A 115,343-nucleotide genomic window follows, 5' to 3' on the forward strand; every position below is an offset into this window, starting at 1 on the left:
ACAGAGTGCCTTCCCCGAGGATGAGGTTGCTGGTGTAGCCCTCGCTGAAGACGATGTCCCCGTCCAGCTCGGAGGCGGCCGCGCTGAAGTTGACGGTGCCGCTGCCATCGAGTGCGTCGCGCAGCAGGTTGCCCTTGCCGCTGGCAGCACGGCTGCCACGCAGGCTGATGTCATTGATGCCGTCGCCGCGCACCTGGAAGGTGGTGGCCTGCTCGGCATATACGTCGGTGTGGGCAAGGGCGACCGACGTGGTCTCGCCGGCATTGGCGACGGACAGCACGGCCAGCGAACTGTCGCCCAGCGCGCGCACGGTGCCGCGATCGATCCCGATGCTGGCGCCGGTGCCAGCCGAGAGTGCATAGGCCGACAGCGCGTTGGTCTCGACGAACGCATCGGTGGCCGTGACCGTGGCGCCGGACAGCGAGACGATGCCGTGGCCATTCTGGCCGCTGGTCTCGATGCGCACTCCCTGCACGTCCACGCCGGAGCCGGCCTGCGCCAGGACGCCGTAGGACTGGTAGCCAGTGGTCTCGATGGCCACGTTCGTGCCGCTGATCGTGCTGCCGGAACCGTCGGCCAGCAGGCCGCGCGAGCGCTCGCCCAGGGTGCGGATCGAGGTGTTGGCCACGGCCGCCGTACCGGCGGTGCTGACGTAGATGCCGTGCGAATCCTTGCCATCGGTGGTGCTGCCGGTCTGCACGGCAACGCTGTCCAGGCGGACGTGCGCACCGCGGTCTGCCTGGACCCCGCGAGAGGCCGCACCGGACGTGGTGACAGTGCCGCCGAGCAGGGTGGTGGCACTAGCCGTACCACTGCCCTTGACGCCGTGCGAGCCGCTGCCAGCAGTACGGATATCGGTGCCGGACACGGTCGCGGTGCCACCGGCGTTGGTATTCACGCCGTTGGCGTTGATGCCGGTGGTGGACAAGGTGGACTCCCTGACCGTTACCGTGCCGTTGCCGAGGCGAACGGCGTCGCCGCGATCGCCGCGGGTGACGACCTCCACGCGCTGCGCATCCAGTCGCCCGTCAAGATTGGCGAACATGCCCGAGCCGTTCTCGCCGGACATATCGATGCGGGTATCGCGGACGTCCAGCTGGCTGCCTGCATCCCGGCTGTCCACCCCATGTTGGGTGGAGCCGCCCTGCAGCACGATGCTGGCATTGCGCACATCCATCTGGCCGCCGAGTTCGGCGACGGCGCCGGCGATGTAGTCGCCCTGGCCGGCAATGCGGGTGCCGTCCATGACCACGCGCCCCCCATTGAGCGCAGCAGCGCCGTTCGACGACTCGCCTTCGGTGACGATCAAGCCTCCCGTGAAATCCACCTCCGAGCCCACGCCGTCCGCGTTGACGCCGTAGGCCATGTTGGCGCCCTGGGTGGTGATCGCCACGTTGCGCGCGATCACCGTGCCGCCGTCGCGCACGTCGATGCCATGGGCCAGGTCGCCATGGGTTTCGATGGTGGTATCGACCAGCTCGGCGTGACCGCCGGTGCGCGCGGTCACCCCCACGGCCTCGCGGCCACTGGTGGTGACCTGGCTTCCCGCCACCGTCAGCGTACCGTCCTGCATTACCCGCATGCCGTAGGCACCCTCCAGCACGGTGGCAAAACTGCTGTCGAGGACGTCGGCCTGGCCCGCCTTCCACACGTCCAGCGCATGACCGGTACTGTCGAACGAGGAGCCCTTGATGATGCCGATGCCGCCTTCGAACTCCGCACCCTTGCTGGCGGCGCCGCGCGTGGTCACCTGGGTGTCGCTGATTTCCAGCACGGCCCCGTCGCGCGCACGCGCGCCGTGTGAGCGCAGGCCTTCGGTGAAGATGGTGCTGTCGGTGATGGACAGCAGCGATCCGGCATCACCAGTGGCCACGCCACGTGACTGCTCGCCGGTCGTGTGGATATCGAGCTGGCTGCCGCGGAACACCGCTCCACCCAGCACATGCACGCCGTCGGCGAAGTCGCCGCGCGTATCCAGTCGCGCGCCGCCGCCCAGCATGCTGGCGCCATCCATGGCCAGCAGGGCGTGAGAACCGTAACCACCCGTCGACACGTCCACGTTGGAGAATGTGACGGTCGAACCGGCATTGATCGCGCGAACGCCGGCACTGACGTCTCCGCTGGTGCTGATCGTCGTACCGGTAATCGTGGCGCTGCCGCCCTCCCGCACGCCCACGCCATTACTGTTCATCCCCGATGCGCTGGCGCTGCCACCAGTGAAATCGACGTGGCTCCCAGCGCCCTCGGCGTGCACGCCATGGGAGAAGTTCGCACCGGTACCGGTGGCGGTGACATTGGTGGCGGTGATGGTGCCGCCGTTGACGGCCGACAGGCCATGGTTCCAGTCCACCGGATTACCCTCGGCGAACGTATCGCGGACATCGACGTGGACGCCGTCGGCAACCACGGGCGCCGCCCCGGCGTGCCATGACGTCAACAGTGCGCCGGCAACGGCCAGCGATAAGGTGCGGCGGGACAAGCGGGAAACAGTCATGGCGATCGCCCTTGGGTTGAAGTGATGGGGCGAACGATAGGGAGTGGCGCAGGCTGGCCGTATCGAATTCATTCGAAAACGCGGATGGACGGCGTGGGGCGTGGACCCGGCCACCGTCGCATTAAGTGCGTGTTTATCTGCCGGCGGAAATGCGGACCATCATGCAAACGCATCTCGATTGCGGCCCCCTTTGCTTGGCGGTACCGTGGGCGCGACAGGGCACCCCGTCGCTGCCCCCAGCCAATGCAGGAGTAGAGCCCATGCCGGCGTGCCTCGTAAGAACAATTGCGGGCCGAATGCGACATCTTCTTGGGTCGCTGATGGTCGCTATGGTCGCCAGCGTGTCGACTGCATCGGCCTCTACCCCGCAGTTCACACCGGCCGAGCGGGACTGGATCGCGCGCCATCCGGTGGTCTACTACGCCGGTGCCCCGAGCATCAGCCCGTTGGAGGATGTGGACGACGGTCAGTACCGGGGACTGATCGCCGCCTACCTGGACCAGGTGTCCCGCCGCAGCGGGATTCACTTCCAGCTGATGCCCTCACGTACATGGGATGAGTCGCAGGATGCCTTCCTGGCCGGGAAGGTCGACCTGTTCCCGAACGCAAGCCCCGCGACGGTACGCAAGGAAGTTGATCGCCAACTGCGCTACACGCAGGCCTATTTTGCCAGCCCCTTGATCTTCGTCACCAAGGGGGACGCCAACGCCACCTTCGGCAAGGATGCATTGCGCGGCAAGCGAGTCGCCATACGCGGTGGCCCTGATGTTCAGAAGACGCTGACGGACTTTCAACCCGGGGTGATCCCCGTCGAGGTACGCAGCCCCGAGGAGAGCCTTCAGGCATTGCAGGCGGGCCAGGTGGATGCCTCTGTCGGGACCGAGTCCACGTTGATGCCGCTGCTGCAGCGCAAGTACGGGCGCGACCTGGGGGTGTCCAGCATGCTCAACCTTCCGCCCTACCACGCCCAGATGGCGGTGCGGTCCAGTGAGCCCCTGCTGCACTCGATCATCGACAAGTCGCTGGAGTCCATTTCGGCGCATGAAAGCGACGCGATGTACAACCAGTACCTGTCCCAGGCTGACTACGGCGCGCCTACGCTGTGGTCGATCCTCAAGTACCGTCGGGTCGAGTTGATCATGGCGACCCTCGGCATGCTGCTGCTCGCGGTATTTGCGTGGCGCGCGCGCATAGAACGCGGCCGAGCCCTTCGTGCCAAGCGTGCCAAGGGTCGCTTCCTGGCCACGATGAGCCATGAGATCCGCACGCCGATCAATGCCATGCTCGGTTCGGTGGAGATGCTCGGAAGGACGCCGCTGGATGCACGGCAGCGCGGATTCGTCGATGGCGCAACGCTGGCGGCCGAAGCATTGATCGATCTGCTCGACAATGTGCTGGACCTGTCCAAGCTGGATGCGGGAAAGCTCACTCTGGAGAAGCTCCCGACCGATCTCACGGAACTGTTGACCTATGCCGTTGCGCTTGCACGCCCGCGGGCCGAGGAGAAAGGGCTGTCGGTCAATCTCGACATCGACCATCCCGGCGGCGAGCTGGTCGCGCTGGACCCGACCCGGCTACGCCAGATACTCAACAACCTGCTCGGCAACGCGGTCAAGTTCACTCGCCGCGGCTGCATCAACGTCGACGCGCACATCGTGCGTGATCCCGCCGGTGCCAGGCCGACGCTTCACGTGCGCATCACCGACACCGGCGTGGGTATCGCGCCAGCGCAGCAGACACGGCTCTTTCAGGCCTACTCGCAGGCGGACGGGTCCACCACGCGTGAATTCGGCGGTACCGGCCTGGGCCTGACCATCTGCCGCGAGCTGCTCGACTTGATGGGCGGAAAGATAACGCTGGACAGCATCCCCGGCACCGGCACCACGGTGGCATTCACCGTCCCGGTCGACCTGATGGCGCCCGGCAGGAAGCCGGCGGCCACGCCCGTCGCGGTATCCGGAGAGCCGGACGCGCATGGGGCAGGCGATCGTCTCGTCCAGCGGCAGGGGAGAGTGCTGGTCGTGGAGGACCACGCGGGCAATCGGGCGCTGATCCGCGAGCAGTTGCTCGAACTCGGGGTGAGCCCCACGCTGGTGGGCAGCGGGGGGGGCGCCCTGGAGGCCATTGCCACGCACGATTTCGACCTGGTGCTGATGGATTGCCACATGCCGGGAATGGACGGGTATGAGACCACTCGCCGCATACGGGCGCTGGCCGGCAGTGGATCGCACCTGCCCATCGTGGCCATTTCCGCGTCCACCGGCGCCGAACACCTTGCCGAATGCCTGAGCAGCGGAATGGACGGGGTGTTGCGCAAGCCGCTGCGCCTCGAGGAACTGCGCAGTACGCTGGAACTGTGGCCGATCCACCTTGACCCCGACGCGCGGTCGGACAACCGTGGCCTGGCGCCGACCGGCCTTGATCACATGGCACTGCTGCGTGAAGACCTGGCGGCCCTGCAGCGGGCCACGCAGGATGAGGAACTCGCCCTCGCCCGCCACCACGCGCACCGTCTGGTCGGGGCGGCGCTGATGCTCTCCCTGGATGCTGTCGCACTGAATGCGCAGGATATTGAATCCCGGGCGGCGGCGGGGGAGCTGCCCACCGCACACCAGGTCGCGGCCTTGGGACTGGCGATCGAGGCCGCTTCACGCCAGGGGGTGTGAGGTCCATTCGTTATGTCGTTTTTAGCGCGCTGCGGCCCGTGCGATGACGGAGTTGGCGCCTTGACTCGCTTGAATAACTGACGCGTTCACGGTGTTTGCATGATGGGCATCACAAAGTGGTGTAGTTTCCGCTCGTCGGACCTGCGGGCCCCTAGGCACCCCTTCATGCGCAAAGACCTGTATCGCATTGTGTTGCTCGACGACCATCCCATCGTCATCGAAGGGATCGTGAAACGCCTGGCCGGGATCCCGGATGTCCAGGTCCTGGGGACCTATACCACTGCACGTGACCTGATCCAGGCACTGGCTACCTCGACCGAGAAGATCGATCTGGCCATCGTCGACTTCTCGCTCGGCCCCCAGGAAGTGGACGGGGTCAACCTGCTGCGGGCGCTCAAGCTGCGTTACCCCGAGACAGCGGTGCTCGTCCTCTCCTCGCATTTCAACCCGGCCACGGTCGCGTTGACCCTGCAGGCGGGCGTGAACGGCTTCCTGTCCAAGACCCAGGGACCTGACGACCTGATCGACGCCATCGACCAGATCGCCCGTGGCCGTACCTACCTTCCTGCGACGATGCGTGAGCAGCTGGACGAGCTCAGTGGCGCGCCGCCGGTGCGCAACGTGGTGCCAGGCCAGGTTGCCGAGGCACTTTCACCGCGTGAGCATGAGGTGTTGCGGTGCACGTTGGACGGTATGTCGACCAGTGACATCTCGGCAAAATTCTCGCGCGCGATGAGCACCATCAGCACGCAGAAAAAGTCCGCTTACCAGAAGCTGGGCATTCGCTCGGACGCCGAACTGTTCAAGATCCGCAACCTGCTCGAAAAACCCTGACGCGTGGAGCAGGCGGGGGTGGCTAGCCCGCCCCCGGCCACTGGAAGCCGGGGGGAAGCAGCTTCAGGAACTCCAGCTCGCTGCGCACCTGCAACTTCGCCAGCGCATGCCATTTGTGCGCGCTGATCGTGCTGCGCGCCTTGCCCAGCCGCTGGGCTATCTGCACGGTGCCCATGCCCTTGGCCACCAGTCGCATCACGTCGGCCTCCGGTCCGCTCAGCGTGCCCAGGCCGGTGCACAGCAAGCCGACGTCCGCACAGGCACGTCGCGGCGGCACCATCTCCACTACCGACCGGATCGTTGAGGCAAGCGTGGCCACCTGTTCGCGCTTGTCGAGGAACGCGTCGGCGCCTGCCCGGATGCATATCGCCGCCGCGCTGCTGCTGGCTTCGATGCTGAACACCACGATCCGGCAGCCGGAGCAGGCACGGATCGCGGTGAGCAGTACGTCGGCAGGCATTGCGTGTTCCCGTTGAAAGCAGTCGAGTACCACCACGTCCACCGGGTGCCGGTGCAGGTGCGGTAGCAGATCGTCCGGTGAGGCGAAGTCCTCGGTGACGGCCATCCCATGGAGTCGGTCGAAGTACTGCCGCAAGCCCGTTCTCACCAATGCATGCCGATCCATGAGGACCACGCGTGTATTGGGCACCATCGTTGTTTCTCCCGTCGTTGCACCTGGGGGACTGTAGTGCGCGATCGCGCCCAACCGCATCGAAGGAATTCGAAATGCGTCCGGCATCCCGTGCCCGGATTCGACGTCGCCGGGGCGAACGATTTCGAAAATGATGTCCACTGCAACTCTTCAGATAGGCGTCGCCGTGCACTGGGCCTATGCTCCGCGGCTCTTCACCGGAACCCGCGAGCGCATGCGTCGCAACCCGCACCTTCCCCCCCCGCAAGATGGCCTGACCCTGATCGAGGTGCTGATCACCCTGCTGGTCCTGGCGATCATCGCCAGCATCGCAGTGCCGTCGTTCGCCGGGATGCTGGCCCGTAACCGGGTCAGCGCCAGTGCAAATGAACTGCTCGCGACGTTGCATTTCGCACGGGCCGAGTCGATCCGCCGCAACCAGCCGGTCAGGCTGTGCGCATCCGCCGATGGCCTTGCCTGCGCGGGTCAGGATTGGAACCGCTGGATCGTGCGCACCGCTGCGGGCGAGGTGGTTCGTGAAGGAACGGTGCCACCGCAGGTCGTGGTGGTTGCCGCGGGTGCATTCGCGGCCGGCGGCATGATGGCGCCGGACGGCGCCCTGCACGGTGGTGACGGCACGATCCAGGCGGGGAGCCTGGATTTCTGCGACCGCGATGATCGTGCCCGCCTGCGCATGTGGGTGGAGGGAGGGGTGCATATCCGCCTGGATCCCGATGCGCAGGGGCTGTGCGCATGAAGGGCGGGCGGGCGCCTGCCGGACGTCGTGCGATCGGCGGATCCAGTCTGATCGAAGTACTGATCGCGGTGCTGCTGTTGTCGGTGGCCGTGCTTGGCATGGCGCTCACCCAGGCCACGGTACTGCGACGTTCACAGGGCTCGCAGCAGCGCACCACCGCGGTGTTGGCCGGCATCAGCCTGGGGGAGGCGATGCGTGCCAATCGCGCGGCGTCGCTGCGGGGCGAGTACCAGACTGATGGCATGCGCTGCGCGTCGGCTGGCCCGCTGCCCGGTGACTCGCTGGCCCAGCGCGACCTGCATGCCTGGATCGACGCGCTGCGGCAGGGCATCGGCGACGGCGACGATGTCTGCGGGCAGGTGCGATGCGACAACAGAGTCTGCCAAGTGCGGGTGAGCTGGAACGATGCGCGTGCAGAGGCGGCCCACGTGCCTGCCCCGGTCGTGGTCGACCTCGGGATTGCGCCATGACGCCACGGACAGTGCAGCAGGGCATGAGCCTGGTCGAGCTGATGATCGGGATGCTGATCGCGTTGCTGGTGATATCGGTGTGCGGCCGGGTGTACCTGTCCACCAGTGCGACCACGCTCAGCGGCCTCGCGCTGGCACGGGTCCAGGAAGGCGGGCGCCTTGCGCTGGGACTGGTTGGCCGGGATCTGCGCGGCGCCGGCGACCTGGTCTGCGACAGCGCCCGGGCTCCCTTCAATCTGATGGCAGAGCGTGACGCACCGTTCTGGCAGAGTCTGTCCGAGCCGGTGCGCGGCACGACCGGCGATGGTGCCGATACGTTCTTCTCGCCCACGGTGCCGGTGGGGACCGGCGCGGGCGAGCGACTGCAGGGCACCGACGCGGTTCGTCTGTGGCGGATGCGACCGCTACGGCTCGCGGTCGAGGCGCGCGCGACCTCGGATGCGCCGCTGCCGCTGAGTGGCGCAGAACCGCCTGTGCTGGGGAGCCCTTTGCTGGTCTGCGATTTCGAGGTGGCGAGCATCGTGCGGGTGACCGCGACCGGTGCCGCGCTTGGACACGCCACGCCGGAGAACTGCATCGGGCACTTCAGCGCGATCGGCGGATGTGCCTCCGTCGGCGACGCACCGGGTGCGTGGCATCCACACGGGACGGACACCGCGTTCGCAGTACCCGAGCAGGTGCGGTGGTTCGTCGCCACGGGCACCAACGGCCGCCCCACGCTGATGCGGGCGGTGGTCATCGATGGCGCATCGGTCACCCAGAGCCCGGTGGTAGCCGATGTCGACCGTTTCGAGATTACTTACCTGGTGGACGGCAGCGACCGCTACATCCCTGCATCGCAGGTCGGTGACGCGGGTTGGTCGAAGGTTGTCGGCGCGCATGTCCACCTGGTCCTGCGCGCACGCGCGGGCCGCAACGCGGCCGAGGACGTGGTGCGGTCGTTCCAGCAGACTTTCCAGATCAGGAGCCGTACCCCGTGAAGCGTTCCCTTCCCGTTCGGCAGCGCGGAGCCGCGCTGTTTTTCGTTCTCGTGCTGTTGTTGCTGGTCTCGATCATGGCTGCGTTGAGCTTGCGTACCGGCCTGTTCGAGGAGCGCATGGTGAGCGGTCTGCGCGACCGTGCGGTGTCGCTGCAGAATGCCGAATCGGCCTTGCGTGAGGCCGAACGCGCGATCGAGCGTGCCAGCTTCGGCACGCAGGCCATCGGCGTGGATTGCTCGGCGATCGACACGACGCTCCCGCCGGCGTGCACTGCCTACCCACAAGGGCCGGCAGCGGAGGACAGCGGGCTGCCGTGGGTGGCCAGCGAAGACATCCAGACCGGTGCCAGCAGCGCCGGCGCGCCCGAGTACGCGGTGCAGTACATGGGGCGGCGCGAATCCGACGTGGTGCTGGGCCTGGGCGACGAAGCCAACTACGGGGTCGGCAACGGGCGTGTCGAGGCCGAGTACTACCGCGTGGTGGCGCGCGGCACCGATCCCGTGGCAGCGCCCGACCGTGCGGCCGTGGTCCTGCAGACCACGGTGGTGCGCGAATGAGCCGCCCGAGCCGCATGGCCTGGATCAGGCAGGCCGCAGTTGCCGGGGTGCTGCTGCACCTCATGCCCTGCTGCCCCTCGGCGTTGGCCGCGGTAGCGCAGGCGCCGCTGGAATCGGGAATCCGGGTGCCGGGCAACCTGGTGCTGGTGCCCTCGGTGGAATTCCCCACCATCATCAGTGCAGCCAACCTCGGCGACTATGTGTCCACCACCCGGTATGTCGGCTACTTCGATCCGGACAAGTGCTATCGCTACCACTACGCCGCGAGCGAGCCGGAACGCCACTTCGCGCCCATGGGGATGCGGACGTCGGCGGGTTGCCCGGGCAAGGCATGGGACGGACGCTTCCTAAACTGGGCTGCCACGCAGACCATCGATCCATTCCGCAAAGCGCTGACCGGTGGCTACCGTGTCCGCGATACGCCCACGGAAACCTGGCTGGAGAAGGCGGACTTCTCCGTCGCCGCACGCAGTGCAAACTTCCCGACCCGGCGCCTGCCTGCCGCCGGCAGCATTGCCTCGCGGGTGGTAGCGGCGACACCAGCGAATTGGGGCTATTTCCGCGCCCGCGTCCATGGCCTGGGCGCACGCATGTTCTTCACCGCCTCCGGCCCGATCGACAGTACGGCCGCGGCCACGGCCTACAACCCCGACGATCCGCGCCAGCCGCTCAGCGAGGGTCCGGGTGGTGACATGGCCCGGGTTTACGAGGTGAGCGTAAGGGTCAAGGTCTGCGACGCCAGCGTGGGGCTGGAGGACAACTGCCAGCCCTATGCCAGCGCCGCAAAGCCCGAGGGACTGTTGCAAGCCTACAGCGACCGGCTGCGTTACAGCATCTTCGGATACATCAACAACGGTGGTCCCAATCCGCACGACCAGGGCGGCTATGAAGTGGCGCCCGATGGCGGTGTGCTGCGGGCGCGGCAGAAGTTCATTGGGCCGCTGCGCCACGATCCGTTCAAACCGGTCCCGAACCCGAACGTGGAGTGGGACTCAGTGACCGGTGTGCAGAAGCAGAATCCGGATCCGGCCGATGCAACGGCAACCGGCGGCGGCGTCGTCGACAGCGGAGTGATCAATTACCTCAACAAGTTCGGCCAGATGAAGACCGGCCGTACGCCCAAGTACCATGACAATGTAAGCGAGCTGTACTACGCCGCGCTGCGCTACCTGCGCGGCGTGGGCAACGTGGCGAGCTTCAGCCAGCTGTCGGGCAATGCGACGACGCGGCGGCGCCAGGCGGATGGCTTCCCGGTCATCCAGACCTGGGACGATCCGCTCCAGTACAGCTGCCAGAGCAATGTGCTGCTGGGCATCGGTGACACCAACACCTGGAACGACAAGAACCTGCCCGGGGCGACGAGCACGGTCGGCGAGACCTGGTCAAAGCCGCAGGCGGTAGCCGGCGATACCAGCTTCGATGTGGTCAGGGCGATGACCCAGGTGTTCCGCATGGAGGGCATGAGCGCGTCGACGGCCGCCAGCAAGGCGCGGGCGGCCTCGTTCAATGGCGCGGCGGGGCAGGCCAACTCGGCCTACATCGCGGCGTTGGCCTACCTTGCCCATACCACCGATCTGCGGCCGGACGGCCGCAGCAACGGCATGAGCGGCCTGCAGACCGCCAGTACCTACTGGGTGGACGTGGTTGAAACCGGTGACTACAAGATCGGCAGCAACCAATACCTGCTTGCCGCCAAGTACGGTGGCTTCAGCGTGCCGTCTGGCTTCGACCCGTTTTCAGCGGCCGCAACCCCGCTCGACCCGGCCTTGTGGTGGCGCAACGGAGACCATGTCAACGGCGACGCGCGAGAGCGGCGGCCAGATACGTTCTATACCGCGTCCGATGCCACCCGCATGGTCGACAGCCTCAAGCAGGCGTTCGAATCCATCGTCCAGGAGAAGCGGGGATCGGCCAGTGCGTTGGCCGCCAGTGCGGGGTCGGCTGACGGCGGCGACCAGATCTACGCGGCCAGCTACCAGAGCGGCAGCTGGCGCGGCGATGTTGCCGCGCACGCAGTGGAGACAAAGACCGGCCAGATCGAGCCGCAGGCGCGTTGGAGTGCGGCGGCCAAGCTGGATGCGCGCCCTTGGCGGCAGCGCACCTTGCGGGTCGAGCGTGGGGGACGCCTGGTCGATCTGGCCTGGTCGGCGCTGGCGCCTGAGGCACAACGCGCGCTCCGGGAGGCGCGGGTGCTGGAGTACCTGTCAGGTGATCGCAGCCATGAGGGCAAGGAGGGGTTCCGGGTACGTTCCAGCGTACTTGGCGACATCGTCAATTCGGCGCCGGTCTATGTGGGAGCGCCGAACGCACGTCTGTACGCCGGGCGGCAGTTTGCGGGGGCACAGGGCTATGGCGCATTCGTCCGTGCGCACCAGGGGCGGCACGCGGTGGTCTATGTCGGTGCCAATGACGGATTCCTGCATGGGTTCGATGCAGCGTCGGGCGCGGAGACGCTCGCGTTCCTGCCGGCCGCAGCGATCGGGCCGCCGTTGTTCGACTACACCCGTGAAGGTTACGACCACCGCTATTCGGTGGATGGCGAGCTGACCGTCGCCGATGCCTATCTCGACGGCGCGTGGCGCACGGTGCTGGTCGGCACACTGGGGCGTGGGGGGCGCGGCGTGTTCGCGCTGGACGTCACCGATCCTGACAACGTATCGCTGCTCTGGCAGCGCGATGCCAAGGCACTTCCCGGGATGGGCGCGAGCATCGGCAAGCCGCTGGTAGGGCAGGTCGCCGACGGCGACTGGCGGGTGGTGCTGGGCAACGGGCCGGACAGTAACGATGGCGCAGCAAGATTGTTCACCCTGGCATTGGCCAGTGGCGAGCTGACCGTGCACGCGCCCGGCGACGGGGGCGGCAACGGCATGTCCGCGCCGCGCTTGTGGGACGCCGACCGCGATGGATTCGCCGAGACCGCGTATGCCGGCGATCTGCACGGCAACCTGTACCGATTTTCGCTGCTCGATGGCGGCAGCGAGCGGCTGTTTACCGCGGTCGGCCCGGATGGCGCGCAGCCGATCACCACGGCGCCGCTGGTGGCGCAGAATCCGGCCGACGGTGTGACCTGGGTGTTCGTCGGGACCGGGGTGCTGATGCAGACGCAGGATCTGGCCGACACCACGCTGCAGTCCTGGTACGGGTTGCGTGATCGGGGGCGGCGCATTGCCGGTCGTGCCACGCTGAAGGCCACGCGCATCCTCGCCGAAGCCGGTGGCGGGCGGGTGATCGAGAAAAACGCTGCGCCTGGCGAGGATGGCTGGGTGCTGGACCTGCAATCGCCGGGGCGCGCTCCGGCCGGTGAACGGATGATCGTGGCCAATCAGTTCCGTGGGCGGGTGCTGGTCGGCACCACGCGCACCCCCGACCCCGGCAATCCCTGTGCGCCCGGTGGCAGCGGCTATTTGATGGCGATCGATCCGTTCACCGGCGGGCGTCTGGATGAGAGTTTCTTCGACCTCGACGGCGACGGCGTGGTGGGAGGGCCGGGCGACCTGGTCGATGCCGATGGCACGCCCGTGCCCTCGTCCGGCTACCAGGTCGGGCAGGGCCCCAACGGCCCGGCGTTCATCGGCGACTGGCTTGGCGTGTCGCTCCAGGATGGCAGCACGACGGGGGTCGTCACGCGCACCATCGGCAACACCGTGCGGCGGGTGAGCTGGCGGGAAGTTCTGTGGATGGGGTCCGATGGCGACGACTAGGGGTTCGCGGCACGCCGGCTTCAGCCTGATCGAACTGATGGTGGTCGTGCTGGTGCTGGCGGTGCTGGCGGCCATCGCCATGCCGCGCTACCAGATGCATGTTGTCAAGGCGCGACGCATGGCCGCGATCAGCTGCCTGATGGACCAGGCGCAGGTGCAAGAGCGCTGGCGGACCCGGATATTCAGCTACGTAGGTGCACCCGCTGCGCCGTGCACCGGCGAGCTCGGTGGTTACCGAATCGAGGTGCGCGGGACGCGCGCCGGCTACCAGCTTGAGGCGATTCCACTGCCGGGTTCCGGCGATATGGCGTGTGGCGTGCTCGGCCTGGACCAGGCCGGTGCACGGTCACCGGCCGAGCCACGGTGCTGGTAGCGACGGGCATGATGCGCAGGAGACAGCATGATTAATTGCGATGGCTGGTTGATCGACCCGATGCGGCTGCTGGCAGTCAGCGCGGTGGTCGAGGAGAACGGCGTTTACTGGTTCTCGTTGCAGATGATCTGTGGGGAAGAGCATTTGATCTGCCGGTGCCGACAGGTGGACATCCTCGATCTGCAGACGCGCTTCCTGCGCGCGCTGTCCGAGCGTGGCACGGGCTTTCCGAAAAAGGATGCGGGGGAGCGGTTTTGGGGATGGCAGCACTGAGGTTCGTGTTGTTGCACTCCGGGGAGGGGCGGGGAGCCCCTCCCCATCTTGATTGCTGGCATCACGCAAGGCGCGGATGCCGGCAGCTGTGAACAACGACCAGACAGGGAGGCGGCGGGTGATGTCCAAGGCACTACGGGTGATCGTCGCCGACGATCACCCGGTGGTAAGGGTCGGAGTGCGCGCCATGCTGCACCGCGACGGCATGGCCGAGGTGGTGGCCGAAGCCGGCTCGCCCGCCGAGTTGAGTCCGCTGCTGGAGTCGGTGTCCTGTGATGTCCTGCTGACCGACCTGAACATGCCGATGGGCCCCGAGCCGGATGGACTGACCATGCTTTCCCGCATTCGGCAGTTGTACCCGACCCTGCCGATCGTGTTGTTCTCGGTCATCACCAACGCGGATATCCTGAAAGTTGCGCGGGCCTGCGGCGTGCTTGGGCTGGTCGACAAAGGCGCCTGTTTCGACGAAGTGCCGACGGCGGTGCTAATGGCGTTCCAAGGACGTCGCTACGTGGCTGCGAGCCTCAGGAAGGGACTGCTCGGGCTGGAGGGGCCACCTTCGTTGGGTCGCCCCGAATTGACCGCGCGCGAGCTGGAGGTGCTGCGGCTCATGGCAGACGGGCGCACGGTGAGCGGGATCGCGAGAAGCCAGGCTCGAAGCGTGGCCACCATCAGTCACCAGAAGCTCAACGCCATGCGCAAGCTGGGGTTGCACGGGGACGTGGAACTGCACCGCTATCTCAAGGAGCACCGTTTCACTGGCTAAGCCCGCGCTGGAGCTAATCGCCCGAGGGCTGCCTTGAGGTCAACGGCGGTCCATGTATACTATCCCCCAGTATAGTTCGCCGGTCCTCGGCCCATGCCGCACTCCCCTGAAGAAAAGAAGAAGGTCCTTGCCCGCGTCCGCCGTATCCGCGGCCAGTGCGACGCCTTGGACCGGGCGCTGGAAGGCGGTGCCGAGTGCGCGCCGGTGCTGCAGCAGATCGCCGCCATCCGCGGGGCGGTCAACGGGCTGATGTCCGAGGTGATGGAAGCCCACCTGCGAGAAGAATTCGGCCAGCCGGCGCAGTCCGATGCGCAGCGCGCCGAGCGTGTGCGCGACATGAGCGCGCTGATCCGTTCCTACCTGAAATAAGCGCGCGGGTGACCGCGCGCGACCCCGTCTCGTCCCTTGCCTTGGAGAATCCCCGATGAAATCCCGTGCCGCTGTAGCGTTTGGTCCCGGCCAGCCGTTGAAGATCGTCGAGATCGACGTCGCCCCGCCGAAGAAGGGCGAAGTGCTGGTCAAGATCACCCATACCGGTGTCTGCCATACCGATGCGTTCACCCTGTCCGGCGATGATCCGGAAGGCCTGTTCCCGGCGGTGCTGGGCCATGAAGGCGCCGGCATCGTGGTGGAAGTGGGCGAGGACGTCACCAGCGTCGCCCCGGGCGACCACGTGATTCCGCTGTACACCGCCGAGTGCGGTGAGTGCCTGTTCTGTACCTCGGGCAAGACCAACCTGTGCGTGGCCGTGCGCGCCACCCAGGGCAAGGGCGTGATGCCCGATGGCACCACCCGCTTCAGCTACAACGGCGAGCCGATCTACCACTACATGGGCTGCTCGACCTTCAGCGAGTACACCGTGGTGGCCGAGGTCTCGCTGGCGAAGATCAACCCCGAGGCGAACCCGGAGCACGTGTGCCTGCTCGGCTGCGGCGTCACCACCGGCATCGGCGCGGTGCACAACACCGCCAAGGTGCAGGAAGGCGATTCGGTGGCCGTGTTCGGGCTGGGCGGCATCGGCCTGGCGGTGATCCAGGGCGCACGCCAGGCCAAGGCCGGGCGCATCTTCGCCATCGACACCAACCCGTCCAAGTTCGACCTGGCCCGGCAGTTCGGTGCCACCGACTGCATCAACCCCAAGGATTACGACAAGCCGATCCAGCAGGTGATCGTGGAGATGACCACCTGGGGCGTGGACCATACCTTCGAGTGCATCGGCAACGTCAACGTGATGCGTGCCGCGCTGGAATGCGCGCACCGTGGCTGGGGCCAGTCGGTGATCATCGGCGTGGCCGGCTCGGGCCAGGAAATCTCGACCCGTCCGTTCCAGCTGGTCACCGGCCGCTCGTGGAAGGGCACCGCGTTCGGCGGCGTGAAGGGCCGCAGCCAGTTGCCGGGCATGGTCGAAGACGCCATGAAGGGCGACATCGAACTGGCCCCCTTCGTCACCCACACCATGGACCTGGAGCAGATCAACGAGGCCTTCGAGCTGATGCATGAAGGCAAGTCGATCCGCTCGGTGGTGCATTACTGAGCCGCACATGCGACTGACCGACCTCTGGACGCGTCCGGCCGTGCCGGCGCGTGATGCCTTGGTCGACCAGATCGAGCAGGCGTTGCGTGCGCTCGGCTGGTTGCAGGGCCCGGTCGGCCCGCCGCGTCACGTCGATTCACCGTTCGGCATCGATGAGATGCCGTTCGAGCATTGGCTGGTGCAGGTCTTCCTGCCGCGGCTGCACGAAGCGCGCCGCGACGGGCAATGGCCGCCGCAGAGCCAGGTGGCGGTGGCGGCGCGACGCAACCTGGACGGCCGGGACGACTGCGAGCCCTTGTTGCACCTGCTGGCGGAACTGGACCATGACATCACTACCGGCGGCGCGCCTGCGCGCGGCCGCCCCTGAAGGAACTCCCATGGAACGCATCGAACATCGCGCCGCCTTCGGCGGTTGGCAGGACGTCTACCAGCACCGCTCGCAGGTGCTGGGCTGTGACATGAAGGTGGCGGTGTACCTGCCACCGCAGGCCGCCTCGCAGAAGCTGCCGGTGCTGTACTGGCTGAGCGGGCTGACCTGCACCGAGCAGAACTTCATCACCAAGTCCGGCGCGCAGCGCTACGCCGCCGAGCATGGGGTGATCCTGGTAGCGCCGGATACCAGCCCGCGTGGTGACGACGTCGCCGACGCCGAAGGCTACGACCTGGGCAAGGGCGCAGGTTTTTACCTCAACGCTACCGAGCAGCCGTGGGCCGCGCACTACCGCATGTACGACTACATCGTGGACGAACTGCCGGCGCTGGTGGAAGCCCACCTGCCGGCAAGCGGTGCGCGCAGCATCAGCGGGCATTCGATGGGCGGCCACGGCGCCTTGGTGATCGCGCTGAAGAATCCGGGCCGCTACCGCAGCGTGTCGGCGTTCTCGCCGATCGTCGCACCGACCCGCGTGCCGTGGGGCCAGAAGGCGTTCACCGCGTACCTGGGCGAAGACCGCAGCCGCTGGGCCGCGTGGGATGCCAGCGAACTGGTGGCCACCGCCGAAGAGAAGCTGCCGCTGCTGGTGGACCAGGGCGGTGGCGACGAATTCCTGGACACCCAGCTGCAGCCGCAGTGGCTGCAGGCCGCCTGCACCGCCGCCGGCCACCCGCTGCAGTTGCGCCTGCAGCCCGGGTACGATCACAGCTACTACTTCATCAGCAGCTTCATCGGCGACCACATCGCGCACCACGCCAAGGCGCTGCACGCGTAAACGCCACCCAACGGATGGCTGCCCGGGCGCGGGACCGATCCCGGGCGTTTCATCCACGCATGGCGTGGATCTACGCAACCAGCCACCACGCATCCCGTGGATCAACCCAACGGACCACGCGTAGAGCCACCCCATGGGTGGCTAGCGCCATGCCGGATGGCTGCTCGGGCGCGGGACCGATCCCGGGCGTTTCATCCACGCATGGCGTGGATCTACGCAACCAACCACCACGCATCCCGTGGATCAACCCAACGGAGCACGCGTAGAGCCACCCCATGGGTGGCTGCCGCCATGCCGGATGGCTGCCCGGGCGCGGGACTGATCCCGGGCGTTTCATCCACGCATGGCGTGGATCTACGCAACCAGCCGCCACGCATCGCGTGCGGATCACCCAACGGATCACGCGTAGAGCCACCCCATGGGTGGCTGCCGCCATGCCGGATGGCTGCCCGGGCGTGGCGCCGATCCCGGGCGTTTCATCCACGCATGGCGTGGATCTACGCGTCTTCTTCTTCGGCCGCCTCGCGGCCCTGCTGGCGGATCAGCGCTTCTTCGCGCGCATCGTTGATGGCGTGGCGCACGCTGTCCAGGTCGATGGTCGATTCGTCGTGCACGAAGGTGCCGGTCAGCGCGCTGTCGGGCAACAGCTCACCCGCTTCGAACATCGCCCACATCTCCTCGCCGTACCAACTGTCCAGCAACTCCGGGGCGAAACGGCCGAGGTAGGCGGTGAGGTTGTTGACGTCGCGCAGCAGCATGCTGCGTGCGGCATTGTTGCCGCCGGCACTGACCACCTGCGGGAAGTCGATCACCACCGGGCCATCCGGGCCCACCAGCACGTTGTACGGCGAGAGGTCGCCGTGGATCAGGCCGCAGCAGAGCATGCGCACCACCTGGCGGACCAGGGTCTGGTGGAACTCCCGGGCCTGGTCAGGCTCTAGTTCCACTTCGCCCAGCCGCGCAGCGGAGAAACCGTCGGCGTCGGTGACCAGTTCCATCACCAGCACGCCATGGTAGTAACCGTACGGCTCGGGCACGCGCACGCCGGCGTCGCGCAGCTGGTACAGCGCGTCCACCTCGGTGTTCTTCCAGGCGGTTTCCTGCTGCTTGCGCCCGTACTTGCTGGCCTTGCCCACGGCACGCGCCTCGCGGCTGCCGCGCACCTTGCGGCCCTCCTGGTACTGCACGCGCTGCTGGAAGCTGCGCTGGGCCATGTCCTTGTAGACCTTGGCGCAGCGCACGTCGTCGCCGCTGCGCACCACGTACACGGCCGCTTCCTTGCCGCTCTTGAGCGGGCGCATTACTTCATCGATCACGCCGTCGTCGATCAGCGCCTGCAGTCCTTGGGGGGTCTTCACGGAATCTCGGGAATGCGGCCGGCGCCGATGCGCCCGCCTGGAAGGGGAAGGGATTTTCGCATCTTCGGGGCGGGCCGGCCATCGGCGGCCCGTTCAAGCGGTTCAGGCGTGGCCCGGGGCGGCTTACGGCAGCCCCTGATCCCCGCGCAGAACCGGGTAGGGGTTGAGCGATTCGCCCTTCCACCACTGCTTTTCCGGCCCCAGCCGGTGGATCTCGAAGTGCAGGTGCGGGGCCTCGGCGCTGGCATTGCCGGTGCTGCCCACGTAGCCGATGACCTGGCCGCGGGTGACCGCCTGCTTCTCGGCCAGCCCGTCCGCGTAGCGCTGGAGGTGGGCGTAGTAGTAGCAGTAGCGGCCGCCCGGCTCGAACTGGTAGACGGTCAGGCCGCCGCGGTCGCTGTCGAACAGCTTCTCGATGGTGCCATCGGCCACCGCCAGCACCGGGGTGCCGGCGGGCGCGAGGATATCGATCGCATCGTGCACCCGACCCTCGCTGCGGGCATCGGTGAAGGTGTCCTGCAGCTGCGCGGCGCCGATGCCCTGCACCGGGAGCAGCAGCGCGCCTGCGCCACCAGGGCTGCCGGCCGGGGCCGCCAACGGTGCAGCGGGCGCGGGTGCCGTCGGTGCCGTCGTCATGCCGGCCATCGCTGCCGGCAACGCACGCGCCGGTGCGGTGAGCGCGGCGGGCTCGGCGCGTGCGGCGGCGGGCAGGGCGCTGGCAGCGGGCGCCGCCAGTCCCGGCGACGGCGCGCGCGGGCCCAGCCACCACCAGCCGACCACGCCGATCACCAGTCCCAGTGCAAGCAGCTTTGGCAGGCTCATCGGCTCACTCCTGCATGACCACCGGTACCGAGGCGTCCACCGCGTCGGCCACCAGCAGTGCATCCCAATTGGTCATGCGCACGCAGCCGTGCGATTCGGTCTTGCCCACGTGGCCCGGCTCGGGCGTGCCGTGCAGCCCATAGTGCGGCTTGGAAATATCGATCCACACCCGCCCGACCGGATTGTTCGGGCCGGGCGGCAGCAGCGCCTTGCTTTCCTTCTTGCTCGCGTCCCAGAACAGCTTGGGGTTGTAGTGGAAGGTGGGGTCGCGCGAGATGCCGAGGATCTTCCATTGCCCGATCGGCAACGGGTCGTGCTTGCTGCCCGAGGACACCGGGAACTGCGCATATACCTTGCCCTGCGCGTCATACAGGCGCAGCGTCGAATCGGACTTGTCGATGACCAGCTTGGCCGCCTTCGGCAACGTGGCCGCGGCGATGTTGGGCACCTGGATTTCGCTGCCGGCCTTGCCCAGGTCCACGCCTGGATTGAGGGCGCGCAGCAGGTCCGGCGAGGCGTGGAAACGCTCGCCCAGTGCTTCCTCCACCGAGGCGAAGCCCAGCGCCTTCAGCTTGGCCTGGTCGGCCGGTTTCTTCGGCACCGGCTGGAACGGGCCAGCCACGTCCTCGGCGGTGAGGGTGTAGCGCGCCAGCGCCGGGGTGGCCTCCGGCTGCAGCGCCTGCCAGGTGGCATCGTCCAGTTCACCGGTCACCTTGAGCCCGCGCGCGGCCTGGAAGCCGGCCACCGCGCGCTTCTGGTTGGAGCCGGGCAGCGCGTCGATCTGGCCCGGCGAGAAATGCGCCCGGTCCAGCAACACCTGCGCGTGGAAGTCAGAGCGCGGGCCGGTGGAGGGCGCGCTGGATTCGGCGATCGGGGCCGGCAAGGTGGCCGGCTGCTGGGCAAGCGCGGGCACCGCGCTGGCCAGGGCAAGGACGAGAAGCGAAAGGGTGGCACGCGGGCGCAAGGGCATCGAAGGCTCCACTACAGGGTCGCCTGCACCTTGCCGCAGCGGCCTGCACGCGGACCGTGAAATCGCTGACGCGCAGCTGAGTGTCCTGTCGTGCACAGGTTGTGAAGCGCATCACATCGCGGATCGGCGCCGCTCCACAAATGCGGTAGGGTGGGCCGACACCGCATCCGGACAGGGGATCGCATGGCGGCAGGCTTGGCGGCGTTGTACATGCTGTGCCACGGAGTGGCCCTGGTGCTGTTGCCTGGCCACGCGCAGGCGGTCTCGTTCTCGTTCCTGGTCGGCGCACCGCTGCTGGCGGCGCTGGCCTGCGCGCGGCGGGCGTGGCGCAGCGACATGCGGGTGGGCTGGCTGTCGCTGGCGCTGGGCATGCTGCTATGGGCCGGCGGCATGGCGCTGAACATGTACCAGGAGATCGGCCTGGGCAACGCCGATGCCACGCCCGGGGCGAGCATGCTGCTGTACGTGTTGTACGGGGTGCCGCTCACCTTCGCGATGGCCCATCCGCGCCACGAGCCGTGGTACCTGATCGTCATCGATGGTGCGCTGGCCCTGCTGCTGGGCTACCTGTTCTTCGTGCACACCTTTTCGTTCGCCACCCTGAGCGACGCGCCGGCGCCGGGCGTGGACAACCTGCGCCTGATGTTCGACATCGAGAACCTGTTCATCGCGGTGTTCGCGCTGGTGCGCTACCTGGCCAGCGGGGATGCCGCGCGGCGCGTATTTTTCCGCACGCTGGCGATCTACGCGTGGCTGTACATGCTGATGGCCCTGTACATCAACCACCTGGCCACCGAGGCCAGCTACGGTGGGCCCACCGACGTGCTGATCGACGCACCGTTCCTGCTGCTGGCGGGGATGGCGCTGCGTGGCGATCCGGAACGCGCCGACACCTCGCCGCGCCGGCTGGCCCTGGCGGTGCGCGCGGGCAGTCCGTTGATCCTGCCAGCCGCGTTGCTGGTGGTCTCGGCGCTGATGGTGGACACGCACGCAGGGTTGGCGGTGGTCGGGTTCGCGATGGCCACGCTGGGCTCCGGCCTGCGCGGGGTGGTCATGCAGGTGCGCGCGATGGAGCGCCAGGACCAGCTGGATGTGCTGGCGCGGGTGGATGGCCTGACCGGGGTGGCCAACCGCCGCCAGTTCGACCAGGTGCTGCAGGCCGAGTGGAGCCGGGCGCGGCGCAGCGGGCAGGGCATGGGGTTGTTGATGGTGGACATCGACCACTTCAAACAGTTCAACGACCGCTTCGGCCACCCGCTGGGGGATGCCTGCCTGCGTGCGGTCGCCACCGCGCTGGCCGGTTGCGCCACCCGCGGCACCGACGTGGTGGCCCGCTATGGCGGCGAGGAATTTGCCGTCGTCGTGCCGTCCACCTCGCGCGAGGGCGTGCTGGCGCTGGCCGAGACGATGCGCCGCGCGGTGGAGCGCCTGCGCCTGGCCGCCCCCGAAGCGGTCGGCCAGATCGGCGTGACCGTCAGCATCGGCGTGGCATGGGTCGGCCAGGTCGGCCTCGCCGATCCCGGGTCGCTGCTGGCCACAACGGACGTGGCGCTGTACGAGGCCAAGCACGCCGGCCGCAATCGCGTGGTTGAAGGCCACCCGCCCGATGCCATGGCCCATGCTGCCCGCCCCACCTGAGCGGTTGCGCGGTGTCGTCGCTCTGGTCGGGCAGCCCGGGGGGCCACGGCGGCTGCCCTGCGCGGCCTGGCCAGCACCGGGGTGGGGCCAATGAGGCGCGATGCTGCCTGCGCAGCAGCTGGCGATCCAGTCAGGTGCGTACCCACGCCGATGGATCAAGCAGGCGCAGTCCCACCGGCGAGAGTGTGGTCAGGCGCAGGCCGAGGCGTGCATCGCGGGCACTGCGCGCGCAGCGTGCCAGTTGGCTGCGCAGGGCGGTGACCTCGGCCGTGTCGCGGTCCACGCGCGGCTGCGGCCGCCGCCATTGCGACAACCGGTGCACGCAGGCAAGCAGGTCCAGTTCGGTGGCACCGATGAATGGCGAACCCGGTTGCAACAGGTCGATCGGTGCCTGGCCAGTCGGCAGCAGGGGCACCAGCTCGGTGAAGGCACGGGTGCCATCGGCGTCCAGTCCCAGGCCATCGAGCAGCGCGACGGCCTCGACGCGGGTGGCCGGATCGCCGACACGGCGCAGCGCGCACAGCAGGCGTTGCTCGACCAGGTTGCAGCGGCGGCCGATGGAGTGATAACTCACCCGCGTGGGCGAGGTGGGGGAGCGATAGGGCATGGCGGGCCTGCAGAAGGATCAGGGGGCGGCGTCACGAACTTCCACCAGCACCGGGCAGGGCGCGTGGTCGATGGTCCAGCGGCCGACGGAACGCTCGAACAGCCGTTCCATGCCGGAAAGATGCCGGTGGCCGATGACAATGAGATCGCAATGGTGTGCGCGTGCGTAGTCGCACAGCACCTGCGCCGGCTCGCCCGCCGGGTGGCTGGCCACGCCGTCCACGCCCTGTTCGCGCAGCTGCGCCAGGGCACTGTCCAACAGGCGCCGGGCCTGGTGGCGCTGGTCCTCGGCGGCGGGGTATTCACGGCGATCGTTGCGTGGGGCGTCATCGTCCAGCGCATAGGCCGGGTCGAGCACGCAGACCAGGTGCAGGCGGGTGCGCGGGGTCGCCAGCGAGGCGGCCAGGGCCAGCACCTGGGCGTGCTGGGGGCCGCCATCGAGGGCGACCAGGAGGGTCTGGAACATGGGCATCTCGCCAGGGGGGAGGCCGATGGTGGCGCAAAGCCAGCACCGCACCCATGCCGTGCGCCGCAGGCATGGGTTGCGTGAAACGCACGGGTGGCGGATTTGGCATGCCGTAAAGTGGATGCCTTCCCGCCCTGACCTGCCGCCGCCATGCCTGACCTGAACCTGCTGCTCGCCCTGGACGTGTTGATCGAGGAGTGCAGCGTGGTTGGCGCGGCGCGGCGGATGAACCTGAGCGCGCCGGCGATGAGCCGCACCTTGGGCCGCATCCGCGAGGCGGTCGGTGACCCGGTGCTGGTGCGCTCCGGGCGCGGGCTGGCGCCCACTCCGCGCGCGTTGCAACTGCGCGAACAGGTGCGCGAGGTGATCGAGCAGGCCCACCTCGTGTTCAACGCCGGCCGCGCGGTCGACATGCTCACCCTCGAGCGCACCTTCAGCATCCGCGCCAACGATGTGTTCATCGGCACCTACGGCGGGCGCATGCGTGAGCTGTTCCAGACCCAGGCGCCGTGTGCGGTGTTGCGCTTCGTGCCCGAGGGCGACGGTGACGACGACGCCATGCAGCAGGGGCGCATCGATCTGCACATCAGCACCGCCGGCCGGCATGGCGCCGACACCAAGGTGCAGAACCTGTTCAGTACCTCGTTCCTGGGCGCCGCGCGCGACGGCCACCCGATCTTCGCCGAGGAGATCAGCGCCGAGCGCTTCGCTGCGTTCCACCACATCGCGGTGTCCCGCCGCGGGGTGTCGCACGGCCCCATCGATGAGGAGCTGGCCGCGCTCGGCCTGGGCCGGCGGGTGGCGCAGATCATGCCGACCTTCCACTCGGCGATCTTCGCCGCCGCCGATTCGGATTTGATCCTGCCGCAGATGCCCAGCGTGATGCTGGGCCGGCTGGAGCGGCTGGGCGTGCCGCTGCGCCTGTTCGCGTTGCCCATCCCGGTGCGCAGCGTGGTTGTCGTACAGGCATGGCATCCGCGGTTGGACAGCGATCTGGCGCATCGTTGGCTGCGGCGCAGCATCAAGGCGATGTGCGACGGGGAGTCCAGCCTCGCGGGCATCTGAGCACGATCGACCGCGCTCCCGGGGGCGACTTCAGGCGTGCGCCTGACGCATTCCAGGATTGGTCGATACAGCATTTTTCGCAGCATCGGCGCTGCCTAGACTGCCGCTCCCTGTCCCGGAGTGGATGCGATGTCCCTGTTGTTTACCGTGCACCGCCCCACGGCCGGTGATGCCCGATGAGTACGCCGGCCGCCGCGCCGATCGCCGCGACCCTGCCGCCGCCCGCGCGCGCCGCGCCTGTGCAGGCGCTGTTCGGCGTGCGCCTGGGCGTTGGCCTGTGCGGCGTGCTGCTGGCGGTATTGATCTCCGGCATCAACGAAAACGTCACCAAGGTGGCGCTGGCCGATATCCGCGGCGCGATGGGCTTCAGCGTCGATGACGGCAGCTGGATCGTGGCGATGTACACGGCGATGTCGGTCAGTGCGATGGCCTTCGCGCCCTGGTGCGCGGTGACCTTCTCGCTGCGCCGTTTCGCGGTGTGCATGATCGCCGCCTTCATGCTGCTGGGGGTGCTGTGCCCGCTGGCGCCGGACCTGCCGTCGTTCCTGATCCTGCGCGCGCTGCAGGGCCTGGCCGGGGGCGCGTTGCCGCCACTGCTGATGAGCGTGGCGCTGCGCTTCCTGCCACCGGGCATCAAGCTGTACGGGCTGGCCGGTTATGCGCTGACCGCTACGTTCGGCCCGAGCCTGGGCACGCCGATGGCCGCCCTGTGGGTGGAGTACGTGGGCTGGCAGTGGGCGTTCTGGCAGATCGTGCCGTGGTGCGTGGCGGCGATCGCCATGGTGGCGTGGGGACTGCCGCAGGATCCGCTGCGGCTGGAGCGCCTGGCCCAGTTCAACGGGCTGGGCCTGGCGCTGGGCCTGCCGGCACTGGTGATGCTGGTGCTCGGCCTGGTCCAGGGGCCGCGGCTGGACTGGTTTGCCTCGCCGCTGATCTGCGTGTTGCTGGGCGGCGGCAGCGGGTTGCTGGTGCTGTTCCTGTACAACGAATGGTCGCACCCGTTGCCGTTCTTCAAGCTGCAACTGTTGGCCAACCGCAACCTGAGCTACGCGCTCATCACCCTGGGCGGCGTGCTGTTCGTGCTGCTGGCGGTGATCCTGATTCCCTCGAGCTTCCTGGCCAAGGTGCACGGCTACCGGCCGCTGCAGACCGCACCGCTGTTGTTGTGGGTGGCCATCCCGCAGCTGCTGGCGCTGCCACTGGTGGCCACCCTGCTCAACCAGCGCCGGGTCGATGCGCGCTGGGTGCAGGCCATCGGCCTGGCGATGCTGGGGCTGGCCTGCTGGATGGGGGCGCAGCTCACCACCGAGTGGAACCGCGACAACTTCATCGTGATGCAACTGGTGCAGATCTTCGCCCAGCCCATGGCTGTGCTGCCCTTGCTGATGCTCGCCACCGGCGGTCTGGCGCCGGCCGACGGTCCGTTCGCCTCGGCCTGGTTCAACACGGTCAAGGGCTTTGCCGCCGTGCTGGCCGGTGGCGTGCTGGAGGCAGCCACCACCGTGCGCAGCCACTTCCATTCCACCGTCCTGGTGGACCGCCTGGGCAACGCGCCGGGACTGGACATCGTCGCTGCGCCGTCGCTCGGCACGCGCCTGCATGCGCAGGTGGTCGCGCTGACCTCGGCCGATCTTTACCTGCTGGTCGCCATGGTCGCGATCGCGCTGATCGCGCTGATCCCGTGGCTGCCCACCCGCATCTTCCCGCCACGTGCCGTGGCCTGAGTTCCAGGAAATCCCCCATGTCCGAGTCCAGAAAACACGTTCCCCTTATCATCGCCCTGGGCGTGGTCGTGCTTGCCACCGGCGGCTGGCTGCTGCTGCGTGACGGCCGCCACCAGCGCACCAACAATGCCTACGTCAGCGCCGACTTCACCGTGGTGGCGCCCAAGGTGGCCGGCTTCGTCAGCGAGGTGCGGGTGGCCGACAACCAGACGGTCAAGGCCGGCGATGTGCTGGCGCGCATCGATGACCGCGATTACCAGGTCGCCTTGACCGCCGCGCGCGCGGACCTGGCCAATTCACGCGCGCAGCTGGCCAATGCGCAGGCCGCGTTGGCCCAGCAGGGCTCGCTGATCGACCAGGCGCGTGCCACGCTGGCGGTCAGCGAATCCGAACTGACCCTGGCCCAGGCCGACCAGCAGCGTTACGGCGCGCTGGCCCGCGATGGCGCCGGCACCGTGCAGAACGCGCAGCAGGCGCAGTCGCACCAGGCGGTGGCCAGCGCGCACCTGCAGCAGGGACGCGCGGCACTGCTTACCGCACGCCAGCGCACTGGCATCCTCGACGCCGGCGTGCAGGCGGCGCAGGCGGCGGTACAGCGCGCCGAAGCCGCCCAGGCGCGGGCCGAGCTGGACCTGTCGCACACGGAACTGCGCGCGCCGATCGACGGCGTGGTCGGCCGCCGCGCGATCCGGGTCGGCGCCTACCTCACCCCGGGTACCGCCGTGCTCGCGGTGGTGCCGTTGCAGCAGGCGTTCGTGGTGGCCAACTTCCAGGAAACCCAGATGACCCGCATGCACGCCGGCCAGGCGGTAGTACTGCAGGTGGATGTGTTTCCCGGGCAGCCGTTGCGCGGCCACATCGACAGCATCGCCCCGGCCACCGGGGTGACCTTCGCCGCGGTCGCGCCGGAAAACGCCACCGGCAATTTCACCAAGGTGGTGCAGCGCATTCCGGTCAAGATCGTGCTGGACAAGGACCAGCCGCTGCTCGGCCAGCTGCGTGCAGGCATGTCGGTGGAGGCCAGCGTGGACCTGGACAGTGGCCGCCGCGGCCTGCCGGGAGAAGGGGCGTGACCGGCGCGGTGCAGTGGCGGGCGCTGTCGCTCGGCGTGCTGTGCGTGGCGCTGTCGGCCTGCACGCTCGGGCCGGATTTCGTCCGGCCAGCCGCCGCGTTGCCCACCCGGTGGGACGGCGTCGCGGTGGAGCACGATGCGTTCGCCAGCGACGCGCAATGGTGGGCAGGCTTCGAGGATCCAACATTGGCTGCCTTGGCTGTGCAGGCCCGGCTGGCCAACCTGGACATCCAGTTGGCCGCCAACCGCGTGCAGCAGAGCCGCGCCGCGCGTGGCGTCAGCGCCGCCGACCGGCTGCCCGCGCTCGGCGCGACGGCCAGCGGAGTGCGGGCCCGCAACAGCGAAGTGGGGCTGAGTGATCCGTCCGGCCATGGTGGGCGCGAAGACTACGGCCTGTTCCAGGCCGGAATCGGGTTGAGCTGGGAACTGGACCTGTGGGGCCGCGTGCGCCGCCAGCTGGAAGCGGCCGATGCGCGCGTGCGGATTGCCGACGAGGACGCGCATGCGGTGCAGACCGTGGTGCTCGCCGAGACCGCGCGAAGCTACCTGCAGTTGCGTGCCACCCGCCAGTTGCTGGCGATCACCGAAGACAACCTGCGCATTGCGCGCGACATCGCGCGGCTGACCGGGGCGCGCCAGTGCCAGGGCGTGGCCAGTACGCTGCAGGTGGCCAGCGCGGCGGCGCAGGTGGCCGCGCTGGAGGCGCGCGTGGCGCCGTTGCAGCACCGCGACGCGCAGCTGCGCAATGCCCTGGCGATGCTGCTGGGCCAGCCGCCGCACGCGCTCGACGCCCAGCTCGCCGACGCCCGCCGCGATTGGCCGGCACTGCCGGCGATGGCCACCGGCCTGCCCAGCGAACTGGCCGAACGGCGCCCGGACATCCGCCGCGCCGAGGCGGCGCTGCATGCCGCCACCGCCGCGATCGGCGTGGCCAAGGCCAGCTTCCTGCCGCGCATCAGCCTCACTGGCGATGCCGGGTTCCAGTCGCAGCAGCTGGATGCCCTGGACGGCTGGAACGCGCACCGTTTCAGCATCGGGCCGGCGATCAGCCTGCCGCTCTTCCAGGGCGGTCGCCTGAAGGCCACCCTCGCCGTGAGCCGGCTGCAGCAGCAACAGGCGGCGATGCAGTTCCAGCGCACGGTGCTGCAGGCCTGGCACGAAGTGGACGATGCGATCGATGGCTACGCAGCCGAGCAGCAGCGCGGAGCGGCGCTTCAGGAGGCCGTGGCGGAGAGCGAGCGCGCACTGGGCGCGGCGCGACGCCAGTACCAGGCTGGCGTGGTGGACATGCTCGACGTGCTCAGCACCCAGCGCATTGCGCTGGACAACCAGGCTGCGCTGGCCAACAGCCAGGCCGCGGCGGCGATCGCGCGGGTGGACCTGTATCGCGCGCTGGGCGGGGGCTGGCAGCCGGTGGCCGACGGGGCCGGTGCGTCGCGCGCATCGTCCGCGTCAGGGGCGCCGGGCCTGCACGCTTCTGCCAGGTGAGGGCGTGGCCACCGGCGTGTCCGGGCGTCGGCCGAGCAGGCGATAAGGGACGGCCGCGATCATCAGCAGTGCCACCCCCGTCCCCATCATGGACAACACCGGGTGTTCGACGGGCCCGCTCCAGCACTTCTCCATCAGCAGCAAGCCCATGCCGATGCACGGGCCGCCCAGCATGAGCAGGATGCAGCCACGCGCGATCGGGCTGCGGATCTCGTAGTCGACGGCGGCGGCCCGGGGGGCGGGCGGTTGCGGCCCGCGGGACGGGGTGCGGGGCCGCGGCCGGGTCGAGGGACCGTCCACCGGCCCGTCGCCGGGCGCAGGCGTTTCCGGCGCCAGCAGTTCGTCGAGGTTGGTGCGTTCGAGCAGGGAGGTGAGCGTCGGATCCACGGGAAGGCCCATGTGCAGAGGCCGCCTGTCTGGCGGCCCCGTTGGCTGGCGGTGACAGCGGTGGCAGGTGCGGTCGGCACGTTACCACCGTGACGTCCTTCAGCGCACGTCGCGCAGTTCCCAGTGGTGGCCGGCCAGCATGCGCAGGCGCTGCTTGAACACGTCGCTGTCGATGCGGGTGGTGGCGACCAGGTTGATCCGCAGGTCATCCTGCGAACCGGTCACGGTGGCGTCGGGGTCGGTTGCGCCCCACTGCGCTTCCACCGCGTCCGGGTCGGGCTGCTTGGCGCGCCACTTCTCGAACAGCGCGGTGCTGCGCAGCGCGTCCTGCAGTTCTTCGGCGAAGCCGGCCGCGCTCTGCGAATGGAAGGAAAGGTCGGAATCGTTGCCGCGGGCCTTGGACGGGTCCGGCAGGCTGATGTGGTACTGCGCTGACATGGTTACCTCCGTTGAATGCTGCAAGGCTGGCAGAGGCGCAGTGCAATCGGCGTGCACATCGCGCTCAGCCGCTGAACGTATGCGGGCCATCGGCGAAGCCGACGGTGACCGCGCCCTTGCCGACGTTGACCATGCCGGTCAGGCTCATCACCGCCTCGAACACCTGCACCCCGTGTGTCTCGCAGGTCTGGCGCAGGTTGGCGTAGCCGGGCAGGGCCTGCAGGTCGGCCAGTTCGCCGCCGTAGCTCAGGCACACGGTGGGCGTCATCAGCCCGGCCGTGACCCGCTGCCCGACGAAATCGAACAGCTTCTGCACCGCGTTGTCGAAGCCCTTGATCTTGGCCACCGGTCCGGTTTCGCCGCGGTAGCCATGCAGCACCGGCTTGATGTCCAGCGCGCTGCCCAGCGCGGCGCTGAGCAGGCCCACGCTGCGGTCGCCCTTGTGCCGGGCGCGGGCGCGCATGTAGTACAGGTCGCGGGTGACCATGTAGCCGTGCACGTTCTGCGCCAAGGCTTCCAGCCGCTCACGGATCTGCTGCACGCTGGCCCCGCTCTCGCGCAGGCGCACCGCTTCCACCGCGGTCACGCCCTGGGCGGCGAACAGGTTCTGGGTATCGAGCACGCGCAACGCGAACGGCGAGTTGAACCCGGCCGCCTGGCGCACCGGCTTGTAGTCGTTGAGGATCGCGAAGCTGGCCTGCATGGCGTTGTCATGGATCGGGCTGCGGGTGCGGGTGATCGTCATGCAGAACACATGGTCGTAATCGATCACCAGCTTGCCCAGGAACAGATCCCGGATCTGGGTGACGCTGAACGGGATGGTCTCCGCCTCGGCGCCGTGTTCGGCAACGTGGGCGTGCAGGAAACTCAGCGTGGCCTGCTCGTCGCGGTGGTCGGCAAGCACGGCTTCGCCAATGCGCACCGTGATCGGCAGCAGCACGATGTTGTGCTGTTCAATGAAGTCCTGCGGCAAATCGCAGGCAGAGTCGACGACAATTCCGATGCGCATCCTGGGCCCCCTCCGGGCAGGTTGTAGGTTCGGAAATGTGAAAGCTATCCCAAAAACGACCGGCCTGCCTGAGCCGCCAGTCAGCTTGAGGGGCGGCTGCGCTCGACGGCGACCGGCAGGGCGTCGATCCGGCTCCATTCGCCGCGCTGCAACATGCCCGGGTCGGCCAGCACTGCCTGGATCAGGCCGTGCGCTTCGTTGCCCCAGAACAGTTCGCCGTCGATGGATAGGGTGGGCACCCCCGAATACGCCGGCGCTGATCGCCGCCTCGGTGTTCTGCCGCAGCTGCTCCTTCACCGAGGGCGCCGAGACCGCCGCAGCCACGTCGGCCACGTCCAGCATGGCGCCGGGCAGGGCCAGCGCGGCGGCGCTGTCGGCGGCATGGCCATCGCGCCAGATCCAGTTGAACAGGATGTCCACTGCCCGGTGGCTGGCCTCGGCGGCCAGGCACAGCCGCAAGGCCGCGAGCGGGTTGAACGGGTGGCCCGGCGGGAAGCGCAGCGGCACCGCCTGCTGCTGCGCCTGCCACAGCACCTGGCGGTAAGTGAAGCGGCGCTTGGCCGGGATCTCGGCCGGGCCGAGGTTGCCCAGGTGGTGCAGCACGGCCCCGAGCGCGATCGGCACCGGGATGATCTGCTCGAACTGCGGCAGCGCCTTGAGCTGCTGCCAGTGCAGGTAGGCGAACGGGGAGACGAAATCGAAGTACCAGCGCAGCGCCATGGCGCGTCCTTTCAGGCAGGGGCGGCGAGGGGAGCTCCCCCGCCGCGGAAGGGGGCTCAGCGCGAGTATGCGCGCGGCTCGGCGGTGGCCGGGGCCAGGTAGCGGTCGCGCAGCTCGGTCTGGCGCGAACGCATCGGTATTGCCCGGCCACCCAGCCAGACCTGCTCGGCATAGTGGCCCACGTCCAGCGGATCGCCTTCCCACAGCACCAGGTCGGCCAGCTTGCCGACCTCGATGCTGCCGATCCGGTCGCCCACGCCCAGCACCTGCGCCGGCACCCGGGTCAACCCGGCCAGCCCGTCCTGCCAGGGCAGCCCGTTGGCCACCGCGTTGCCGGCCAGTTGCCGCATCTTGCGCGCGTTGTGCGAGGCATCGTCGCGCTGGGCGAAGCTGACCTGCACCCCGGCCGCGCGCAACCGCGCGGCGTTCTCCAGGGTCGCGCCGAGCTGGTCGAAGCTGCTCGGCAGGTTGCCCAGCGCATCCACGAACACCGGCACGTTGGCCTGCGCCAGTTGCGGTGCCAGGCGCCAGGCCTCGGCGCCGCCGGCGATGGCGATCTTCAGTTTCTCGCGCGTGGCCCAGCGCAGCAGCTGGCGGATGTCGGCGGCGCGGTCCACCTGCACCACCAGCCGGCCCTGGCCCGCGAGGTAGCGGGCCAGCGTGGCGCGCCCGGCCGGCGTCAGCAGCGCATGCGGCGAATCGGCCGGCACCCGGCCGCGGGCTTCGCTGACCATCTGCTCCAGCAGCATCCACTGCGCGGCACGCGAGCTGCCGGTCAGTTCCGCCCCGGATGCGCCCAGGCGGATGTACAGCGCCAGCGGCCCGATCGGATCGGCGCTGCCATCCAGCCGCACCACCCCGCCCTGGCCGGCGATGAAGGCACCGCCGCTGTTGGCCCCCAGCGCGGTGAACCCGATCCCGTCCAGCCGCGCCACCGGGATCAGCACCGAGGCCGGGTTGTAGGCCAGGCTGACGTCGAATTCCGGGCGCAGCGGCTGGTCGGCCAGCTTCAGCGCGCTGTCCACCGTGGTCGATTCACCGGACACCTCGTCGATGCCGATGTCGGTGATGCCGCCGAACAGGGCCGGGGTCAGCGGCTTGCCGGCGGCCTCGACCACGCTGGCCCCGGCCGGCGCCGACAGGCCCGTGCCGACCGCGCGGATGATGCCGTCCTGGACCAAGACGTCGGTGTGTTCCAGGCTGCCGCGCGCGCTGGCGGTATGCACGGTGGCGTTGCGCACCAGCAGGTCCTGCGCCTGCGCCGGCAGGACCGCCAGCAGGAGGGTGGCGCCGAGCCATGCCCGGCAACGCGCGGGAATACCCGACGACCGGCTCATGGCTGCGCCTCCTGGCCCAGCATGAAGTCCGACAGCGGCTGCCGCCGCGCATCGCCCCGCTCGTAGACCTGGTGGCCGTCGATGTAGACCTGCTCGGCCTGCGCATAGGAACTGAACGGGCTGCCGTTCCACACCACCACGTCGCCCATCTTGCCCGCCTCCAGGCTGCCGGTCTGTTTCTCCACGCCCAGCGCGCGCGCGGCGTTGTGGCTCAACCACATCATCGCGCGCTCGGGCGCGATCTGGATCCCGGCGCGGCGCGCATTGGCGATCACCTTGGCCGCTTCCTGGTTGAGCCGCTGGATGCCTTCGGGCGAATCGGAATGCACGATCGCGCAGCTGTTGGGCGGGCGGTCGACCAGGGCGATGTTGTCCTGGATGCCGTCGAAGGCCTCCATCTTGAAGCCCCACCAGTCGGCCCAGAGCGCACCGCAGACCCCCTCGGCCGCCAGCCGGTCGGACAGCTTGTAGGCCTCCACGGCATGGTGGAAGGCGGCGATCTTGAAGCCGAACTCCTTGGACAGGTCCAGCATGGTGGCCATTTCATCGGCGCGGTAGCAGTGGATATGCACGCGGATGTCGCCCTGGATCGCGCCGGCCAGGGTGTCCAGCTTGAGGTCGCGCTTGCCACCGGCATCGCCGGCGCTGTCGCCCTTGTCGTCGCCGCCGAACCAGCGCTTCTTCTTCGCCGGCTTCTTCGGCGCGTTCTTGGCGAGGTACTCGCTGGCGTCGATGAAGGCGGCGCGGTAACCGGCCACGTTGCCCATGCGCGTGCCCGGGGCCACGCCCTTGCCGCCGCCATAGACACGCTTGGGGTTTTCGCCGCAGGCCATCTTCAGGCCCCAGGGCGCCCCCGGGAATTTCATCGCCTGGTAGGTGGTGGCCGGTACGTTCTTCAAGGTGACGCCACGGCCGCCGACCAGGTTGGCCGAGCCGGGCAGCACCTGCATGGACGTCACCCCGCCGGCCAGCGCCGCGGCAAAACCGGGGTCCTGCGGCCACACCGAGTGCTCGGCCCACACATTGGCGGTCACCGGCGCGGTCATCTCGTTGCCGTCGCTGTGCGCACTTACCCCGGGGCTGGGGTACACGCCCAGGTGCGAATGCACGTCGATGATGCCGGGGGTGACCCACTTGCCGCGCGCGTCCACTTCACGCGTGCCGGCCGGGGCGGCCAGCGCCGTGCCGACCGCGGCGATGCGGCCATCGCGCAGAAGCACGTCGGTCTGCTCCAGGCGGGCACCGGTGCCGGTGAGCACGGTCGCATTGCGGATCAGCACCGGCGCCGAGGCGATCGCCGCGTAGGTGCTGGGGTAGGGGTCCTGCACGAAGCGCGACGCCGCGGGCGCCGACGGTGCGGCGAGCGAGAACAGCGCCAGGCCCAGGCCGGCGGTCAGTCGTGTGCGCATGTTTCCCCGGTGCGGCATGGACGGATCGGGCGACGCTAGCCGGTACCCGGTGCGTTTGCCAAGTGGCGAAGCTCATGCGCGCGGTGCCGCCCGCGGTGACGGACGCATCACTGTGGGGGATTCCCTGATACTCATTTGCTTCGCCAATGGTTAGCGTGTTGATGTCCGAAATTTTGGATGGCGCGTCGTACGGGTTGTGTATGCCGCGTCACACCGTGGCAGGGCCGCCATCTGCGACGGTGCAGGAGGAGGAATCAGGTCGCCCGCAGGCGATCCACACGGACGTACACCGACGGGCATCCGTCGTGTCGGCTTATGCCCACAAATTGTAAAAGTTTTGTGAGCAATCGATTACGCTTGGCATGCGTGTCATATGGAATGGCATGCATTTTTCTGTGCGGCTGCCGATATCGCTTGCGGTAGTGCAGCCCGAATCACTTCAAGGAAGTAGTCTCAAGATGACCCACGTTTCTTCGTCCCGCGTCACCGCACGTCGTCGTCCGTCGCCGAGCCTGCTGGCATCGGCCATCACCGGAACCCTGCTGGCCGCCCTCGCGGTACCCGCGCTGGCCAGTCCCGCCGTCGACACCCTTTCCACCTACCAGCAGCAGCGCGCCCTGCAGCGCGCGGCCTTCAGCCTGGACCTGCCGACGGCCACGCTCGCCAACATCGGCGGCATCCAGCCGGCGGCCGCCCCGGCCCCGGGCCCGATCAACGGCACCCCGGGCAACGCCGAAAGCTGGCGCAGCGCCGAGTTCAACGCCGACTGGGGCCTGGGCGCGATCAACGCCGATGCCGCCTACGCGCGCGGCCTGACCGGCAAGGGCATCCGCCTGGGCGTGTTCGACAGCGGCTCTGGCCTGGACCACCCGGACTTCGCCGGCAAGGACCACCGCAGCCTGCGCATCGCCGACCTGCTGCCCGACGGCACCCGCTGCACCAACACCACGCTGATCGATGGTCCCGATGCCTGCTTTGCCAGCGACGGCGACGACGTCTCGATCGAGTACGTCACCTACGATCCCAGCGTGCCGCAGGCGATCCGCGACATCATCGAGTCCGATCCCCGCTACCTCCAGGCCGGTATCCATTTCCAGACCCATGGCACGCACGTGGCTGGCACCATCGCGGCCAACCGTGATGGCAACGGCACCCATGGTGTTGCCTTCGGCGCGGACCTGACCGCGGCCAAGCTGTTCTTCAACAGCGCCCAGATGTGGACGGACGTGGGCGGTGGCGATTACCGCGTCGTCAGCGTGGGCGGCATCGGCCCGGACGACAGCGCGTTCGAAGACATGTACGCGCAGATGAACGACCAGGGCGTGCGCGCGATCAACCACAGCTGGGGCCTGACCAACGAGCCGACCGACCTGGCCACCCTGGACCTGCTGTACGCCAACAATGCCGAGTACCTGGACATCTTCGCGGAAGGTTCGCGTAGCAAGGGCATGATCCAGGTGTGGGCCGCCGGCAACAACAATGCCAACGCCGCCACGCCGGAACAGGCACCGATCGCAGGCATCTACGCCTCCCTGCCGCGTCTGTTCAGCGACATCGAGCAGGACTGGCTGAGCGTGGTCAACGTTCGCCAGGACCAGGCCGGTGGCTACGTGCTGGACATCAGCTCCAACCGCTGCGGCTTCAGCGCCAACTGGTGCCTGGCTGCACCGGGTACCGACATTCTGTCGACCGTCTACGGCAGCGATTCGGCGCTGGATGCCCAGCTGCTCGCGGACGCGCAGGGCAATGTCCTGCTGGACGTGCTCGAGCGCGTGCCGACCTACAGCTACGACGTGATGACCGGCACCTCGATGGCGGCACCGCACGTCACCGGCGCGCTGGGCCTGCTGTTCGAGCGCTTCCCGTACCTGACCAGCGCGCAGGTGCGTGACGTGCTGCTGACCACCGCCACCGATCTCGGTGCGACCGGCGTGGACGACGTCTACGGCTGGGGCCTGATGAATCTGGCCAAGGCCGTCGAAGGCTACGGCGAGCTGCGCGTGGACACCGACGTGGTGATGAACACCAAGGCCGGCGGCCTGAAGGTGTGGGAAGGCGATGCGTGGGACGACTGGACCAACGACATCGGCGGCCCGGGCAGGCTGACCAAGTCGGGCATCGGCTGGCTGCGCCTGAGCGGCGACAACAGCTTCAATGGCGCGATCGTGCGTGAGGGCGTGCTGGAGCTGGACGGCGTCAACACGCTGACCTCCTCGCTGGACGTCACCGGTGGCCAGTTCCTGCTCAACGGCACGCTGCGCGACATGACCTTGATCAACATCGGCGGCAGCAGTCGCGTCAATGCTAGCGGCGTGCTCGACAACACCGACCTGTACATCACCGGTGGCGTGGTCTCGTTCAATGGCGTGCAGACCGGCGGCACCACGCTCGTGGGCGCCAAGGGCACCCTGAAGGGCGTCGGCACCCTCGGCGACACCCGCGTCGAGGGCATCATCGCGCCGGGCAACTCGATCGGCACGCTGACCATCAACGGCAACTACGTGCAGACCGCCAGCGGCGTCTACCAGGCCGAACTGGCCCCGGGCAGCCGCAGCGACCAGCTGCACGTCACCGGCACCGCCACCCTGGACGGCACCCTGAAGGCACTGCCGGAAGCGGGCTATTACTACCTGGGCGAGCAGTTCAACTTCCTGGTGGCCGATGGCGGCGTCAACGGTCGTTTCGCGACCACCGACTTCAGCGCCTTCTCGCCGTTCCTGCAGTTCAACATGACCTATGACGCACAGGGCATGCGCATCGACGTGACCCGTGGCAATGCGTTGTCGGCCGCTGCCGAAACCGCTAACCAGCTCGCGGTGGCCAATGCCGCCGATGGCCTGGCATTCAACCAGGGCCTGCCCAAGCCGCTGACCCAGCTGTTCCCGGCGCAGGTCGGCGCGGCACTGGATGCGTTGAGCGGTGAAGTGCATGCCGCCGCGCCGATGGCGCTGGTGGAAAGCAGCCGCTACCTGCGCGATGCCGCGCTCAGCCGCAGCATCGGTGCACGTGCACCGGGCGCTGACGACGGCGCGGTCAGCGGTGCCTGGGTGCAGGCGATCGGTGGCAGCGGCAAGCTGGACGGCGACGCCAACGCGGCGCGTACCGAAAGCAACAGCAACGGCCTGCTGGTCGGTGCCGACCACCAGTTCGGCAACGGCTGGCAGGTGGGCGGGCTGATCGGTACCGGTCGTACCGACAGCAAGCAGGGCCAGGGCCGTCGTGCCCGCGCGGAAATCGACAACACCCACTTCGGTGCCTACGTGGGCAACCAGTGGGGCGGTTTCGGCCTGCGCGCCGGCCTGGGCTACACCCGTCATGACGTGGACAGCAAGCGCGAACTGGCCTTCGCCGGTTACCAGGACACGCTGACGGCCCGTTACGACGCCAAGACCCGCCAGGTCTTCGTCGAGGGTGCCTACCGCATCGGCGGCGCCGAAGCGGGCCTGGAGCCGTACCTGCAGCTGGCCCGCGTCGAAGTGGACGTGGACGGCATCAACGAGCAGGGAGGCGCTGCGGCGCTGCACGGCAACGTGGGCGACACCCGCAGCAACGTCGGCACCGCCGGCGTGCGCTTCGACCGTGGCCTGAAGGCATCCTGGCAGCAGGAGAGCTGGCTGCACGTGCGCGGTGGCGTCGGCTACCGTCGCGCCTGGGGCGACCGCAACCAGGTCGCCGACCTGGCGCTGGGCAGCGGCAACGGCTTCACCGTCAGCGGTGCCGCCATCGCCGACCACGCGGTGGTAGCCGAGCTGGGCCTGTCGGCCTGGCTGAGCCCGCGCAACCAGCTGGAACTGGGCTACAACGGCCAGTTCGGCAGCGAGTCGCGCGACCACGGCGTGACCGCCCGCTGGTCCGTGCAGTTCTGATCGGGCACTACCGGTAACGGGAAAAAGGCGGCCAATGGCCGCCTTTTTCTTGTCTGTCTCCCAGCCACGTTGCAGGGACGAAGCGCGTTCTTGAGCTTTCCAGGCGCTGGTCGGTGGGTCGGGCGCTGGGCACCCAGACCCTTTCCGGCGATGCCTCCGGCGTCGGCCTGCAGCCGCCACCTCACCCTTTATTTCGCCTCCGGGGGCAGGGGGCCAAGCGCCCGACCCACCGACGGCCTTCCGAAACCAGCTTTCCTACTTGTTTCCGCAAGCCGAGCCCCGTAGCGGCCGGTAGGCCCCTGGGCAAAATAAAGGAGGAGGCCGCTCCGCGGCCGGGGGACATTTGCACCAGGGGCCTACCGGCCGCTACGGGGCCCTCACGCGCGCGACAGGGCCCTCACGCACGCGACAGACCCGATCGGAAACGCCCCCGCAATCCACGCGCCGCACGAACTGCATGGCGCGCACGCGCACCGTCGTCCACCGTCCGCCACGGCCCTTGGAACCGATCGCTCCCTGCCACGGGAAGAAGAACCTTTTTTGCTTGCTTGTTGCTTCCCCATCCCCAGAATAGGCGCACATGAATCATGTGCCGGACGGAAATCGCGGGATGAAGAACAAGCAGGAAATCGTTGAAAACTGGCTGCCGCGGTACACCGGCGTGCCCCTGGATAAATTCGGCCAGCACATCCTGCTGACCAATTTCGGCGGCTACCTGCACACGTTCTCGCACCTGACCGGTGCGCCCGTGCAGGGCATGGACCGGCCGATGGCCAGCGTGACCAGCGACGACATCACCCTGATCAACTTCGGCATGGGCAGTCCCAACGCGGCCATCGTGATGGACCTGCTGTCGGCGGTGATGCCCAAGGCGGTGCTGTTCCTGGGCAAGTGCGGTGGCCTCAAGCGCAAGAACCAGTTGGGCGACATGATCCTGCCGATCGCCGCCATCCGCGGCGAGGGCACCTCCAGCGACTACCTCCCGCCGGAAGTACCGGCCCTGCCGGCCTTCGCACTGCAGCGCGCGGTGTCCACCACCATCCGCGACCTGGGCCACGATTACTGGACCGGCACGGTCTACACCACCAACCGCCGGGTCTGGGAACATGACGAGGCGTTCAAGGAAAAACTGCGGCTGATGCGCTGCATGGCCATCGACATGGAAACCGCCACCCTGTTCGCAGCCGGCTTTGCCAACCACATCCCGATCGGCGCCCTGCTGCTGGTGTCCGACCAGCCGATGATCCCCGACGGGGTCAAGACCGAGGCCTCCGACGCCAAGGTCAGCTCGCAGTTCGTCGAAAACCATATCCAGATCGGTATCGAGGCGCTTAAGCTTATACGGCGCAACGGCAAGTCGGTCCGCCACCTGCGCTTTGACGAGTGATGGCAATCGCACCGGCGGGCGTCTTGGGGACGCACCGCCCTCAGGGGTAGTGAATGGACGTGGCGGCACAAGTGGTGGAGTTCTGGCGCAACGCCGGCCCACAACAATGGTTCACGCGCGATGACGCGTTCGATGCGCGGTTCCGCCAGGCGTTCCTGGACGAACACGTCGCCGCGGCCCGGCGTGCGCGCGAGCATTGGCTCGGCAGCGCCGACGGCGCGCTGGCGTTGATGATCCTGCTCGACCAGTTCCCGCGCAACTGCTTCCGCGACACCGCCCACTCCTACGCCACCGACGGCCTGGCCCGGCACTACGCCATGCGCGCGGTGGAGGAGGGCCTGGACCTGCAGCTTGTGCCCAAGCTGCGCGCCTTCATCTACCTGCCGTTCGAGCACTCCGAGGATCCGCAGGACCAGGAGCGTTCGGTGGCCATGTTCGATGCGCTGGGCGACAAGGAATACCTGCAGTACGCCGAACTGCACCGCGACATCATCCGTCGCTTCGGCCGCTTCCCACACCGCAACGCGGTCCTGGGCCGCATGCCGACCGCCGCCGAGCTGGACTATCTGGCCGAGGGCGGTTTCGCCGGCTGACGCCTGCGGAATTCAACTACGCAGGGACGTCAGCGAGTCGTGGGTGCCCCAATGGCGCGAAGGCTGAACGTCTGCGCGCCCGCGCGGTTGCCCGGTGGCCTTGGAAGAGCGAAGGATCGAAGCGTGCATCGCGCGTGTGCTGCCGCTGCGTTCGAGCCGCTTTTTCAACGCGCACCAGCCAACTGTCCAAGGGCGGGTGCGGGTGGGCGTGCGGGACCCGTTTTGCGCCATGGATGGCGCAAAAGGAGCCTACAGGGATGTACTTGCGGCGTGTCCCGCATGCCCGCCCGTATCCGCCCAAGCCAGTACAGCCGCGCACTCGCCGCCGTTGCCCCGGCCGTTGCGTTCAACAAAAAAACGCCGGCATTGCCGGCGTTTTTTGTTCAAAACATCGCAACCGACGATCAGTACTTCGGCACGCTGTTGTCCACATCGTTCGACCAGGCGTCGATACCGCCGGTGATGTTGTGCACGTTGCTGAAACCCAGCGCACGGAACTGCTCGGCTGCCTGCGCGCTGCGGCCGCCGTGGTGGCACAGGAAGCCCAGCGCGGTGTCCTTCGGCAGCGCTTCCAGGCGCGCGCGGTTGTCGCCGTCGAACGTCTCGAACGGCGCGTCGATCGAAGCGATCGCGCGCTCGTCGGCCGGACGCACGTCCACCACCATCAGGCGGCCCGCGCGACGCTGGTCGTCCGCATCGCGCACCGACAGCTCCTTCACCGCGCGCGGCGCGTTCGGGTTGTCGATCGCCAGGCCCTTGCCGCGGATATCATCCACCCAATCGATGGTGATGCCCTCGGCGCGGCGCGCGCTGGCCAGATCGAACTGCACCCGCAGCCCGTTCGATTCGGCCGCGATCGCGTTGTCGTCATGCGGTGCCAGCTGGAAGTTCGGCTGGAAGTTGGCATCGATGCCCAGCTGCAGCGACGCGCCCGGCGCGTCGGCCAATGCGCCACGCAGCATCTCCACCGCCGCCGGCGTCACCGTGATCGACGGCGCCGTGCGGTCCGGCGCGGCCAGCCCGAGCATGCTGCTCAGCTCACCGCTGCCGGCCATCTGCAGCAGGATATCGCTGCCACCCACCAGCTCGCCATCGATGTACAGCTGCGGGATCGTCGGCCAGTCGCCGTAGGCCTTGATGCCTTCGCGGATTTCCTGGTCGGCCAGCACGTTGACGTGGGCAAAGTCCACGCCCAGGTCCTGCAGCGCGCCCACGGCCTTGGCCGAGAACCCGCACTGCGGCATGCCCGGCTGCCCTTTCATGAACAGCACGACGCGGTTGGCGTTGAGGATGGTTTCGATGCGCGAGCGCAGGGCGGGATCAAGGGACATGACGGTCAGGGTCCGGCGTTTGGAACCGGACATTCTACGCGGCATGGCATCATGGGGCATGACCGTACCGGAAACGTTGCATCGCATTCCCCGGCGCCCCTGGCGCTGGTTGCCGTGGCTGCTGCTCTCCCAGCTGCTCGTCGCGGCCGCCTGGCTGCGCCTGGGCTGGCCCGTCGGCCTGCCCCTCATGGTGGCCTCCCATGCCCTGTTCATGGTGCCCGTCTTCCTGCCCAACAGCCGCTTCTATGCGCCCGTGCTGAGCCGCCTGCCGGGCAGCGCCCCGCGGGTCTGGCTCACCATCGATGACGGCCCGTCCGACCAGACCCCGGCCGTACTGGACCTGCTCGACCGCTACCAGGCCAAGGCCACCTTTTTCCTGGTCGGCGAGCGCGCCCTGGCCCAGCCCGACCTGGTGCGGCAGATGCTGGCGCGCGGGCACACCCTGGGCAACCACAGCCACCGCCATCCGCAGACCCGCTTCTGGCGGTTGGGGCCGGCCGCGATGGCCGCCGAGATTGGCGAGTGCCAGAAGGCCTTGACCGCCATCACCGGGCAGCCGCCGCGCTGGTACCGCTCGGTGGTGGGCATGACCAACCCCTTCGTGGCGCCGGCCCTGCAGCAGTGGCAGCTCACCCGGGTTGGCTGGAGCGCGCGCGGCTACGACGGCGTCGATTGCCAGCCGGCGGCGGTAGTGGAACGCATCGCCGCCCAGCTCGGGCCCGGCGCGATCGTGCTGCTGCACGAGGGCGCCGCCCACGGGCACAACCTGGCCATCATCGAAGCGGTGTTGCAGGCGCTGCAGGACCGTGGCCTGCGCGCCGAACTGCCGGACGCCACGCTCAGCTGATCAGCCCCAGCAGCAACAGCCCGGCCGTGCCCAGCAGCGCGCCGCAGGAGAACACCAGGCCGAGGATCGCCAGCACCTTGCGCCGGTCGCGCTGCAGCACCCCGGCCACGCCCAGCGCCAGCGCCACCAGCTCGACCAGGCCGGCGCCGATGATGCCCAGCCCGATCATCACGGTCGCCGGCGCGCCTTCGTCCATGCCGCCCGGGGTACTGAGCTCGGCGACGCCGGCCAGCACGATCAGCAGGAACATCAGCACCCCGCCGCCCAGCGACAGGATGAACGAGGCAATGCCCAGTCCGGAATGACGGATCTGCATGGGAACTCCTTGCAAGCAGACGTGCGGGCTCAGGCCCGCGACAGCTTTGGCTGGCGCAGGCGGCCAGCGGGTGCGAGTGGATCCACTGCTGGCGCATCCAGCTGCCCAGCGACAACTGCGCCAGCAGCAGGGTGATCGACAGGCCCAGCGCCAGCACGCCGGTGACCCGGCGGCGGCGATGCTGCAACAGGCTGCCGATACCGATCAACGTGGCCAGCACCGCCAACCCGACGCTGACGCACAGCACCACCAGCAGCACCACCGGCACCTCACGCATCTCGGCATGGGCCGGGGTATGCGCGTAGTGCGCGCTGATGGCGAACATCACCAACCCGCACACGCTGATCACCAGTGCGGCGATGCCCAGTGCGGAATGGCGGGGCGAAGGTGGGGTCATGCGGGCTCCATGCCGGTATCGGGGCGCGAGTATGCGCGCGTGCGGCGCGCGACGCGACCCTCAGCCGGCCGCGGCACGTTCGGCGCAGACCAGCCAGTTGTTGAACGGCGTGTTGCCGTACAGCGGGGTCATCTGCAGTTGCAGGCCGGCCGCTTCCAGCGGTGCGCGCACGCTGGCCGCATCGGGATAGTGGCGTGGGCGGGTGCCCATCCAGCCCACCAGGTGCGCCAGCATGTCGGTGATGCGGGTGGTGCGGTCGCGCCCGCTGTTGTCGGCCAGGGTGGTGCGGATCACCAGCCGACCGCCCGGCGCCACCCGCGCGGCCGCGGCCTGCAACAGGCCGGCCTGGGCCTCGGCCGGCAGGTACTGCAGCACGTCCAGCAGGGCCACGCTGCCGTGGTGGGCGGGCAGGGTGGCGCTGGCGTCCAGTGTGTCGAAGCGGGTCTCCGCCAGCGCCGCGCGGGCGGCGGCGCGGCGGGCACGTGCGATCTTGTCCGCATCGATGTCCACGCCCAGGTAGGGCCGCTGCTGGTCGGCCTGGCGCAGCACGTGCGCCAACAGCCCCAGGCCGCAGCCGATATCCAGCAGCGCGCCGCGTGCAGGCAGCAGCGCGGCCAGCACGCCCGGATACAGCGGATCGCTGCCGAGCTTGCCGCGGCTGTAGTAGTAATCGCGTCGGTTGCCGAAACGCTGCGCCGGCATGAAGGCGGCAGCGATGCGGCGGGCCTGTTCCTTGGCCAGTGGCAGGGCGTCCGTGCTCAGCGCGGCACCTCGTCGGCCAGTTGCACCCGCGCCACCTGGAAGGCGCGCTCGGTCCACAGCGCGTACATCGTCGCCGAGGGGTGCAGGCCATCGTCGACCAGCATCACCGCTTCAGCGCCCGGAACGCGGCTGAGGTCGGTGATGTCGATGAAGGCCACCTGGTGCCCGGCGCAGATCGCGGCGGCCGCGGCGTTGTAGGCGTCCAGTTCGCGCCCCACCTGCACGCGGTCGCGACCGGCCTCGCGCGCATACGGGGTCACCCCCCAATCGGGGATGGACAGCACCAGCACCCGTTCGGCGCGCCCGCCGGCAAAGCCCAGCGCGCGCTGCAGCAAGGCGGTGAAGCGCGGGCGGTAGTCATCCACGCTGCGGCCGCGATACTGGTCGTTGACCCCGATCAACAGGCTGACCAGGCCGAACGGACCCTGCGGCGCGGCGGCATCGATGCCGGCCTCGAGTTCGTCGGTGGTCCAGCCGGTGGTGGCGATGATCCGCGGGTCGTCCACCGCCACGCCGATGTCGCGCAGGCCGGCGACCAGTTGCAGCGGCCAGCGTGCGGACGGCGCCACGCCCTCACCGATGGTGTAGGAGTCGCCCAGCGCCAGGTAGGACAGCGCCACTCAGGCCACCGCGCTGCGTGGCTTCAGCGGCACCACCTTGGTGTTGGCCTCGGCACGCCGCGCCAACGCGCGGTCGATGCGGGCGAACACATCGCGCATCACGTCCGCTTCGGGCAGCAGGGTGACCCGGAAGTGGTGGCGGTAGGGCACGTTGAAACTCGAGCCCGGCACCACCAGCACGCCTTCCTCGTTCATCAGTTCCAGCGCGAAATCGTGGTCGTCGAAGCTGCGCGCCGCCGGCCCGACCACGGCCGGGAAGGCGTACAGCGCACCGGCCGGCGCCACCAGCGACAGATGCTCGCTGGCGTTGCAGGCCTCGATCACCGCGCGGCGGGTTTCGTACAGGCGGCCGCCCGGGGCGCACAGGGCGGAAATGGTGTCCGGGCCGTTGACCGCCGCATCGATGGCGTACTGGCCGGGCACGTTGGCGCACAGGCGCAGTGCGCTGAGCAGGTCCATCGCCGCGCGGAACTCGCCCAGCCGCTCGGCCGCGCCGGACAGCATCGCCCAGCCCACCCGCCAGCCGCAGGCACGGTGCACCTTGCTCAGGCCGCTGAAGGTGATGCACGGATGCTCGCCGGCCAGGGGCGCGACCGGATGGAACTGTGCGTCGTCGTAGAGGATCTGGTCGTAGATCTCATCGACCATCAGCAGCAGGTTGTGCTTGGCGGCGATGGCCACGATGCGCTCCAGCAGGTCGTGCGAGTAGCTGGCGCCGCTGGGGTTGTTCGGGTTGATCAACACGATCGCGCGGGTACGCGAGGACACCAGCGATTCGATCTCGACCGGGTCCGGCTGGAAGCCGTTCTCCGGCGCGCAGCGGTAGTACACCGGGCGGCCGTCGTTGAGGATGGTCGCCGCCGACCACAGCGGGTAGTCGGGCGAGGGCACCAGCACTTCATCGCCGGGGTTGAGCAGGGCGCGCAGCGACAGGTCGATCAGCTCGCTGACGCCATTGCCCACGAACACCCGGTCCGGGTGCGCATCCGGTGCACCCCGGCGGGCGTAGGCGGCGGCGATCGCCTCGCGCGCCTCGGGCAGGCCCTGCTGGTGGGTGTAGGGGTCGGTGCGGCCCATGTCGTCGGCGATCGCGCGCTGCAGGTGTTCCGGCGCGCGGAAGCCGAAGTTGCCGGGATTGCCGATGTTCAGCTTGATCAGCTTGCGGCCCTGGGCCTCCAGCTCCCGCGCTCGCCGCGCCAGCTCGCCCCGGATCTCGTAGCGGACTTCGGACAGGCGCTCGCGGGTGGCGAGCGGCTTCAGCGGGGGCGTGGACATGAACGGGCCGTCATTTCGGGCATGGAAACCGCATGGTAGCGGAAATGTTGCGTTGCAGGGCAAGCCTTTCGGGCCAAATTCCGAGCCCTGGCAAGCAGTTGCGAATGCGGGGCTGGCCAGCCGGTCCCCGCGCCTGGCCGGGCACTGCGACGACGCCCGGTCGCTACACCCTCTAGAATGGGCAGGATGAGCGAACCCACTGATTACCTTGCCCTGCAGACCATTGGCTGGCCCTGGCCGGGCGGCCCCGAACTCCCGGACTGGCAGGCCCTGTTCGAGCAGTTCCCGCAGGCACGCCCGGGGCGGGTGATCGAACAGCATCGCACCGGCTACATCGTCTCGGACATGCCGGACGCGGCGATCAAGACCGAATCCCCGCCGGAGTGGCAGCGCCCGCGCTTCCCCAGCCATGAGCGCGCCGCGGTGGGCGACTGGGTCCTGCTGGAGGGCATCAAGATCGTGGCGCTGCTGCCGCGGCGGACCGCGATCAAACGCGGCGCGGCGGGCGAGCATTACCACCAGCAGGTGATCGCGGCCAACATCGATACCGTGTTCATCGTCTGTGGCCTGGACGCGGACTTCAACCCTCGCCGGATCGAGCGTTACCTGCTGCTGGTGGGCGGTGGCGGCGCGCAGCCGGTGGTGGTGCTGACCAAGGCCGATCAGACCGAGTACAGCCAGGACGCCCTGGACGTGCTGGAAGAACTGGCCGCGCAGGACATCCCGCTGCTTGCCATCAACGGCAGGGACCCGGCCAGCGCGTCGGCGCTGCTGCCGTGGCTGGGCGCGGGCCGCACCGTGGTGCTGGTGGGCTCGTCCGGTGCCGGCAAGTCGACGTTGACCAACACGCTGCTGGGCGAGGAGCGGATGAAGACCGCCGATGTGCGGGTCAACGACTCGCGCGGCCGCCACACCACGACCCACCGTGCGTTGATCCCGCTGCCGGCCGGCGCGTGCCTGATCGATACCCCGGGCATGCGCGAGCTCAAGCCGACCGGTGAAGAGGCCTTGAGCGAAGGGGGCTTCTCCGACGTGGAAGCCCTGTCGGCGCAATGCCGTTTCCGCGACTGCGCCCACCAGCGCGAGCCGGGCTGCGCGATCCGTGCGGCCATCGACGACGGCACGCTGGATGAAGAGCGCCTGCTCAACTACTTCAAGCTCAAGGAAGAAGTGGCTGCCGCGGCGGCCAAGCTGGCCGTCCGCCAGGCGCAGCAGGCGATCGAGCGCAAGCACGTGGGCAAGGGTGCGCAGTGGCGCCCGGGCGGAAAGGGCGGACGCCGATAACCCAACGCCGTAGAGCCACCCCATGGGTGGCTGCGCGCGGTGCCGGAGCGAAATGCAGCCACCCATGGGGTGGCTCTACGAGGCGTCGGCCCGAAATGCAGCCACCCATGGGGTGGCTCTACGGGGCGTCGGATCGGAATGCAGCCACCCATGGGGTGGCTCTACGCCACCTCAGGCGCTGCGTGCAGCGCGCCCTGCGTGGCTGCTATTGTCCGCCCCATGAGCACACCAATGACCGTGGATCGTGAGGTGGCCCACCACACCGCGCTCGATGCGCAGCTGGTGGAGGCGGTGGGCGGCATCAAGCTGCTCGGCCTGACCAGTTGGCCGGCGGCGCTGCAGGCGCCTTTCCTGGCCAGCGTGGCGCGCGGCCAGCCGGTGTTGCCGCAGGTCGCCTACCCGCGGCTGGACTTCGGCGACACCCGCCGCGCGCTGGCCGCGATCAGCGCCCAGTGCGACCCCTCCCATCCGATCGGCCTGTACGTGCAGCGCTCGGCGCACAGCTGGGACCTGGCCGCGGGCCTGCTCGAATCGCTGGGCACCGCCGAAGTCGACCGCTACTCGGTCGCGTTGTTCGGCGCACCCGAACAGCCGCTGCCCGGCAATGGGCCCAGCACCCGCGATGCAGCCCGCCACTTCATCCAGATCGCGCAGGAACTGGACCACGAACTGCTCGCGCCCGAGGAACAGGTCCCGGTCTCGGCCACCGCGCTGCAATTGCAACTGCAAAGCGATCTGGACGCGTTCTTCGAGTCGCGCATCATCAGCGTGCAGCTCGATCCGGAGCTGATCTCCAAGGCGGCCGCCGGCCCCACCCGCATCCGCCTGCGCACCAGCGCGCGCTTCAGCGCCTACGACCGTGCACAATTGTTCCACCACGAGGCACTGGTGCATTCGCTGACCGCGCTCAACGGCCGCGAACAGCCGCACCTGCCCAGCCTGGCGCTGGCCTCGCCGCGGGTCACCGCCACCCAGGAGGGGCTGGCCACCTTCGCCGAGCAGATCACCGGCAGCATCGACATCGAACGCCTCAAGCGCATCAGCCTGCGTACCGAGGCAATCGCGATGGCACGCGAGGGGGCGGACTTCATCGAGGTGTTCCGCTACTTCTGCGATGCCGGGCAGAACAACGAAGAGAGCTTCGCCTCGGCCCAGCGCGTGTTCCGCGGCGTGCCGCCCACCGGCGGCGCGGCGTTCACCAAGGACACGGTCTACCTGCGCGGGCTGGTCTCGGTGCATACCTTCTTCCGCCACATGCTCGCCGAAGATCGCCTGCAGGTATGCCGCTGGCTGTTCGCCGGCAAGATGGCGCTCACCGACGCGATCGCCTTCGCGCCGCTGTTCGAAGAAGGCATCCTGCGCCCGCCGCGCTGGCTGCCGCATTGGGTCAGCCGGGCCAATGGGCTGGCCGGCATGCTGGCGTTCTCATTGTTCGCCAACCGTATCCGCATGGACCAGCTGGCGGCGGAATAGCCCGTAGTGCCCCAGCGTGGCAACCGCATCTCCGCATCGCCGCATCGCGGCGGCACGAGCGGTGCCAATGCAAACGTCTCCTACCACAGCGCAGGATGCGCGCGCTTCCAATGCAGCGTGCGTGCGTGCGTCGTTACGGCGCGACTACACAGCATCACGCGTCACCTCCGTCGAAATGTGCCTGACGTCACTCTCCAGTGACGCGAAACGGCGGATGTCGGAAACGCCCTTTGAACTTTGAGGCCTCTCTTATTCAAATGAGCGCGGGGATTGACGATTGTCAATTCGATTTTTCAGGACGAAGAACGTTGACGAGCGTACAAGGACGAGGCGCGAACGAGATCGCCATCATTGTTTCAACCGTGCGAGAGCGAGGCGCCGTGGGTTTGGCGCGTGCCTGTATCGCGCTGCCCAGCCAGTATCGAACCTGCCCTGTCTACACGCCTGCAATCGTATCGTGCCGCCGCGCATGATCCGGCGTCATTCCGATGCCGTACTCACACCCGCTCACCAACTTCGAGGTAAGACGCAATGTCGAGCAAGGAAGGATCTGTTGCTCCCAAGGAGCGAATCAACATCAAGTACGTGCCTGCAACCGGTGACCAGAAAGCGGAGCTCGAGCTGCCGTTGAAGCTGGTGGTCGTGGGCGACTTCAAGGGCCATGGCGAAGAGCGGCCACTGGAAGAGCGCGAATCGGTCCGCATCGACAAGCACACGTTCAACGCGGTAATGGAGAAGGCCGAGCTCGCGCTCCGTGTGGATGTGGCAAACCGCCTGTCGGATGACAAAGACGCATCCATGGCGGTGGACCTCCACTTCACGTCGCTCACGGATTTTACGCCGGACGCCATTGCCCGCCAGGTGCCGGAGATGCGCAAGCTGCTTGAATTGCGAGAAGCGTTGGTTGCGCTGAAGGGGCCGTTGGGCAACGTGCCCGCGTTCCGCAGCAAGCTGCAGGAGCTGCTGGCCGACCCGGTGGCCCGCGACACCCTGGCGAGGGAACTCGACATCGCATTGAACACACCGGAAGACAGTCGGGCCTGAGCCCCTTCGCACAACTATTACAGGAGTAATCCATGGAAGCGAAACAACAGGGTGCGACCCGGGCTGCGGCCTCGGCAGGCACGGGACTGCTCGACCAGATCATGGCCCAGACCAAAATGGAGCCCAGCCAGGAAGGCTATTTGATCGCCAGAAAGGGCGTGGCCGAGTTCATCGCCGAGATGCTCAAAAGCAACGAGCAGGCCGAGCCGGTCAACAAGCGCCTGGTCGACCAGATGATCGTCGAGCTGGACCAGAAGATCGGCCAGCAGATGGATGAGGTTCTGCATCATCCCGAGCTGCAGAAGCTGGAGTCGGCATGGCGGGGTCTGAAAGTCCTGGTGGACCGCACCGACTTCCGCGAGAACATCAAGATCCAGGTGTTGCATGTCACCAAGGAAGAGCTGCTCGAAGACTTCGACAGCGCCTCGGATGTCACGCAGAGCGGCCTGTACAAGCATGTGTACTCCGCCGAGTACGGCCAGTTCGGCGGTGAGCCGGTCGCGGCAATGATCGGCAATTTCTACTTCGGCCCGTCCGCGCCCGACATCAAGCTGCTGAACTACGCGGCATCGGTCGGTGCGATGGCGCACGCTCCGTTCATCGCGGCTGCAGGGCACGAGTTCTTCAACGTCGAAAGCTACCAGGACCTGCCCAACCTCAAAGAGGTCAAGGACATTTTCGAGGGGCCGCGCTACACGAAATGGCGCTCCCTGCGCGAATCCGAAGACGCGCGCTACCTTGGCCTGGCCATGCCCCGGTTCCTGCTCCGCCAGCCGTACGACCCGCTGGAGAACCCGGTGCGGACGTTCAATTATCGCGAAGGCGTCAGTGCCACCCATGAAAGCTACCTGTGGGGTAATGCGGCTTACCTGATGGCAAGCCGGATCACCGACAGCTTCGCCCGGTACCGCTGGTGTCCGAACATCATCGGTCCCCAGTCCGGTGGCGCAGTCGAAGACCTTCCGGTGCACCTTTACGAAGCCCTGGGCCAGCTGCAGGCCAAGATTCCGACCGAAGTGCTGATCACCGACCGCAAGGAGTTCGAGATCGCCGAGGAAGGCTTCATCCCGCTGACGATGCGCAAGGGTAGCGACAACGCGGCGTTCTTCTCGGCCAACTCCGTGCAGAAGCCCAAGGTGTTCCCGAAGACCAAGGAAGGCCAGGACGCGCAGACCAACTACAAGCTGGGCACCCAGTTGCCCTACATGTTCATCATCAATCGCCTCGCGCACTACATCAAGGTACTGCAGCGCGAGCAGATTGGCAGCTGGAAAGAACGCCAGGACCTGGAGCGCGAACTCAACACCTGGCTGAAGCAGTACATCGCCGATCAGGAAAATCCGCCTGCAGAGGTGCGCAGCCGCCGTCCGCTGCGGGCGGCAAAGGTCGAAGTGACCGACGTTGCTGGCGATCCTGGCTGGTACCAGGTGTCCATGGCCGTGCGACCGCACTTCAAGTACATGGGCGCCAATTTCGAGCTTTCGCTTGTGGGGCGGTTGGACAAGGATTGACACGGAGCGTAGATGTCCCGGGTATCAGGGAAAGGAAGCCTGTTCGATCGACTGGAGCCTGACCTGCTCCAGCGGCGAAGCGTGCAGTCGCAGAACCAGTTGCCGGCGCGGATTCACAGCATCAAGCGGAACATCGAACTGCTGCTCAATACACGTCAGGGCTGCTCACAGAGCAGCCCCGACGTGGGCCTGCCGGAATTCACCGATGCCACCTCCGGGTCGTCAGAACTGCTGATCCGGACGAGTGCCGGTATCCGCGATGCCATCCAGTCCTACGAACCGCGCGTGGTTGTGCGGGACGTGCACTTCATCCCCAATCCGCATGCGCCGCTTGAGCTCAACTTCCGGCTGGCCTGTGTCCTGGCGGTCGACAGCAAGGATGCTGTTCTCGAGGTCGACCTGGTCATGAACGGGCATAACCGCCACTACCGCGTCCTGTGAGGCTGCATGCCATTCAAAAGGATCTACCGTGATGAGCTCACGTTCCTGCGCCTGCAGGGGCGTGAGTTCGCGCGCCACAATCCCCAGCTTGCCCGGTTCCTGGGCGAGAAGGCCGCCGATCCGGACGTTGAACGCCTGTTGGAGGGGTTCGCATTCCTTACCGGCAAGCTGCGGCTCAAACTGGAAGACGATTTCGAGGAGCTGACCCATTCGCTCCTGCAGTTGTTGTGGCCGAACTACCTGCGTCCCATTCCAAGCATGACCATCATGCGGTTCGATCCTGTTGATCGTGCCATCGCAGTGCGGCAGACGCTGCCGCGGGGAGCGCTGCTGGCCTCGGTTCCGGTGGATGGCGTCGCATGCCAGTTCCGCACCTGCACGGATCTGAAGATCGATCCGCTGCGCATCGATGCGATCCATGACGCGCACACCCGTGAGACATCCGTGGTCCGCCTGGAACTGCAGGCGCTGTCGGACCGCCGGCTGGACGAGATCGATTGTGATGCGCTGGACCTGCACCTCAGCGGGGATGACTACACCGCACTGACGCTTTACCTCTGGACGGCGCGCTATCTGGATGAAGTGAGGGTCATCGTCGGCGACCAGGTACGCACACTGGGGTCCGCTGGCGTCTGTTTCCCCGGGTTCGGCGCCGACGAGGCGTTGCTGCCCTATCCGCGCAACGTTTTCGATGGCTACAGGGTACTGCAGGAGTATTTTGCGTTTCCGCGCCGTTTCTATTTCATCCGCCTGACCCGGCTGCGAGCCGTGTGGCCTGCCGCAACTGGTCGGCAGATCCGCATCGAGTTCCACTATTCCCGGCCGATGCCGACCGACATCAAGGTGCGCACTGCGGATATATCGCTGCACTGCGTGCCGGCCATCAACCTGTTCGCCCATGACGCCGAGCCAATGAGCCTGGATGGTCAGGACAGTGACTACCCCTTGCGGCCATCCGGTGGCCTGCCGCATGCCCATGAAGTGTTCAGCGTCGATCATGTCAGCGGCTGGAACCAGGGTGCCCATTCCGGTCCCGGCGGACGGGGCCGTCAGTATCACGACTTCAGCTCCTTCCAGCATGAGATCGAAAAATCGCAGGGCAGGGCGGCGCTTTACTTTCGCACCCGCATCGAAACGGATGCGGCCGATGGCGGGCTGCGCCAGCGGATATCGTTCGTGCGCAGCGACGACAGCAGTTTTATTGGCAGGCGGGAAACCATTTCCGTGGATCTGACCTGCACCAATCGCGACCTGCCTGCGGCCCTGGCAGCCGGGGACGTGTGCATCCCGACAGAGGAAATCCCGGCGTACCTGACCTTCACCAATATCACGCCGCCGACGCAGCCCTATCGCCCGGTACTGGACGGGAGCCTGCACTGGACCCTGATCTCCAATCTCTCGTTGAACTACCTGTCCCTGCTCGGCACCGAGCCGCTCAAGGCGGTACTGCGCGCGTACGACTTCGCGGCACTGCATGACATCCAGTCCGAACGCAGCAGCCGAAAGCGCCTCGAGGGCATTCGCGGCGCCCGCACCCTGCCGGTCAATACGTTGATCAAAGGCCTGCCGGTGCGCGGCCTCAAGACCGTGTTGGAGCTCGACCAGGATGCCTTCCTCTGCGAAGGCGAGCTTTACCTGTTCGGCACGGTCCTGTCGCGGTTCTTCGGACTCTACGCAAGCATCAACTCGTTCCATCTTCTTGAAGTCAAGAACCTCACCAACAACGAGACCTACACATGGACGCTGCAACGCGGTCACCAGCCGGTGATCTAGCCCTGCCGTTGCTGCGCGATGCGAAGGACTACGGGTTCTTCAGCCTGGTGGAGCAGCTGTACCGGTTGCATGGCGACAACCTGGAATATCTGCTGGACGTCGATCCGGCCACCGAGCGGATCCGGTTCGAAAGTGATCCCGGCCTGGGCTTCCCCGCATCCGACGTGCTCGCCGCCTCGGCCCTGCAGGGGCGTTCGCAGGACACGTACCGCCTGGTCGTCAGCTTCCTGGGACTGCACGGGGTGGATTCGCCCCTGCCTGGGCACTACCTGGAGCGGGTTGCCAGCGACCATGCGCACGGCAACGACCTGCGCGCCGCATTCCTTGATTTTTTCAACCATCGCCTGCTCACCCTGCTGCATCGCGCCTGGCGGAAGTACCGGTACCACGTCAGGTTCCAGGATGGCGCGCGCGACCGCTTCTCGCGCTATGTGTTCTCACTCATTGGTCTCAATGACGAACAGCTGCGTGGCCAGACCCAGCTTCCGTGGAGCCGGCTGTTGACCTACGCGGGATTGGTGGCCAGCCGCAGCCGGTCCCCGGCCGTGGTCGGTGGCATCGTGGCGCACTGCTTCGACCTCGGGCAGGTAGAGGTCCGCGAGTTTCAGCCACTGCGGGTGGAGATTCCCGACGCGCAGAAGACCCACCTGGGGCGACAGGGGGGAATGCTCGGCGACAGCTTCATGATCGGCGATCGGGTCAAGACCTATGAACACAGCTTCGTCATCGCCATACGCGGCCTGACCCAGCGCCGGTTCCGCGATTTCCTGCCCAACGGCCGTGATTTCCTGCCGTTGAACCGGCTTGTCGAGTTCCTTCTCCGTGACCAGCTGGCCTACGACCTGGAGTTGGGACTGCGTCAGGACGAAATACCCCGTCTGCAACTGGACTCCCGCCGTGGTGCCCACCTGGGCTGGACAACCTTCTTTGGCAATGACGACCGGCTGCGGCAGGAGTCGGTCGTAAGAATAAAGGTGCGTCAATGACTACCCACTCCCCTACGCCACGACTCCATCTGGTCGTGGCCAACCCCGAGTTCCTGGATATCGGGAGCACGCCAACCCACGTCTTCGACGCCGCGGGCGGCACCATCGGCAGCCGTGGGGCCAACTGGGTGCTGGCCGACACCGCCGGCGGGGTAGCCCCCATCCACGCGGAGGTCGCCTGGGTCGACCGTGCCTACTGCCTGGTCCAGCGCAGCGGCGCCACCTGGATCAACGATGCGAAGGACCCGCTCGGGCCGGACGTCATCATCGCCCTCAACCATGGCGACGTGATGCACATCGGACCCTACCGGATCAATGCAAACCTGGGGGATGACTCGCACATGACCCACGATCCGGGCCGCCATCTGGGGCAGCAATCGCTGGGCGAAATCCTCAACACGCGCGATGCCCAGTTCGAGCGGCTTTCTACGCAGGTGGCGTTGGATGTGGAGCCTGCGCAGCGCCATGAGGCCATTGATCCGCTGGCGGCGCTTGACGCCGCGGCCATGCGGATGAATGCCCAACGCACGCTCGGCACCCCCATGGACGCCACGCACTACGGCGTGTCGAGCAGCTCGGTCACGCAGAGCGACCTGGCAGACACCAACCGCGAAGTCATCAGCAATGTCACCCCGGCGCACGGAGTCGCCCGAGCGATGAACAATGTACACACGAGCCCCCCCGCGTCCCACGCCGAGGGGCTGCATGTCGCCATGATTCCGCTTGGGCAGGGTCTGGGAATCGGGCTGGGTCACCTGGATTCCGAGCAGGCGCACCGGGTGCTGCACGACGCCGGCAGTGCGTTGCGTGCCGCCATCCAGGGCCTCGCCGGTCTCTACGCACAGACGCCCAGGGCGGGGCAGGGTACCGGGCTGCTCAACCGCACGTTGCAGCCGATCGAGGACAATCCCCTGCGCCTGCAGCAGGGCTACGCGGAAACCGCGCAGGCCCTGTTTGCGGGGACCCGCAGTCCGGTCCATCTGGCCCCTCAGGCGGCCGTCGCCGAGAGTCTTGAACAGGTCGCCCGTCACAACGACGCCAGCGCGGTCGCCGTCAAGGCGGCCCTGGGTGCCCTGTTGGCTGCATTTTCCCCCGACGCACTGGCCACGCGCTTCCAGCGATACGCCGGCGGCAACGAGGCCCAACCAGATGCCGGCTGGCTATGGCAGATGTACGGGCACTACTTCGATGAGCTGATGTCCTCGCGGCAGCAGGGGTTCGACCGCATGTTCTGGGAAGTGTTCGACCAGGCCTACGACCGCGCGATGCGGGCCGGGGGTTGAAGTGCTCCAGCGTGCGCTGCCATGGGTATTGCTGCCGGCCATGCTCATGGGCCTGGGCGGCTGCACGGCCATGAAGAAGACCCTGCAGGTACTCAAGGACCCCGGCATTGTCGTGGGTGAACCCAGGGACCAGCCGTCGCAGGTGGCGCTCAGCCTGGTGACATCGGCCGGGGTCAATCCCAATGCGTTCGCGCAGGAGGAGCCGGCCTCACCCCGGGACGAGGCCGTGCCATATCGGGTCAACCTTTCCAGCGATGACCTGAGCAGCCTGCTGGGCCAGCTCAAGGCAACAACCGACATTCTCCATGCTGAGTTCCAGGCGACGCATGGGCATGGGCCCGGCACGGGTTCCATCGCCATCGAAGAGGGCCCGCCCGAGCAGGAGCCAACCCGCCATATCGTCAATGAGGGCGATGGCGCCGCACGCCAGGTGGGCCAATACCGGGACGGCGCGTCGAAACCGGACGGGGAGCCGGCGGTTTCACCGGCGACCACGATGCAGGCCCGGCAGGCCAACCCGATCGCGGTCAAGGTCTTCGAACTCAAGGACAACGGGATGTTTCTCGCTGCCGACGCGGACGCGCTGATGGACAAGCCCGAGAAGACCCTGGGCAAGACCTATGTGGACCACGACGAGTACGTGCTCAGGCCCGACGAATTCAAGTTCGTCCGCTTCCACACCGTCAAGCCGGCCACGCACTTCATCGCCGTTGTGGCCGCCTACCAGGACATCCATTCGGTGAACTGGAAGGCCGTATGGCGCATAGAACCCACTGGCGGCAGATATCCATTGCTGGTCTCGCTCGACGAGCACGGCGTAACGATCAAGGGAGAGGATTGAACGATGTCATCACGCAGTAGAGTGGTCTGGCGCGAAGGCCTGTTCGTCAAGCCACAACACTTCCAGCAGGAAGCGCGCTACTTCGAGAGCCACGTGCACCAGCGGGTCAGCAGCGTGGCCGAGCACCTGTATGGCTTCACCGAGCTGGAGATCAATACCGAGTACCTCAGCTTCGGCAAGGTTGCACTGCTGCGCGCGCGTGGCGTCATGCCCGACGGGAGTGCCTTTGACCTGCCAGCGGAAACGCCGCCGCCACCGCCGCTCACGGTCTCGGACATCTCCGCGGTCAACCAGACCGTGTACCTCGCACTCCCCTTGCGTTCGGAGGGCACGCTGGAGGTGCAGTGGCCGGACGTCCACGTCAACCGGCGCTATGCGGCCCGGCAGGTCGACGTGCGCGACGTCCACAGCGAGGAAGGCGATCACGTCACCATGGATGTGGCCAACCTCAACGTCCAGCTGATGCTGGAGCGTGAAGATCGCAGTGCATTCACCTCCATCCCGATGGCCCGCATCCTGGACCGTCGTCCCGACGGCAGTCTGGTGCTGGATGACGCGCACTATCCGACGGCGATGTCCATCCAGGCCGTACCACCGCTTGCGCGATTCCTCGGCGAGGCTGCCGGGCTGATGCGCGAGCGGGCCCGGAACATCGCAGCGCGTATCGGCTCGCCGAGCCAGTCCGGGGTGGCCGACGTCACCGACTTCAACCTGTTGCAGGTGTTGAATCGGCTGCATCCGCTCTTCCAGCATCTGGCGCGCTGCCGCCATCTGCATCCCGAGGCGCTCTACCGCGAGCTGTGCCAAGCGTGTGGCGAACTGGTCACGTTCACCGACGAAGGAAGGCTGCCGGCCGAGTACCCTGCTTACCAGCACCACGATCTGCGTGAATCGTTCCGCGCGCTGGAAGAGACGCTGCGCCGTTCATTGAGCACCGTGCTGCAACCGCGGGCGGTCTCCATCCCGATCCTCAAGCAGAAGTTCGGTGTGCTGAGTGCTCCGGTGCAGGACAGTCGCCTCATGGATGGCGCCGAGTTCATCCTGGCTGTGCGCGCCCGCATGCCGCTGGAGCGCCTGCGCCAACTGTTCGTACAGCAGGCGAAATTGGCCTCCATCGAGCGCATCAACGAACTCATCAACCTGCAGTTGCCGGGTATCCCGCTGATGCCCTTGCCGGTGGCGCCACGGCATCTGCCGTACCACGCCGGGTTCACCTACTTCCAACTCGATCGTGGCAATCCGGCGTGGCAGATGATGCACGGCAGTGCCGGTCTCAGCTTCCATATCGCCGGCGATTTCCCCGAGCTGGAAATGCAGTTGTGGGCCATACGAAATGAATGACATGAACCCGTCAGACGCCCTTGGGCGGTATCGCTTCGACTCGCCTGCGCATTCGATCGCGGACAAGGCCGACATCGCCTTCGAGACGGTGGCCGGCATCGACCACGACGCGGACCTGTGGTTCCAGCTGCGTGGGCACAGCTACAACCCGCTGGTGGATGCGGCGATGCCGCTGTTCGGACTCGCGATCCGCATCCGGAAGATGGACATGGACGCCGACGTGCAGGCGCTCTACGAGCGCGTCCACACCCAGATCGCCGCGATTGGCTTGGAAGTCCGCGGTCTCGGCTACGACAGCGGGGTACTGGCGTCCTACCAGTACTGCCTGTGCACGTTTCTCGATGAAGCCGTGATGGGGACGGTGTGGGGCGCAGAGTCGGTATGGGCGCAGCGCTCCCTGTTGAGTGCGTACCACCAGGAAACGTGGGGTGGGGAGAAGTTCTTCACCATCCTCACCCGCATGCTGATGGAGCCGGAGCACTACAAGGACGTGCTGGAGTTTCTCTACCTTTGCCTGTGCCTTGGCTTCAAGGGGCGCTACCAGGTCCGGGATGATGGCAAGGACGAGCTCAAGCACATTCTCCAGAAGCTGCATCGCGTCCTGCGCCAGATGCGCGGCGACACGCCCGAACACCTGGGGGAGGGCGGTAGCAATGCCGCACCGCGCAGCTACCGCTTCGCGCGCCGCATGCCTTGGTGGACACCTTGGGCGGTGGGCGCAGGCGTGCTCGTAGCCGCTTACGTCGTCTACGCCTTCCGCCTGCGCCTGGTGACGACCGAAGTGCTGCAGGCGCTCGACAGGATCCTGGCCTGAGCCCCTGTCCACCTACACCGCTTCGCTTCCATGGACCGCACCACATGATCCGCATTGAACTCCCAACCCTGATGGCGCGACTGAACGATCCCACGCGCCACGCGCTGGAGGAGGCCAGCAGCCTGGTCATCAGCCAGGCCGGCGCCGAAGTGACCGTGCCGCATCTGCTGTTCAAGCTGATGGACAACCCGTTCAGTGACGTACGCCTGATCCTCAAGCAGGCGTCGCTGCAGGTGGACGCCGTGAAGTCGAGCCTGGCCGAGGGGTTTGAGCTGCGTAGCGCGCAGGAAGGCCAGTACCCGGTGTTCTCGCCGCTGCTGATCGAACTGCTGCAGGAAGCCTGGCTGCTGGGCTCGTTGGAACTGGGCGAAGACCGCATTCGCAGTGGTACGGTGGTGCTGGCTGCTCTGCTCAACCCGTCCCGCTACCTGCCGCTGCCGGCCATTCGCAGCCTGGATGTGATCAACCGCGAAGCCCTGCGCAGGCAGTTCAACCAGGTGCTGGTGGATTCGGCCGAGGCACCGGCGCAGGCATCGGACAGCGCCCCGCTCATGGCCGATCCGGGTGAGGCGCAGACGCCACTGGCGAAGTACGCCATCAATTTTTCCCGGCTGGCGGTCGACGGGCACATCGATCCCGTCCTCGGGCGCGATGTCGAGATCGATCTGATGATCGACATCCTTTCGCGCCGTCGCAAGAACAATCCCATTGCAGTGGGTGATGCGGGCGTGGGCAAGACCGCCGTGGTTGAGGGCCTGGCGCTGCGCATCGCGCAGCGGCGCGTGCCCGAACCGCTCAGGGCGGTGCAGTTGTGGGGCCTGGACATGGGGGCGCTGCAGGCCGGCGCGTCGGTCAAGGGCGAGTTTGAAAAGCGGCTGAAGGGCGTGATGGAGCAAGTGAAGGCCTCGCCCGTTCCGATCGTCCTTTTCATCGATGAGGCGCACACCATGATAGGCGCCGGCAATGCGGCCGGTGGCAGCGACGCGGCGAACCTGCTCAAGCCCGCGTTGGCCCGCGGCGAAGTGCGCACCATCGCAGCGACCACCTGGTCCGAATACAAGAGGTACTTCGAGAAGGATCCCGCGCTGTCGCGGCGCTTCCAACTGGTCAAGGTGGCCGAGCCGACCGTAGAACAGGCCGTGCACATGCTGCGCGGACTGCGCGCCGTCTACGAGGCATCCCATAAGGTCTACATCAGCGACGCAGCGCTGCATGCCGCGGCGGCGCTGTCGGCCCGCTACGTGTCTGGCCGGCAGCTGCCGGACAAGGCCATCGACGTGCTGGATACCGCATGCGCGCGGGTGGCCACCGCGCTCGATGGCGAGCCGCGCCGCCTTGCAGCCATTGATACGGCGCTGGTGCAGGTCGACGCCGAGGCGGAACTGCTGGTGCGCGATGCCAACGCGGGCCATGCCGTTGACCCGGACCGGCTTCAACTCTTGTCGGCGCGCCGCACCGGCCTGGAACAGGAGCGCCAGCGGATCGCCGGTGCCTGGGTGGAACAGAAGGCTCTGGTCGAGCAGGTCCTGGCCAAACGGGACGCCATGGAATCCGTTGCGCCGGAAGAGGCCGACGTACCGCGCGAGGCGCTGGCCCTGCTGGTGGAGCAACTGCGCCAGGTCCAGCGCGACGGCGCGCTGTTGCATGCCGACGTCGGCGAAGAACAGATTGCCCAGGTCATCGCCGGGTGGACCGGCATCCCGGTGAGCACGCTCAGCGGCGATGAGGTCGAGCGTCTGAGGCAGCTGTCCGACGTCCTCGGGGCAGACGTGAAAGGGCAGGGCGATGCGATCGACCATATCCACCGCCACCTGCTCACCGCCATGGCCGACCTGCGGCGCCCCGGCACGCCCCTGGGCGCATTCCTGCTGGTCGGTCCCAGCGGCGTGGGCAAGACCGAAACGGCCGTGCGGGTGGCCGAACACCTGTTTGGCGGGCGCCAGTTCCTGACCTCCATCAACATGTCCGAGTATCAGGAAAAGCACACGGTCTCGCGCCTGTTGGGCGCCCCCCCGGGGTACGTAGGTTTTGGTGAAGGCGGGGTGCTCACCGAGGCCATCCGGCAGAAGCCCTATTCGGTGGTGCTGCTCGATGAAGTCGAAAAAGCGCACCCGGAGGTGTTGAACCTCTTCTACCAGGCCTTCGACAAGGGCGAGGTGGCCGATGGCGAAGGCAGGGTCATCGACTGCCGGAACATCCTGTTCTTCCTCACCTCCAACCTGGGCTTCGACGAGGCCGACAGCCGGCTGGAGCGCCTGTCCGACGATGCGCTGCGCCATCACCTCTCGCGCTTCTTCAAGCCGGCGCTGCTGGCGCGCATGCAGGTGGTCCAGTACAACGCGCTGGATGAGCACGTGCTGGCCGACATCGTCGACCAGCGCCTGGCCCGGTTGCAGCAGCAGTTCACTACCCGCTACGGTGCGCAGCTGCGGGTGACCGACGCGGCGCGCGACATCCTCAAGGCACGCTGCGTTCGCCACGCCAACGGTGCGCGCATGCTTGATGCCGTCATTGATGGCGAACTGCTGCCCCCGCTGTCGCTGTCGGTGCTCAACCGCCTGGCCAGTGGCGAGCGGTTCGCTGAGGCGGTGGTCGATGTGCAGGAACAGCAGTTCGTGGCGGCGCTGGCGTGAAGGATGCCAGCGACATGGACACGTTGTCGGCGCTCGGCGTCGTCCAGGCCACTCTGGCCGCGTCCGGGTTCGCCGCGCGGGCCAGTGCGATCGTCGCTACCGTTGCCGCACTGCCGACCTCCGCACTGCAGGCCGTTGCCTGCTTCCGTCTGGATGACAGCGGGCGCTCGCTCCTGCCGGTCGCCAGTTGGGGCGCCGCGCTGCAACAGCTGCCGCAGATCGCCATGGACGATCTCCAGCACCCGGCGACGTACTGCCTGGTCCAAGGGCGCGCGTGTATGGTCAGCGATGCGCTGGCCAGCGTTCACGGCGACCTGGCCGGTCTGGCGGGCCTGATGAAACGAAGTGCCGCGTTGCTTGCCTTCCCGCTGCGTGATCGCGAGCGCGAACGGGCGCTGGGTGTGCTGCTGCTCGCCGGTAGCGCAAACGAACTGCGTCGTGTCCAGGCGAGTCTGGAATGGCGAGCCCTGCTGGGCGTGCTCCAACGGCTGCTCGCGCAGGCCGGCACGCAGGACCATTCACCATCGACGTCGGTGCGACCGTCTGCGCCGGTCCTGGCCGACGGCGCGGCGCGGCGCGTTGAGGAGGGGCTGATCGGCACCAGTGTCGTCGCGCGCCGCCTGCGCGCCGATGTGCTGGCGGCCGCCGAGTCGAGGCTGTCGGTACTCATCACCGGTGAAACCGGCGCGGGCAAGGACCATGCCGCGTGGCTGATCCACCGCTCGTCCCCCCGTGGCGAAAAGGCCTTCGTGCCCCTGAACTGCGCGGCCATGGCGCCCGAGTTGATCGCCGCCGAACTGTTCGGTGCCGCCAAGGGCGCCTATACCGGTGCCGACCGTGCCCGGCAGGGGCTGGTGGCAGCGGCCGATGGCGGAACCCTGTTTCTCGATGAGATTGGCGACATGCCCCTGCCACTCCAGGCCACGTTGCTGCGCCTGCTGAACGGGAAGCGCTACCGCCCGCTGGGCGAGGTCGAGGAAAAGCACTCGGACTTCCGCCTCATCTGCGCTACCCATCAACCGCTGGCCGACATGGTGCGCGATGGGCGCTTCCGCGAGGACCTGTACTTCCGGATCCGCCAGTTGACGCTTGCGCTGCCGCCCCTGCGTGAGCGCCGCGCGGACATTCCCCTGCTCGCCGCCCATGCCATCACCTGCCACAACCGCGAGCACCGCACCGCCGTGACCGGGCTGTCGGCCGACGCACGCGCCGCGCTGCTCAAACATCCGTTTCCCGGCAACGTCCGTGAACTGCTGACCCTGATGCAGGTGGCGTGCGAGCGGGCACGGGATGCCGAGCTCATTGAACTGGGCATGTTGCACGGCCTGCTGGCCGACCCGCCTGGCGATGCCACACCGCCAACTCACGAGACCAGCGACCATCTGCCGCTCACCCGAGCCTGCGAGGCCTTCGAGCGGCGCGTCATCGCCCAGCGCCTGCGCCATTTCGACGGCTCGCGCACCCGTACCGCGATCAGCCTGGGCATCGCGCGGCGCACCCTGATCTACAAGTGCAAGCGTTTTGGCCTGGAAGAGAGCCCATGAACACCATTGAACGACTGATCGCCGGGCTGCTGATGGCTGGGGCCGGGGCAGCATCCGCCCAGAGTGCCCCTGCACCGGCCGCGTCACTGTCGGCGTGCACCGGCATTGCATCGGCGTTGCAGCGCCTGGAGTGCTTCGATCGAATTGCCGGTACGCCGATGACCACGATAAGGGCCAGCCTGCCGGCGACCCGGTCCAACGTGCCGGAGATTGTCGCTGCCATCGCCATCCTGGAGAAGGGGCGTCCGCCTGGCGACCTGCGGTTCCGCATGCTCGAGTCGGACGAGCGCGGCCGCCAGCGACGTGTATTGATATCGGCGCCGGCGATGAACCGCCCCGCGCCGCGCCCGCTGCTGACCCTTGCCTGCATCGACAACATCACCCGCCTGCAGTTCATCGTTCACCCGCCCGTACAGCGCCATCAGGTCAAGGTCGCGCTGCGACTGGATGGGCGCATCGCAGCACCGGAACAGACCTGGCAGGTCCTCGAAGACGGCCGCCTGGTCGATGCAGGGCGTGGCCTTGCCGGCATCGAGGTGGTGCGCCGCCTGGGATCGGCGGCGCAGGTGGAGGTCGCGAGTGATCTCCCCGCGCTGGATGGCCTGCGTTTCGATGCCGAAGGGCTGGATGCGCTGATTGCCGCCCAGCGCAAGGCCTGCCGGTGGTGACCACGATGAACGAGCAGATTGAAGAGCTTGTGCAGCCGATCTCGTCGGCGCAGCCACAGGGACATTTCGATGAGGAAGACGAGCTGTACGTGGCCATCGACATGGAGATGGTGAAGCTCGGCGGCCTGCAGGCGCAGACGCTGGACTGGGCCATGGTCGAACAGGCCTCCACCCGTTACCTTCGCGAGCGTTGCAAGCATTTCCGGATCATGGGCCATCTGGTCAGCGCCTGGTTGCGCGACCATGAGTGGGAGGGCTGGATCCGGGCGACCTGGCTGACCGCGGCCATGGTCGATGCGTACTGGCTTGGCGGCTATCCGCGCAGCGGGGCCAACATACTGGTGGCCCGGCAACGTCAGTTTGCCGCAGGAGGCGAACGGCTGTTGCAGTCACTCAAGCAACTGCAGGCCGCTGGTCATTCCGACGAGGTGGGGGCGCGGGCCTCGGCGGCGGTGGATGCGTTGGCGCAGGCCGAGCAGAAGCATGCCATCGCGCCGTCAGTGGCCGCACGCCTGCAGCCGGCGCTGCGACTCGCGGCCGAGGCGGCCAAACGCTCCCCTTACGAGCCCGCACGCCCCGAGAGGACGCCTCCGCCGCCGGGTGGAGCGGACACGGTGAACGCCGGGTTCTTCACCACGCGAAGCGGCTCCCCCCTGGGCAACGAGCGCGAAACCCGCAGCCTCTACCTGAAGCTGGCCGAGTTCATCAACCAGCAGGATGCGTACGAACCCACCGGCTACTTGCTGCGTCGCCATGCGCTGTGGTCGGGCATCCTGAGCACGCCACCGGTGAAGCGCGAGCAGCGCACCGAATTGATGTGCGTGCCGGTGGATGTCGGTACCGAATACCAGGAGGCCGTTGCAGGCAGCGCGATCAGTCCGGCGCTGCTGCTGCGTATCGAGAAGAGCCTGGCTTCCAGCCCCTACTGGCTGCGCGGCAGCTTCCTCGCCGCCACCGTGGCGCAGCGACTGGAGATGCCGATGGTCGCACTGGTGATCAAATCGGCCGCCGAGCGCTTCGTGCGGCGCCTGCCTACTCTTCGCGAGCTGCGTTTCAGCGACGGCACGCGTTTCATCGACGACGACGTCTTCGCCTGGCTGTCGGCCGCGGGCCACGGCCAAGGCACCTCGACCGGCCCGGCGCCGCGTGCGGTGCCTCACGGCGCGCCGGGTGACGCGCCGGCGGCCGACGAAGCAATGGATACCGTCCTGCAGCGGCTGCAGTCCGGGCAGGTCGCGGGCACAGCGCCACGCGAGCGCCACTACGCCAGCGCCGCCGCTGCCGATGCGCTGGCCGCGCGCGGCCTGAGCTGGCTTGCACAGGACATCTATGCCGGCGTGGCGCGCGCGATGACCGAGCAGACCGCCAGCCAGTGGGAGCCCGGCCTGTTCGACCACGTCGTTACCCGTAGCGGTCAACGAATCCAGTAACCCAACGGATGATCTTTTTCAGGGAGTAAGTGGTATGTCGGTCAAACTGGGCGGTTTCAACCGAGCCCGCAGCGCGTGGCGCGCAATCAGTCGCCACCTGAAGAACGCGGCGCCTGTGCTGCTGCTTCTCGGGCTGGCGTTGGTCATGGTCGCCCTCTGGTGGCTCGGCCCGCAGTGGCAATGGAAGGACGAAAAGCCGCTGTCTCCCTTGTCGGTGCGGTTGGCGCTGAGCGTGTTCCTGGTGCTGATCCCGGTGGTGGCCTGGGCATGGGGGATGCACACACGTTACCGCCGCCTGCAGGACGAACAACTGCGACGCGAAGCGGCCGTCGCCGATCCGTTGCAGGGCTTTGAAGCTGCCCAAGAGCGGGCGCTTGACGACGCGCTGGAGATGCTTCGGCAGAACCTGCACACACGCGATTACCTCTACAAGCTGCCCTGGTACGTGGTGATCGGACAGGAGAATGCGGGCAAGACCAGCTTCATCAACCGTTCCAACCAGAGTTTCTCGCTGACCAGCGTGACCAAGGCCGGCAAGCGCCCGTCGCGCGGGATCGAGTCACCGCTGAAGATCGACTGGTGGATCAGCAATGATGCCGTCCTCATCGACCCGGCTGGTGAGCTGATCAGCCAGCAGGACGTGGAGCAGAGCGAACTGCACCCGGACCTGCCGCGACGGCTCTGGACGCACTTTGTCGGGTGGCTCGGGCGTAGCCGGGCCCGGCGCCCGCTCAATGGCGCCATCCTGATCGTCGACCTTGCCACCCTGCTTACCCAGACGGCGAGCGACCGCCTCGCGCTGGCCGTGTTGATCCGTGCACGCCTGCGCGAACTGATGGAACAGCTGGGCACGCGCCTGCCCATCTACGTGGTGCTCAGCAAGTTCGACCTGGTGCGCGGCTTCGACGCCTTCTTTGCCGGGCTGCCGCGTGCAGCCCGGGAGAACAGCCTCGGCTTCACCTGCACCCTGAGCTCGGTGGACGACTTCGACGCCTGGATCGAAGAGCTCAGCCAGCAGTACGACACCTTCGTCAGCAATCTCAACGAGCAGGTGTTCGACGCCATGGCGGCCAAGGCGGACCTGGCCGAACGCGAGGACGTGTTCGTGTTCGCACGGCAGATGGCCGGGGTGAAGCCCGCGCTGTTCACCTTCCTCTCGGAGATTTTCGAGAGCGATCGCTACTCCACCCCCGCCCTGGTGCGCGGCATGTACTTCTCGTCCGTATACCAGCAGGGCGTGCCGGCCAATGCCTTCGTCAATGCAGCGGCAACCAGCTATGGCGTGACGCCGGCCGTCTCCAGGGCGCTGCCCATCGGGCGCGCGACCACCTACTTCACCGATCGTCTGTTCCAGCGCATCGTGTACCCGGAGGCTGGCCTGGCTGGCGACAACATCAGCGTCCTGCGCGGGAAGCGCCGGCTGTTGTGGGTCAGTTCGGGGGTGGTCGCGGCGGGCTGTGTGGTGGTGATCGCGGGCTGGCACTACCACTACACCGAAAACCGGCAGCAGGCGTACGCCGTGCTGGACAAGACCCAGGCCTACTCCGGCAGGCAGGTCGACCAGCGGCTCGACCCGACCGGGCGCAACCTGCTCGCGCCGCTGAACCAGATCCGCGATGCCGTGGCCGTGTTCGACGATTATCGCGCGGCCTGGCCGCTGGTGTCCGGCATGGGGCTGTACCAGGGGCGAACCATCGGCCCCAAGGTCGATGCCGCCTACATGCGCCTGCTGGGCCAGCGCTTCCTGCCGCAGCTGGGCATTGGCGTGATGGAGCGCCTGAGCGCCGCCGAGCCCGGCAGCGACGAGCGGCTGGCGGCCCTGCGTGTGTTCCGGATGATCGAGGACCGCGACAACCGCAACGCGGCTCTGGTGGAAGGATGGATGGCACGCCAGTGGCAAGAGGCGTTCCCCGCCGACGGCGCGACCCAAGGGCAGTTGATGCGCCACCTGGATTACGCCATGAAATACGTCGATACCGACCTGCCGCAGTACCGGCAGATGGTTGCCGAGGTGCAGGCCGAGCTGCGCCAGGTGCCGCTGCCGCAGCGGGTGTACGCCACGATGAAGCGCGATGCCTCGGCCGTGCTGCCGGCGCCATTGGATCTGCATGGGGAAATCGGTCCCGTGTTTGACATCCTGTACCGCCAGCCGGAACCTGCGGCAGCGCAGGCAGGCGCGTCCGCGGCCAACCCGCTGCGTATCGACCGGTTGCTGACCGGCAAGGGGTTCAAGGACTACTTCGCCGTCAACAGCAAGGACCTGACCCGGCTTGCCCTGATCGACCAGTGGACGCTGGGTTACCGCGCTGGCCTGAAGTATTCCGACGAGGACAGTCGACAACTCACCGCACAGGTCCGCGACCTGTATACCGCCGATTACATCGCGACCTGGCGGCAGGGGCTGAACAGACTGACTGTCACCGACTTCCGCGACGTGGACCACGCCGTGCTGGTGCTGGAGAACGTGACCAGCACCGCGCAACCCCTGCAGCGGCTTCTGGAAACGGTCGATCGCAACACCCGCATCTTTGCGCCGCTGACAGCCGGGACCCCTGCTGCCGTGGCCGAAGCAGAGAAGAAACTGGCCGAAGACCCCGACCGCCTGCAGGCCGCGCGGATCGAGCGCGAGTTCGCCTCGCTGGCAGGTCTGCTAGCGGCCAAGGGCGACCAGCCGGCGTACCTGGACGAAACCAGCAGGGCCGTGCTTGCCCTTTACGACTACATGAAGACGGTGCAGAACAGCCCGGACCGTGGTCAGGCCGCGCTCAATGCCGTGGTGGGCCATTTCAAGCTGGAAGGCACCGACCCCATTTTCACCCTCAAGCGCATGTCCAACGGTCTGCCCGAGCCCCTCAACCGGCAGGTAGGCAAGCTTGCCGACGAAAGCGCGAAAGTGCTGATGGTTGAGGCACTGCGCGAACTTGAGAAGCGCTGGGACCAGCAGGTGTACGGCTTCTACCAGGAGCGACTGGCCGGCCGCTATCCGCTCAATCCGGCCAGCGCGCAGAATATCGCGCTGCAGGACTTCGACGCGTTCTTCGGGCCGCAGGGGCGCCTGCAGGTGTTCTACGACAGTTACCTCAAGCTGTTCTTCGAGGACAACTACCAGGCGCTTTACTCGGAGAGCCAGGGCGACTACCTGGTCAATGCGCAGGTTCGCGAGCAGCTGATGGCGGCGCAGCGCATCCGCGAAGCCTTCTTCGACAACCGTGGCGCGCTGGGCGTGCAGTTCACCGTGCAGCCACTCGCCTTGTCGGCCGACCAGCTCAACAGCGTGCTGAACGTGGACGGCCAGCTGGTGTCCTACGCCCACGGCCCGCACATGGCGACCGGACTGATCTGGCCCAATGCGCTGCGCGAGGGGGTGGAGAGCAAGGTCACCGTGGTGGGCGCCGCCGGCAGCACGCGTGCGATTCGCTTCCAGGGTCCATGGGCATGGTTCCGCCTGCTCAGCCAGGCCCAGCTCAATGGCACCACGGCCGGCAGCGTGGATGTCAGCTTCAAGGCCGGCGAGGGCAGCGTGCGGTACCGCATCACCGCCGACAAGCCCGTCAATCCGTTCACCCAGCGCATCTTCAATGGTTTTGTGCTGCCGCGCACGCTGCTGCGCGCCGGCGTGCAGGCGACGGAGTCGAAGCCCACCCAATAGCGGCACGTGGCTGACCACGTGCGCATAAAGCTGCGCTCGAAAAGCCTGTTACATCAACGGTCTTCGGCTGAGTGCGCAAGGCATTGCGCACTCAGCCGCGCAAACACGCTGCAACGACGGATGCCGCCTTGCAGCGTTCCCTTGTACTGCGGCGTTCCAACCACTTGGCACGGATCTTGGTTTACCACCGCAGCCAGTATTGGCCCAGCCGGGCGGAGCCCGGTTGGAACGCTTTGAACTCCCAATCACAAAGGACGACGTCGATATGCCAACTCCCGCTTACATCTCCATCCACGGCAAGACCCAGGGCAACATCACCGAGGGTGCGTTCACCTCCGACTCCGTCGGCAACGTCTTCGTTGAGGGCCACGAAGACGAAATCCTGGTGCAGGAAGTCAAGCACGTGATCACCGTGCCGACCGATCCACAATCGGGGCAGCCGGCCGGGCAGCGCGTGCACCGTCCGCTGAAGTTCACCTGCGCCCTGAACAAGGCGGTGCCGCTGTTGTACAACGCACTCGCCTCGGGCGAAGCGCTAACCACCGTGCAGCTGAAGTGGTACCGCACCTCCATCGACGGCAAGCAGGAGCACTTCTTCAACACGCTGCTGGAAGACGCCACCATCGTGGAAATCAATACCCACATGCCGCACGCGCAGGATCCGGACAAATCCGACTTTACCCAGCTGATCGAAGTGAGCCTGGCCTATCGCAAGATCACCTGGGAACACACCGTGGCCGGCACCTCCGGTTCGGATGACTGGCGCGCACCGCTGGAAGCGTAAGCGCGTGATGCCGGGTGGGTGCCGCACGGCGGCGCCCACCCACCTGCCTGATGCAAGGAATCCCCATGAAACCCGTTGTTCTGGTCGGCCATCGCCATGAATGCCCCCTGCATGGCACCAATGAAGTGACGTCCGGCGCGGCCAGCGTCCTGTTCGACGCGCGCCAAGTGGCCTGTGTAGGCGATACGACCGGCTGCGGCGCGCGGATCACCAGTGGCGCCAGCAGCGTGACGGTTGAAGGGCGGCAGGTGGCCTGCGAGGGCGATCGGACCGACCACGGTGGAACGTTGGTGGAAGGCGAGCCTGGCGTGTTGATTGGTTGAGGGACTCGTCCCGCCTGCATGGAGATGACCGTGGCACCGCAATCCGAATACCGTTTCCGGCTTCAGCTTCCTGATGGGCCGCCCTTCGACGTGGTCCGCTTCGAACTCACCGAAGGGCTCTCCCAACCCTTCCGCCTGTCCCTGGCGCTGTCCTGCTTCCAGCATGACATCGACCTGGACGCCCTGCTGGACGGCCCGGCCACCTTTACCATCTCCCGCGACGGCCAGCACGTGCGCGAGGTACATGGCATCGTCACCGCGTTCGAGCAGGGCGATACCGGATTCCGCCGTACCCGGTACCGCGCGGTGATCGAACCGCCGCTGGTGCGACTGGACCTGCGCCGCAACAGCCGCATCTTCCAGCGCGTTGCAGTGCCGGCCATCCTCAAAACCCTGCTGGACGAACAGCGCGTGCCGGCCAGCAGCCTGGAGATGCTGCGCGAGCGCGAGCACGTCCAGCGCGAGTACTGCGTGCAGCACCGCGAGCAGGACCTGGCCTTCTTCCAGCGCCTGGCCGGCGAGGAAGGGCTGGTGTATTTCTTCGATGCCCGCGCCGACTCCCGGCTGGTGCTCACCGATGCCCTGCTGGCAGGCCCCAGCCTTCCGGGCCCCGACGGCGCACTGGGTGCCGTGGCGTACCAGCCCAGCCCAGGCGGCGACGCAGCCGGGCCGGGCCTGCGGCGCTTTGCCTACCGCCGGCAGATGGCCAGCACCCGCGCCACCCAGCGCGACTACAGCTTCAAGAACCCGCCGTACCGCTTCGAACACCAGGCCCGTGCCGTTGACGGCATTGGCGACTATGAGCACTACGACGCGCCGGGCCGCTACAAGCACGACGACGCCGGCAAGCCGTTCACCCGCTCACGTCTGAGCGCGCTGCGCCGCGACGCCACCCTGGCCGAGCTGGAGGGCGATGACGCCCGCCTGTGGCCGGGCCTGGCCTTCGCCCTGGACGGGCACCCGAGCAGCAGCCTGCCGCGCAACTGGCGCGTGGTCGGCATGCGCCATGAAGGCGAGCAGTCCAGCGGCCAGGAAGAAGACAGCGTCGGCGCCGAACAGGGCAGCCGCTACCACTACACCGGCACCGCCGTGCCCGACAACGCCGACTGGCAGCCGCAGCCATGCCCGCGCCCGGTAATGGACGGGCTGCAGGTGGCGCACGTGGTCGGTCCCCCGGGGGAGGAGATCCACACCGACGAACACGGGCGGGTGATGGTGTGGTTCCCATGGGACCGCGAAGGCCCCAGGCAGAACAGCAGTTGCTGGATCCGGGTCAGCCAGGGCTGGGCGGGGGCGAGCTACGGGATGATGGCGCTGCCGCGCATCGGCCACGAGGTGCTGGTGAGCTTCCTGGACGGCGACCCGGACCAGCCCATCGTCACCGGCCGCAGCTACCACGCGACCAACCGGCCGCCGTACGACCTGCCCAACCTGAAGACGCTGACCACGATCAAGAGCCAGGAGCACAACGGCGGCGGACACAACGAACTGCTGATCGATGACACCAATGGTCAGATCAAGGCCCAGCTCAAGAGCACCCACGCCGCCACCCAGCTCAACATGGGCTTCCTGACCCACCCGCGCGGCATGGACGGCAACGGCACCCCGCGTGGCGAAGGCTTCGAGCTGCGCACCGATGCCAGCGGCGCTTTGCGCGCCGCCAAGGGCTTGCTCATCACCGCCCACGAGCGCGCCGGGGCGGGCAGCGGACAGTTGGACCACGCCGAACTGGTGGAGTGCGTAAGCACGTTGGCGAGCATGGTGAAGACTCTTGCTGACACCGCCGCGCAACACCAGGCACCGCCGATGGACCACGGACCGCGCGACGCGCTGGTCAAGGCTGTGGAACAGCTGGGAGCGGGGGCGAACGATCGCCAGGACCAGGCTGGCAGCGAGCCGATAGTTGCTTTGGCCGCACCAGAGGGAATCGCGTTGGCGACGCAGAAGACGGTATTGATCGCCGCCCGGGAGAACGTCGAGGTGTCGGCGCAGGACGACCAGGTACAGAGTGCTGGCGGGCAGGTGCTCGTCACCGCCGGCGGGGGAATCAGCCAGTTCGCGGTCGATGGCGGCCTGAGCCACATCGCCCATCGCGACGATGTGCGCATCCAGGCCCAGCATGGCAACGTCACGGTGGATGCGGCGCAGGCCATTCACCAGCGTGGCCAAAGACACGTAATGCTTACCGCGGGCGAGAAAGCGCTGATCGAATGTGGAAAGAGCGCACTGATGCTCAACCCGGACGGGCGTATTGAGCTCTTCGGAACGCAGTTGCAGATCCACGCAAAAGTGCAGGTCCTCCCGCCGGCCTCCGTGCAGAGCTCGGTGCCATCCTTTGGCGAGATCGACACGGCAGGCCAGTTCGTCCTGCGCCAGGCCGATGGCGAACGACCGGCCGCAAATCGCCGTTACCGCATCTCCCTGGAGGACGGCAGTGTCGTCGAAGGGATTACCGATGCCAAGGGACTGACAGAACGACTACAGAAGGATGCACTGCGCATCGCCGACATCGAGGTGCTCCATGACGACAACTGACAACGCTCCCGGGCGCCGGGTGAGTGCCACCGGAACACTTCGGACCGCCCCGGGCGGCGTCGTGCAGCCGGTGGTTCTGCCGATGCCCAAGCCGGGCATCGTGATCCTGGTTCACGGGGTAAATGACGTGGGCGAAGCATTCGCGAACCAGGAGCTTGGCATCTGCCTGGGATTGAGCGAGCGGTTGGGGCGGGTGGGCAAGGGAGCATCCAAAATGCTGCTTGACCATGCCTACTACCGCACGCCCCGGAAGAAGACCCCGGAGCAAGAGGAGGATAGGCATGCTGCTGACCCCGACGCGGTGTACTACCGGCGGCACCACACCAAGGCCGCCATCACCCAGAAGGCGATGCCCAACAGTGTGGTGATCCCGTTCTATTGGGGGTACCGGGAGCAGGAAGGGCTCGACAGCAGGACTGGAAAGCCTTGGATCGACAAGAAGCAACGACACGGTGAGTATCTGGACCGCTATGGCAATCGCCTGGACAAGGACAGTGCCAAGAACGGCGGCCCGTTCGCCAATGCCACCAACAACATCCCGGCCATGTGGTCAGCGGGTTTCAAGGCGCTGGTAGGTGAGGCAGGTAGCACCAAGACACGACCACTGCTCAGCGCTGGTCCGCGCAACTACATGGTATTGGCCGCGCAGCGGCTGGCGATGCTGGTACGGATGATCCGCGCCAAGCATCCGGACGACACGATCAACGTGGTGGCCCACAGCCAGGGTTGTCTGATCACGCTACTGACCAATGCACTGCTAAACGAATCCAATGATCGCCCCATCGACACCTTTGTAATGAATCACCCGCCCTACTGTCTTGGCGAGTTGATGATCGACAAGATTACGCTGGGTGATCAGGTGGAAACGGCCGAAGCACGGCTGAGCACGCTGGCCGGCATCGTCCGCTTCATAACCGAGACGCCACACCAAACACCCGCATTCGAGTCATTGGCCGAGGCAGGCCAAAGCAGTTCGGGCAACGCTGTGGTGACGGGCAAGGATTGGAAGCCGACATGGGCGCTCAGAACCCCGCAGGGTGAGGGCAAGACTCCGCAGATGTTCGGCGAGCGCGACAACCGCGGGAAGGTCTACCTGTACTTCTGTCCCGACGACCAGACCGTGGCGGTGCTGAGCGTGCAGGGCATTGGCTGGCAGGGCGTGCCCGACACCATTTCGATGCTCACCACCGACAGCTACCAGCGGTGGAGGAAAAGTCAGTTGATGATGCGTGGCAGCCACGAAAAAGACTACATGGTGGTGCGCCCAGCGTTAGATGCCTTGGGCCCCCGGTTCAAGCAGCGCTGCTTCACCAAGCGCCTGCGCGATGGTAAGCCACTGATGATAGGCGCCGCGTTGGCTGAGTATGAGTTGGAAAGGTGGCACGAGTTCACCTGGTCCGACACCACGCTGGGTACGTTCATCGATAAGGCGGCACGCGCAGGCTTCAGTTCCGGCCAGAAGGTACGCATCACGGGTGAGGTGCTGAGCCCTCCGGTCCGCCCCCGGCTGGGCGGTGACTGGGACGACATCTCCCCTATCGATGCATCCATCGCAGTTACTCGCGACAGGCGGATGATTCTGGATTGGGAGACGTTTCCGGGTGTGGTGGAGCGCGTGGCTTTGCGCTCCCCCCATGCGCTTCCCGGTGAAGAGATCAAGTTGCTGGAGCAGCAGTGGAACTCGGGCAAGGATGTGGCAGATCAAACCGAGATCAGCTATGCGCGTCACGCTGGGCGCGGCGTGGTCCAGATAAGGCGCCGCGAGACGCCCAACGAGACGCGCAGGCGCTGGATGGATACCGAGAAGAGTGAAGACAACAAGAAGTCCTTCCACTCCAGCATCGTCGCCGAGGCCCAGCACAGCCGCGAGGTCACCGCCTATGACCTGGGCATTGGACAAGCGAAGTGCATCGATGATCCGGTCTACTACCTGTATCTGTGCCTGGTGGCTGATTGGCGGACTGATTGGCAGGAGGCTGAGACCCATTTTGAGAAGAGCCATTCGCTGTCAGAGACAGAAGTGAAGTTGTACAGATCTGCGTTCGCGTTACGCGATGAGGAAACCGGCCACGCCCGTGAGCTGATCGATCAGACCATTGCCTACCGGAACACTGGTCGACTGCCTGCCTGTGCCACCTGCGTCCTTCCCGAGCTGGTGGTGTCGCAGACCCTTGCTGATCGCGAAGCGAACAAACGCCCAAAGGATGGGGGTACTGCCCGATGAAGCCACTATTCCGCAGTCGCTGGTCGGCCTTCTTGGTGTTTGCCTTGGTTGGTATCACTCCCGCGTGTAGACCCGAGCGCCCCGATCCGGCCGCGTTTGATCGTGCTCCACCGCCTCCGGCCACCTATGACCGCAGCCAGCTCCCCAGTGACTTTGCGGGCTTGAGCCACTTCAACCATCCCGGCGCACCGGCGCCCATTGCCCTACCGGAGCCGCCCATCATGGAGCCAAGCAACCGCCTGCAAACCCTTGATGTCATCAGCGTTGGCCTGTCGGTGGAGATGTTCCGCCAGGGCAACGTGTTGAAAGAGGTACAGAAGGCCTCGGACTTCCACAGCAACGTATTGCCGCCTCCGGAGTCGCAGAAGTATCGGCATTCTGACGATCCGGGCGTTTGGGCAAAGCGACAGCACGACGTACTGGAGCTCGTACTGAAGCCCATGATTGAGGCATGGCCCATACCGTCCGTTCTGGTGACCGAAACGCCGCCGAAGGATCGTAGACCGTCCATGTGGGAGATCGAGAAAACGTGGATCGACCACATGCGCATGCCCGCGGGTTTGCATTGGACCCAGATCAACCAGTTGGACGTGGTTTACAACGACACGCCTGAAGATGTGGTCGAGGCCCTCTTCCGCACCTTCGAACGGCATCCGGATCTTCCAGCGATGCTGGTGTACGTGGAGGGGCCCTCGGGCCATTATGAGGACGGCAAGCGCGTAAGTGATGCGCCTGTAGCGACCTATGTCGCAATGGTCGTCGCCCGGCGTGAGCGGGTCGAATGGCTCCGGCCGTGGGCGCCGTATACGAAGATGAACGTGGACAAATGGTGGCCGCAGTTCAATGGTTGGGAAAGGTCACCTCCACGCGATTTCGAGCCAACGCCCTTCTTCCCGACGCCGTGGACGCGCACCCACTTCAAACAGTGGGATGCGCTGCCCACGCTGTCACACCTGCATCGGCCCGTGGTCGCAGCCCTCGTCGATGACGAGGGTGCCAGGTTGAAGCGCAAGCAACAGGAAGCGGCACTGTTGGCTGGCTGGAAAGAGGCAACGCAGGTTGCAGCACCTGACCGTGTGTTCTTTGATGCAGGCAAGCCAGGGGGCGGCATTGCCACGCTGAGCCCGGTGCTCACCGCCGCGCAGTCGGAGCTGGATCTGATCGATCCTCAGGAGGGCATCGACCTGAGCGCACGTTTGGGTGATATGAGCGCAGCCTCGCCCTTTGTGGGGCTGGTGCTGGCGACGATGGCCACGGCCGAGTCGGGCACGGCCAGCATGGTGGTGCCGCTGAGGCGCAAGGACCAGGCCACCTTCATGTTGGTCACGCCGCCCACAAGCAAGCCCCACGGTGATGCCTTCGACGTAAAGCTCATGCCGCAGCTTTCCGAGGGGCAGGACATGCTACGCCAAGCCCCGCCAGAGCCCGAGCGTGAGCGGGTAGCACCTGCTTACAACAGTGATGGTGAACGGGCCAATGGGCTGGCCGGCATGCTGGCGTTCTCATTGTTCGCCAACCGTATCCGCATGGACCAGTTGGCGCCGGAATAGCGCCGGCTGCGGGCTGGCGCATGCGGGATCACTCCGCCTGCGGGTGGGCTTTCTCCCAGGCGATATGCACGTCGGCCAGTTCGTAGAGCTGCTCGACCAGCGCCATCGGCAGGCCGTCGTCGTAGTCCTCGTCGTAGGCGTCATCAAACGGATCGATCTGATGCTCGCCGTCCACGGCCTGCAGCATCTGTGTCGGGACGCGCCGCAGCTCGTCCGCCGAATGCTCGCGCGGGCCGGCACCGTCCCACGCGTTCGGATCGAAACCGATGCCGTGGTCGGCATAGAAGCCATCGAGGTAGCGCTGCTGCACCAGGCCGATGAACGCATGCGCATCGCGCTCGTAGTCGGGCACTGCATCCAGTGTGTCGTACTGGGCATGCCAGCCCGCGCCCACGCTCCAGAACAGCATCAGCGCCGTGGCCCGGTCCAGGTCGGGCTGGTCGGCCAGCCATTCCAGCGCGCGCAGATTGTCGCTGTAGTTGGAGCGGGCCACATAAAGATGGCGCTGTTCCGGCGTGGCCTGCAGCAGGTGCGCGTGCAGCAGCGCCACTTGCCGGCGTCGTAATCCTGTTCGTTCATTGCTTGCTGTCCAAGCCGTTGCGGTACGCCACGCATTGTACGTGCGGTGCCTGCGGCGATCATGCTCGTGCAGGTTCTGCGGGCTGGTTCGCATTTCATACGCCGCACGCCGTCGCGTAAGAATGCTTTCATCTTCCGCTCGCATGATGGTCACGCACCTGCATCGCGCAGGTCACCACCTCATCATGCAACGGATCACCATGCTCACCCGACCCCTGACGATCGCCGTGGCGATTGCGCTGTGCGCCGCCAATGCCCACGCTGCCGATGTGGACGCCACCACCGAGGCCAACGTCGCGCTCAGCGCGCAGACCCTGGACACCGTGTCGGTGATCGGCCAGGGCGAGACCCGTCAGGTCCAGCGCATCACGGCCGTGGACAAGGAAGTGCTGCCGCCGGGCACCAGCGGCCAGAAGATCCTCGACCGCCTGCCCGGCGTGTCGGTGCAGTCCAATGACGCGTTCGGGGCCAACGAGGAATCGCAGAGCATCACCCTGCGCGGCTTCGACAAGAGCCGCCTGGGCTACACACTCGATGGCATTCCGCTGGGCGACAACAGCTACGGCAACTACAACGGCCTGAGCATCGCCCGCGCGCTGATCGCCGAGAACCTGGCCGGTGCCGAACTGTCGCAGGGTATCGGTTCGCTGGGCGTGGCCTCCACCAGCAACCTGGGCGGCACCATCCAGTACTTCTCGCAGGATCCGTCCACCGAGTTCGGCGGTCGTGCCAGCGTCACCGTGGGCGATGACAACCAGCGTCGCGGTTACCTGCGCGTGGACACCGGCGACCTCAACGGATTCTCGGCCTATGTCTCCGGCGTGCACCAGGAGGCGGACATGTGGGCCGAGCCGAACCAGAACCAGACCACCCGCCAGTTCAACGCCAAGGCCGTGTGGGCCGTGGGCGACAACCGTTTCGGCGCGTTCGCGGCCACCTCGCGCGTGAGCCAGGCCAACTACGCCTACCTGTCCAAGAGCATGCTCGCGCGCGGGCTGGGCTACGACTGGAACATCTACGCCCCGGACTGGGATCGGGCGGTGGCTGCGGCCTACTGCGCGCCGGGCACGTACAACGCGCAGAAGTGCGCCTTCAGCGGCGGCGTCAACAGCATCGACGATGCGTACTACCAGAGCCGCGCGCTGCGCGACGACAACCTGTATTCGCTGGATGCCGACCTGGCATTGGGCGAGACCTCGCGCCTGAAGCTGCTGGCCTACCACCACGAGAACCGCGGCCAGGGCCACTGGTGGGCACCGGGCCAGCCGTCCAACCCGGGCACCGCGCAGGCGCTGCCGATTTCCATCCGCAGCACCAACTACACCATCAACCGCCAGGGCATCACCGCGGCGCTGAGCTGGCAGTGGGGCATCCACGCGCTGGAAGCGGGGCTGTGGTATGAGCGCAACGACCACAATGTCGAGCGCAATTTCTACTACATCACCGGGCCGTTCCTGGATGACGGCTACCTCAACTACCCCGACCGTCGGCTGTTCGACCAGGACTTCGACATCCGCACACGCCAGTTCTACGTGCAGGACCGCATGCGTTTCCTCGATGACCGCCTCACCGTCGATGTGGGCATCAAGAGTCCGAACACGCGCATGACCGCCAACGCCAAGCCGGGCACGGAAGCCAGCTATGCCTCGGGCACGCTGACCGCGAAGGAATCGGTGCTGCCGCAGGCGGGTATCGGCTTCAAGCTGAGCCAGAACCAGGAGCTGTTTGCCTCGTACTCGGAGAACATCGCGGCCTTCGTGGGCGGCGGCAGCGGTGGCCCGCTGCAGGTCTCGCCGGAATCGTTCGCGGCCAGCGCCGGGCTGGAGCCGGAGAAGTCGAAGACGCTGGAAGCCGGTTTCCGCACCTTCGGTGAGCGGTACCAGGCCTCGATCGCGGCCTACCACGTGATGTTCGACAACCGCCTGCTCTCGCTCAACCCGTGCACCAGCATCGAGGTGGGGACGCGGCCGGAGTGCATCACCCGCTTCATCAACGTGGGCTCGGTGAAGAGCCAGGGCGCGGAGCTGACCTTCATCCTCAAGCCGGTCGACGGCCTGCAGTGGTACAACGCGCTGTCCTGGAACAAGTCCACCTACGAGGATGACTACACCTCGGGCGGGGCGATCGTACCGGTGGCGGGAAAGATCACGGTCGATACGCCCGAGCGCATGGCCTCCAGTGAAATCAGCTGGAACCGCGATGGCTTCTTCGCCAGCCTGCGCGCGAAGTACACGGGCAAGCGGTATTACACCTACACAAACGACCAGTCGGTGCCGGGTGTGACCACCTTCGATGCGGGCATGGGGTATTCGTTCGGGCCGGGCATGGGCCTGCGCGACATCAAGGTCTCGCTCAACGCGACCAACCTGACCAACAAGCGCTACGCCGGCCAGCTCAGTTCGTTCGCCCCGACCGACCCGACCGGCACCCGCTACGCGATCCACGCCAGCGCGCCGCGCCAGCTGTTCATGACGGTTGCTGCGGAGTTCTGATCCGGTGGGATAGCGCAGCCACGCATGGCGTGGATCTACTGAAACCCAGTAGATCCACGCCGCGCCTGCACAGTCCGCAGGACAGGGCTCTGAACTCGTTGGCAAGGGAGCACTAAACTGCAGGTGTCCCGACAATGGAAGTGCCCCTTGACCCCCGACGAGTTCGACCGCGCCTCCCGCGCGCTGCTGCAGGACTACCTGCTGAAGGCATCTCCCGAGCAGCGCCACATCTATGTCGCGCGCCGCAACTACGATGACAGCCCCGAGCTGCTGGCTTGGCTGGCGGATCGCAGCGAGCTGGATCGCGCGACGGCGCTGATGATGTACTGGTCGCTGGGCGCGGCCTGGTTCACCCAGTACGCCGCTGACGGCGACGTACCCGAGCATGAGCGCGAGGCCTATGCGATCGTCCGCCGCATCGAGCAACGCTACATCGATGGATTCTATGCGGGCCGTGGACTCGCCTTCGACCCGGGCAACTGGCCGGGCCCTTCGATGGGTGACTATCCCGGCCTGGTCATGCGTCGCAACGTCCCGGATGCCATGAGGGTCGCGGTGGTCGGCGGGCAGGCCTGCGATCCCTTTGCAGAGGCCGTCGACACGGTCTTTGATGACGGCCTGCCGCTTGCGCTCGCAGCGCAGCTGCACGACATGGCCGCTGGCGTGCAGCCTGATCGTGGTCCGGCCTTGGGCGATGCCGTAGCCGGCGAGATCGACATCTGGGCCGACGTGACGCCGCTGACGCTCTTACCGTTGGCGACGGCCGCGGATCCGGGCTGGGCGGTACTTGAGACCTTTCTTCGCCAGGCATCACCACAGGAATGCCACCAACTGATGCTGTTCGCTGACACCAGCGCGCTATCAGACGCGCTGCAGTGGTTGCTGGAGCAGCCGACACTGGCTGCGTCCAGCGCACTGGCGTTCTACTGGAACCTGGGCGCGTCGTGGTACGTCCCCTTCGCTACTATCGAGGATGTGCCGGAATCGCACCGCTACACGGCGGCGGTGCTGAGACGGATCGAGCAGCGCCTGGCTGATGACGGTTACGCGGACCACGGGCTGGGTTTCGACCTGGCTCGGATCCGGCCGCGTTTCCCCACGCGTTGGCCGGGGCGGGACGAGCGGCGCGCCATCCCCGGGCAGATGTGGCGGCCACGTCCGGGCCAGATCGTGGACGAGTCGGACGACGTGGATTTCATCACCGGCCTGCCGGAAGACATTGCCGAGGCGCTGGCGAACGCCCGCGGGTAAAGGATGAAGCATCCGCGGGTGGCGTGGATCTACTGAACCGGCAGATCCACGCCGCGCCTGCAGAGGCCTCAAAACATGTGCAACCCACCGTTCACCGCGTAATCGGCACCGGTCACGTAGGCCGCATCATCCGACGCCAGCCACGCGCACAGGCTTGCGACTTCCTCCGGCTTGCCCAGACGACGGATCGGCACCGAGCCGGCCAGCCGGTCTAGGACGTCCGGCGGGAAGCTGCTGATCGACTGGCTGGCGATGTAGCCCGGCGAAATCGTATTGACCGTCACCCCGCGCGTGGCCACCTCATTGGCCAGCGCCCGGCTGAAGCCGTGCATCGCCGCCTTGGCGGTGGCGAAATTGACCTGGCCGATCTGGCCCTTGTGCGCGCTGACCGAGCCGATGTTCACGATCCGGCCCCAGCCGCGCGCGGCCATGCCGTCGATGACCTGCTTGGTGATGTTGAACAGCGCGTGCAGGTTCGAGCCCATCACCGCGTTCCAGTCGTCCGGGCTCATCTGCCGGAACAGCACGTCGCGGCTGCCGCCGGCATTGTTGACCAGCACGTCGATCTCGCCGACCTCGGCCTTGACCTTGGCGAAGGCGGCCACCGTGGACGACCAGTCCGCGGCGTTGCCCTCCGAGGCGATGAAGTCGAAGCCCAGCTCGCGCTGTTCGCGCAGCCAGCCGGCCTTGCGCGGGGAGTTCGGGGCGCAACCGGCGACCACGGTGTGGCCGTTGCGGGCCAGCTTCTGGCAGATGGCGGTGCCAACACTGCCCATCCCGCTGGTGACGTAGGCGATGCGAAGAGTCATTGCAGAACGCTCCTTGGTAGGCGGATCAGGACGCAAGCGGGTACAGGCCGAACAGCAGGCCGCCGAGCATCAACAGCATCGAAATGGCGATGGCCCACTTCAGCGTGAACTTCTGGTGGTCGGCGAACTCGACCTTGGCCAGGCCCACCAGCAGGTAGGTGGACGGCACCAGCGGGCTGAGCAGGTGCACCGGCTGCCCGGCCAGCGAGGCGCGGGCCATCTCCACCGGGGTGATGCCGTAGTTGCCGGCCGCCTCGGACAGGATCGGCAGCACGCCGAAGTAGAAGGCGTCGTTGGACATGAAGAAGGTGAACGGCATCGAGGCGATCGCGGTGATCACCGCCAGGTACGGGCCCCAACTGTCGGGGATGATCGCCAGGAAGCTGTGCGACATCGCCTCCACCATCCCGGTGTTGTTGAGGATGCCGGTGAAGATGCCGGCGGCGAAGATCAACGCCACCACCGACAGCACGTTGCCGGCGTGGTTGACCACGCGGCGGCGCTGCTCGGCCAGGTTGGGGTAGTTGATCACCAGCGCCATCGCGAAGCCCACCATGAACAGCACCGGCATCGGCAGCACGCCCATGATCAGTGCGGTCATCAGCGCCAGCGTCAGCACCAGGTTCACCCACAGCAGCCTGGGCCGCTTGATGTCCTCGGCGTCTTCCACGGTGGGCAGCGCATTGCCGTCGTCGGACACGCTGTTGTCCATCCAGCTGCCGCCCTCGGGCAGGCTCACCACGCCCAACCGACGGCGCTCCTTCATGCCCAGGTACCACGCCAGCAGCAGCACGCCGGCGCAGGCGATCACCATCGAGGGGATCAGCGGCACGAACACGTCGGCCGGGTCCACGTGCAGTGCGGTGGCCGCGCGCGCGGTCGGCCCGCCCCACGGGGTGAGGTTCATCACGCCGCCGGCGAGGATGGTCACGCAGGTCATGTTCAACGCGCTCATGCCCAGCCGCTGGTACAGCGGCAGCATCGCCGACACCGTGATCATGTAGGTGGTCGAGCCATCGCCGTCGAGGGAGATCAGCATCGCCAGGATCGCGGTGCCCAGCACGATCTTCATCGGGTCGCCCTTGACGAAGCGCAGGATGATCCGCACCAGCGGATCGAACAGACCCGCATCGATCATCACCCCGAAGTACAGGATGGCGAACATCAGCATCACGCCGGTGGGCGCGATCTTCTTGATGCCCTCCAGCATCATCTCGTCGATGTCGGCGCCGAAGCCGCCGAACAGCGCGAAGATGATCGGAATGGTGATGAGGGCGACCAGCGGCGACAGCCGCTTGCTCATGATCAAGTACATGAATGTAATGACCATGCCAAAGCCGAGGATGCTCAGCATCATCTGCAGACTCCAGGAGGGGTAGTGCGGAAGGGAAGGCTCAGAAATCGAACTGCAGGCGGCCGGTCACCGCACGGGTGCGGTCCAGGTTGGCCGCGGCCAGGCGGTCGCGGTTGCGGCTCTCGATCAGGTTGAGCATGAAGCGCAGGTTCTCGCGCATGTACCAGTTGCCACCCAGCGTCCAGGCCTGGGTCTGCGCATCGCGCAGGTCCGGCTGGCCGATCAGGTGCTGGTCGCCGCGCATCTGGTCGTAGCGCAGTGCCACTTCGACGGCGCCGGCCTTGTGCTGGAAATCCTTGACCCGGCCGAAGCGGCCGGTCTTGCGGTCGTAGACGCGCGACTCGCCGGTGACGAACCAGCTCACCAGCCCGTAGCCGGCCAGCACCTTGCCGCGCTGGCTGCCGTCGTCGAAGGTGGCGCCGCTGAACTCGCCCTGCCAGGACAGCGGCCCGCGCACCTGCGCGTACTCCAGCGACCACTTGTTGACGTCGGTGTCGCGCCCGGCCGAGAAATCGACCAGGGTCAGGCGGCTGTTGTCGGACAGGTGGCCGGCGGGGCGCGGCCGGATCTTCAGCCCCGGCACGCCATTGGCGCCTGGAGTGTCGTAGCGCTCATGCGCCAGCGACAGGCCCAGGTGCAGCACGTCGCCGGCGGTGGCGCCCGGTGCCCAGGTGGCACGGCCGCCGGCGGCGCGGCCCTTGACCTGCCAGGCATCGATGCTTTCCAGGCTGTAGGCGCTGGCGGCCCAGGTCATGTCGCCGCGGGCGGCCTGCCAGGAGGCGCCGAGGCGGTACAGCGGCGCAAGCGTGGTGCCGGCATTGCCGCGCTCCAGGAAGGTGCCGTAGTTGGAACTGGTGCGGTCGTCCAGCGAGAAGAACTGCTTGAACTGGCCCACGGTGAGCTTGCCGGCATCGCCGAAGCTGCGGCTGACGAACACGTCCTTGGCCTCGACCCGGTCGCCGGAGAAGTCCGCTTCCAGCTTGTAGTCGACCACGAAGAACCTGCCCGACACGTCCACCCAGGCACGGCGGATCTCGGTGTCGTCCTTGTTCGGCGTGCCACGGCCGTCGTTGTCGAAATCGGCGAAGTCCAGGTGCAGGCGGCCGCCGAGCGTGGCGGTGACCGGACGGTCGTCCTCGCTGGCGTCAGCGGCCCAGAGCGGCGCGGCCAGCATCAGCAGGGTGCAGGCGGCCGGCGTGCGCCAGCGGGTTGCGTTCAGTTCCACGGACCCTCCCAGGTACTCGTTCGTGCAGTGGTGTCGTCAATGGCAGCGCAGGGGACTGCGGTGCGATGGCGCAGCCTAGTGCCGGGAAGCTGTCATCCACCTGTCGGGGGTTTGTGCACTGCAGCGAAGCCCACGAGGGCGGCCGCTCGCGCTAGCATTCGTGCACCTTCGACGATCCCTGCCCGATGCGCCTGCTGTTGGTGGAAGACAATCCGGACCTGGCCGATGCCATCGTCCGCCGCATGCGCCGCAGTGGCCACGCGGTGGACTGGCAGCGCGACGGGCTGGCCGCGGCCAGCGTGCTGCGCTACCAGAGCTTCGACCTGGTGGTGCTGGACATCGGCCTGCCCAAGCTCGATGGCCTGCGCGTGCTGGCCGGCATGCGCGAGCGCGGCGACAGCACCCCGGTGTTGATGCTGACCGCGCGTGACGGCATCGAAGACCGCGTGCAGGCGCTGGACGTGGGCGCCGATGACTACCTGGGCAAGCCGTTCGATTTCCGCGAGTTCGAAGCACGCTGCCGGGTGCTGCTGCGGCGCACCCGCGGCCAGGCCAGCGAAGTGGTGCAGATCGGCACGTTCCAGTTCGACAACGCCTCGCACCGGGTGAGCCTGGAGGGCCAGCCGATCGAGCTGCCCAACCGCGAGTACCGGCTGCTGGAAATCCTGATGGGCCGGCTCGGGCAGGTGGTCGGCAAGGACGAGATCGGCAATGGCTTGTTCGGCTTCGATGACGAGGCCGGCCCCAATGCGATCGAACTGTACGTGGGGCGGCTGCGCCGCAAGCTGGCCGGGGCGCCGCTGCGGATCGTCACCGTGCGCGGCAGCGGCTACCTGCTGGAGGCCATCGAAGACCCCGCCGGCGCTGCGGCCGATGGCGACTGACCCGCGCACCTCCGGCTCGATCCGGCACACCCTGTGGCTGTACCTGGGCGCGTTCCTGGCCCTGTTCGCCGTCGCCCTGCTGTTCGGCGCACGCGATTACGGCCAGCGCGCGGCCAACCGTTCCTACGATCACCTGCTGGTGTCCTCGGCGCTGTCGATCATCGACTCGGTGGCCCTGGTGGAGGCGCAATGGCAGGTGGACCTGCCGTATGCCGCGCTGGACCTGCTGGCGATGGCCCCGGAGGATCGCGTGTTTTACCGCGTCTCCGACGCACGCGACGCCACCGTCACCGGCTACGCCGACCTCCCGGCGCCGCCGCATCCGCCCAGCGACCGCCCGCAGCTGTTCGACGCCTCCTACAGCGGCGAGCAGGTGCGCTTCGTGGTGGTGTCGCGGCGCGTGTCCTCGCCCTCGGCACAAGGCGAGGTGCGCGTGCAGGTCGGGCAGACCCGGCGTGCGCGCGAAGCACTGGCGCAGGACATGGTGACCCGCGCACTGCTGGCCATCGCCGTGCTGTCGCTGCTCTCGCTGGCCCTGGTGGGGCTCGGCGTGCATCGCGCCCTGCGCCCGCTGGTGCGCATGGAACGCGACCTGGCGCGGCGCGAGCCGTCCGACCTGAAGCCGCTCGATGCCAGCGTGCCACGCGAGATGGACAAGATGGTCGGCGCGTTGAACCACTTCATGGGCCGGTTGCAGAGCAGCAACGAGACCCTGCGCGCGTTCATGGCCGAGGCCGCGCATCAGATGCGCACGCCGCTGGCGGCGCTGCGCGCACAGGCGCAGCTGGCGCTGGACGAGGAAGACCCCGAGGACATGCGCCGCAGCCTGCATGCCATCGAGCGCAATGCCACCCACATGAGCCGCCTGCTCAACCAGCTGCTCAGCGATGCCAGCGTGATCCACCGCGCCAACCTGCAGCATTTCGGCCCGGTCGACCTGGCCGAGACGGTGCACCAGGCGCTGCACGAAGCGCTGCCGCAGGCATTGCCCGCCCCGCGCGTGCAGCTGGCGGTGAGCGCGCAGGCGGCCTGGGTGCGCGGTGACGCGCTGCTGCTGCGCGAGGCGATCAAGAACCTGATCGACAACGCCATCAAGTACGGTGACGACGGTACGCTGCAGGTGGCGCTCACCGAAGAAGCGCAGCACTGCGTGCTGACCATCGCCGACCACGGCCCGGGCATTGCCGCGGCCGACGCCGAGCGGGTATTCGAGCGCTTCGCGCGCGGCGAGGGCGCGGCGGCCGGTGGCGCCGGGCTGGGCCTGGCGATCGTCAAGCGGGTGGTGGATGGCCATGGCGGCCAGATCGACCTGAGCAACCGGGTGGGCGGTGGCCTGGTGGCCACCATCCGCCTGCCGAGGATGCATCCATGAAAACACGAGGGTGGTGGCTGCTGCTGGTGCTGGCGGCCGGCAACGCGTTGGCAGCGCCGGGCGACGTGCAGCGTTTCCCGGCCAAGGGCGCGCCGGTGGCGCAACTGCGCATCCACGGCTCGACCGACATCGAGGTGTTCGCCACGGTGATCGCCGATTACCAGCGCCTGCATCCCGGTACCGAGATCCTGTACGAGGACGTGATCACCCAGGACATCTACGCCCGCTACCTGCGTGACCGCGGCGGCGCGCAGGCGCCGGACATGCTCATCAGCAGCGGCATGGACCTGCAGACCAAACTGGTCAACGACGGCCACGCGCTGCCGCACCGCTCGGCGCAGACCGATGCGCTGCCGGCATGGGCGCAGTGGCGGCACGAGGCCTTCGGCATCAGTTACGAGCCGGTGGCGATGGTCTACAACACCCGCACGCTGCCAGCGGCGCGGGTGCCGCGCACGCGCCGCCAGCTGCTCGAGCTGCTGCGCGCGCCGGATGCACCGCTGCAGGGCAGGGTGGGCACCTACGACGTGGAGCGCAGCAGCGTCGGCTACCTGCTGGCCACCCAGGACGGCCAGCGCGGCAGCATGGCCGGCGCGCTGCTCGGCGCACTCGGCGACAACGGCGTGCACCTGGAGGAGCGCACCGGCGTGCTGCTGGACCAGGTCAGCAGTGGCAAGCTGTCGCTGGTCTACAACGTGCTGGGCTCCTACGCGCAGGCGCGCATCGAGGCGGGTGCGCCGCTGGGCATCGTCGAGCCGGAGGACTACACCCTGGTGGTGCTGCGCACCGCGGTGATCCCGCGCAGCAGCCGGCACCCGGAGGAGGCGCGGCGCTTCCTGGACTACCTGCTCTCGCCGCGTGGCCAGCAGGTGCTGTCCCGCGAGGCCCGATTGATGCCGATCCTGCCGGCGCAGGGCCAGCAGCGCGGCCGCTCGCCCGAGCGCAGTTACCGCCCGATCCAGCTGGGGCCGGGCCTGCTGGTGTACCTGGACGCGCTCAAGCGCCGGCAATTCCTGGACGCCTGGAATGGCAGCATGCGCCAGCAAGGCCGGTAGCCGCGGCGGCTGGCCGTCAACCTCATTACAATTGGCCGCATGAGTGAACTGACCGTCCTGATCGCCGACGACCATCCGCTGCTGCGCGCGGCCGTGGTGCATTCGCTGCGCCAGTCGCTGCCGCAGGCGCAGGTGCTGGAGGTGGCCAGCGCGTCCACGCTGGAGGCGGCGCTGGACCAGCATCCGGAGATCGAGCTGGTACTGCTGGATTTGACCATGCCCGGTGCACGCGGCTTCTCCTCACTGCTGCACGTCCGCGGCGGGCATCCGGACATCCCGGTGGTGATCGTGTCGTCCAACGACCATCCGCGCGTCATCCGCCGGGCCCAGCAGTTCGGCGCGGCCGGGTTCATCCCCAAGTCGGCGCCGGCCGAGACCATCGGCCAGGCGGTCGCGGCGGTGCTGGACGGCGGGGTGTGGTTTCCGGCGATGGCCCCGGAGCGCTCGGAGTCCGATGCGCTGCTCGCCGCACGCCTGGCCCAGCTCACCCCGCAGCAGTTCCGCGTGCTGCTGTGCCTGGCCGACGGCCTGCTCAACAAGCAGATCGCCTACGAGCTGGGCCTGGCCGAGAACACGGTCAAGGTGCACGTCACCGCGATCCTGAAAAAACTGGAATGCCACAGCCGCACCCAGGCCGCGGTGCTGGTGAAGGCGCTCGAACCGGAAGGCGATGCCGGCGCGGGGCTGGACGGCTGAGCCCGCGGGCAGCGGACGCATCGCCACCTGCGGAGAGTCTCAGCCGAGCATGGCTCGGCTCTACCAGAGCGCGGTACCCAAGCAATCGCGTATGCCGTTACCCGGCATCCGGCACCCGGCACCCGGCATCCGGCATCCGGCATCCGGCATCCGGCATCCGGTAGAGCCGAGCCACGCTCGGCTGCTCCCCAATTCACCCGGTAGAGCCGAGCCACGCTCGGCGGCTCCCCAATCCACGCGGTAGAGCCGAGCCACGCTCGGCTGCTCCCCAATGCACCCGGTAGAGCCGAGCCACGCTCGGCTGCTCCCCAATCCACGCGGTAGAGCCGAGCCACGCTCGGCTGCCCCCCAATGCACCCGGTAGAGCCGAGCCATGCTCGGCTGCCCCCCAATCCACCCGGTAGAGCCGAGCCATGCTCGGCTGCCCCCCAATGCACGCGGTAGAGCCGAGCCACGCTCGGCTGCCCCTCAATCCACGCGGTAGAGCCGAGCCACGCTCGGCTGCCCCCCAATCCACGCGGTAGAGCCGAGCCACGATCGGCCTACACCCAATGCACCCGGTAGAGCCGAGCCATGCTCGGCTGCTCCTGAATCACCGATCACCCCCGATGCCGCACCAACACCTGCGTCATCAACGCCCGCAGCGCGGGCGGCCGCACCGGCTTGGACAGGAAGCCCCATCCGTTCGCAACCGCCTGCGCCTTCAACGCGTCATCGCGCTCGGCCGTCACCAGGATCACCGGTGGCCGTGCCTGCCAGAGGCCACAAAGCTGCTCGTACAGCTCCGGCCCATGCCACTGGCCCATGCGTACATCCAGCAACAGCAACTGCGGCACGTTGAGTGCCGAGGCGATTTCCAGCGCCGCCTGCGGCCCGTCGGCCAGTTCCACCGCACAGCCCCAGCGCTCCAGCAGGGCGCGGGTGGCGGCGCATACGCGCGGGTCGTCGTCGATGCTCCAGACCCGGCAATGCCGCAGCGGGCTGTCATCGCCTGCGTCAGTCGCCACGGCCGGAACCGGCGCCGGCGCCGGAATGGCCGCCGCATCGCCCAGCGGCACGCTGACCGCGAACACGCTCCCGCGTCCCAGCGTGGAGTGCAGGGTGATGCGATGCCCAAGCAGGCGCCCGATCCGCTCTACGATCGCCAACCCCAGCCCGGCGCCGCGTTCCTGCTCGACGCCATCATCCAGCCGCCGGAATTCCTCGAAAATCTCGCGCTGCAGGCTTTCCGGAATGCCCGGCCCCTGGTCATGCACCTCGATGCGCAGCTGGTCGCCCTGCCGCCGGCACCCGATCAGCACGCGCCCGCGCGGGGTATAGCGCAGCGCATTGGACAGGAAGTTCTGCAGGATGCGGCGCAGCAGCGCCTCGTCGCTGACCACCACCGCACGCGTATCCACCCAGCGCAGCTGCAGCCCGCGACTGTCGGCGGCGATGCCGAACTCGCGGGCCAGCGTCTCCAGCAACGGCGACAGCGCGAATGCGCGCACGTGGGTCTGCAACGCCCCCGATTCCAGCCGCGAGATATCCAGCAGGCTGGTCAGGATGGCATCCTGCGCGGCCAGCGCCGCGTCCACGTGTTCGCTCAGCTCGCGCGCGTCGCCGTGCAGCTTGCCGCGCAGCACCGAGACGAACATGCGCGCGGCGTTGAGCGGCTGCAGCAGGTCGTGCACGGCCGAGGCGACGAAGCGTGACTTGTAGCGGTTGGCGCGCTCTGCCTCACGGCGCGCCTCGTCCAGGTCGCGGGTGCGCTCGGCCACGCGGTGCTCCAGCGCATCGGCCAGCGAGCGCAGTTCGCGCGCGGTGTTCTTGTAGGCGGTGATGTCGGCATAGCTGGTGACAAAGCCGCCGTCGGGCAGCGGGTTGCCACGGATCTCCAGCACGGTGCCGTCGTCCTTCTCGCTCTCGCGCATGTGCGGGCGGCCGCTGCGCAGGTGGTTGAGGCGGCGCTCGATGGCCTCGTCGATGGGCCCGGGGCCGAGCAGGCCGCGCCGCGCGTTGTACTGGAAGATCTCCTCGATCGGCCGGCCCACCCGGATCAGTCCGGCCGGGAACTTGAACAACTCCAGGTAGCGCGCATTCCACGCCACCAGTTTCTGTTCGTTGTCGATCACCACCACGCCCTGCGGCAGGTGCGCCAGGCTGCGGCTGAGCCCGCTGTCGGCCTGCTGGGCGGCCTGCAGCACGCCGTCCTGCGCAGTGCGCAGCTCCTCGGCATGCTGGGCCAGTACGCTTTCCAGTTCGCGCCGGCTGCGCTGCCGGTGCGCATCCAGCCGCCGCCGCTGCTGCACGAACAGCACCAGGAAGCCCAGCGCCAGCCACGCCGCGCCGCCGCCGATGGCCGCGCTGCGCCCGGCGCTGGTGGCCGCGCCGGCATCATGCAGCAGGTGCAGGTTCCAGTGTTCCTCGGGCAGGGCCAGGCTCTGCCACAGCATCGGCCCGGGCAGGACCGGCTCGAGCAGGCGCACCATGCGCCCGCCGTTGTCCAGTACATCTTCGGTGCGCACCCGCAACGGTTGCAGCGAGCGGTCTGCGTATTGCCGGGCCTCGAGCATCTCGCGGCGCTCGCCATTGCCCAGCGGGCGCAGCAGGCGGTAGCGCCAGGCGTCGCGGTTGGCCAGGAACACCACGTCGTGCTCGTCACTGGCCAGCACCACGTCCGGGCTGGGCAGCCACTCCTGCTCCAGCGCGGACAGTTCGATCTTGATCACCACCACGCCCAGCCGCGTGCCGTTGTCCTCGATCGCCTGGGACATGAAGTAGCCGGGCACGCCGGTGGTCATGCCGATCCCGTAGAAGCGCCCACGGCCGGTCGCCAGTGCCTGGCGATAGTAGGGGCGGTAGCTGTAGTCCTCGCCGACATTGCTGCTGGGCTGGTCCCAGTTGCTGGCCGCCACGGCCACCCCGTCGTGCCCCACCAGGGTCAGCGTGGAAGCGCGGGTGACCTGGTTGGCGCGCTGCAGTTTGAGGTTGAGGCGCTGGCGTGCGGCCGGATCGGGTGCCTGCAGCAGGGCAAGGCGCAGGTCCGGGTCCAGTGCCAATACCTGCGGCAGGGTGCCGAAGCGGTCAATTCGCTGCTGCAGGCCCTGGCCGTACAACTCCAGCTGCCGTTGCACCTGCTCGCTCTCGGCGGCCAGTGCACGCCGCCATGCGTAGTGGCCGGCGGCGGCCGCGCACAGCAGCGTGCCCCCGATCATCAGCAGCAGGGTCAACAGCAGGGTGCGATGGCGGCCGAGCCAATACATGGCGGCAGTCTACGGGCGTGCGGCGGGCGTGATGTGCACGCCCGCCGCAGGCAACCGGATCAGAAGTGCATCTGTGCGCGCAGTTCGACGATGTCCGGCTTGGTATGCACGCCACGACGGCTGGCATCGGCCTTCACGTAGTTGGCCTGGAATTTGAAGTGACTGGTGAGGTACCAGTTGGCGCCCACGGTCCAGTCGTGCTGGCGGCCGCCGAGCACATCGGCATCGTCCAGGTCCAGGCGGCTGTAACGGGCCACCAGTTCCACCGCGCCGTAATCGTGGGCCGGCTTGATGTTGGCCACCGCGCCGGCGTTGTACGGGCGCGACTCGCCGGTGAGCACCCAGCTGGCCATCGCGTACTGGCCATTGCCGGTGTAGTCCGGCTTGCCCTCGCGGGTAACGGTGGTCTGCAGCACTTCGCCCTGCAGCGAGAACGGGCCACGGATCCAGATGCCTTCCAGGCCGGTGCGTCGGATCTGGTCGGCGGTGGCCAGGGCGCCGGAGTCGACCAGGCGGATGTCGGTCAGGCCCGCTTCCGGGCGCGCACGCAGGCGCGCGCTGGCCTCATGGTGCACGTCGCGGCCATCGCGGTAGCCGCGCGGGTTTTCCTGCGAGTAGGCCAGGCCCAGGTGGAGCACGTCGCCAGCGGCCTTGACCGGGGTCCATACCGCGCGCACCGCCTGGGTCGTGCCGGGATTGTCGCCCTGCAGGTCCTTGCCGCCGTAGGCACCGGCCTGCAGCAGGTATTGCGGGCGCTCCAGCACCCATTCGGCACCGGTGCGGCGGCCTTCGTAGAACGCCTGCACGGGCAGGGCGGTCTCCAGGAAGCTGCCGGCGCGCGAGGAGGTGCCCGCGTCCAGGCCGACCGGGGTCTTCATGTAGCCGAAGCGGAAGCGGCCCACGTCGCGGCCGAAGAACGCCTTGCTCTCAAAACGCACGAACACGTCCAGCCAGGTGTCGGCCTGGAAGTCGTAATACACCATGGCGTCATAGACGCCCTTCTTCTTCAGGGTGGCGCCGAATTCCTTGCGGCGCACGGCGTCGGCATCCTCGATGCCGCTGTCGCCGGAGAAATCATTGAGGTCGTAGGCGATGTTGGCGGTGGCGGCCAGCTCGGTTCCATCGCTGAAGGCGACCTTGGTCGGCCAGTTGTCGAAATCGGCGGCCGAGGCCAGGGCGGGGGTAGCGGCCAGGCACAGGGCCAGCAGGGTCGGGGTCGGGCGCATGGAGGAGCGGCTCTCTGGATTCTTGAAGCGGACAGGACAACAACGGCCGCAGCGCCGGAAACTGTTGCCCTTCCGGGCTGCGCGCGGTCACCAGCCGCCGTGGGGGAGGGCGGGATGGGGGCAGTGTAGGCACTCCTCGCTGTCTGAACCGGGGGGCTAGTACCAATAGGTTATCTGCGTGGCGGTGACTCGCGCGTACAAATGCGTCCATCACCCGCCGCCGTGGCGGGATCCACCTGGAACTGGCCTGCCGCTGCCGAGCGGGCCGGACGCAACAACACCGCTTCTCCGGAGTCCGCCATGCACGTACCCACCGCCGCCCCGCTGCCGGCCAAGCCGCTGCCCTTCTACCGCCAGCTGTATTTCCAGGTGGTGGTGGCGATCGTCCTTGGCGCCGTCCTCGGCCACTTCGAGCCGGCCTTCGCCGAATCGCTCAAGCCGCTCGGCGATGCCTTCATCAAGCTGGTGAAGATGATCATCGCCCCGGTGATCTTCCTCACCATCGTCACCGGCATCGCCGGCATGACCCACCTGCGCACCGTGGGCCGGGTGTTCGCCAAGTCGATGGCCTACTTCCTGTTCTTCTCCACCCTGGCCCTGATCGTGGGCATGGTGGTGGCGCACGTGGTCCAGCCCGGCGCGGGCATGAACATCAACCCGGCCGACCTGGACCAGACCGCGGTCCACAGCTACGTGGAAAAATCCCACGAGCTGACCCTGACCGGCTTTGCGATGGACATCATCCCGGCCACCCTGGTCAGTGCCTTCGTCGATGGCAACATCCTGCAGGTGCTGTTCGTGGCGGTGCTGTTCGGCATCGCGCTGGCCCTGACCGGCGAGAAGGGCCGCCCGGTGCAGACCTTCCTGGAGGCGCTGACCGCGCCAGTGTTCCGGCTGGTGCACATCCTGATGAAGGCCGCCCCGATCGGCGCCTTCGGGGCCATCGCCTTCACCATCGGCAAGTACGGGGTGGGGTCGCTGATCAACCTGGCCTGGCTGGTGGGCTCGTTCTACCTCACCGCGTTCCTGTTCGTGGCCGTGATCCTGGGCGTGGTCTGCCGCCTGTGCGGGTTCTCGGTGTTCAAGCTGGCCCGCTACCTCAAGGCCGAGCTGCTGCTGGTGCTGGGCACCTCCTCGTCCGAGTCGGCACTGCCTTCGCTGATGGAGAAGATGGAGCGCGCCGGGTGCGCCAAATCGGTGGTGGGCCTGGTGGTCCCGACCGGCTATTCGTTCAACCTGGACGGCACCAATATCTACATGACCCTGGCCGCGCTGTTCATCGCCCAGGCCACCAATACCGAACTGACCTTGGGCCACCAGATCGCGCTGCTGGCGGTGGCCATGCTCAGCTCCAAGGGCGCCGCCGGCGTCACCGGCGCCGGCTTCATCACCCTGGCCGCCACCCTGGCCGTGGTTCCGGAAGTACCGGTGGCCGGCATGGCGCTGATCCTCGGCGTGGACCGCTTCATGAGCGAATGCCGCTCGCTGACCAACTTCATCGGCAATGCGGTGGCCACGGTGGTGGTGTCGCGCTGGGAAGGCGCGCTGGACCGCGACCGCCTGGCCCTGGCCCTGGACGGCCGCGAGGCCGAGTTGCCGGCGCTGGCCACCGACGACCTGCCGTCGCCGTTGACTGCCCCGGCCCGCTGAGCCGCTGCCCGCGCGTGTGTGTGCAGGGCCCGCCCGCTCCCCCTGGAGGGCGGGCCCTGCGTTTTTCACCCTGCTTGACCGGTGATGTGCTTTGTCATCGGGGTCGGTCACGCTGGCCGCATACGCTGCCGAACGGCCTGGGATATGTGCGGTTGCAGCATGGCCGCGACAGCGTAGCGACAGGTCCATCCACGCCAACGGGGGTATGATCCCCTGTTCCTCTCGCCCATTCATCTGCAGAAAGCGATGTCCAACGAAGATTTCAAACAGGCTGCCCTCGATTACCACCGCATGTCGCCGCCGGGCAAGATCCGCGTCGCAGCGACCAAGCCGATGCTGACCCAGCGCGATCTGTCGTTGGCCTATTCGCCGGGCGTGGCACACGCCTGCGAAGCGATCATGGCCGACCCGCAGCAGGCCAGCGAGCTGACCGCGCGCGGCAACCTGGTCGCGGTGATCTCCAATGGCACCGCCGTGCTCGGCCTGGGCAACATCGGCCCGCTGGCCGGCAAGCCGGTGATGGAAGGCAAGGGCGTGCTGTTCCAGAAGTTCGCCGGCATCGATGTGTTCGACATCGAGATCGACGAGAACGACCCGGACAAGCTGGTCGACATCATCGCCTCGCTGGAGCCCACCTTCGGCGGCATCAACCTGGAAGACATCAAGGCCCCGGAATGCTTCATCGTCGAGCGCAAGCTGCGCGAGCGGATGAACATCCCGGTGTTCCATGACGACCAGCACGGCACCGCGATCATCGTGGGCGCCGCGGTGCTCAACGCCATGGTCGTCACCGGCAAGCGCATCGAAGACGTCAAGCTGGCCACCACCGGCATGGGCGCGGCGGGCATTTCCTGCGTCAACATGCTGGTCTCGCTGGGCCTGAAGAAAGAGAACATCCTGGCCTTCGACCGCGACGGCGTGATCCACACCGGTCGCACCGATCTGGACCCGGAAAAGGCGCGTTACGCGCGCGACACCGAGAAGCGCACGCTGGCCGAGATCGTCGACGGCGCGGACATTTTCCTCGGCCTGTCGGCCCCCGGGATCCTGACGGCGGACATGGTCAAGACCATGGCCAAGGACCCGGTGATCTTTGCCCTGGCCAACCCCACCCCGGAAATCATGCCGGAAGTGGCGCGTTCGGTGCGCCCGGATGCACTGATCGGCACCGGCCGTTCGGATTATCCGAACCAGATCAACAACGTGCTCTGCTTCCCGTACCTGTTCCGCGGTGCGCTGGACGTGGGCGCGACGGCGATCAACGAAGAAATGAAGATCGCCTGCGTGCACGCGATCGCCGCGATGGCGCGCCGCGAGGCCAGCGACCTGGGCTCGGCCTATGGCGATGAAACCCCGAGTTTCGGCCGTGACTACCTGATTCCGCGTCCGTTCGACCGCCGCCTGCTGGTGGAGCTGTCGGCCGCCGTGGCACAGGCCGCGATGGATTCGGGCGTGGCCACGCGCCCGGTGGCCGACATGGGCGCCTACCGCGAGAAGCTGGCCCAGTTCGTCTACCGCACCAGCCTGATGATGAAGCCGGTCTACGATCGCGCGCGCTCGGACAAGCAGCGCGTGGTGTATGCCGAAGGCGAAGAAGAAGTGGTGCTGCGCGCGGTGCAGAACGTGGTCGATGAAGGCCTGGCGCAGCCGATCCTGATCGGCCGCCCGGACGTGATCGAGTCGCGTATCGAACGCCTGGGCCTGCGCATGAAGCCCGGGGTCGATTTCGATATCACCAACATCAATGACGACCCGCGCTTCAACGAGTACTGGCAGTACTACCACAACCTCACCGGGCGTCGCGGCGTGACCGTGGCGGCGGCCAAGAACCTGATGCGTTCACGGCCGACGTTGATCGCCGCGGTGATGGTGGCGCGCGGCGAAGCCGATGCGATGCTGACCGGCGTGGTGGGCCGCTTCCACAAGAAGCTGGGCTACGTGCGCAGCGTGCTGCCGCTGGAATCCAAGGTGACCTCCACCTCGGCCATGACCGGCGTGATCAACCAGCAGGGCGTGTTCTTCTTCGTGGATACCCACGTGCAGGAAGACCCGACCGCCGAGCAGATCTGCGAAGCGACCCTGCAGGCGGCCTACCGCATGAAGCTGTTCGGGATCGAGCCGAAGGTGGCGCTGCTGTCGCACTCCAACTTCGGCAGCCACGATTCCAGGGATGCGCTGAAGATGCGTACCGTGCGTTCGCTGCTGCTCAAGCGCAATCCGCGCCTGAACGTGGACGGCGAAATGCAGGGCGACACCGCGTGGGACGAGGCGTTGCGCCACAAGTTGCTGCCCGACAGCACGTTGAAGGGCCGTGCCAACCTGTTCGTGCTGCCCAACCTGGAAGCGGCCAACATCGCCTACAACCTGGTGCGCGTGTTCACCGATGGCGTGGCGATCGGCCCGATCCTGATGGGCGTGGCCAAGCCGGTGCACATCCTGACCACCAGCGCGACCTCGCGCCGCGTGCTCAACATGACCGCCATCGCGGCGGTGGATGCGCAGATCCGCAAGCAGCTGGAGGCTGAAAAGAACGGCGCGTAACGCGCCGGTCTTTTGACCGCCAGCTACCAGAACGCGCCCTTCGGGGCGCGTTTTGGTTTCACGTAGATCCACGCCATGCGTGGATGCATTTCGCTCGGGATCACGCACGTCGCGACGCGGCTTCGGTGTGGTCTCAACGCCGGCCAGAACCCGGCACGCATCGATGCCGCCAGCCCGGACACATTCGCCGCGCTGCGCGCGGCATCCACGCATGGCGTGGATCTACGGGAATTGTTGCGTCGCCGATCGTTGTGCCGATGGTTATGTCGCCGCCAAACCGCGCCCCGGGTTTCGCGATATGTGGATGGAAACGCGTTCGCGGTGCCACGTAGATCCACGCCATGCGTGGATGCATTTCGCGGTGACAACAGGCACGCCGCGATGCGGCTTCGGTATGGTTTCCACGCCGGCCAGAACCCGGCACGCGTCAATGCCGCCAGCCCGGACACATGCGCCGCGCTGCGTGCGGCATCCACGCATGGCGTGGATCTACGGGATTGTTACGTCGCTGATCGTTGTGCCGATGGTTATGTCGCCGCCAAACCGCGCCCCGGGTTTCGCGATATGTGGATGGAAACGCGTTCGCGGTGCCACGTAGATCCACGCCATGCGTGGATGCATTTCGCGGTGGAAACAGGCATGCCGCGATGCGGCTTCGGTATGGTTTCAACGCCGGCCAGAACCCGATATGCGTCAATGCCGCCAGCCCGGACACATGCGCCGCGCTGCGCGCGGTATCCACGCATGGCGTGGATCTACGGGGATTGTTACGTCGCCGGTCGTTGTGCCGATGGTTATGTCGCCGCCAAACCGCGCCCAGGTTTTGCGATACGCCGATGGAAATGCGTTCGCGGTGCCACGTAGATCCACGCCATGCGTGGATGCATTTCGCGATGACAATAGGCACGCCGCGATGCGGCTCCGGTATGGTTTCAACGCCGGCCAGAATCCGATATGCGTCAATGCCGCCAGTCCGGATACATGCGCCGCGCTGCGCGCGGTATCCACGCATGGCGTGGATCTACGGGGATTGTTACGTCGCCGATCGATGTTTCGATGGTTATGTCGCCGCCAAACCACGCCCTGGGTTTCGCGATACGCCGATCGAAATGCCGATGGGGGTGTCGCGGATCGATACCCGGATTGTCACGTCGCCGATCAAAATGCCGATGGTCGGATCGCCGCTCAATGCGCCGATGGTGATGTCACCGATCGACATGCCAACGGTCACATCACCGGTCAACATGCCGTCGGCGGCCTGGCCGATCAATACGCCGGTAGCCCACCGGTCACCGCCGTGCAATCTCGGCAAGGCCCAATACCCCCACGCGGCCCGGCCGCGGCGGAGGGCCACCGGCTCCCGCCGCCCTGGGCCCGACCAGACCCCCCCAATGGCCAGCCCGGAGCGATCCCATGCGCAGTCGATCGACCAAACGCTATTTCCAACAGTTGTTCGCGCTGTACGCCGGCCTGGTCGGCGCGCGCTGACCGAGCGTCCGCGATCCCGGTCGTGCCGGCCATACCGGCCGTGGTCGGCTCCGCCATACCCTTGATCGCCGCGCGCCCGCCCATTCCTGGTGGGCGCCCGCCGCGTCAACGTGACTGCACGTACGCCGCCCACAGCGCCGGCAACGCCAGCCCGGTGCGCTGGTCCCACAGTGCCGGCGTATACCGACCCTCGCGCAACGCCGCGTCCAGCGCCTTCACCAGCCCCGGGTTGCGCGCCTCGCTCCACTTCAGGAACGCCCCGGTCACCCGGTAGCCGGTATCGAAATGCTGCCCCGGCTTCACTACCGTCGGCAGTGCCCAGCCCGCCGCGGCATTTTCCCGCCCATAGCGGTCGCGCGCGTAGTCGGCGATGCCTTCCACCAGCCAGCCGGGCACGCGCTCGTTGGCGTATTCGGGGTAGCCCTGCACGATGTGCATCGCTTCGTGGGTGACCAGGTCCACGTCGTCGGGATGTTTGGCCAACCAGCCCGGGTTGATGGTGATCGTGGCGGCCCCGTCGCCTTCGCCGACAAAGGCGACGCCGTCGTACGCCGGGTCGATCACGATGTGCGCCTGCGCCGGTGCGCCCGGATGGAAATCGGCACGTTCACGCAGATACGCCGTGAAGAACGTCTCGATGATCCGCGCGCGCATCGTCGCATCCAGCGCATCAGCCGGGTCGCGGTAGGTCAACGTCACCCCCTCGCGTTGCTGGTTGCCCTCGAACGCCGTTGCATCGAACGCCAGCAACGCCAGCATCAGCACCGTGGTAGTGCCGGCCGCTGGCCGGCTCCCCATGACCGCATCCGCTACCCGCCTGCAGAACGCCATCGCGACCATGCTCAACGCTCCCCGACCGGTGCCAGCAATTCCACCTCGGCCAGCTGCAGCCGCCCAGGCCCGGCGATGCGCAACCGGTACTCGGCGTACCGGCCCGGGGTGGCGATGCCGAACGGACGGGTCTGCTGTGCCCAGGCGAAGTCCTCGCCACGGCGCTGGTCCAGCGTGATCCAGCGTCCACCACTGCGGCGTGCTTCCAGCGTCCACTCGCCGCCCCGGATCGGGGCGTTGCCATTGGTCAGCGTGTACATCGATGGCACGCCCTCGCTGACGCCGGTGAACGACACCGCGCTGGCACCCAGCGGCACCACGGTGCCGGCATCGTCATCGACCAGCGCCTGCAGCGACCGCCCATCGGCACCCTGAGCACGCGCACCGCTGCCGAGCAGGTCATGCAGCAGGGCGGGGCGCTGGCCGCGCGCGGTGAGCGAGCGAGGGGCATCGTCCGGGCCGCTACCCCAGGTGGAGGGCTTGGGCCCCATCACGAAGTCCAGGGTGGCGCCCTTGGCGATCACCTCGTGGGGCACCCAGGTTTTGGTCCACGGTTTGCCGTTGATCTTCAGCGACTGCACGTAGACGTTCTCGCGCGAGTTGTTGGCCGCGTTGACCGTCAGCACCGCGCCGCCCTGCAGTGCCACCCGGGCGTGGCGGAACGCCGGCGAGCCGATCGCGTATTCCGGCGAGCCCATGCGCAACGGGTACAGGCCCAGCGAGGCCAGTACGTACCAGGCCGAGGTTTCGCCGTTGTCCTCATCGCCGGGGTAACCCTGGCCGATCTCGCTGCCCACGTACAGCCGCGCCAGGATCTCGCGCACGTGCTGCTGGGTCTTCCACGGCTGCCCGGCGTACAGGTACATCCAGGGGATGTGGTGCGCCGGCTGGTTGCTGTGCGCATACATGCCCATGCGCACGTCGCGCGCTTCGGTCATCTCGTGGATGGTGCCGCCGTAGGAGCCGGCAAACGCCGGGTCGGCGGTTTCCGGGGTGGCGAAGAATTCGTCCAGCTTGGCGGCCAACTGCGCGCGACCGCCGTACAGCCCGGCCAGGCCTTCGCCGTCGTGCGCGGCAGTGAAGGCGAAGGTCCAGCCGTTGGACTCGGTGTAGTCATGGCCCCACACGCGCGGATCGTAGTCCTTGGCCGCCAGGCGCCACTGGCCGTCGGCGGTGCGGCCCTGGAAGAAACCGGCCGCCGGATCGAACAGCGTGGCGTAAGTACCGGCGCGGTGGCTGAAGTAGTCGGCCTCGGTGGTGTAGCGCTCGCGCGCCGCGGCGCTGGTCGCGCGCTTGGCCAGCGCCTGCGCCATGTTGGCGATGCCGAAGTCGTTGAGCGCCCCTTCCATCGTCCACGACATGCCCTCGTGCACATCCGCGCTGGCGTAGCCGCGGAAGGTGGAGCGATCCATCCCCTTGCGCCCGACATGCCGGTCCGGCGGCACCACGGTCGCGTTTTTCAGCGCGGCTGCATACGCCTCTTCCGGGTCGAAGCCGCCGATGCCCTTCAGCCACGCATCGGCGAAGGCTACATCCGAGCTGGTGCCCACCATCAGGTCGGCATAGCCCGGCGAGGACCAGCGCGCGACCCAGCCACCGGCGCGGTACTGCTCCAGGAAACCCTGCACCAGCGCGCCGGCGTCGTCCTTGGTGAACAGCGCATAGGCCGGCCAGGTGGTGCGGAAGGTGTCCCAGAAGCCGTTGTTGACGTAGACCTTGCCATCACGGATCGGCGCGAAGCTGCGGGTGGCGCTGCCATCGGTGTTGTCGTCCGCCGCGCTGGCCTGGCTGGCATAGCGCCAGTCCGGCGCAGCGGCGGTGCCGGCGTTTTCATGCCCGGCGTTGGGGTACAGGTACAGCCGGTACAAGCTGGAATACAGCGTGGTCTTCTGGTCGTCGCTGGCATCGCCGATGTCGAACGGCGCCAGGCGCGCATCCCAGGCGTCCTGGGCACGCGCGGCCACGCGCGCCAGGGTGTCATCGCTGGCCAGTTCCAGCGCCAGGTTGTGGCGCGCCTGATCGAGGGAGATCAGCGAGGTGGCGATGCGCATGCTGACCTGGCGATCGCTGCCGGCATCGAACTTGATGTAGCCGGTCGGGCGACCGGTGTCGATGGTGCCGCTGCTGCGCCAGGGCCTGTCGAAGCTGGCCACCACGTACATGCGCGTGGCGCCATTGGACAGGCCGCTGCGCGTATCGGTATAGCCGGACAGGGTCTGCGTGGCCGCATCCAAGGTGAGCCCGCCACGCGCATCGACGTTGTCGAACAGCAGGTTGGCGTCGCCCTTGTCCGGGAAGGTGAAGTGGAACAGCGCGGCGTGGTCGGTCGGCGCGATCGCCGCGGCGATGCCGTTGTCGAAGCGCACGTCATAGCGGTAGGGCCGGGCCACTTCGTTGTCGTGCGAGAAGGACAGTGCGCGCTTGGCGCGGTCGGCCTCGGGCACGCCGCGACTGCTGGAGGGCATCACTTGGAACGTCTGGCGATCGCCCATCCACGGGCTGGGCTGGTGGCTGAGCGCCAGCGCCTGCAGCTGCGGCCGGTTGCGCGCATCGTTCTGTTCGTTCCAGCGATACAGCCAGTTGAGCGCGCCGGCGTCGGTGACCGGCGTCCAGAAGTTGAACCCGTGCGGGACCGCCGTGGCCGGGAAATTGTTGCCGCGCGAGAAGGTGCCGTTGGCCTGGCTGCCGCGCGTGGTCAGCACCCAGTCCGAGGGGCGCTGCGGCGCACTGCGCGGCTGTGCATCGAGGCGGACATCGTCGATCCAGCCCGCGACCGGCGCACCGGCGGCGCTGGCCACCTGCAGGTCGACGCCCACCACGCGGCGCCCGCGCAGCGCCGCGACCTCGCCCAGGCGTACCGCTTTGCGCGCCCACTGCTGCGGGTACAGCGTCTTCGATTCGCCCTGCGCGGCCGCGCCCAGCGCGACCCCATGCTGGTCGCGCGCGGCGCTGGCCGAGACCCGGCTGCCGTCGTCCAGTACCAGGTCCAGCGAGACATACGTGGAGGCAACCGTGTCGTTGCCGACGATCTCCGGCAGGACCAGCCAGCTCAGCGTGGTGTCGGCCTCGATCGCCACGTCGGTGTCGAACAGGCGGCGCTGCAGGGTGCCGCCCGGACTGGCGTAGTGCAGCGCGCGCATGCCGCTGTAGCCGACCCCGGCCTTGGCCGCATACGGCGCGCGTGGGCCGTTGCCGATCGCCACCTGCAGCGACTGCTCGCCGACGGCGGGGGCCGGCTCGCCTGGCTCGAAGGAGGTCTGCAGGCCCTGGCCGAACGCGGGCAGGGCGAGCGAGGCGCAGGCCACGGCGAGGGCGAGCGGCAGCAGGGCGGGGCGGGCGGGGCGCGGAGCGGTCAGGGACATGCAGGAAACTCCCGGAAAGGGCAGGCGGCAGGCAGAGCCCGCATCGGCGACCACGGCAGACAGCATCACCCCGGCCGCCAGGCGGCGGACAGGAGGGCGATGCAGGTCCGGCGGGGGACGGGCCATGCGATCGGGACAGGAATCGAACCGCACCGATGCTGCAACAGGCATGGTGACGCTGGCAAGTGCCATTTAGTTCGATCCAAACCCGGAAAATCCGTCGGATCCCGGCCCGGTTGACAGCACCTTTGGATCGATTTAAAAAGAACGGTGCTGTGGTGCGGGACCCGCGCCAGCGTTGGCAGGCCGCCTCCATTGCCAGCGGTGATGCACCGGCGCCGGATGCTAGAATCATTCCCTTCGCAATTCCTTTGTGTGTCCACGCCATGAGCCATACCGCCACTGCGCCCGCCAACGCCGAGAAGCGCTACACCGTGCATCGCGCCGACCTGCCGCTGAGCTGCCCGACTCCGGAAATGGCGCTGTGGAACTCGCACCCGCGCGTGTACCTGCCGATCGAAGACGAGCCCAACGGCGAGGCCAAGTGCCCGTACTGCGGCGCCGTGTTCGTGCTGGCCGACTGAGCCACGGTCGTCTCCGTGCGCCGACTGACCGTGGTGCAGCTGCTGCCGGCGCTGCACTCCGGCGGGGTCGAACGCTCCACCCTTGAAATCGCCTCCGCCCTGGTTGCCGCCGGCCACCGGGCCATTGTCGTGTCCGCCGGTGGGCGCCTGGTCGAGCCGTTGCTGGCCAGCGGCGCCGAGCACCTTACGCTGGACATCGGCCGCAAGTCACTGCTGACCCTTCGCCATGTGCGCAGCCTGCGCAACCTGTTTGCCGAGGTCGGCGCGGACATCGTGCACGCGCGTTCGCGGCTGCCGGCCTGGCTGGGCCTGTACGCGGTGCGCAACCTGCCGCCGACGCAGCGCCCGCATTGGGTCACCACCGTGCACGGGCTGAACTCGCCGGGCCGCTACAGCGCGGTGATGACCAGCGGCGAGCGCGTCATCTGCGTGTCCAACAGCGTGCGCGACTTCGTCCAGCGCCACTATCCGGGCGTGCCGGCCGAGCGCCTGCAGGTGATCCCGCGTGGCGTGGACGTGGCGCAGTTCCCGCGGGTGGCGCGCAACGACCGTCGTGCGCGCCTGGCTGTGGCCGCGCAGCACCCGCTGCTGGGCACCGATGCGCCGCTGTTGCTGCTGCCCGGGCGCGGCACCCGGTTGAAGGGCCATCGGCATGCGCTGCAACTGCTCGCCGGCCTGCACGCGGCGGGCATGCCGGCCAGGCTGTGGATGCCCGGCACCCGCGAGCCCGGGCGCGAGACCTATGTGGCCGAGCTGGAGGCGCAGGCGCGGGCGCTCGGCGTGGCCGATGCCGTGCTGATGACCGCGCCCACCTCGCGCATCGCCCAGGCCTATGCGGCCAGCGAGCTGGTGCTGCAGCTGTCGGACAAGGCCGAAGCCTTCGGCCGCACCGTGCTTGAAGCGCTGTCAGTGGGCCGCCCGGTACTGGGCTGGGACCACGGCGGCGTGGGTGAGCTGCTGGCCCAACTGCAGCCGTCCGGTGCGGTAGCCTTGCACGACGATGTGGCATTGCTGGCGCGTGCGCAGCACCTGCTGCAGCACCCGCCCAGCCTGCCGCCGCGGATCCCCTTCACCTTGCAGGCGATGCAGCGTGACACGCTCCAGCTCTACACCTCTCTCGCCGGTTGAACCGGCCCTGGCGCCCGGCTCTCCGGCCTCGCGTGCCGGCCGCTGGGCGCCGTGGTGGGTGCTCGCCTTCGTGGCGTTGTGGCCGTTGCCGGGCATCGCCGAGAGCGTCCTGGTGCTCGGTGCGCTGTACGCGGCCGTGCGCATGGTGCAGTTGCGCATGCAGGGCAAGCAGCGCCTGCTCAGCGCACCGGCGTGGGCGCTGACCAGTATTCTGTTCCTGGGCTATTGGCTGCCGCAGGCGTTTTCCGCATTCGATGCCATCGACCCTGGCACGGCCTGGCGCAAGACCGCCGCCGGCCTGCGCTACCTGCCCTTCATGTGGCTGGTAGCCATCGCGGTCGCCACCCCGCAGCGACGCCGGCTGACCCTGGGGGGCATCGCGTTGATCGCGGCGGTGTGGACGCTGGATGCGTTGGCGCAGGCAGTGTTCGGCAGCAGCCCCTTGTTCTGGTCGATGGACCAACTCAAGTGGGTGGTCAGCGGGCATGGCCTGTGCAGTGCGCAGGAAGTGGCCGCCGCCGACCGGCTCAGCGGCGTGCTTGGTCCGTGCAATCTCAAGTTCGGCCAGGTGCTGGCCAGTCTCTCACCGTTCCTGCTGTTCGCTGCGGCGCGGCGTGGCGGTGTGTGGGGCTGGGCGCTGGCGGCCGCCGCCGTGGGCGTGGTGCTGGTGTTGGCCGGCTCGCGGGCGGCGTGGCTGACCTATGCGTTGGTGGTGGTGTTCTCCGGCTGGCGCCTGTTGGGCGCGCGCGCCCTGGTGGCCTGCGTGGCGATCGGCCTGGTGGCTGCGGTCGCGGTCGGGCTGGGCTCGGCGCAGGTCCGCGAGCGCGTGGCGCGCACCGCGATGGCCTGGGAAGGCGAGGGCGACGGCGTCAACCAGGCCTTGTCCGGGCGCGCGCAGATATGGGAGGCGGCCGGCTGCATGATCGCCGGGCATCCGATCAACGGCGTGGGCGCGCGGGGTTTCCGCGATGCCTATCCCGGTTGCAACCCGGCCCCGCGGACGGAGGTGTGGGGCGAAGGCCCGGCCCTGCATGCGCATCAGATCGTGCTGGAAATCCTTGCCGAGACCGGCGTGCTCGGTCTGTTGTTGTGGCTGGCCGCCGTCGCCCAGGCCTGGCGGGCGTGGCGCTTCGCCCCGCTGCCGGCGCGCGAGCGTGCGCGCCCGGCGATGCTGGCGTTGGCGGTCACGGTGTTCCCGCTCAACACCCACCTGGCGTTCTATTCCACCTTCTGGGGCGGCCTGACCCTGCTGCTGGCCGCGTTGTATGCCGGCAGTCTGCTGGCCAGGGACGACGCGTAGCGCCACGCGGTGCGTGGGCGCGGGGTAGCCGGCATCGCGGGGAGCCACCCATGGGGTGGCTCTACGCGGCGCTGGCATGCGCACGTAGCGCCACGCCGTGGGTTGTTGCGGGGTGTCGGGTGTTACGGGGCAGCCACCCATGGGGTGGCTCTACGGGGCGCTGGCATGCGCACGTAGCGCCACGCGGTGGGTTGTTGCGGGGTAGCCACCCATGGGGTGGCTCTACGCGGCGCTGGCATGCGCACGTTGCGCCACGCGGTGGGTTGTTGCAGGGTGTCGGGTGTTACGGGGCAGCCACCCATGGGGTGGCTCTACGGGGTGCTGGCATGCGCACGTTGCGCCACGCGGTGGGTTGTTGCGGGGTGTGTCGGGTGTTACGGGGCAGCCACCCATGGGGTGGCGCTACGGCTAGCGGTAATAATCGCTGCGGCCGCCCGGCTGGCGCTTGAAGCGGCGGTGGATCCACAGGTACTGGTCCGGGGCCTCGCGCACCATGGCTTCGATGGCCTGGTTGACGCGGGCGGTATCGGCTTCCACGTTCTCGCTGGGGAAGTTCTCCAGCGGCGCACCGATCTTCAGGAAGTACTTCCCGCCTTCGCGACGGTGGAAATACGGCACTACCGCGCAGCCGGTCATCCGCGCCAGCTGGTGGGTGGCGGTGATGGTGGCGGCGGTGTGGCCGAAGAACGGCACGAACACGGTGTCCTTGCCGCGCATGTCCTGGTCCGGCGCGTACCACAGGAAACCGCCCTTCTTGAGGTGGCGCACGGTGGCGCGGATGTCCTCGTTGGCGTACATCGCCTTGGCATAGCGCAGCCGGCCGAACTTCACCGCCCACTCGTACACCGGGTTGCGGTGCTTGCGGTACATGCCGGACAGGTCCACGTGGTCGCACAGCAGACGCCCGCACATCTCCAGGGTCATGAAGTGGCCCGATACCAGCAGCACGCCGCGGCCCTCGGCCTGCATGCGCTGCAGGTGTTCCAGGCCTTCGACTTGCACGTGGGGGCGGATGCTGTCGATGCTGCCCCACCAGGCGCGGGCGAACTCGAAGATGCCCACGCCCAGCGCGTCGAAGCTGTCGCGCAGCAGGCGCTGGCGCCAGGCCTCGTCCTTTTCCGGGAAACACAGTCGCAGGTTGACCTCGGCCGCGCGCCGGCGGCTGCCGGCCAGTCGGTAGGCCACGGTGCCCACGCCGCGGCCCAGTGCGCGCTGCAGCAGCCAGGGCAGGCGGGCGATGCCGAAGGCGGCGAACATGACGGCGAACATCGGCCAGTTGCGCGGGTTGCGCAGGGACGGGCGGGTGGCGGTGGAAGCGTTATCTGACATGGATCGGATTCTAATGGATGCATCCCGGCAGGCCCATCACGGCAGTGCGGGATGCCTTCCCCGCGCCGCTCCCGTATCCTCTGCGCATGCGCAAAAGCCCTGTCGAATGGATCCTGCGCGGCCTGTACTCGGCCGTGCTGTACCTGTTGCTGCCGATCACCGTGTATCACCTGGTCTGGCGCGGGTTCCGGGTGCGCGAGTACTTCCGGCGCTGGGACGAGCGCTACGCCTCCTATCCGCATTCCAGTGGCCAGCCGCGGGTATGGCTGCACGCGGTGTCGGTGGGCGAGGTCAACGCGGCGGCGCCGTTGGTGAATGCGCTGCGCACGCTGCGCCCGGACATCCGCTGGGTCATCACCACGATCACCCCGACCGGTTCGGAGCGCGTACGCGCGCTGTGGGGCGATGCGCTGGACCACGTCTACCTGCCGTATGACGTGCCCGGCAGCGTGGGCCGCTTCCTCGGCCACTTCAAGCCGAGCCTGGCGCTGATCCTGGAGACCGAGCTGTGGCCCAACCTGCTGTTTGGCTGCCGTGACCGCAACATCCCCGTCTACATCCTCAACGCCCGCCTTTCGGCGCGCTCGCTGCGCGGCTACCGGCTGCTGAGCGCCCTGATCGGGCGCGCGCTGCGCACGGTCACCTGCGTGGCCGCGCAGTCGCAGGATGATGCCGAGCGCTTTATCCACCTCGGCGCGCTGCCCGAGCAGGTGCAGGCGCTGGGCAACCTCAAGTTCGACATCGCCGCGCCCAACGTGCAGTCCTTCGTGGCCCAGTTCCATGCCCTGGTGCCCTCGGATCGCCCGGTCTGGATCGCCGCCAGCACCCACGAAGGCGAAGAGCAGGCCACCCTCGACCTGCACCGTCGGTTGCGCGAGGCGCTGCCCGGCCTGTTGCTGCTGTGGGCGCCGCGCCACCCCGAGCGTTTCCCGCGGGTGGAAGCGCTGGCCCGCGAACAGGGCTGGAAGGTCGCCACGCGTCGCCAGCAGCAGTGGCCGCAGGCCGACACCGACGTGTTCGTGATCGATACGTTGGGCGAGCTGATGTCCTTCTACGGCTGCGCGCAGGTCGCGTTCGTCGGTGGCAGCCTGCAGCCGATCGGCGGGCACAATCTGCTGGAGCCGGCCGCGATGGGGACGGCCGCCGTGACCGGCCCGCACCTGCACAACTTCGCCGAGATCTCCCGGCGCATGCGCGAAGCGGGTGCGGTGGTGATCGCCGAGGACGCGCAGGGGGTCGGCGATGCCCTGCTGACCCTGCTGCGTGACCCGCAGGCGCGCGAAGACATGGCCCGCGCCGGATGCATGCTGGTCAGCAACGGACGCGGCGCGCTGGAGCGCACCGTCGCGCTGATCGCCCCGCACCTGCCGCCCCCGGTGGAGTGAACGGCCGGCGGCGGCCCCTTACGCCGCCAGCAGCAGGTCGCCAAGGAACAGGTAGGCGAAGCCGAAGTAGATGAACACCCCGAGCAGGTCCATCACCGAGGTGATCATCGGCGAGGACAGCGTGGCCGGGTCGGCGCCGATGCGGCGCGCGGCGAACGGCAGCAGCGCGCCGATGACGCCGCCGAGGGCGGTGCACACCAGCATGCTCGAGCCGACCACCAGCAGCACGTCCATGCCCACGCCCTTGCTGAACCAGGCCAGGATCGCTTCGAGCACGGCGATGCTGATGCCCAGCGCCGCGGCGACCGGCAGTTCGCGCCGGATCACGAACCACACGTCGCGCCAGCCCGGCTTCACCTCGCCCAGCGCCATGCTGCGGATCACCAGCGTGGCCGACTGGCTGCCGGTGTTGCCGCCCATGTCCACGATCGGTGCGATGAAGGCGGCCAGCACGATCACCTGCGACAGCAGTTCTTCCTGCGCGGCGACGAAGGTGCTGGTGAGGATGCCGAAACCGGTGAGGATCGCCAGCCAGAACACGCGCACGCGGAACATCTGCTTCAACGGGGTGGTGCGCACGTCCAGGTCGTTGCCGTGGGCACTCACCGTGCCACCGAAACGGGCCAGCTGCGTGGCGTCCTGTGCTTTCTCGATGTCCATCGCGTCATCGACGGTGACGATGCCGAGCATGCGCCCGGATGCGTGGGTCACCGGCAGCGCGAGCAGGTCGTAGCGGCGGATCAGCTCGGCCGCCTGCAGATCCGGCAGTCCTGCTTCGGCGCGGACCGGATCGGCATGCATGATCGCCCGGACCGGGGTGGCTGCATCGGCCAGCACCAGGTCGCGCAGTGACACCGTGCCGCGCAGTGCATTGTCAGGGTCCAGCACGAAGACGATGTTGACCGTTTCCTTGTCCAGCGCGGTGGCGCGCAGGTGCGCCATCGCGTCGGCTACCTGCATCTCCGGCCGCACCCATGCGTAATCGGACGTGGCCACCGCGCCCGCGGTGCCTTCCGGATACGCCGCCATCGCCAGGATGTCATCGCGCTCCATCTTGGCCAGCGCCGGCAGCAGCGACCGCCGGGCACGTTCGCCGAGACGGTTGTACAGGTCGGCACGGTCGTCGGACGGCATGTGCTCGAACACCTGCACTTTCGCCGCGGGCAGCATCGCCGCCAACAGATGGTCCTGCCGGGCGGACGGGAAGTGCGCGAACAGGTCCGCGCGAACGGGTGGGGGCAGCAGCATCAACACGTCCAGGCAGGTATCGGTATCGAGTGCGTCGAGGGCGTCGACCAGGTCCGAGGCATGGGTGCCGGCGGCGATGCGGGCGAATGCGGCGGCATCGTGGGAAAGGGACAGGGTACGGATGGAGGACAGGAGGTCGTTGCGGTTCATGGGGGGCTCCAGGTGCAACAAGGGTGTTGGATGGCCCGCGCGGGGCGTGCGCGTTCACCGTGCGCGAGCGGCGACGCGATGCAGGCGGAAAACGTGGTGGCGAAGCTGCGGGACGAGGACGTCGGTGCGACCCCTTACGGCGGCGCGGCAAGGTTGAAACCGAGCGTGATCCAGCGGCTATCGCGTTGCCGGTGCAGGTGGCCGGCGAGCAGGTCCACGCTGGCACCGGGCCACAGCACGCGGCGCAGGCCGAGCTGGCTGCCGCGCTCGCGGGCGGCATCCTGTGCGGTCTCGGCCAGCAGCGACCAGCGGCGCGTCATGCCGATCTCCACGCCGATCCCATCGGTGCGACCGTGCACGGCGCCTTGCTTCGCCCAGCCCAGGTTGAGGTGCAGTTGCACGCGCTCCTGCGCGCCCGGTGCGATCGTCAGCGGCAGGTTGAGGGCCCAGTCATCGGCACGCGGGCGGTACGTATTGCCACCGATGCCGGCGCTGAGGGCCAGTCCCCACTGCCGTGGTGCACGCGCGACCAAGACGTGCTTGGCACCCAGTGCCCAGTGGCGAGCGGCCTCGCCGGGCGTGCGCGTCAGGCCCAGCGACCATTCGGTGTCGGCCAGGGTGCAGGCCGGTACGGCGGTCCATTCCTGGCCGGCATCGGTGTGGCGCACCCAGCTTTCCAGTTGGCACTGTTGGGCGTCGGTGATGCCCGCATCGTCGACCAGCAGGCTGGCGGCGGCGTGGGTGGTGAAGGGAAGCATCGGTGCGCTCAGCAGCAGCGGCAGTGCTCGGTAGTCGTGCATGGGCCATCTCCAGGCGATCGGAAACGCCAGCGGCACCCTCGTCGGGGTCTGTCGGGAAAGCGGTACGGGTGATGCGAGGCAGGCGCGTGGGCTGCGCCGGAAGGCCCCGTCCTGTGTGCGGACGGAACCGACCTTGGGGTCAGTGGGTCCGTCGGCTCAGGTGCCGCGACACGATCGACTGTGACTGTCCAAGGAGGGGTCTCTGGGGGCGGGAAGGGGAGTGCGGGGCGGAAGTTAGAGCGTGTGGCCGGGGCGGTCAAGCGCTTTTCGGCGGTCTATACCAAGGTATTCATGGCCTATGCCGATGCTCGCCCGAAGACGGTGCGGATCGGTGTTCTGGGGGCGGCATGCCCTGCTGTCGGCGAATGGAGGAAATGTCGTGAGTGGCCGGCACGGCGCTTGTGGCGGCGGGTCATGGGGAGCTGCGTCGCGATGCCGGGGCCGCGTGCAGCCACCCATGGGGTGGCTCTACGAGGGGGGGCGATGACACCTGCGGTCGGATTGGGCGACGACGTTGCGTCGTGCCGTGCGTGGCTGCGGGGTGATGCTGGCGCTGCGTGCAGCCACCCATGGGGTGGCTCTACGAGGGTGTGCGATGACACCTGCGGTTGGATCAGGCGACGACGTTGCGTCGTGCCATGCGTGGCGGCGTGGCGATGCCGGGGCTGCGTGCAGCCACCCATGGGGTGGCTCTACGAGGGTGTGCGATGACGCCTGCGGTCGGATTGGGCGACGACGTTGCGTCGTGCCGTGCGTGGCTGCGGGGTGATGCTGGCGCTGCGTGCAGCCACCCATGGGGTGGCTCTACGAGGGGTGTGCCAGAAAAGAAAAAGCCACCCGCCTGCGGGTGGCTTTTTCGTGTGCGGCAGGGGCCGGACTCAGTTCACCTGGGTGCTCGGCGTTGCTGCGGCCTGGGTCAGCAGGCGGTTGATGTCCTGCAGTTCGGCGATGTCCAGCGTGCCGACGGCCTGGCCCAGCTGCAGGCGGTTCTGCAGGAAGGTGTAGCGCGCGTTGGCGTAGTCCAGCTGCGCCGAGAACAGGATGCGCTGGTTCTGGATCACGTCCAGCACGGTGCGCGTACCCACTTCCAGGCCGACCTGCGAGGCGTCGTAGGCGCTCTGCGCCGAAACCACGGCCAGGCGGCGCGCTTCCACTTCGCTGATGCCGGCGACCAGGGTCTGGTAGGCATTGCGGGTGTTGCGGTCCAGGGCACGCTTCTGCTGCTCGTAGCCGTCCTGGGCGATGTCACGCTGGGCCAGTGCCTGGCGCACGCCGGACTGGGTGGCGCCGCCAGAGAAGATCGGCACGCTCAGGGTGAGGCCGACGCTGTTGCTGCGACGGTCCGGGCTGAAGCTGTCGCCGCTGCCGACCACGTCGCCCCAGCTGGCCGACTTGCCGGCCGTGGCGCCCAGCGACAGGGTCGGGTAGTGACCGCCACGGGCGGCGGCGACGCCGGACTCGGCTGCGGTGACCTTCAGCTGCTGCGCTTTCAGCGCCGGGTTCTGCGCCACTGCTTCGCCCACCAGCTGGTCGATCTGCGCGTACTTGGCCGGCAGCTCCGGGCGGAAGTCGGCCGGCAGGGCACGCAGGTCGGCGACCGGCTGGCCGGTCAACTCGGTCAGGGCCTGGTAGCTGTCGGCGAGGGTGTTCTGCGCGACGATTGTGTTGGCGCGGGCCTGGTCGTACTGGGCGCGCGCTTCATGCACGTCGGTGATCGGCGCCAGGCCCACTTCCAGGCGCTTGTCGGCGAAGTCGAACTGCTTCTTGGCCGCCGCTTCGTTGGTCTGCGCGGCGGTCAGCGATTCGATCGCCACCAGCACATTGAAGTACGCCGCCGAGGTGCGCACGATCAGGTCGTCGTTGGCCGAATCCAGGGTGAAGTCGGCCGCCTTGCTCAGGTCGCGCTGCGAACGCAGGTTGGCGAACTGGGTGAAGTTGAACAGCGTCTGGCTGCCGTTGACCGTGTAGTTGCGGCTCTTGGTGGTGAACGAGCTGGACGTCAGGTCGTGGTTCGGGTTGGTGCGGGTGCGGTTGAGCGAGGCCTCGCCGTTGAGCTGCGGCAGCAGCGCGGCACGCGCCTGCACGGCGCCTTCCTTGTCGTACAGGCGGGTCGATTCGGCGGCGGACAGCTGCGGATCGCCATTGCGCGCCATTTCGTAGACCTGCAGCAGGTCGGCGGCGGAGGCGGTCATCGGCAGCAGGGCGGCGGCCAGCGCAATAGCGAGGGATCGGCGGATCATTGCGGCTTCCTTGGACTCAGAGTTGGAACTGGGGCGCCGGAGCGGCACCGCGCAGGTAATCGATATCGGTTTCGAACAGCGACTCGGTGCTGCCATCGGCCTTGACCAGCACCGCTTCCATGACCGGCGAACGGCCGCGGATCACGAACAGGCGGCCACCCGGACGCAGCCACTGGGTGAAACGTGACGGGATGGTGTCCACCGCGGCGGTCACGCAGATCGCGTCGAAGCGACGGTCGGTGTCCCAGCTCAAGGCGTCGGCGGTTTCGATCCGCACGTTGTTGCCCAGGCCGGCGGCATCCAGGCGCGCGCGCGCGCTGGCAGCCAGTTCCGGCTGGATTTCCAGGCTCAGCACTTCGCGGGCCAGCTCGCCCATGCAGGCGCTCAGGAAGCCGCTGCCGGTACCGATCTCCAGCACTTCATCCCCCGGCTGCAGGTCGAGCGCCTGCAGGGTCCGGCCTTCGATGACCGGCTTCATCATCTTCTGCGCGAAGCCTAGCGGCAGTTCGATGTCGGCGTAAGCGAGGGCCTTGTGCGATTCAGCGACGAACGCTTCGCGCGGCAGGCGTGCCAGTACGTCGAGCACGCGGATCTCCAGCACGTCCCAGGGACGGATCTGTTGTTCGACCATCAGTTCGCGGGCGTGGGAGTAATCGATCGTCATGAGGTTTCTAGTTCCAGCGCAGTGGGCCGGCCATTTTACCGGTGCCGGGAGCCGGCGGCGCGCTGAGAGCATCGCTGCCGTCGCGCCGGGGTCGCAGTGCCGGAAGTCACCGCGACCTCCGGTCCATTCATGTTGATGTCACGCCGGTGGGCGTGGCGCGTACGCCCTCAGGAAGAAGTCGACGCTGGCGCCCACCTGGGCGTTGGCATCGCACTCGGCCGGGGTCGGTCGCAGCCCGCACATCATATGCGTATGCAGCTCGCCTTTGAGCAGCGTCATCAGTTGCAGCGCCGCCGTCTGGCAGTCCTCGATCTCAAGCTCGCCACGGGCCACGCGGGCCTGCAGGAAGTCGGCCAGGGCGTCCGTGGTGCGTTGCGGGCCGGCCACCCAGAACATCTCGCGCAGCCGGTCGTCGGTTTCCGGGGCCATCATCACCCGCTGCACGGCCACCGCTTCGGCCGAGGTGATCATGCTGAAGAAGGCATGGCCGATGCCCATCAACTGGTCGCGCAACGGGCCTTCGGCGTCGGGCACGAACAGCGCGTCGGGCAGCATGGCGACGCAGGTGGATTTGACAGCTTCGGTGAAAAGGGTCTCTTTGTCGCCGAAATGACTGTAAACCGTCAGCTTGGAGACGCCCGCCTGTGCGGCGATGCTGTCCATGCTGACGCCGTTGTAGCCCTGCTCGACGAACAGTGACTTGGCCGCGTCCAGGATCGCGGCGCGCTTGCCCAAGTCCTTGGGCCGGCCGGGCCCGGACGCCTTGGCAGGCGGCTTGGCGGGGGCGACGGGAGAGGTCGGATCAGTCATCCAAACAATACTAGACCAATCGGTTCGATATTTATACTATACCGGCTGGTTCACTATTGGCCGTGCTGCAACAGTATGTGTTGCCAGCGCGTTCTTCCGGATTTCCTTTCAGGTCCTGTACCTCATGAAAAACATGCGATGGGTGGGCGGCGCTGCGCTGCTGGTGATGTTGGCGGCGTGTGGCAGGCAGGATGCCGAACCGGCGGCGGCGATCCCGGTGCTGGTGGTGCATCCGGGCACCGTGGCCGGCCAGGAAGCGGCCGCCTATCCCGGTGAGATCCACGCCCGCCAGGAAAGCCCGCTGTCGTTCCGGGTCGGTGGCAACCTGGTCAAGCGCCATGTCGATGCCGGCCAGCGCGTGACCCGCGGCCAGCTGCTGGCCGAACTGGACGCGGCCGACTACGCCTCGCAGGCCGCTGCCTCGCAGGCCCAGCTGGCCGCGGCCGAAGCGGACCTGGTGCGCGCCCGCGACGACCAGAAGCGCTACGCCACGCTGGCCGAGGACCAGCTGGTGAGCCGCTCCGCGCTGGACCAGCAGACCGCCGCGTTCAAGGCCGCGCAGGGCCAGGCCAACGCCGCCCGCGCCAACCTGGCCGTGGCCCGCAACCAGGCCGAGTATGCGCAGCTGCGCGCGCCGGCCGATGGCGTGATCGCCAGCCGCCAGGCCGAAGCCGGGCAGGTGGTCAGTGCCGGGCAGACCGTGTTCACCCTGGCTGCCGATGGCGGCCGCGAGGTGCTGATCGCGCTGCCGGAAAGCAGCATCCGCGACTACCAGGTGGGCCAGCCGGTCCAGGTGGAGCTGTGGAACCGTCCGGGCCAGCTGCTGCCCGGCACGATCCGCGAGATCGCCCCGGCCGCCGACGCGCAGGCGCGCACCTATGCCACCCGCGTGAGCCTGGCGCCGGAGGCGCAGGGCGAAGTGGAGCTCGGCCAGAGTGCGCGCGTGTTCGCCACGGCCGGCCGTAGCGGCACCCAACAGCTGCCGCTGGCGGCCGTGCTGCGCGGCGCCGATGGCAAGGCCAGCGTGTGGGTGGTGAACCCGGCCAACGGTGCGATCAAGGCGACCCCGGTGACCGTGGGTGCCTATGGCGCCGAGACGGTGCCGGTGCTGTCCGGCGTGGGCGCCGGCGATTGGGTGGTCGCCGCGGGCGGGCACCTGCTGCGCGAGGGCCAGGTGGTGACCCCGGTCGACCGCCAGAACCGCCCGGTGCTGGCACCGGCGGCCGCCCCCGCTGCCGCCGGCAAGGGGCACTGAGCCCGTGCGCCGCTTCAATCTCTCCGAATGGGCGTTGGGCAATCGCCCGCTGGTGCTGTTCGCGATGCTGGCCTTCGCGATCATCGGCGCGTGGTCCTACAAGCACCTGGGCCAGTCCGAGGATCCGCCGTTCACCTTCAAGGCGATGGTGGTCCGCACGATGTGGCCCGGTGCCACCGCCGAGCAGGTCTCGCGCCAGGTCACCGAGCCGATCGAAAAAGCGCTGATGAACACCGGCGAGTACGAGTTCATCCGCTCCTACTCGCGCCCGGGCGAATCGCAGGTGATCTTCATGGCGCGCGACAGCCTGCGCTCCAAGCAGATCCCCGACCTCTGGTACCAGGTGCGCAAGCGCGTGGGCGACATCCGCGCCACGCTGCCGCGTGAGATCGTCGGGCCGTTCTACAACGATGAGTTCGGCGACACCTTCGGCAACATCTACGCGTTGACCGGCAAGGGCTTCGATTACGCGGTGATGCGCGACTACGCCGACCGCATCCAGCTGGAGCTGCAGCGCGTGCCGGACGTGGGCAAGATCGATCTGGTCGGCCTGCAGGACGAGAAGGTCTGGATCGAACTGTCCAACACCAAGCTGGCCACCCTGGGCGTGTCGCTGCAGCAGGTGCAGCAGGCGCTGGCCGACCAGAACGCGGTCGCCGGCACCAGCTTCTTCGAAACCCCCACCGACCGCGTGCAGCTGCGCGTGACCGGCCAGTTCGATTCGATCGAGGACATCCGCGCGTTCCCGATCCAGGCCGGCGAACGCACCCTGCACCTGGGTGACATCGCCGAGGTCAAGCGCGGCTTCGCCGACCCGGCCTCGCCGAAGATGCGCTTCATGGGCGAAGACGCCATCGGCCTGGCCGTGGCGATGAAGGACGGCGGCGACATCCTCAAGCTCGGTGCCACCCTGGATGCCGAGTTCGAGCGCCTGCAGAAGACCCTGCCGGCGGGCATGCAGCTGCGCAAGGTGTCCGACCAGCCGCACGCGGTGGAAGAGTCGGTGGGCGAGTTCGTGCAGGTGCTGACCGAAGCGGTGGTGATCGTGCTGCTGGTCAGCTTCTTCTCGCTGGGCCTGCGCACCGGCCTGGTGGTGGGCGTGACTATTCCGC

At 67.7% G+C, this 115,343-nt stretch carries 90 protein-coding genes and 1 pseudogene (1 of these 91 running past the window's edge); 58 read left to right on the forward strand and 33 right to left on the reverse strand.

Features of this window, described 5'->3' with window-relative positions; genetic code table 11:
* The coding region (locus AC06FD_RS18425) for a beta strand repeat-containing protein (RefSeq protein WP_478078575.1) at positions 1-2,494 on the reverse strand (2,494 nt) is incomplete at its 3' end.
* A gap of 341 nt (positions 2,495-2,835) precedes the next feature.
* Between AC06FD_RS18425 and AC06FD_RS18430 the strand changes: the two genes are divergently transcribed.
* Positions 2,836-5,160 carry an ATP-binding protein gene (locus AC06FD_RS18430; protein WP_478078576.1) on the forward strand — a complete coding sequence of 775 codons (2,325 nt, stop codon included), beginning with the start codon at positions 2,836-2,838 and terminating at the stop codon, positions 5,158-5,160.
* Positions 5,161-5,325: 165 nt separating this feature from the next.
* Positions 5,326-5,994 carry a response regulator gene (locus tag AC06FD_RS18435; protein WP_478078577.1) on the forward strand — a complete coding sequence of 223 codons (669 nt, stop codon included), beginning with the start codon at positions 5,326-5,328 and terminating at the stop codon, positions 5,992-5,994.
* Between the two features lie 22 nt (positions 5,995-6,016).
* Here the strand turns inward: AC06FD_RS18435 and AC06FD_RS18440 are convergent, their stop codons facing one another.
* Positions 6,017-6,787 carry a response regulator transcription factor gene (locus AC06FD_RS18440; protein WP_478078578.1) on the reverse strand — a complete coding sequence of 257 codons (771 nt, stop codon included), beginning with the start codon at positions 6,785-6,787 and terminating at the stop codon, positions 6,017-6,019.
* On the opposite strand from AC06FD_RS18440, the gene AC06FD_RS18445 reads away from it, so the two are divergent.
* The 12 genes from AC06FD_RS18445 (at position 6,780) to fghA (ending at position 17,244) form a co-directional block, all read left to right on the forward strand.
* On the forward strand, positions 6,780-7,382 hold the full coding sequence (locus AC06FD_RS18445) for a GspH/FimT family pseudopilin (protein ID WP_478078579.1): 603 nt from the start codon (positions 6,780-6,782) through the stop codon (positions 7,380-7,382). The genes AC06FD_RS18440 and AC06FD_RS18445 overlap by 8 nt on opposite strands.
* On the forward strand, positions 7,379-7,852 hold the full coding sequence (gene pilV / locus AC06FD_RS18450) for a type IV pilus modification protein PilV (RefSeq protein WP_478078580.1): 474 nt from the start codon (positions 7,379-7,381) through the stop codon (positions 7,850-7,852). Before AC06FD_RS18445 ends, pilV begins: the two co-directional genes overlap by 4 nt.
* A gap of 23 nt (positions 7,853-7,875) precedes the next feature.
* The gene (locus tag AC06FD_RS18455; RefSeq protein ID WP_478078581.1) at positions 7,876-8,832 is read left to right on the forward strand and encodes a PilW family protein; all 957 of its coding nucleotides are present in this window, start codon (positions 7,876-7,878) and stop codon (positions 8,830-8,832) included.
* Positions 8,829-9,389, forward strand: coding sequence for a pilus assembly PilX family protein (locus AC06FD_RS18460; RefSeq protein ID WP_478078582.1), 561 nt, complete (start codon positions 8,829-8,831; stop codon positions 9,387-9,389). The genes AC06FD_RS18455 and AC06FD_RS18460 overlap by 4 nt, the downstream gene beginning before the upstream one ends.
* Positions 9,386-13,090, forward strand: coding sequence for a pilus assembly protein (locus tag AC06FD_RS18465; protein WP_478078583.1), 3,705 nt, complete (start codon positions 9,386-9,388; stop codon positions 13,088-13,090). The genes AC06FD_RS18460 and AC06FD_RS18465 overlap by 4 nt, the downstream gene beginning before the upstream one ends.
* On the forward strand, positions 13,077-13,463 hold the full coding sequence (locus AC06FD_RS18470) for a type IV pilin protein (protein WP_478078584.1): 387 nt from the start codon (positions 13,077-13,079) through the stop codon (positions 13,461-13,463). The genes AC06FD_RS18465 and AC06FD_RS18470 overlap by 14 nt, the downstream gene beginning before the upstream one ends.
* 27 nt (positions 13,464-13,490) lie before the next feature.
* Positions 13,491-13,736: a hypothetical protein gene (locus AC06FD_RS18475; protein ID WP_478078585.1), complete on the forward strand. Its 246-nt coding sequence runs from the start codon at positions 13,491-13,493 to the stop codon at positions 13,734-13,736.
* A 121-nt stretch (positions 13,737-13,857) separates the two neighbouring features.
* A complete protein-coding gene (locus AC06FD_RS18480; protein WP_478078586.1) occupies positions 13,858-14,502 on the forward strand; it encodes a response regulator in 645 nt (214 codons plus the stop codon).
* Between the two features lie 93 nt (positions 14,503-14,595).
* Positions 14,596-14,871 carry a formaldehyde-responsive transcriptional repressor FrmR gene (gene frmR, locus AC06FD_RS18485; RefSeq protein ID WP_256777333.1) on the forward strand — a complete coding sequence of 92 codons (276 nt, stop codon included), beginning with the start codon at positions 14,596-14,598 and terminating at the stop codon, positions 14,869-14,871.
* 55 nt (positions 14,872-14,926) lie between these two features.
* Positions 14,927-16,036: an S-(hydroxymethyl)glutathione dehydrogenase/class III alcohol dehydrogenase gene (locus tag AC06FD_RS18490; RefSeq protein WP_478078587.1), complete on the forward strand. Its 1,110-nt coding sequence runs from the start codon at positions 14,927-14,929 to the stop codon at positions 16,034-16,036.
* 7 nt (positions 16,037-16,043) lie between these two features.
* Positions 16,044-16,403 carry a YqcC family protein gene (locus tag AC06FD_RS18495; RefSeq protein ID WP_478047349.1) on the forward strand — a complete coding sequence of 120 codons (360 nt, stop codon included), beginning with the start codon at positions 16,044-16,046 and terminating at the stop codon, positions 16,401-16,403.
* A gap of 10 nt (positions 16,404-16,413) precedes the next feature.
* Entirely contained in the window at positions 16,414-17,244 is an 831-nt protein-coding gene (gene fghA / locus AC06FD_RS18500) for an S-formylglutathione hydrolase (protein ID WP_259207688.1), read from the forward strand.
* Positions 17,245-17,741: 497 nt separating this feature from the next.
* Here fghA and AC06FD_RS18505 read toward each other — a convergent pair whose 3' ends face one another.
* From AC06FD_RS18505 to AC06FD_RS18515, 3 genes are all read right to left on the reverse strand, one after another.
* Entirely contained in the window at positions 17,742-18,602 is an 861-nt protein-coding gene (locus AC06FD_RS18505) for a PA4780 family RIO1-like protein kinase (RefSeq protein WP_478078588.1), read from the reverse strand.
* A 123-nt stretch (positions 18,603-18,725) separates the two neighbouring features.
* The gene (locus AC06FD_RS18510; RefSeq protein WP_478078589.1) at positions 18,726-19,424 is read right to left on the reverse strand and encodes a M23 family metallopeptidase; all 699 of its coding nucleotides are present in this window, start codon (positions 19,422-19,424) and stop codon (positions 18,726-18,728) included.
* Between the two features lie 4 nt (positions 19,425-19,428).
* Complete coding sequence (locus tag AC06FD_RS18515; protein WP_394164136.1) at positions 19,429-20,394, reverse strand: L,D-transpeptidase family protein; 966 nt, start codon at positions 20,392-20,394, stop codon at positions 19,429-19,431.
* A 183-nt stretch (positions 20,395-20,577) separates the two neighbouring features.
* On the opposite strand from AC06FD_RS18515, the gene AC06FD_RS18520 reads away from it, so the two are divergent.
* Entirely contained in the window at positions 20,578-22,032 is a 1,455-nt protein-coding gene (locus tag AC06FD_RS18520) for a GGDEF domain-containing protein (protein WP_478078590.1), read from the forward strand.
* A 130-nt stretch (positions 22,033-22,162) separates the two neighbouring features.
* Here AC06FD_RS18520 and AC06FD_RS18525 read toward each other — a convergent pair whose 3' ends face one another.
* Together AC06FD_RS18525 and AC06FD_RS18530 are read right to left on the reverse strand one after the other, a co-directional pair.
* Positions 22,163-22,639, reverse strand: coding sequence for a hypothetical protein (locus AC06FD_RS18525; protein ID WP_394164134.1), 477 nt, complete (start codon positions 22,637-22,639; stop codon positions 22,163-22,165).
* A gap of 18 nt (positions 22,640-22,657) precedes the next feature.
* The gene (locus AC06FD_RS18530; RefSeq protein ID WP_259207676.1) at positions 22,658-23,104 is read right to left on the reverse strand and encodes a universal stress protein; all 447 of its coding nucleotides are present in this window, start codon (positions 23,102-23,104) and stop codon (positions 22,658-22,660) included.
* A 150-nt stretch (positions 23,105-23,254) separates the two neighbouring features.
* Here AC06FD_RS18530 and AC06FD_RS18535 point away from each other — a divergent pair, with 150 nt between their 5' ends.
* The 4 genes from AC06FD_RS18535 to AC06FD_RS18550 all read left to right on the forward strand — a co-directional run bounded on the left by AC06FD_RS18535 (position 23,255) and on the right by AC06FD_RS18550 (position 28,453).
* Positions 23,255-24,169, forward strand: a complete 915-nt coding sequence (locus AC06FD_RS18535; RefSeq protein WP_449335811.1) for a LysR family transcriptional regulator — start codon at positions 23,255-23,257, stop codon at positions 24,167-24,169.
* Positions 24,170-24,345: 176 nt separating this feature from the next.
* Positions 24,346-25,893 carry an MFS transporter gene (locus AC06FD_RS18540; RefSeq protein ID WP_478078591.1) on the forward strand — a complete coding sequence of 516 codons (1,548 nt, stop codon included), beginning with the start codon at positions 24,346-24,348 and terminating at the stop codon, positions 25,891-25,893.
* 17 nt (positions 25,894-25,910) lie between these two features.
* Positions 25,911-26,966, forward strand: coding sequence for an HlyD family secretion protein (locus tag AC06FD_RS18545; RefSeq protein ID WP_478078592.1), 1,056 nt, complete (start codon positions 25,911-25,913; stop codon positions 26,964-26,966).
* Positions 26,963-28,453, forward strand: coding sequence for an efflux transporter outer membrane subunit (locus tag AC06FD_RS18550; RefSeq protein WP_478078593.1), 1,491 nt, complete (start codon positions 26,963-26,965; stop codon positions 28,451-28,453). Before AC06FD_RS18545 ends, AC06FD_RS18550 begins: the two co-directional genes overlap by 4 nt.
* Here the strand turns inward: AC06FD_RS18550 and AC06FD_RS18555 are convergent.
* The 6 genes and pseudogenes from AC06FD_RS18555 to AC06FD_RS18580 all read right to left on the reverse strand — a co-directional run bounded on the left by AC06FD_RS18555 (position 28,418) and on the right by AC06FD_RS18580 (position 33,753).
* Positions 28,418-28,852, reverse strand: a complete 435-nt coding sequence (locus AC06FD_RS18555) for a hypothetical protein (protein ID WP_478078594.1) — start codon at positions 28,850-28,852, stop codon at positions 28,418-28,420. The two genes, AC06FD_RS18550 and AC06FD_RS18555, sit on opposite strands and share 36 nt — an antisense overlap.
* Positions 28,853-28,939: 87 nt before the next feature.
* The gene (locus AC06FD_RS18560) at positions 28,940-29,278 is read right to left on the reverse strand and encodes a hypothetical protein (RefSeq protein ID WP_259207665.1); all 339 of its coding nucleotides are present in this window, start codon (positions 29,276-29,278) and stop codon (positions 28,940-28,942) included.
* A 64-nt stretch (positions 29,279-29,342) separates the two neighbouring features.
* A complete protein-coding gene (locus AC06FD_RS18565; protein WP_259207664.1) occupies positions 29,343-30,287 on the reverse strand; it encodes a DegV family protein in 945 nt (314 codons plus the stop codon).
* Positions 30,288-30,367: 80 nt separating this feature from the next.
* Positions 30,368-31,007: pseudogene (locus AC06FD_RS18570) on the reverse strand (DsbA family protein).
* 56 nt (positions 31,008-31,063) lie between these two features.
* Complete coding sequence (locus AC06FD_RS18575) at positions 31,064-32,344, reverse strand: amidohydrolase family protein (RefSeq protein WP_478078595.1); 1,281 nt, start codon at positions 32,342-32,344, stop codon at positions 31,064-31,066.
* On the reverse strand, positions 32,341-33,753 hold the full coding sequence (locus AC06FD_RS18580) for an amidohydrolase (protein WP_478078596.1): 1,413 nt from the start codon (positions 33,751-33,753) through the stop codon (positions 32,341-32,343). The genes AC06FD_RS18575 and AC06FD_RS18580 overlap by 4 nt, the downstream gene beginning before the upstream one ends.
* A gap of 458 nt (positions 33,754-34,211) precedes the next feature.
* Between AC06FD_RS18580 and AC06FD_RS18585 the strand changes: the two genes are divergently transcribed.
* The 3 genes from AC06FD_RS18585 to AC06FD_RS18595 all read left to right on the forward strand — a co-directional run bounded on the left by AC06FD_RS18585 (position 34,212) and on the right by AC06FD_RS18595 (position 39,599).
* Positions 34,212-37,619: an autotransporter domain-containing protein gene (locus tag AC06FD_RS18585; protein ID WP_478078597.1), complete on the forward strand. Its 3,408-nt coding sequence runs from the start codon at positions 34,212-34,214 to the stop codon at positions 37,617-37,619.
* A gap of 610 nt (positions 37,620-38,229) precedes the next feature.
* Entirely contained in the window at positions 38,230-39,006 is a 777-nt protein-coding gene (locus tag AC06FD_RS18590) for an AMP nucleosidase (RefSeq protein ID WP_259207652.1), read from the forward strand.
* A gap of 53 nt (positions 39,007-39,059) precedes the next feature.
* Positions 39,060-39,599: a DUF924 family protein gene (locus tag AC06FD_RS18595; RefSeq protein WP_259207650.1), complete on the forward strand. Its 540-nt coding sequence runs from the start codon at positions 39,060-39,062 to the stop codon at positions 39,597-39,599.
* A 404-nt stretch (positions 39,600-40,003) separates the two neighbouring features.
* Here the strand turns inward: AC06FD_RS18595 and grxD are convergent, their stop codons facing one another.
* Entirely contained in the window at positions 40,004-40,930 is a 927-nt protein-coding gene (gene grxD / locus AC06FD_RS18600) for a Grx4 family monothiol glutaredoxin (protein WP_394164123.1), read from the reverse strand.
* Between the two features lie 58 nt (positions 40,931-40,988).
* On the opposite strand from grxD, the gene AC06FD_RS18605 reads away from it, so the two are divergent.
* Positions 40,989-41,777, forward strand: a complete 789-nt coding sequence (locus tag AC06FD_RS18605; protein WP_449335804.1) for a polysaccharide deacetylase family protein — start codon at positions 40,989-40,991, stop codon at positions 41,775-41,777.
* Here AC06FD_RS18605 and AC06FD_RS18610 read toward each other — a convergent pair.
* The 4 genes from AC06FD_RS18610 to AC06FD_RS18625 form a co-directional block, all read right to left on the reverse strand.
* Entirely contained in the window at positions 41,770-42,093 is a 324-nt protein-coding gene (locus tag AC06FD_RS18610; RefSeq protein ID WP_478078598.1) for a hypothetical protein, read from the reverse strand. The genes AC06FD_RS18605 and AC06FD_RS18610 overlap by 8 nt on opposite strands.
* Positions 42,094-42,550: 457 nt before the next feature.
* Positions 42,551-43,192, reverse strand: coding sequence for a methyltransferase domain-containing protein (locus tag AC06FD_RS18615; RefSeq protein WP_478078599.1), 642 nt, complete (start codon positions 43,190-43,192; stop codon positions 42,551-42,553).
* A gap of 56 nt (positions 43,193-43,248) precedes the next feature.
* On the reverse strand, positions 43,249-43,872 hold the full coding sequence (locus tag AC06FD_RS18620; protein ID WP_478078600.1) for an SGNH/GDSL hydrolase family protein: 624 nt from the start codon (positions 43,870-43,872) through the stop codon (positions 43,249-43,251).
* Positions 43,873-45,147: a pyridoxal phosphate-dependent aminotransferase gene (locus AC06FD_RS18625; protein WP_478078601.1), complete on the reverse strand. Its 1,275-nt coding sequence runs from the start codon at positions 45,145-45,147 to the stop codon at positions 43,873-43,875.
* A 186-nt stretch (positions 45,148-45,333) separates the two neighbouring features.
* Between AC06FD_RS18625 and rsgA the strand changes: the two genes are divergently transcribed.
* From rsgA to AC06FD_RS18730, 21 genes are all read left to right on the forward strand, one after another.
* Positions 45,334-46,431: a ribosome small subunit-dependent GTPase A gene (gene rsgA, locus AC06FD_RS18630; RefSeq protein WP_394164118.1), complete on the forward strand. Its 1,098-nt coding sequence runs from the start codon at positions 45,334-45,336 to the stop codon at positions 46,429-46,431.
* A 231-nt stretch (positions 46,432-46,662) separates the two neighbouring features.
* A complete protein-coding gene (locus AC06FD_RS18635; RefSeq protein WP_449335803.1) occupies positions 46,663-47,904 on the forward strand; it encodes a flavohemoglobin expression-modulating QEGLA motif protein in 1,242 nt (413 codons plus the stop codon).
* Between the two features lie 531 nt (positions 47,905-48,435).
* Positions 48,436-48,948, forward strand: coding sequence for a type VI secretion system contractile sheath small subunit (gene tssB / locus AC06FD_RS18640; protein WP_394164116.1), 513 nt, complete (start codon positions 48,436-48,438; stop codon positions 48,946-48,948).
* A 32-nt stretch (positions 48,949-48,980) separates the two neighbouring features.
* Positions 48,981-50,459 (forward strand): type VI secretion system contractile sheath large subunit, encoded by a 1,479-nt coding sequence (tssC, locus tag AC06FD_RS18645; RefSeq protein WP_478078602.1) that lies wholly within the window; start codon positions 48,981-48,983, stop codon positions 50,457-50,459.
* A gap of 12 nt (positions 50,460-50,471) precedes the next feature.
* The gene (gene tssE / locus AC06FD_RS18650; protein ID WP_478078603.1) at positions 50,472-50,900 is read left to right on the forward strand and encodes a type VI secretion system baseplate subunit TssE; all 429 of its coding nucleotides are present in this window, start codon (positions 50,472-50,474) and stop codon (positions 50,898-50,900) included.
* Positions 50,901-50,906: 6 nt separating this feature from the next.
* Positions 50,907-52,673: a type VI secretion system baseplate subunit TssF gene (gene tssF / locus AC06FD_RS18655; protein ID WP_478078604.1), complete on the forward strand. Its 1,767-nt coding sequence runs from the start codon at positions 50,907-50,909 to the stop codon at positions 52,671-52,673.
* Positions 52,637-53,659 (forward strand): type VI secretion system baseplate subunit TssG, encoded by a 1,023-nt coding sequence (gene tssG / locus AC06FD_RS18660; RefSeq protein ID WP_478078605.1) that lies wholly within the window; start codon positions 52,637-52,639, stop codon positions 53,657-53,659. The genes tssF and tssG overlap by 37 nt, the downstream gene beginning before the upstream one ends.
* Positions 53,656-54,942: a type VI secretion system-associated FHA domain protein TagH gene (gene tagH / locus AC06FD_RS18665; protein WP_478078606.1), complete on the forward strand. Its 1,287-nt coding sequence runs from the start codon at positions 53,656-53,658 to the stop codon at positions 54,940-54,942. Before tssG ends, tagH begins: the two co-directional genes overlap by 4 nt.
* A 70-nt stretch (positions 54,943-55,012) precedes the next feature.
* Positions 55,013-55,783, forward strand: coding sequence for a type VI secretion system lipoprotein TssJ (gene tssJ / locus AC06FD_RS18670; protein WP_478078607.1), 771 nt, complete (start codon positions 55,013-55,015; stop codon positions 55,781-55,783).
* A gap of 3 nt (positions 55,784-55,786) precedes the next feature.
* On the forward strand, positions 55,787-57,124 hold the full coding sequence (tssK, locus tag AC06FD_RS18675; RefSeq protein ID WP_478078608.1) for a type VI secretion system baseplate subunit TssK: 1,338 nt from the start codon (positions 55,787-55,789) through the stop codon (positions 57,122-57,124).
* A 1-nt stretch (position 57,125) separates the two neighbouring features.
* A complete protein-coding gene (gene icmH / locus AC06FD_RS18680; RefSeq protein ID WP_478078609.1) occupies positions 57,126-57,938 on the forward strand; it encodes a type IVB secretion system protein IcmH/DotU in 813 nt (270 codons plus the stop codon).
* 44 nt (positions 57,939-57,982) lie between these two features.
* On the forward strand, positions 57,983-60,571 hold the full coding sequence (gene tssH, locus AC06FD_RS18685; protein ID WP_478078610.1) for a type VI secretion system ATPase TssH: 2,589 nt from the start codon (positions 57,983-57,985) through the stop codon (positions 60,569-60,571).
* A 14-nt stretch (positions 60,572-60,585) separates the two neighbouring features.
* Positions 60,586-62,115, forward strand: a complete 1,530-nt coding sequence (locus AC06FD_RS18690) for a sigma 54-interacting transcriptional regulator (protein WP_478078611.1) — start codon at positions 60,586-60,588, stop codon at positions 62,113-62,115.
* Positions 62,112-62,783 carry a type VI secretion system-associated protein VasI gene (gene vasI / locus AC06FD_RS18695; protein WP_478078612.1) on the forward strand — a complete coding sequence of 224 codons (672 nt, stop codon included), beginning with the start codon at positions 62,112-62,114 and terminating at the stop codon, positions 62,781-62,783. Before AC06FD_RS18690 ends, vasI begins: the two co-directional genes overlap by 4 nt.
* Positions 62,784-62,788: 5 nt before the next feature.
* Positions 62,789-64,213: a type VI secretion system protein TssA gene (gene tssA / locus AC06FD_RS18700; RefSeq protein ID WP_478078613.1), complete on the forward strand. Its 1,425-nt coding sequence runs from the start codon at positions 62,789-62,791 to the stop codon at positions 64,211-64,213.
* Between the two features lie 34 nt (positions 64,214-64,247).
* The gene (gene tssM, locus AC06FD_RS18705; RefSeq protein WP_478078614.1) at positions 64,248-67,862 is read left to right on the forward strand and encodes a type VI secretion system membrane subunit TssM; all 3,615 of its coding nucleotides are present in this window, start codon (positions 64,248-64,250) and stop codon (positions 67,860-67,862) included.
* Positions 67,863-68,127: 265 nt separating this feature from the next.
* A complete protein-coding gene (locus AC06FD_RS18710) occupies positions 68,128-68,646 on the forward strand; it encodes an Hcp family type VI secretion system effector (RefSeq protein WP_394164103.1) in 519 nt (172 codons plus the stop codon).
* Between the two features lie 65 nt (positions 68,647-68,711).
* The gene (locus AC06FD_RS18715) at positions 68,712-68,969 is read left to right on the forward strand and encodes a PAAR domain-containing protein (protein ID WP_394164102.1); all 258 of its coding nucleotides are present in this window, start codon (positions 68,712-68,714) and stop codon (positions 68,967-68,969) included.
* 30 nt (positions 68,970-68,999) lie between these two features.
* Positions 69,000-71,504: a type VI secretion system Vgr family protein gene (locus AC06FD_RS18720; RefSeq protein ID WP_478078615.1), complete on the forward strand. Its 2,505-nt coding sequence runs from the start codon at positions 69,000-69,002 to the stop codon at positions 71,502-71,504.
* Positions 71,491-73,728: a T6SS effector phospholipase Tle3 domain-containing protein gene (locus AC06FD_RS18725; protein ID WP_478078616.1), complete on the forward strand. Its 2,238-nt coding sequence runs from the start codon at positions 71,491-71,493 to the stop codon at positions 73,726-73,728. The genes AC06FD_RS18720 and AC06FD_RS18725 overlap by 14 nt, the downstream gene beginning before the upstream one ends.
* Complete coding sequence (locus tag AC06FD_RS18730; protein ID WP_478078617.1) at positions 73,725-75,278, forward strand: type VI lipase adapter Tla3 domain-containing protein; 1,554 nt, start codon at positions 73,725-73,727, stop codon at positions 75,276-75,278. Before AC06FD_RS18725 ends, AC06FD_RS18730 begins: the two co-directional genes overlap by 4 nt.
* A 28-nt stretch (positions 75,279-75,306) precedes the next feature.
* Here AC06FD_RS18730 and AC06FD_RS18735 read toward each other — a convergent pair whose 3' ends face one another.
* On the reverse strand, positions 75,307-75,828 hold the full coding sequence (locus tag AC06FD_RS18735; protein WP_478078618.1) for a DUF4274 domain-containing protein: 522 nt from the start codon (positions 75,826-75,828) through the stop codon (positions 75,307-75,309).
* A gap of 229 nt (positions 75,829-76,057) precedes the next feature.
* Here AC06FD_RS18735 and AC06FD_RS18740 point away from each other — a divergent pair, with 229 nt between their 5' ends.
* Entirely contained in the window at positions 76,058-78,349 is a 2,292-nt protein-coding gene (locus AC06FD_RS18740) for a TonB-dependent receptor (RefSeq protein ID WP_478078619.1), read from the forward strand.
* Positions 78,350-78,496: 147 nt separating this feature from the next.
* Complete coding sequence (locus tag AC06FD_RS18745; RefSeq protein ID WP_478078620.1) at positions 78,497-79,600, forward strand: DUF4274 domain-containing protein; 1,104 nt, start codon at positions 78,497-78,499, stop codon at positions 79,598-79,600.
* Between the two features lie 68 nt (positions 79,601-79,668).
* Here the strand turns inward: AC06FD_RS18745 and phbB are convergent, their stop codons facing one another.
* The 3 genes from phbB to AC06FD_RS18760 are packed head-to-tail and all read right to left on the reverse strand — an operon-like array spanning position 79,669 to position 82,937.
* Positions 79,669-80,409 (reverse strand): acetoacetyl-CoA reductase, encoded by a 741-nt coding sequence (phbB, locus tag AC06FD_RS18750; RefSeq protein WP_128097684.1) that lies wholly within the window; start codon positions 80,407-80,409, stop codon positions 79,669-79,671.
* Between the two features lie 25 nt (positions 80,410-80,434).
* Positions 80,435-81,763, reverse strand: coding sequence for a CitMHS family transporter (locus AC06FD_RS18755; RefSeq protein WP_394164181.1), 1,329 nt, complete (start codon positions 81,761-81,763; stop codon positions 80,435-80,437).
* Positions 81,764-81,803: 40 nt separating this feature from the next.
* On the reverse strand, positions 81,804-82,937 hold the full coding sequence (locus AC06FD_RS18760) for an OprO/OprP family phosphate-selective porin (RefSeq protein ID WP_478078632.1): 1,134 nt from the start codon (positions 82,935-82,937) through the stop codon (positions 81,804-81,806).
* A 236-nt stretch (positions 82,938-83,173) separates the two neighbouring features.
* Between AC06FD_RS18760 and AC06FD_RS18765 the strand changes: the two genes are divergently transcribed.
* From AC06FD_RS18765 to AC06FD_RS18780, 4 genes are read left to right on the forward strand one after another with little or no spacing between them, the layout of a single operon-like run.
* Positions 83,174-83,872: a response regulator gene (locus tag AC06FD_RS18765; protein ID WP_394164094.1), complete on the forward strand. Its 699-nt coding sequence runs from the start codon at positions 83,174-83,176 to the stop codon at positions 83,870-83,872.
* Positions 83,862-85,244, forward strand: coding sequence for a sensor histidine kinase N-terminal domain-containing protein (locus AC06FD_RS18770; protein ID WP_478078621.1), 1,383 nt, complete (start codon positions 83,862-83,864; stop codon positions 85,242-85,244). The genes AC06FD_RS18765 and AC06FD_RS18770 overlap by 11 nt, the downstream gene beginning before the upstream one ends.
* Positions 85,241-86,299 (forward strand): ABC transporter substrate-binding protein, encoded by a 1,059-nt coding sequence (locus tag AC06FD_RS18775; protein ID WP_259207619.1) that lies wholly within the window; start codon positions 85,241-85,243, stop codon positions 86,297-86,299. Before AC06FD_RS18770 ends, AC06FD_RS18775 begins: the two co-directional genes overlap by 4 nt.
* A gap of 39 nt (positions 86,300-86,338) precedes the next feature.
* Entirely contained in the window at positions 86,339-86,995 is a 657-nt protein-coding gene (locus AC06FD_RS18780; protein ID WP_259207618.1) for a LuxR C-terminal-related transcriptional regulator, read from the forward strand.
* Between the two features lie 599 nt (positions 86,996-87,594).
* Here the strand turns inward: AC06FD_RS18780 and AC06FD_RS18785 are convergent.
* Together AC06FD_RS18785 and AC06FD_RS18790 are read right to left on the reverse strand one after the other, a co-directional pair.
* On the reverse strand, positions 87,595-90,240 hold the full coding sequence (locus AC06FD_RS18785) for a hybrid sensor histidine kinase/response regulator (protein ID WP_478078622.1): 2,646 nt from the start codon (positions 90,238-90,240) through the stop codon (positions 87,595-87,597).
* Between the two features lie 59 nt (positions 90,241-90,299).
* A complete protein-coding gene (locus tag AC06FD_RS18790) occupies positions 90,300-91,466 on the reverse strand; it encodes an OprO/OprP family phosphate-selective porin (RefSeq protein ID WP_259207615.1) in 1,167 nt (388 codons plus the stop codon).
* A 300-nt stretch (positions 91,467-91,766) separates the two neighbouring features.
* On the opposite strand from AC06FD_RS18790, the gene AC06FD_RS18795 reads away from it, so the two are divergent.
* Positions 91,767-93,116 (forward strand): dicarboxylate/amino acid:cation symporter, encoded by a 1,350-nt coding sequence (locus tag AC06FD_RS18795; protein WP_394164087.1) that lies wholly within the window; start codon positions 91,767-91,769, stop codon positions 93,114-93,116.
* 246 nt (positions 93,117-93,362) lie between these two features.
* Positions 93,363-95,657, forward strand: a complete 2,295-nt coding sequence (locus tag AC06FD_RS18800) for an NADP-dependent malic enzyme (RefSeq protein ID WP_478078623.1) — start codon at positions 93,363-93,365, stop codon at positions 95,655-95,657.
* 1,060 nt (positions 95,658-96,717) lie between these two features.
* On the opposite strand, the gene AC06FD_RS18805 is transcribed toward AC06FD_RS18800, so the two are convergent.
* The 3 genes from AC06FD_RS18805 to AC06FD_RS18815 all read right to left on the reverse strand — a co-directional run bounded on the left by AC06FD_RS18805 (position 96,718) and on the right by AC06FD_RS18815 (position 101,338).
* Positions 96,718-97,011 (reverse strand): hypothetical protein, encoded by a 294-nt coding sequence (locus AC06FD_RS18805; protein ID WP_478078624.1) that lies wholly within the window; start codon positions 97,009-97,011, stop codon positions 96,718-96,720.
* Positions 97,012-97,250: 239 nt separating this feature from the next.
* Entirely contained in the window at positions 97,251-97,943 is a 693-nt protein-coding gene (locus tag AC06FD_RS18810; RefSeq protein WP_478078625.1) for a basic secretory protein-like protein, read from the reverse strand.
* A gap of 44 nt (positions 97,944-97,987) precedes the next feature.
* Complete coding sequence (locus AC06FD_RS18815; protein ID WP_478078626.1) at positions 97,988-101,338, reverse strand: GH92 family glycosyl hydrolase; 3,351 nt, start codon at positions 101,336-101,338, stop codon at positions 97,988-97,990.
* A 386-nt stretch (positions 101,339-101,724) separates the two neighbouring features.
* Here AC06FD_RS18815 and AC06FD_RS18820 point away from each other — a divergent pair, with 386 nt between their 5' ends.
* From AC06FD_RS18820 to AC06FD_RS18830, 3 genes are read left to right on the forward strand one after another with little or no spacing between them, the layout of a single operon-like run.
* A complete protein-coding gene (locus AC06FD_RS18820) occupies positions 101,725-101,922 on the forward strand; it encodes a zinc-finger domain-containing protein (RefSeq protein ID WP_128097818.1) in 198 nt (65 codons plus the stop codon).
* Positions 101,923-101,937: 15 nt separating this feature from the next.
* Positions 101,938-103,050, forward strand: a complete 1,113-nt coding sequence (locus AC06FD_RS18825; protein ID WP_478078627.1) for a glycosyltransferase — start codon at positions 101,938-101,940, stop codon at positions 103,048-103,050.
* Positions 103,013-104,350: an O-antigen ligase family protein gene (locus AC06FD_RS18830; protein WP_394164081.1), complete on the forward strand. Its 1,338-nt coding sequence runs from the start codon at positions 103,013-103,015 to the stop codon at positions 104,348-104,350. The genes AC06FD_RS18825 and AC06FD_RS18830 overlap by 38 nt, the downstream gene beginning before the upstream one ends.
* A gap of 408 nt (positions 104,351-104,758) precedes the next feature.
* Here the strand turns inward: AC06FD_RS18830 and AC06FD_RS18835 are convergent, their stop codons facing one another.
* On the reverse strand, positions 104,759-105,679 hold the full coding sequence (locus AC06FD_RS18835; RefSeq protein ID WP_259207597.1) for an LpxL/LpxP family Kdo(2)-lipid IV(A) lauroyl/palmitoleoyl acyltransferase: 921 nt from the start codon (positions 105,677-105,679) through the stop codon (positions 104,759-104,761).
* 86 nt (positions 105,680-105,765) lie between these two features.
* Between AC06FD_RS18835 and waaA the strand changes: the two genes are divergently transcribed.
* The gene (gene waaA / locus AC06FD_RS18840) at positions 105,766-107,064 is read left to right on the forward strand and encodes a lipid IV(A) 3-deoxy-D-manno-octulosonic acid transferase (protein WP_259207596.1); all 1,299 of its coding nucleotides are present in this window, start codon (positions 105,766-105,768) and stop codon (positions 107,062-107,064) included.
* Positions 107,065-107,082: 18 nt separating this feature from the next.
* Here the strand turns inward: waaA and mgtE are convergent, their stop codons facing one another.
* From mgtE to AC06FD_RS18865, 5 genes are all read right to left on the reverse strand, one after another.
* Positions 107,083-108,462 (reverse strand): magnesium transporter, encoded by a 1,380-nt coding sequence (gene mgtE / locus AC06FD_RS18845; protein ID WP_478078628.1) that lies wholly within the window; start codon positions 108,460-108,462, stop codon positions 107,083-107,085.
* 134 nt (positions 108,463-108,596) lie between these two features.
* Positions 108,597-109,262 carry a hypothetical protein gene (locus AC06FD_RS18850; protein WP_478078629.1) on the reverse strand — a complete coding sequence of 222 codons (666 nt, stop codon included), beginning with the start codon at positions 109,260-109,262 and terminating at the stop codon, positions 108,597-108,599.
* A gap of 878 nt (positions 109,263-110,140) precedes the next feature.
* Entirely contained in the window at positions 110,141-111,502 is a 1,362-nt protein-coding gene (locus AC06FD_RS18855; RefSeq protein WP_259207593.1) for a TolC family outer membrane protein, read from the reverse strand.
* Between the two features lie 16 nt (positions 111,503-111,518).
* On the reverse strand, positions 111,519-112,166 hold the full coding sequence (locus tag AC06FD_RS18860) for a protein-L-isoaspartate O-methyltransferase family protein (protein ID WP_259207592.1): 648 nt from the start codon (positions 112,164-112,166) through the stop codon (positions 111,519-111,521).
* A gap of 138 nt (positions 112,167-112,304) precedes the next feature.
* Positions 112,305-112,976, reverse strand: a complete 672-nt coding sequence (locus AC06FD_RS18865; RefSeq protein WP_259207591.1) for a TetR/AcrR family transcriptional regulator — start codon at positions 112,974-112,976, stop codon at positions 112,305-112,307.
* A gap of 124 nt (positions 112,977-113,100) precedes the next feature.
* Between AC06FD_RS18865 and AC06FD_RS18870 the strand changes: the two genes are divergently transcribed.
* Both AC06FD_RS18870 and AC06FD_RS18875 read left to right on the forward strand, forming a co-directional pair.
* Entirely contained in the window at positions 113,101-114,231 is a 1,131-nt protein-coding gene (locus AC06FD_RS18870; protein WP_478078630.1) for an efflux RND transporter periplasmic adaptor subunit, read from the forward strand.
* Positions 114,232-114,235: 4 nt separating this feature from the next.
* On the forward strand, positions 114,236-115,343 hold the 5' end (the start) of the coding sequence (locus tag AC06FD_RS18875; RefSeq protein WP_478078631.1) for an efflux RND transporter permease subunit. Its footprint extends 2,063 nt past the window's final position; the window shows 1,108 of its 3,171 coding nt (coding positions 1-1,108); the start codon lies at positions 114,236-114,238; its stop codon lies beyond the right edge, outside the window.

Source organism: Stenotrophomonas sp. Steno-Z1, from assembly GCF_056393175.1.

Excerpts from the sequence above, each read along its gene's own strand:
- AC06FD_RS18760 (WP_478078632.1), bottom strand. The coding sequence starts at position 82,937 with ATGCTGGCCGCGCCGCTCTGGGCCGCTGACGCCAGCGAGGACGACCGT.
- tssK (WP_478078608.1), top strand. The coding sequence starts at position 55,787 with ATGTCATCACGCAGTAGAGTGGTCTGGCGCGAAGGCCTGTTCGTCAAG.
- tssA (WP_478078613.1), top strand. The coding sequence starts at position 62,789 with ATGAACGAGCAGATTGAAGAGCTTGTGCAGCCGATCTCGTCGGCGCAG.
- AC06FD_RS18480 (WP_478078586.1), top strand. The coding sequence starts at position 13,858 with ATGTCCAAGGCACTACGGGTGATCGTCGCCGACGATCACCCGGTGGTA.
- AC06FD_RS18470 (WP_478078584.1), top strand. The coding sequence starts at position 13,077 with ATGGCGACGACTAGGGGTTCGCGGCACGCCGGCTTCAGCCTGATCGAA.
- AC06FD_RS18860 (WP_259207592.1), bottom strand. The coding sequence starts at position 112,166 with ATGACGATCGATTACTCCCACGCCCGCGAACTGATGGTCGAACAACAG.
- tssJ (WP_478078607.1), top strand. The coding sequence starts at position 55,013 with ATGAAGAAGACCCTGCAGGTACTCAAGGACCCCGGCATTGTCGTGGGT.
- AC06FD_RS18755 (WP_394164181.1), bottom strand. The coding sequence starts at position 81,763 with ATGCTGAGCATCCTCGGCTTTGGCATGGTCATTACATTCATGTACTTG.
- AC06FD_RS18475 (WP_478078585.1), top strand. The coding sequence starts at position 13,491 with ATGATTAATTGCGATGGCTGGTTGATCGACCCGATGCGGCTGCTGGCA.
- AC06FD_RS18855 (WP_259207593.1), bottom strand. The coding sequence starts at position 111,502 with ATGATCCGCCGATCCCTCGCTATTGCGCTGGCCGCCGCCCTGCTGCCG.
- phbB (WP_128097684.1), bottom strand. The coding sequence starts at position 80,409 with ATGACTCTTCGCATCGCCTACGTCACCAGCGGGATGGGCAGTGTTGGC.
- AC06FD_RS18795 (WP_394164087.1), top strand. The coding sequence starts at position 91,767 with ATGCACGTACCCACCGCCGCCCCGCTGCCGGCCAAGCCGCTGCCCTTC.
- AC06FD_RS18790 (WP_259207615.1), bottom strand. The coding sequence starts at position 91,466 with ATGCGCCCGACCCCGACCCTGCTGGCCCTGTGCCTGGCCGCTACCCCC.
- AC06FD_RS18610 (WP_478078598.1), bottom strand. The coding sequence starts at position 42,093 with ATGCAGATCCGTCATTCCGGACTGGGCATTGCCTCGTTCATCCTGTCG.
- mgtE (WP_478078628.1), bottom strand. The coding sequence starts at position 108,462 with ATGAACCGCAACGACCTCCTGTCCTCCATCCGTACCCTGTCCCTTTCC.
- AC06FD_RS18785 (WP_478078622.1), bottom strand. The coding sequence starts at position 90,240 with ATGTATTGGCTCGGCCGCCATCGCACCCTGCTGTTGACCCTGCTGCTG.
- AC06FD_RS18800 (WP_478078623.1), top strand. The coding sequence starts at position 93,363 with ATGTCCAACGAAGATTTCAAACAGGCTGCCCTCGATTACCACCGCATG.
- pilV (WP_478078580.1), top strand. The coding sequence starts at position 7,379 with ATGAAGGGCGGGCGGGCGCCTGCCGGACGTCGTGCGATCGGCGGATCC.
- AC06FD_RS18865 (WP_259207591.1), bottom strand. The coding sequence starts at position 112,976 with ATGACTGATCCGACCTCTCCCGTCGCCCCCGCCAAGCCGCCTGCCAAG.
- tssH (WP_478078610.1), top strand. The coding sequence starts at position 57,983 with ATGATCCGCATTGAACTCCCAACCCTGATGGCGCGACTGAACGATCCC.
- AC06FD_RS18780 (WP_259207618.1), top strand. The coding sequence starts at position 86,339 with ATGAGTGAACTGACCGTCCTGATCGCCGACGACCATCCGCTGCTGCGC.
- AC06FD_RS18835 (WP_259207597.1), bottom strand. The coding sequence starts at position 105,679 with ATGTCAGATAACGCTTCCACCGCCACCCGCCCGTCCCTGCGCAACCCG.
- AC06FD_RS18520 (WP_478078590.1), top strand. The coding sequence starts at position 20,578 with ATGGCGGCAGGCTTGGCGGCGTTGTACATGCTGTGCCACGGAGTGGCC.
- AC06FD_RS18580 (WP_478078596.1), bottom strand. The coding sequence starts at position 33,753 with ATGCGCACACGACTGACCGCCGGCCTGGGCCTGGCGCTGTTCTCGCTC.
- AC06FD_RS18850 (WP_478078629.1), bottom strand. The coding sequence starts at position 109,262 with ATGCACGACTACCGAGCACTGCCGCTGCTGCTGAGCGCACCGATGCTT.
- AC06FD_RS18435 (WP_478078577.1), top strand. The coding sequence starts at position 5,326 with ATGCGCAAAGACCTGTATCGCATTGTGTTGCTCGACGACCATCCCATC.
- AC06FD_RS18530 (WP_259207676.1), bottom strand. The coding sequence starts at position 23,104 with ATGTTCCAGACCCTCCTGGTCGCCCTCGATGGCGGCCCCCAGCACGCC.
- AC06FD_RS18820 (WP_128097818.1), top strand. The coding sequence starts at position 101,725 with ATGAGCCATACCGCCACTGCGCCCGCCAACGCCGAGAAGCGCTACACC.
- AC06FD_RS18710 (WP_394164103.1), top strand. The coding sequence starts at position 68,128 with ATGCCAACTCCCGCTTACATCTCCATCCACGGCAAGACCCAGGGCAAC.
- AC06FD_RS18585 (WP_478078597.1), top strand. The coding sequence starts at position 34,212 with ATGACCCACGTTTCTTCGTCCCGCGTCACCGCACGTCGTCGTCCGTCG.
- AC06FD_RS18510 (WP_478078589.1), bottom strand. The coding sequence starts at position 19,424 with ATGAGCCTGCCAAAGCTGCTTGCACTGGGACTGGTGATCGGCGTGGTC.
- AC06FD_RS18495 (WP_478047349.1), top strand. The coding sequence starts at position 16,044 with ATGCGACTGACCGACCTCTGGACGCGTCCGGCCGTGCCGGCGCGTGAT.
- AC06FD_RS18740 (WP_478078619.1), top strand. The coding sequence starts at position 76,058 with ATGCTCACCCGACCCCTGACGATCGCCGTGGCGATTGCGCTGTGCGCC.
- AC06FD_RS18725 (WP_478078616.1), top strand. The coding sequence starts at position 71,491 with ATGACGACAACTGACAACGCTCCCGGGCGCCGGGTGAGTGCCACCGGA.
- frmR (WP_256777333.1), top strand. The coding sequence starts at position 14,596 with ATGCCGCACTCCCCTGAAGAAAAGAAGAAGGTCCTTGCCCGCGTCCGC.
- AC06FD_RS18560 (WP_259207665.1), bottom strand. The coding sequence starts at position 29,278 with ATGTCAGCGCAGTACCACATCAGCCTGCCGGACCCGTCCAAGGCCCGC.
- vasI (WP_478078612.1), top strand. The coding sequence starts at position 62,112 with ATGAACACCATTGAACGACTGATCGCCGGGCTGCTGATGGCTGGGGCC.
- rsgA (WP_394164118.1), top strand. The coding sequence starts at position 45,334 with ATGAGCGAACCCACTGATTACCTTGCCCTGCAGACCATTGGCTGGCCC.
- AC06FD_RS18555 (WP_478078594.1), bottom strand. The coding sequence starts at position 28,852 with ATGGGCCTTCCCGTGGATCCGACGCTCACCTCCCTGCTCGAACGCACC.
- AC06FD_RS18445 (WP_478078579.1), top strand. The coding sequence starts at position 6,780 with ATGTCCACTGCAACTCTTCAGATAGGCGTCGCCGTGCACTGGGCCTAT.
- tssB (WP_394164116.1), top strand. The coding sequence starts at position 48,436 with ATGTCGAGCAAGGAAGGATCTGTTGCTCCCAAGGAGCGAATCAACATC.
- AC06FD_RS18575 (WP_478078595.1), bottom strand. The coding sequence starts at position 32,344 with ATGAGCCGGTCGTCGGGTATTCCCGCGCGTTGCCGGGCATGGCTCGGC.
- AC06FD_RS18635 (WP_449335803.1), top strand. The coding sequence starts at position 46,663 with ATGACCGTGGATCGTGAGGTGGCCCACCACACCGCGCTCGATGCGCAG.
- AC06FD_RS18605 (WP_449335804.1), top strand. The coding sequence starts at position 40,989 with ATGACCGTACCGGAAACGTTGCATCGCATTCCCCGGCGCCCCTGGCGC.
- tssC (WP_478078602.1), top strand. The coding sequence starts at position 48,981 with ATGGAAGCGAAACAACAGGGTGCGACCCGGGCTGCGGCCTCGGCAGGC.
- AC06FD_RS18515 (WP_394164136.1), bottom strand. The coding sequence starts at position 20,394 with ATGCCCTTGCGCCCGCGTGCCACCCTTTCGCTTCTCGTCCTTGCCCTG.
- AC06FD_RS18770 (WP_478078621.1), top strand. The coding sequence starts at position 83,862 with ATGGCGACTGACCCGCGCACCTCCGGCTCGATCCGGCACACCCTGTGG.
- AC06FD_RS18455 (WP_478078581.1), top strand. The coding sequence starts at position 7,876 with ATGAGCCTGGTCGAGCTGATGATCGGGATGCTGATCGCGTTGCTGGTG.
- AC06FD_RS18490 (WP_478078587.1), top strand. The coding sequence starts at position 14,927 with ATGAAATCCCGTGCCGCTGTAGCGTTTGGTCCCGGCCAGCCGTTGAAG.
- tssF (WP_478078604.1), top strand. The coding sequence starts at position 50,907 with ATGCCATTCAAAAGGATCTACCGTGATGAGCTCACGTTCCTGCGCCTG.
- AC06FD_RS18590 (WP_259207652.1), top strand. The coding sequence starts at position 38,230 with ATGAAGAACAAGCAGGAAATCGTTGAAAACTGGCTGCCGCGGTACACC.
- AC06FD_RS18815 (WP_478078626.1), bottom strand. The coding sequence starts at position 101,338 with ATGTCCCTGACCGCTCCGCGCCCCGCCCGCCCCGCCCTGCTGCCGCTC.
- waaA (WP_259207596.1), top strand. The coding sequence starts at position 105,766 with ATGCGCAAAAGCCCTGTCGAATGGATCCTGCGCGGCCTGTACTCGGCC.
- AC06FD_RS18595 (WP_259207650.1), top strand. The coding sequence starts at position 39,060 with ATGGACGTGGCGGCACAAGTGGTGGAGTTCTGGCGCAACGCCGGCCCA.
- AC06FD_RS18465 (WP_478078583.1), top strand. The coding sequence starts at position 9,386 with ATGAGCCGCCCGAGCCGCATGGCCTGGATCAGGCAGGCCGCAGTTGCC.
- grxD (WP_394164123.1), bottom strand. The coding sequence starts at position 40,930 with ATGTCCCTTGATCCCGCCCTGCGCTCGCGCATCGAAACCATCCTCAAC.
- tssE (WP_478078603.1), top strand. The coding sequence starts at position 50,472 with ATGTCCCGGGTATCAGGGAAAGGAAGCCTGTTCGATCGACTGGAGCCT.
- AC06FD_RS18715 (WP_394164102.1), top strand. The coding sequence starts at position 68,712 with ATGAAACCCGTTGTTCTGGTCGGCCATCGCCATGAATGCCCCCTGCAT.
- AC06FD_RS18775 (WP_259207619.1), top strand. The coding sequence starts at position 85,241 with ATGAAAACACGAGGGTGGTGGCTGCTGCTGGTGCTGGCGGCCGGCAAC.
- AC06FD_RS18730 (WP_478078617.1), top strand. The coding sequence starts at position 73,725 with ATGAAGCCACTATTCCGCAGTCGCTGGTCGGCCTTCTTGGTGTTTGCC.
- AC06FD_RS18625 (WP_478078601.1), bottom strand. The coding sequence starts at position 45,147 with ATGTCCACGCCCCCGCTGAAGCCGCTCGCCACCCGCGAGCGCCTGTCC.
- tssG (WP_478078605.1), top strand. The coding sequence starts at position 52,637 with ATGGACGCTGCAACGCGGTCACCAGCCGGTGATCTAGCCCTGCCGTTG.
- AC06FD_RS18810 (WP_478078625.1), bottom strand. The coding sequence starts at position 97,943 with ATGGGGAGCCGGCCAGCGGCCGGCACTACCACGGTGCTGATGCTGGCG.
- icmH (WP_478078609.1), top strand. The coding sequence starts at position 57,126 with ATGAACCCGTCAGACGCCCTTGGGCGGTATCGCTTCGACTCGCCTGCG.
- AC06FD_RS18615 (WP_478078599.1), bottom strand. The coding sequence starts at position 43,192 with ATGCCGGCGCAGCGTTTCGGCAACCGACGCGATTACTACTACAGCCGC.
- AC06FD_RS18565 (WP_259207664.1), bottom strand. The coding sequence starts at position 30,287 with ATGCGCATCGGAATTGTCGTCGACTCTGCCTGCGATTTGCCGCAGGAC.
- AC06FD_RS18540 (WP_478078591.1), top strand. The coding sequence starts at position 24,346 with ATGAGTACGCCGGCCGCCGCGCCGATCGCCGCGACCCTGCCGCCGCCC.
- AC06FD_RS18870 (WP_478078630.1), top strand. The coding sequence starts at position 113,101 with ATGAAAAACATGCGATGGGTGGGCGGCGCTGCGCTGCTGGTGATGTTG.
- AC06FD_RS18535 (WP_449335811.1), top strand. The coding sequence starts at position 23,255 with ATGCCTGACCTGAACCTGCTGCTCGCCCTGGACGTGTTGATCGAGGAG.
- AC06FD_RS18765 (WP_394164094.1), top strand. The coding sequence starts at position 83,174 with ATGCGCCTGCTGTTGGTGGAAGACAATCCGGACCTGGCCGATGCCATC.
- AC06FD_RS18525 (WP_394164134.1), bottom strand. The coding sequence starts at position 22,639 with ATGCCCTATCGCTCCCCCACCTCGCCCACGCGGGTGAGTTATCACTCC.
- fghA (WP_259207688.1), top strand. The coding sequence starts at position 16,414 with ATGGAACGCATCGAACATCGCGCCGCCTTCGGCGGTTGGCAGGACGTC.
- AC06FD_RS18690 (WP_478078611.1), top strand. The coding sequence starts at position 60,586 with ATGGACACGTTGTCGGCGCTCGGCGTCGTCCAGGCCACTCTGGCCGCG.
- tssM (WP_478078614.1), top strand. The coding sequence starts at position 64,248 with ATGTCGGTCAAACTGGGCGGTTTCAACCGAGCCCGCAGCGCGTGGCGC.
- tagH (WP_478078606.1), top strand. The coding sequence starts at position 53,656 with ATGACTACCCACTCCCCTACGCCACGACTCCATCTGGTCGTGGCCAAC.
- AC06FD_RS18545 (WP_478078592.1), top strand. The coding sequence starts at position 25,911 with ATGTCCGAGTCCAGAAAACACGTTCCCCTTATCATCGCCCTGGGCGTG.